We start from the raw sequence: 115343 nt of genomic DNA, 5'->3' as shown, positions 1-115343 counted from the left end.
CCGAAGCGGGCTTCCATGGGGACGATTCGTTCCCGCAGGGCCGGGTCGGCGGCCGCGTGGGTCCACACCTGCAGCGCCGCTTTGAACAGCGGGCTGGTGTAGGACTCGACCAGGCCGGCCACCACCGCCTCGGTGCGCGCGACGCCCTCGGCGACGTCGGCGACCGCGAGGGCGTCGGCCTTGGCCTGGTCCATCCGGGTGTCGAACATGTACTCCAGTGCGGCGGTGATCAGATCCTCCCGGGTGGGGAAGTGATGCTGGGCCGCGCCGCGCGACACCCCGGCCCGTTCGGCCACCACCGCGACCGTGGCGGCCGCCCAGCCCGTCTGGGCCAGGCAGTCGATGGTCGCCTCCAGCAGCCGCTGCCGGGTGGCCCGGCTGCGGTCCTGCTTGGGTTCATGGGGTGTCGCCATGGTTGCCTATTCTGCCCAGCTGGGTGGGCGGCGCTGCATGAAGGCCGTGATGCCCTCGATCACCTCGGGGGTGCCGAAGAAGCTCGCGGAGCGTTTGGCCAGGTCTTCGGCCCCGCGGTCGAAGCCCGTGAGCAGGTCCGCGTTGACGAGCTGCTTGGCTTCGGCCAGGCCCTGCGGTGAGCCCTTGCGGAGTTCACCGAGCAGGCGCGCGGTCTCGGTCGCGGGGTCGTCAGCGGCGACGGTGATGAGGCCGATGCGTTCGGCCTCGGCCGCGTCGAAGGTCTCGCCGGTCTGGAAGTAGCGGGCCGCCGACCGGCCGGTCATGCGCGGCAGCAGGGTCAGCGAGATCATGAACGGGGCCAGCCCGATCCGCACCTCGGTCAGCGCGAAGCTGCTGTTCCGCCCGGCGACCACGAGGTCGCAGGCGGCGAGGATGCCCATGCCGCCCGCCCGCACATTGCCGTCCACCTGTGCCACCACGGGCTTGGGCATGGCGAGAATGTCGCGCAGCACCGAGATCATCCAGCGGGTGCGGATATCGGCAGCGGCCGCCGGGTCGGCGTCCACCGCCTCCTTGAGATCCGCTCCCGCGCAGAAGGTGTTGCCGGTGTGGGTGAGCACCACCCCGCGCACCGCGTCGTCCCCGGACGCCCGCTCCAGTCCTGCCAGCAGTTCGGTGACCAGCCGGGAGGACAGGGCGTTGCGATTGTGCGGGGAGTCCAGGGTCAGTACCGCGAATCCGTCGCGCACCTCGTAGCGCACGAACGGCGCGTCCGCGGCGGCACCGGCTGTGTCGGTCATCGAATACTCCTGCTGCTGTGTGGCTTTCGGGTGCGGGAGGGACGAGTGGCGGTGGCCGCGCACACCGCCGCCACTCGTCGCCCCGGTCAGTAGGACCGGGGCAGACCCAGCGAGTGCTGGGCCACGAAATTGAGGATCATCTCGCGGCTGACCGGCGCCACCCGGGCGATGCGGGCAGCGGCCAGCATGCCCGCCAGGCCCACATCCGAGGTCAGGCCGGAACCGCCGTGGGTCTGGATGGCCTGGTCGAGAGCCTTGATACTGGCCTCGGCCGCAGCGTATTTCGCCATATTGGCGGCCTCGGCCGCGCCGAAGTCGTCACCGGAGTCGTAGAGGAACGCGGCCTTCTGCATCATGACCTTGGCCAGTTCCAGCTCGATCTTCACCTGCGCCAGCGGGTGCGAGATGCCCTGGTGCGCGCCGATCGGCGCGCCCTTCCACACCGCGCGCTCCTTGGCGTAGGCCACGGCCCGGTCGATGGCGTAGCGGCCCATGCCGACCGCCATGGCCGCGCCCATGATGCGCTCCGGGTTCAGGCCCGCGAACAGCTGCGCGATGGCGGCGTCCTCCTGGCCGACCAGGGCGGTGGCGGGCAGCCGCACATCGTCGAGGAACAGCGTGAACTGGTTGTCCGGCTCGAGAATGTCCATCTCCTGCTTCGTCTTCACGAAGCCGGGGGCATCGGTGGGGACGATGAACAGGGCGGGCTGCAGGTTGCCGGTCTTGGCGTTCTCGGAGCGGGCCACGATGAGCACCGCCTCGGCCTGGTCCACGCCGGAGATGAAGATCTTGCGGCCGTTGAGGATCCAGTCCTCGCCGTCGCGGCGGGCGGTGGTGGTGATCTTGTGCGAGTTGGAGCCCGCGTCCGGCTCGGTGATGCCGAAGACCATCTTCGACGAGCCGTCGGCCAGCTTGGTCAGCCAGTGCTGCTTCTGCGCCTCGGTGCCGTACTTGGTGATGATGGTGCCGCAGATGGCGGGCGAGACCACCATGAGCAGCAGGCCGCAGCCCTGCGCCGCCAATTCCTCTTGCACGAGCGCGAGTTCGTAGATGCCCGCACCACCGCCGCCGTACTCCTCGGGCAGGTTCACGCCCAGGAAGCCGAGCTTGCCGGCCTCGTCCCACAGCTCGTCGAAGGGCTCGTTGCGGCGAGCCTTGGGGCCGGCGTAGTCGCGGAAGTTGTACTTGGCGGCCAGCTTGGCCACCGCGGCCCGCAGCGCCTTCTGCTCGTCGGTCTCGATGAAACTCATTGCCTACTCCTGATCTTCGCTGTGGACCACGGCGAGAACCGCGCCGACCTCGACCTGCTGGCCGGCGGAAACGTTCAATTCGGTGAGCACGCCGGCGGTGGGTGCGGCAATGGTGTGCTCCATCTTCATCGCCTCCAGCCACAGGATGGGCTGGCCCTTCTCGAGCCGGTCACCGACCGCCGCGCCCAGGCGGATGACCGCGCCCGGCATCGGGGCCAGCAGCGAGCCCTCGGCCACCTGGTCGGCCGGGTCCTCGAAGCGCGGCAGGCGGCGCACCGCCACCGAGCCGAGCGGGGAATCCACCGCGACCAGGTCGCCGTAGCGGGCAATCTCGAAGCGACGGCGCACCGGGCCGCGCTCCCCCGGGACCTGGAGCACCACGAGATCCGGTGTGGCCTCCAGCAATTCGAGCCCGTCGTGGCCCTCGACCTCGACACCCGTGCGGGTCAGGCGGTAGCGCACCTCGTGCTTGCCGCTCAGGCGCGACTCGTAGGACTTGGACTGCGGCTGCGACGGCAGATTGCGCCAGCCGCTGGGCAGGCCGCTGCCGACCCGGGCCGCGCGCCGGTTGGCGGCGGCGTCGGCGAGCGCGGCGGCCACGATGGACAGCTGCTCGCCGGCATCGGAAACCAGTGGCGCCGACAGCTTCTCGAGATCGTGGGTCGCGAAGAACGCGGTATCGGTGTCGCCCGCCAGGAACGCCGGATGCCGCAGCACCCGCACCAGCAGGTCGCGGTTGGTGACCAGACCGTGGATCTTGGCCCGCTGCAGGGCAGCAGCCAGCAGATGCGCCGCCTCGTCACGGGTCTCGGCGAAGGAGATGACCTTCGACAGCATGGGGTCGTAGTGCACGCCCACCACGGAACCGTCCACCACGCCGGTGTCCAGGCGCACGCCCGGCTCGGTCAGTACGGTGAATTCGCCCAGGGTGCCGGGGATGTCGAGCTTGTGGACGGGGCCGGACTGCGGCTGCCAGTCGTGGGCCGGATCCTCGGCGTACAGGCGCACCTCGATGGAGTGGCCGCGCATCTCCGGCTGCCGCGCGGGCAGCGCGCGACCGGCGGCCACCTGCAGCTGCAGGCGCACCAGGTCGAGGCCGGTGACCTGCTCGGTGACCGGATGTTCCACCTGCAGACGGGTATTCATCTCCAGGAAGAAGAAGTCACCCTTCTCGTCGGCCAGGAATTCGACGGTGCCCGCACCCTCGTAGCCGATGGCCTCCGACGCCAGCCGCGCCGCCTCGAACAACCGCGCCCGCATGCTCTGTCCCTCGGCCATGCGCGCGGGCTCTCCGTGGTTACGCTGCGCTGCCTCCTCCGAGCCTGACGCGCGCATGGCGTCGACCTTCTCGACCAAGGGCGACGGAGCCTCCTCGACGACCTTCTGATGCCGGCGCTGGATCGAGCACTCGCGCTCGCCGACCGCCCACACGGTGCCGTGCGTGTCGGCCATGACCTGCACCTCGATGTGGCGGCCGGTCTCCAGGTAGCGCTCACAGAAGACGGTCGGATCGCCGAAGGCGGACTGGGCTTCCCGCTGCGCCGCCTCGATCTGACCGGTCAGCTCGGACAGTTCGCGCACCACGCGCATGCCGCGACCGCCACCGCCGGCGGACGCCTTGATCAGCACCGGCAGCATGTCGGCGGTGACCTCGGCCGGATCCAGCTGCTTCAGCACCGGGACACCGGCGGCGTCCATCATCTTCTTGGACTCGACCTTGGAGCCCATCTGCTCGATGGCCGCGACCGGCGGGCCGATCCAGATGAGGCCGGCGGCCTGCACGGCCTTGGCGAATTCGGCGTTCTCGGAGAGGAATCCGTAGCCGGGGTGGATGGCGTCGGCACCGGCGGCCAGCGCGGCCTCGATGATCAGCTCGGCGCGCAGGTAGGTCTCGCCAGGGGTGTTGCCCGGCAGGCGAATTGCGGCATCGGCCTCGGCCACGTGCGGGGCGTTCGCATCGGCATCCGAATAGACGGCAGTGGTCGCGATACCCATGCGACGGCAGGTGGCGAACACCCGTCGTGCGATCTCGCCACGGTTGGCGACCAGAACGTTGGTAATCACTGTGCCCATTGGGGTCGCAATGCTCATCTCTGGCCTCACATCCGGAAGACGCCGAAGCCCTCGGCGCCCTTGATCGGGGAATTGTGGATGGCGGACAACGCCATTCCCAACACCGTGCGGGTGTCACGCGGGTCGATGACGCCGTCGTCGTAGAGGCGGCCCGACATGAACATGGGCAGCGACTCGGCCTCGATCTGCGCCTCGATCATGGCGCGCATCCCGGCGTCGGCCTCCTCGTTGAAGGGCATGCCCTTGGCCTCGGCCGCGGCCCGGCCCACGATGGAGATGACGCCCGCCAGCTGCGCGCCGCCCATGACGGCGGATTTGGCGCTGGGCCAGGCGAACACGAAGCGTGGATCGTAGGCGCGCCCGCACATGCCGTAGTGGCCCGCGCCGTAGGACGCGCCCATGAGCAGCGAGATGTGCGGCACCTTCGAATTCGACACCGCGTTGATCATCATCGCGCCGTGCTTGATGATGCCCTTCTGCTCGTACTCCTTGCCGACCATGTAGCCGGTGGTGTTGTGCAGGAACAGCAGTGGCGTGTTCGACTGGTTGGCCAGCTGGATGAACTGGGTGGCCTTCTGTGCTTCCTCGGAGAACAGCACGCCGCGGGCATTGGCGAGAATGCCGACCGGGTAGCCGTGCAGTTCCGCCCAGCCGGTCACCAGGCTGGAACCGTAGAGCGGCTTGAACTCGTCGAAGTCGGAGCCGTCGACCACGCGGGCGATGACCTCGCGCGGATCGAACGGGATCTTGAGGTCGGTCGGCACGATGCCGAGCAGTTCCTCCGAGTCGTACATCGGCTCGATCACCTCGGTGACCGGGCGCGCGGCCGGACCCTGCTTCTGCCAGTTCAGTCGCTTGACGATGGAACGGCCCAGCCGGATCGCGTCCTGCTCGTCCACGGCCAGGTAGTCGGCCAGACCCGAAATGCGGGCGTGCATTTCGGCGCCGCCGAGGGATTCGTCGTCGGACTCCTCACCGGTGGCCATCTTCACCAGCGGCGGACCGCCCAGGAACACCTTGGAGCGCTCCTTGATCATGACCGTGTAGTCGGACATGCCCGGGACGTACGCGCCACCGGCGGTGGAGTTGCCGAAAACCAGTGCGATGGTGGGGATTCCGGCCGCCGACAGCCGGGTGAGGTCCCGGAACATCCGCCCGCCGGGAACGAAGACCTCTTTCTGCGTCGGCAGATCCGCGCCGCCGGACTCGACCAGGCCGATCACCGGCAGCCGGTTCTCCAGCGCGATGTCGTTCATGCGCAGGTTCTTGCGCAGCGTCCACGGATTCGACGTACCGCCGCGCACGGTCGGATCCGGCGCCACGATCATGCACTCGACGCCCTCGACAATGCCGATGCCCGCGATCACGCTGGCGCCCACATGGAAGTCGCTGCCCCAGGCCGCGAGCGGAGCCAGCTCCAGGAACGGCGAATCCTCGTCGATGAGCAGTTCGATGCGCTCACGCGCGGTCAGCTTGCCGCGCTTGCGGTGCCGGGCCATCTTGTCCGGGCCACCGCCCGCGATGTTCTTGGCGTACTCGGCCTCCACCTCGGCCAGCTTGGCCGTCATGGCCTCGGCGGCGGCCTGATAGTCCGCCGAATTCGGGTCTACGGACGTGCGCAGAATACTCAAGACTGGAACCCCAATCGCTTGGCCGCGAGGCTGGTCAGGATCTCGTTGGTGCCGCCACCGATGCCGAGGATCCGGACATCGCGGTAGTGGCGCTCGACTTCGGACTCACGCATGTAACCGAGGCCGCCGAAGAGCTGTACCGCCTGGTGGGCAACCCATTCCGCGGTCTCCACGGCGGTGTTCTTGGCGAAGCACACCTCGGCGATCAGATCGGCCTCACCGCGGGCGGCGCGCTCGGCCACCGCGTGCGTGTACACGCGCGCGACATCGATGCGGCGCGCCATCTCCGACAGCGTGTTCTGCACGGCCTGGCGGCTGATCAGCGGGCGGCCGAAGGTCTCTCGGTTCCGGCACCACTGCAGCGTCAGGTCCAGACAGCGCTGGGCGTGCCCGTACCCCTGCACGGCCAGCCCCACCCGCTCGCTCACGAAAGCCTGTGCGATCTGGGCGAATCCGCTGTTCTCCGGACCCACCAGGTTCGAGACCGGCACTCGCACATCGACATACGAGAGTTCGGCGGTGTCCGAGCACAGCCAGCCCATCTTCTCCAGCTTGCGGCTGACGGTGAACCCCGGCGTGCCCTTCTCCACCACCAGCAGCGACACACCGGCCGCGCCCGGACCGCCCGTACGCACCGCGGTCACCACGAAATCGGCGCGCACACCGGAGGTGATGAAGGTCTTGGACCCGTTCACGATGAAGTCGTCGCCGTCCCGGACCGCCGTGGTCCGCAGATGCCCGACATCCGAACCGCCGCCCGGCTCGGTGATGGCCAGCGACCCGATCTTCTCGCCCGCCAGCGTCGGCCGCACCCAGCGCTCGATGTGCTCGGCATTGCCCGAGGCGATGAGGTGCGGCACCGCGATACCGCAGGTGAACAGGGAAGCGAACAGGCCGCCCGAGCAGCCCGCGTAGTGCAGCTCCTCGGCCACGATGGCGGCGTCGATGCCGTCGCCACCGGAACCGCCGGCGGATTCCGGGAACTGGATGCCCAGCAGCCCCAGCGCACCCGCCTTCTTGTGCAGCTCACGCGGGATCTCGCCGTTGCGCTCCCACTCGTCCAGATACGGCAGTACCTCCCGCTCCGCGAAACCGCGCACGGTGGCGCGCAATTCGCGGCGTTCGGGCGTCTGCCACGGGTCTGCATATCCGGCGCTCATACCGCCTCGTTCCCTTCCGCGAGGCCGAACCCTCGCCTGTCACCGGCTCGGCCGGTCCACGGCCGCAGCGCAGGTCCGCCGCGCCGCCTCACGGCAGCAACTCCGCGGGGATGTCGAGGTACCGGGCGCGCAGCCATTCGCCGAGCCCCTTGGCCTGCGGGTCGAAGCGGGCCTGATAGGCCACACCCTCGCCGAGCAGGCCCTCGACAATGAAGTTCAACGCCCGCAGATTCGGCAGCACGTGCCGGGTGACCGGCAGCGCGGCGGTCTCGGGCAGCAGGCGGCGCAGCTCGTCGACGGTCAGCGTGTGCACCAGCCAGCGCCACTGCTCCTCGGTGCGCACCCAGACGCCGATATTGGCATTGCCGCCCTTGTCGCCACTGCGGGCCAGCGCGATCGCGCCCAGCGGGGCGCGGGTGGTGGCTCCGGCCGGAAGCGCCTGCGGCAGTTCCGGTTCCGTGACCGCAGCCAGCTCCAGGGTTTCCCCGGCCGGCGCGATCGCCACCTCGGTGCCGTCCGCCAGGACCGCCGTGTGCGGAATCTCCTTGGAATCCACGTATCCCGGTGTGAACACCCCGTACGGACCGCCATTGCCGGGCGGGGCCGTCAGCGAGAAGCCGGGGAAGCTGGCCAGGGCCAATTCCACTGCGACACTGGAGAACGCGCGCCCCACCTTGTTCGGATCCGGGTCGCGGACCACACAGCGCAGCAGGGCGCTGGCCTGCTCCTCGGTGTCGGCGTCGGGCCGGTCCAGCCGCGCCAGGGTCCACTCCAGCTCGGCGGGCCGCGCCGGCAGCCACGACTCCAGCTGCCGTTGCGCCAGTTCGGCTTTGGCCTCGATATCCAGGCCGGTGAGGATGAACTCCATCTCGTTGCGGAATCCGCCGATGGTGTTGGTCGACACCTTGGTCTGCGGCGGCGGGGCCTCACCGGTCACGCCGCTGATCAGCACCCGGTCGGGGCCATCCTGGCTCACCCGGATGGTGTCGAGTCGCGTGGTGACATCCGGCCCGGCATAGCGCGCGCTCTGGATCTCGTACATGAGCTGGGCTTTCACCGTGTCCACGGTGACCGCGCCGCCGGTGCCCGCATGCTTGGTGATGACACTGCTGCCATCGCGCCGCACCTCGGCGATCGGGAAACCGGGCCGCCCCAGATCGGCGATCTCGGTGAAGAAGGCGAAATTGCCGCCGGTGGCCTGGGTGCTGCACTCGATGACGTGCCCCGCCACCACCGCACCGGCCAGCGCGTCGTAATCGGTTCGGCCCCAGCCGAAATGCGCGGCCGCGGGACCGACCACCACCGAGGCGTCGGTGACCCGCCCGGTCACCACGATGTCCGCACCCGCGGTCAGGCATTCGGCGATGCCCCACGCGCCCAGGTAGGCGTTCGCGGTGAGCGGCGCGCCCAGCCCGAGCTCTCCGGCCCGCGCCAGCAGATCGTCGCCGGTCACGTACGCGACCTTCGGTGCGAGACCGAGCTTTTCGGCCACCTCCCGCACCCGCTGGGCCAGCCCGGCCGGATTCAGCCCGCCCGCATTGGCGACGATCTTCACCCCGGACTCGAGGGCCAGGCCGAGGCTGCCCTCCAGCTGCTTCACAAAGGTTTTGGCGTAGCCGAGGTTCGCGTCCTTCATCCGATCGCGTCCCAGGATCAGCATGGTGAGCTCGGCCAGATAGTCGCCGGTGAGCACGTCGAGCTGCCCGCCCTCGAGCATCTCCCGCATGGCGCTGAGGCGATCGCCGTAGAACCCGGAACAGTTGCCGATCCGAATCAGATCCGGAGTGTCGGCGAGCTGACTCATGGCGGGCCTCCCTGTGCACCTGCGCTGTCACAGCGCGGTCGGCGCAGCCTCGGTGCTGCGGTCGGTTACAGGGTCACATCGGTCCCGGAAAAAATCAAGCCCGCGTGCTTGTTATTTTCCATAATCCCAGGTCGGGACCGGTCTCCGATGCGGCGGCAACCTTCAGGCACACTGAACACGTGTCCTCAGACGTCACCGTGATCGTCCTGCTCGCCCTCGCCGGATTCCTGCTCGGCGGGGCGTACTCGCTGTTCAAGACCTCGCGCCCACTGGCCATCGGGCTCGCCGTCTGCGGCGTGCTCGCGGCCGCGGGCGCAGTCCTCTGGATGACGAACTGACTCTCGGGCCGGCCGACCGTCACTCGGCCTCGAGGCGGAAGATGCGGAGATCTTCCGGGACGCCGCTCAGGGGAGCCGCGAAAAAGCTACGGCGATAGGGCTTTACGCCCAGGCCGAGCTCCTCGAGTGTCTCCGGGCGCAGCGAGTCCAGCGTCACGCCCGAGAGCATGGTGTTGCCATTGCCGCCCGCCTCCATGACGCGGGCCGCGATGTTCACATCGATGCCGAGCCAGTCGCCGCCGATCTCGCGCGGACTGCCGGTGTGCAGCCCCAGGCGCATCTGCGGGCGATAGCCGTCCACCGACACCGCCGACAGGTTCTCCTTGGCCGCCACCGCTGCCCGCACGGCCCGGTCCGCGGACGGGAACACGGCCATCACGCCGTCGCCCATGCGCTTGACCACCTGGCCGCCGCGATCCACGATGGGCGGCTCGATGGCCTTGGCCACCCGCCGCAGCAGGTCCAGGGTCACCTCGTCCCCCGCGGCCAGGGACCAACTAGAGAAGGCCACCAGATCGGTGAACATGATGGTGATCTCCTGCGGGCCGCGGCCCTTGCCGATCCGCTCCAGCACGGCCTGCCAGACCTGCAGCGCACCCAGCCCCAATTCGCGTGCGGCACTGGGGGAATCACCGACCAGCTTGTCCGCCGCGCGGGCCACGGCACGCGCGCCACCGGGTCCGGAGACCGAGAGCGGATCACCGAAGGCCGGATCGCCGGGCAGGTTCTCGCGCGCCTTGCGGATGGCGTCGATGATGTCGCCGCGCTGATTGGCGGCATTGACCATGGCCGAGAGTTGCCCGGGGAAGCGGCCGCGCCGCCGCCCGGTCTGCGACTCGTCGGTCTCGTCGGCGTCCTCGGACAATTCCGCGGGAATCAGGGGGATGACCACATCCGGGTCGATGCGGGGTTGCCGTGCCCGGCTGGGGGGCGCGTCGCGGGACCGGTTGCGATCGGTTCCCAGTCCGTCCGTACGGTTCGCGTCGGAGGCGCGTTCACCGCCGTCGGAGGGTCGTTCGCTCACGCCCAGAGCGTATCTCAGCGTTCCGTCGTGGAATGGATCAATGATTGCCACCTGACACCTCCCGATCGGTGCTAGCGGCCACATCATTGGACCCGCCGAAGGTTTGAGTGTTTTGGTTGCTGTTTCGATGCTACCGACCGTCCAGTACGACGGCCAACGATCCATGCCGACAGGAAAAGTTAGCTGGCACACACTTTTGGCCCGTTATGACACCGGCCCGATACGGAGAATCCGTATCGGGCCGATGCTCGCCGCCGTGCCGGGCAGTGGCCGGCGGCCCCTAGGGCAGGGTCTGTGCGCGCTCTACGCGTCGCGCTTATTTACCACGAACAACGCGGCTGCGAAGATCAATCCGACAAAGACCGCAAAGTAGACCAGGCCGCCCCACGGACCCCAGTGCCAGTACGACGACTTGGCGTCCACGGTGCCCAGGAACAGGCCCGCATTCTGGAACGGCAGCAGCACCTGGATCTCCCGGCCGATCTTGCCGAACGCGCCGACCATGGGCTCGAGGATGACCGGCCACACGATCAGCAGCGACAGCGCGCCCGCCGACTGCCGGATCAGCGTGCCCACGCCGACCGCCAGGAAGACCACCAGCAGGATGAACAGCGGCACGGCGTAGAAGACCCGCAGATCGCCACTACTCAGGCTCAGGTGGCTGCCCGCGTCGTGGTTCACCATGACCTTGAAGATGAAGAAGCCGAGGAAGGTCAGCGCCGCACTCAGCAACGCCATAGCAACCCCGATGACACCGGCCTTGGTGAGCAGCACGGTGGTTCGACCGGGAACCGCGAGGAAGGTGGTCTTGATGGTGCCGAAGCGGTATTCACTGGTGACCGCCAGCGCCGCCAGGATCATGACCATCAGGTAGCCGAAACCCGGAATGCCCTGGGCCAGGCCGGTGATACCCAGGCCCGCCACCGAGTTCTCCGCGTACGGCGCATCGGCCGGGGTCATCTTGCCCTGGGCCAGCTGATCCTCGAACACCCGCCAGGACGCGTTCAGGGCCAGGCTGAACAGCGCCGCGATACCCAGCGCGAACACCACCAGCAGCGCCGTGCACCAGACCGGGGACTTGGTCGAGGTGAGCTTGATTCGTTCCGCCGCGAGCACTCCCATCAGAGCGCACCTCCCATAACCTGATCGAAGCCTTCGCCGTGGTACTGCACCGCGCCACCGGTCATGCGCATGAACGCCTCCTCCAGCGAAGCGCGCTGCGGCGAGAGCTCGTAGAGCGTGATGTCATTGGCGCCGGCCAGTTTTCCGACCGCGTCGCTGGTGACGCCCGCGACCACCAGGGCCGGACCGTCCGCCTCGGCACCGTCCTCGCGCACCGTCATGCCGTTCGAGGTGAGCAGGCTGCGCAGCTGATCCAGCTGCGGGCTGCGTACGCGCACAGACTGTTCCGAGGCCTTCTCGATGAAATCCTTTGTGGTGGTGTCGGCAATGAGCCGGCCCCGGCCGATCACGACGAGATGCTCGGCGGTCTGCGCCATTTCGGAGAGCAGATGACTCGACACCAGCACGGTGCGGCCCTCGCCCGCCAGCCGCTGCATGAAGCGGCGGATCCACAGAATGCCCTCGGGATCCAGGCCGTTCACCGGTTCGTCGAACAGCAGCACCTGCGGGTCGCCGAGCAGGGCGCCGGCCAGGCCGAGCCGCTGCGACATGCCGAGGGAGAAACCACCGGCGCTCTTGTTGGCGACCTCGGACAGGCCGACCAGGCGCAGCACCTCCTCCACCCGCGACTGCGGAATGTCATTGGAGGCGGCCATCCACCGCAGGTGCGAGCGCGCGGAACGATTGGGATGCACCCACTTCGCGTCCAGCAGCGCGCCGACGGTGTCGAGCGGACGCTTCAGGTCGTGGTACGGCTTACCGTCGATGAGGGCGGTGCCGGAGGTCGGTGTGTCCAACCCCAGGATCATCCGCATGGTGGTCGACTTGCCCGCCCCGTTCGGGCCGAGGAAGCCGGTCACCTGCCCCGGACGAACCGTGAACGACAGGTCCGACACCGCGACGGTCTGGCCGTAGTGCTTGGTCAGGCCTCTCAGTTCGATCATGGCGACCAGTCTTCCCCATGTACGGAGCGCGCACTATCGCTAATTGGTCGCGCGTCGCTCATCCCTGAGGATGACTGTGTCCAATTTGCCCTCCGCTTCGCTCCGGGCGGGTTCGCGGCGCTGAATGTCTCGTTCTTCCCTCCTCCGCTCCTCCGCTTCGCTCCCCCGCTACAAGCGCGGGGAGGCGGAGCGCAGTCCAGAACGAGACGCGCCGCGAACCAGAGTGCGGCGCTTCAGAATCCGGGCGAGGAAGCTTGGGCCCAGAAGCGCTTGGGGATTCGACCCGCTTGCCGCGCCAGCCGGCCGCCCTCGACCGCGCGGGCCATGGCGGCGGCCATCAGCGCGGGCTGCCGGGCGCGGGTGACCGCGGTGGCCAGCAGGACCGCCGAGCAGCCGAGTTCCATTGCCAGCGCGGCATCACTGGCGGTGCCGATGCCCGCGTCGAGGATGACCGGCACGCCCGCGGCGGCCACGATCATCTCGATATTGTGCGGATTGCCGATACCCAGACCGGTGCCGATCGGCGAGCCCAGGGGCATGACCGCGGCGCAGCCGGTGTCCTCGAGGCGCTTGGCCAGCACCGGGTCGTCGGTGGTGTAGGGCAGCACGGTGAAGCCGTCGTCCACCAATTGCTCTGCGGCGGCGACCAATTCGATGGCGTCGGGCAGCAGGGTGCGCTCGTCGGCGATGACTTCCAGCTTCACCCAATCGGTTTCGAGAGCCTCGCGGGCCAGCTGGGCGGTGAGCACCGCCTCGGCGGCCGTGCGGCAGCCGGCGGTATTGGGCAGCGGGGCGATCTCCAGCCGCTTGAGCAGGTCCAGCACGCCGGTGCCGCCCGCGGCGTCCACCCGGCGCATGGCGACCGTGGTCAGCTCGGTGCCCGAGGCGACCAGGGCCTCCTCCAGCACGGCCAGATTCTCCGCGCCGCCGGTGCCCATGATGAGCCGGGAGCCGAACTCGCGTCCCGCGATGACCAGCGGCGCTGCGCTCGATGCGGCGTGCGCGGGGCCCTGCGTGGTTACGCGAGCTGCCGCCTCCGGGCCCTGAGCTCCCGCCGGCGCGCTAGCCACCCTGCACCGCCGTCAGGACCTCGATCTCCCAGCCGCGGCCGACCGGCTCGTCCCAGCGGGACTTGGGGAACACCGCGCCGTCGATGGCCAGCGCCACGCCCTGGCACGGCAGGTTCAGCCGTTCCAGCAGCTGCCGGATGGTGAGCTCGTCGGGGAAAACATGATCCTCGCCATTGACGGTGACGCCGACCGGAATTGCGGTCATCGGACTCCTCCTGGGTGAAACGGTGCGGCGGTGGTGAACCGGCGCGGGTCCGCGGCACGCGCCTCGGGCAGCTCGGTGTCTGCGAGCAGCGCCAGGACGGCGTCGGCGGTGACCGGGGTGTCGAGAATGCCGTTGCGGCCGTGTCCCGCGGCCACGATCACCCGCTCGTCCAGGTAACCGATCAGCGGCAGATTGTCGGGCGAGCCCGGGCGCGAACCCGCGATGGCCTCGGCGAATTCGTACTCGCCGATACCCGGCAGCACGGCCTCGGCATCGGTGACCAGGTCGCGGACACCGGCGACGGTGACGGCGTTGTCGAACCCGACTTCGTATTGTGTTGCACCCAGCACGATTCCGTCACGCCTCGGCACAAGATATATGGGGCGGCCGTGTACCCGGGCCCGGATCACGCGGGCGGGCACGGGCGGGGCGCTGGGGCGGCGGCGCAGGCGCAGGATCTCGCCCTTCACCGGGCGCACCGGCAGACCGGGCCACAACTCGGCGGCCGCGGCGCCGGTGGCGAGCACGATGCGATCGTGCGACAGGCCCGCCGGCGATTCCACCCGCTCGGCGCGGAACTCGACTCCGGCCGCGGCACAGGCGGTTCGGAGCGCGGTCACCAGCGCGCGATTGTCCACGGCGGGTTCGGCGACGGCGAGCAGTCCGGCGCGCACGCCGCGGCCCAGGCCGGGTTCGGCGGCACGCACCCCGGCGCGGTCCAGCAGGCGCAGCTCGTGGCCGCGGGCATTCACCCAGTCGGCGATGGTGCGCAGGTCGGCGGCATCGGCGCCGTCCAGGGCGACGGTCAGGGTCTGATCGGCGACGAAGACATCGGTGCCGGTGACGCCCCGCAGCTCGGCGGCGAAACCGGGCCAGCGGATCAGGGAGGCGGCGCCGAAGGCGAGAGCGGCGTCCTCACCGGGCCAGCCCTCCGAGAGCGGGGCGAGCATGCCGCCCGCCACCCAGGAGGATCCGGAGCCCACGGCCGGGTCGAAGAGGGTGACGGTCCAGCCCGCTCCGGCGGCACGCCAGGCTACCGAAAGTCCGATCACACCGCCGCCGACGACGGCCAGAGTCCGCATGTGAATCCACCTAACTCATCCCGGCATCCGCGGGACCTGCATATATATCGCGCGAAACAGTGGACTCGGCGGGAGCGTCGCGCGGCTGCACGCTGGGTGCGCTCTCTCGGGTCGTTTCGACTCGAACACCGTAGCGCGACTACCGTCGAGACTGTGCAACCCTCCCACCCGAACCGGCCCGCCACCCCACGGGAACGCCTCGCCACCGCGCGGCTGTACCTGTGCACCGACGCCCGCCGGGACCGGGGTGACCTGGCGGAGTTCGCCGAGGCGGCCCTGGCCGGCGGCGTCGACATCATCCAGCTGCGGGACAAGGGCTCGCCCGGGGAGAAGCAGTTCGGGCCACTCGAGGCCAAGGCCGAACTGGGTGCGCTGGCCGAGCTGAAGGCCGCCGCCCGCCGCCACGGCGCCCTGGTCGCGTGCAACGACCGCGCCGATATCGCGCTCGCGGCCGGGGTGGACGTGCTGCACCTGGGCCAGGGCGACCTGCCGCCCTGGTACGCGCGGCAGATCCTGGGCGGCGAGGTGGTGCTGGGCCGCTCCACGCACAATCGCGCGCAGGCCGGACTGGCCGCGGTGGACGAGCACATCGACTACTTCTGCACCGGGCCGGTGTACGCCACCCCGACCAAGCCGGGTCGCACCCCGGCGGGCATCGATCTGGTCCGGTCCACCGCGGATTCGCACACGCAGCGGCCGTGGTTCGCCATCGGCGGCATCGACGCCCGCAGCCTGCCCGAGGTGCTGGACGCGGGCGCGACGCGAATCGTGGTGGTGCGGGCCATTACCGAGGCCGACGATCCGGCGGCCGCCGCCCGCGCCATCAAGCAGCGGATCCTGGCGAACGACCGCTAGTCAGCCGACCGGGTCGAGACGAATCGGGACGCCGTTCAGATTGGACATGCCCGCGAGGCGTTCCACATCGGCTAGATCGGTGGACATCAGGTCGTTCACATTCGCGCCCCCGGCGGCATTGGCGCGCTGCCAGCCGCCGTCGTGACCCCAGCCGTGCGGAATGGCCACGGTGCCCTCGGTCATGTCCTCGGTGAGCCGGGCGGTCACCTCGATGGCGCCGTGCGCGGAGGAAACCCGGCAGCGGTCGCCGTCGGAAATGCCCGCCACCGCCGCGTCTTTGGGGTTGATGCGGGCGGCGTGCTCGCGGTCGCCGCGCATGAGCGGCTCGGCATTGTGCATCCACGAGTTGTGCGATTTGAGTTCGCGCAGGCCGATGACGCGCAGCGGATAGGCCGGATCGGCCGGCCGCGCGCTGAGGGCGCGTAGTTCGCCGATGATCTCGTCCGGATCCAGCCGCACGCGGCCCCCCTTGTGCCGCACCACGTTCCGCAGCACCCCGGTGGCGATGCTGTCAGCGAGCACCACCCCGTGCGGGTGACGGCGCAGCATGCGCAGGCTGAGGCCATTGCGGCGCAGGCCGAATCGGTCGCCGTAGGGGCCGGTGCGCAGGGCCAGGTCGGCCAGCAGGGTCGGGGTGGGGCGGGCGGAACCGAGGCCCGGAACGCGGCGGCGCAGGGCGCTCAGCAGGCGACCGGCCGGGCGGGCCGGACCGACGGCGAAGGGCTGCACGCCGATCCGGGTCGCGATGGCGTCGATGATCCGCCATTCCTCGCGCGCCTCCCCGTACGGTTCGACGACCCGCTCGGTGTACTGGGTGTACGGCGTCGGGGAGAACGCGGTGAACGGCAGCGGAATGTCGTCGCGCTCCAGGAAAGTGGTCGCCGGGAGGATGTAGTCGGCTATCCGGTTGGTGTCGTTGACATATATGTCTATGGAAACGAACAGGTCCAGTTCGGTGAGCGCGGCGGCCAGTTCGCGGCCGTTGGGCACCGAGGAAACCGGATTGCCCGCCGAGGTGAACAGGGCACGCAGCTGCCCAGGGCCGGGCGTGGTGATCTCCTTGGCCATGATGGCGGCCGGGAAGGTGCCCAGCACGTCCGGGAATCCGCCGATGCGGGAATGGTTCTTGCCGTAGCCGGCGAAACCGAGGCGGGCGCTCAGTTCGGAGACCGCCACCAGTTCCTTGCCGAAGACCGAACCGCCCGGCCTGTCGAGGTTTCCGGTCACCAGGGACAGGACGTCGATGAGGAAGGCCACCAGGGTCGCGTGCCTGCCCAGGCAGGTACCGGTGCGGCCGTAGACCGCGGCGGATTCGGCGCGGGCCAGATCGCGGGCCAGGGCGCGCACCCGATCGGGCTCGAGGCCGGTGACCTCGGCGGTGTATTCGGGCGTGAAACGCGCTACGGCATCCCGTAGTTCACGTGCGCCGCCGGCCTGGCGACGCAGCGCCCCGGTGTCTTCCAGACCCTCGTCGAAGATCACCTGCAACAGGGAGGCCAGCAGCCAGGCGTCACCGTCCGGTCGCACGCCGACGTGCTCGAACAGCTTGGCGGTCTCGGTGTTTCGCGGGTCGACCACCACCACGCGACCGCCCCGCTTCGTGATGGCGGTGAGCTTCTCGCGGATACGCGGCGCGCTCAGCACACTGCCGTGTGAGACAAGGGGATTCGCGCCCAGCATGAGCAGGAAGTCGGTGCGGTCCAGATCGGGCACCGGCACGGTGGTGAGGGAGCCGTAGAGCAGCTCGCTGGCCACGAAACGGTTGTTGATGTCCTGGGAACCGGCCGAATACACGTGCTTCAACCCGGCGGCCAGCTGGAAACCCACCATCCACAGGGTGTGTGAATAGGAAAAGGAGGACGGATTGCCGAAATACCAGCCGAGACTCTCGATTCCGTGCTCGCGGATGAGCCCGCGCAGGCGTGCGCCGATCTCGTCCAGCGCCGTGTCCCAGGAGACCCGCTCGAACTCGCCGGAGACGGTACGCCGCAAGGGATACAGCACCCGGTCAGGATCGTTCTGGATCTCGGTGAAGGCGATGCCCTTGGGGCAGGCGTTGCCGCGGGAGAGCGGATGGTCCTTGTCGGCGCGCAAGCGCACCAGCTTCCCGTCCTCGACGGTGGCGATCAGCCCGCAGAGGGGCTCACAGATCCGGCAGTAGGTGGGGAGCTCGCGCGTTGTCACGCCTCAAGACAACACCTGGTCCAGAGTGAGGAACAACACATTTCCGGCCAAATCGGTCTGTTCCGTGACCGATTCGGGCGCGCCGATGCGGGCGGTGCGGCCGACCCCGTCGCCGTTCGAATGCAGCCAGAGGAATTCCTGCCCGGCCAGATCCAGGGTGCGCGGCAACGCGGCCGCCACCGCGCCGGTATCGGCGATTCCTTCGAGACTGATCAGGGTGGGCGTGGCACGCAGGGCGGGCCAGGCGGCGGCGAAGCCGGGGTGCAGCGGCCGGTCCTCGACCTCGTCCTCGGGCACCCAGATCAGGTCCTGACTCTCCTTGTTGCCGCGGGTGCGCAGCTGATCGGCGGCATCGGCGATGACGGTGGTATAGGTCCAGCCACTGGGCGCGGTCGCGGTCACGCGGGATCCGCGCACCCGGATCGAGCCGGGCGCGATGCCCGCCTCCTCCTCGGCCTCACGGACGGCCGCGTGCACGCTGGTCTCGTGGGAGTCGCGGGCTCCGCCGGGCAGCGCCCAGGTGCCGCCCTGATGGGTCCAGGCGGCCCGATGATGCAGCAGGACTGCAGATCCGCCGCCGACCAGCGGGGCGCGCAGCAACAGTCCGGCAGCGCCGAAACGACCCCACTGGCGGGTGCCATCCGGACTCTCCGCCCACCCGTCCCCATCACCACGCATCTTCGCAATCCCATCGTCCGACCGCACTGCCGTGCACAGTCCCCGCTCTGCGGAGCACATCGCGGGGATTCCCGCGTCACAGCGGCGGTACGTCCACAATAAGCTCATCCGGCAGCACCAAGTCGGTCGTTCGATATCGGTCAGTGGGAGGTGAGGATGGCTCGCACCGAGGAATTGCGGCTCGCGGAGCTGTCCCCCCGCACCGCCGCGGCGGCCTGGCGCGAACGCTTCGCGACCACCGAACTGCGCAGTTTCGCCCGGTCCTCACCGGCCAAACTGATCGCCATCGGGCTGGTCCTGCTGAGCCTGTGCGTGGCGGCCGGCCTCGTGACCGCCACCGCGGTGACCAACCGGCAACACGCCCTGGACGCCCTGCTGGATCAGTCGGAGCCCGATGCCTATTCGGCGCAGCGGCTCTACACCTCACTGTCGGTGGCCGACGCCTCGGCCGGTGCCGCCTTCATTTCCGGTGGGCTGGAATCGAAGCCGGTGCGCGACCGGTACAACCAGGCGGTCGGCGAGGCCGCGGCCGAACTGGTGACCCAGTCCAATCGCAGTGACGGGGACACGGATACGCAGCTGCGCAGCGGCATCGCCACCGGACTGCCGGTGTACACCGGCGTCATCGAGACCGCGCGGGCCAACAACCGCGCCGGGGAGCCGGTGGGCGCGGCCTATCTGAGCGAGGCGTCCAACCTGATGCAGGGGACACTGCTGCCGATGGCGCAGGAGCTGCAGGAGCACCGGTCCGCCGCCATCACCGCCACCCAGCACACCCACGTGCGCCCGCCCTGGCCCGCCATCCTGCTGCCGCTGCTGGTGGTGGCGGCGCTGATCGCGGCGCAGCTGTTCCTGTACCGGCGCTGGCACCGGGTGCTCAATCTCGGGCTGCTGCTGGCCACCGGGACCATGGTGGTACTGCTGGCCTGGACGGTGATCGCGGGCATCATCTCCGCGGTGGACACCACCCACGCCCGCGACCAGGGCAGCACCCCCACCACGGCGCTCACCCAGAGCCGCATCCTGGCCCAGCAGGCCCGCACCGCGGAGACCCTCAAACTGGTGCGCCGCGACACCAGCGCGGACTACGACAAGGCCTATGACCAGGCCATCGACAAACTGCGAAACATCCTGTCCGGCTATCGAACCGACGCGCCCGGCGCGAGCGACGTGCAGACCGCGTCGGCCGCCCTGGACCGTTGGCGGGCCGCGCACCAGCGCATGAACGACGCGCTGTCCAAGGGCGACTTCATCGGCGCGGCCGCGGTCGCCACCGGGCCGGGCGCCAACGAGGCCGCCGCCCAGACCGACGCGCTGGACCGCGCGCTCGGCGACGGCATCGCCGACACCCGGAACATGCTGCGCACCGACACCTCGCACGCCGCCCGCACGCTGGACCTGCTCGGCCCCGGGGCGCTGGTGCTGAGCACCGCCGCTGCCGTGCTGATCGCGGCCGGGCTCTGGCCCCGACTGCGGGAGTACCGATGACCCGAAGACCCGTCCGCTCCCTGACGCTCGCGGTCCTGGCCGCGGCCGTGGCCTGCACGGCCGCCTGCGGGGACAGCAGTCCCCCGCCGCCCGCGCCCTCGACCCGGGTGCCCAGCTATGTCGAGCCGCCACTGCCGTCGGGAGCCGTTGCGGCACAGACCCAGAGCGCGCCGCCGCCGGAGGTGACCGACTGCGGTGACCCGACCGCGAGCCTGCGGCCCAACGGCACCAGGAGCGGGCCGGACATCGACGCCATCCGGGCGCGGGGGCGGCTGCTGGTGGGCCTGGACCCGGGCAGCAATCTGTTCAGCTTCCGGGATCCGGCCAGCGGCACGCTCGCCGGATTCGATGTGGACATCGCCCGCGAGCTGGCCCGGGACCTGCTGGGCGATCCGGCGGCGCTGGAGTTCCGGATCCTCGGCTCCGCCGACCGCGAGCGGGCGCTGCAGGAGCACACCGTGGACGTCGTGGTGAAGACCATGACCATCAATTGTCAACGGCGGCAGACGGTTACCTTCTCCACCTCGTATCTGCAGGCGCATCAGCGCGTGCTGGCCTTCCGCAACTCCGGCATCAACGGACTGACCGAGCTGGCGGGCAAACGGCTGTGCCTGGTCAACGGCACCACCTCCCTGGACCTGATCCGGCGCTCGCAGCCCGCCGCGTCCATCCTCACCGTGCCCACCTGGGCCGACTGCCTGGTGGTGCTGCAGCAGCGGCAGGTGGACGCGGTCAGCACCGACGACACCGTGCTGGCCGGGCTGGCCGAGCAGGATCCGGCCACCGAGGTGGTCGGACCCAACCTGAGCACCGAGCAGTACGGGATCGGCATCTCCAAGGGCGCGGACGATCTGGTCCGCTTCGTCAACGGCACCCTGGAACGCATTCGCGCGGACGGGACCTGGAACCGGCTCTACCGCCGCTGGCTGGTGACCGAGCTCGGCGACGCCGCCATTCCGCCGCCCCCGAGGTATCAGGACTGACGATGACCACACCGGAGCAACCCGAGGGGACGCAGGCGGTCGCGCGCACCGAGATGACCGTGGGGCCGTACTGGCCCGCCCGGACCGAGCTGACCACGCGGCACGCACCCGCAGGCGACGACGGCGCGGGCACCCGGCCCGCCGAGCGCACCGAGCCGACGCCGCGCGCGGAATCCCCCGGCACGGAGCCGACCGCCGTGGAGCCGGAAATCCCGGTGGCGCCGAGTGTTTCGAGCGCCGAGGGCGAGACGCGGACCCCGACCCGGCCCTCCCAGCGCACCGCCCGCATGACCCGCCCGCGCCCCGCGGTGCGGCGGCTCGGGGCCGGACTGGTGCCGATCCCGGCGGTGGAGCCGATGGATCCGGAAGCCGCCGTGCTCGACGATCCGGTGGTGGCCGAGGGGCGGCGGTTCTGCTGGCGATGCGGCAAGCCGGTCGGGCGGGCCACCCCGACCCAGGTGTCCACCACCGCGGGCACCTGCCAGACCTGCGGCGCGCCTTACGATTTCCGGCCCTCGCTGTATCCCGGCGACCGGGTGGTGGGCCAGTACGAGATCCAGGGCTGTATCGCGCACGGCGGACTGGGCTGGATCTACCTGGCCATCGACCGCAATGTGAGCGACCGCTGGGTGGTGCTCAAGGGCCTGTTGCACGCCGGTGACGCCGAGGCGCAGGCGGTCGCGCTGGCGGAGCGGCAGTTCCTGGCCGAGGTCGTGCACCCGAGCATCGTGAAGATCCACAACTTCGTGGAGCACTCGGGGCCGGACGGGACGCCGATCGGCTACATCGTCATGGAGTACGTGGGCGGGCATTCGCTGCGCGATCTGCTCGATCACCATGCGCCCGACCGCATGCCGGTCGCCGAGGCCATCGCCTACCTGCTGGAAATCCTTCCGGCCCTGGACTATCTGCATTCGGTGGGGCTGGCCTACAACGACCTCAAGCCCGACAACATCATGATCACCACCGACCGGGTGGAGCTCATCGACCTGGGCGCGGTCACCCAGTTCGAGGCGTACGGAAACCTGTACGGCACCAGGGGATTCCAGGCGCCCGAGATCGCGCACACCGGGCCGACGGTGGCCTCCGACATCTACACCGTCGGCCGCACGCTGGCCGTGCTCACCCTGCACCTGCCGATGGAGCGCGGCGCCCACGTCGACGGCATCCCGGATCCGAAGGAGCAGCCGGTGCTGGCCCGGCACCCGTTCCTCTACCGGCTGCTGCTGCGCGCCACCCACCCGGACCCGGAGCGCCGATTCCCCTCCGCGCGCCTGCTCGCCACCCAGCTCACCGGCGTGCTGCGGGAGATCCTGGCCGTCGAGACCGGCAGTGAGCATCCGCAGCTGTCCACCCTGTTCAGCCCGCCGCGCACCAGTTTCGGCACCGGCGAGCTCATCGCGCAGACCGACGGCATCATCGATGGTGTCCCCCGCGACACCCTGCTGCAGCCCGGCGACGTGGTGGCGGCGCTGCCGGTGCCCATCATCGATCCGGGCGACCCGTCCGCGCCGCTGCTGGCCGGGGCCGCCCATCCCGAACCCCGGCACTCCCTCGATGAACTGCGGCACGCCCGCCAGCGCGCGGCGGCCGAACCCGGCGGCGCGCCCGAGACTTTCGAACTGGAGGTGACGCTGGCCGAGGCCCGCGCCCACCTGGACCTCGACGAGCCCGCGGCCGCCCGCATGCTGCTGGCCCGGCTCACCGACGAGCCGCTGCCGCCGGCCCCGGACTGGCGCATCGACTGGTACCTGGGCATGACCGAGCTGCTGGAACTGGAGTACGAGCGCGCCTTCGCCCGCTTCGACGCCGTGCTGGAGGCGCTGCCCGGCGAGATCGCGCCCAAGCTGGCGCTGGCCGCCACCGCGGAGCTCATTCTCCAGCACTGGGATTCGCCCGATCCCGAGGAGTGGCGGTCCTATGCCGAGAACTACTACGCCACCGTGTGGCGCACCGATCGGGGCGTGGTGAGCGCGGCCTTCGGTCTGGCCCGCCAGCTGGCCGCGGCCGGGAACATCACCGCCGCCGTGCACGCGCTGGATCAGGTGCCGCCCGCCTCACGGCATTACGCGGAGGCCCGGATGACGGCCATTCTCATGCTGCTGACCTGCGCGCCCGCCGCGGACCTCGACGAGTCGACGCTGCGGGTGGCGGCGGCGCGGGTGCAGGATCTGCCGACCGGCGAGGGACGCGCGGCCCAGTTGCGGATTCTCACCCTGGGGGTCGCGCTGGGCTGGGTGCAGGCCGGAAAGCAGCCGAAATCGGTCGGCTCCAAGCTGTTCGGGTCACCGTTCACCGAGCGGGATCTCCGGCGCGGCATCGAGGCCGGCCTGCGCGGCCTGGCCCGCTCCGCGCCCGAACGCACCCACCGGTACGCGCTGGTGGATCTGGCCAACGCGGTGCGTGCCAAATCCTGGTTCTGAGGAACCGGAAGAGTCCCGTGTCGCCCGCGGCGGTCACAGAGGCAGTCTGCGAACCACGGGGCCGGCGAGGGAATTACGGCCCCTACCACGGTTGTGCGTGGTGCGACACGGGTTCCGGTGGACCGGGCGAACCGGATCCGGTGACCACCATGCCAGGCCCATCATGATGTTTTCGTGAAGTCCGAATCGCCATGCGGGTGCCGTGGCGCTCAGCCGACCAGATCGGCGGCGGCGCGGGCGATGGCGAGTTCCTCGTTGGTCGGGACCACCAGCACCGACACGTCCGAGTCGTCGGTCGAGATGCGCCGGGCCGTACGGTCTTTCGCGGTGTTCCGGTCGGCGTCGATGCGAATCCCGTACCGCTCCAGTCCCGCCAGCGACTCGGCGCGGACCTTGGGGTCGTTCTCGCCGACACCGGCGGTGAAGGTGATGGCGTCCACCTTCCCCAGCTCGATCAGGTATGCGCCGATGTAGCGGCGCAGCCGGTGGATGTAGACGTCGAACGCCAATTTCGCGGTCGGATGGCCGGTTTCGATGAGGCGGCCGAGCTCCCGGAAGTCATTGACACCGGAGATGCCCTTGATCCCGGAGTTCCGGTTGAGCAGGGCGTCCACATCGTTCACATCCATGTCCGCCGTGCGGATGAGGTGGAAGATGATCCCCGGATCCAGATCCCCGGACCGGGTTCCCATGACCAAGCCCTCCAGCGGGGTCAGGCCCATGGAGGTGTCCACCGCCTGCCCGGCCCGAATGGCCGAGGCCGACGCGCCGTTGCCGAGGTGCAGCACGATCTGATTCAGCTCGGTTCTGTCCTTCCCGAGGAAGGCCGCGACCTGGCCGGACACGTAATCGTGCGAGGTGCCGTGGAAACCGTACTTGCGAACACCGTGCGCCGCCGCGATTTCCGCGTCGATGGCGTAGGTCTTCGCCGCGGCGGGCAGATTGTGGAAGAAGGCGGTATCGAACACCGCGACCTGCGGCACGTCCGGCAGCAGCGCGCGCGCCGATTCGATGCCGATGACATTGGGCGGATTGTGCAGCGGCGCAAGGGAGGACAGGTCGACAATGGCCTGCACCACCGCGTCTGTAATGAGCGTCGGCTCGTAGAAGACCTCACCGCCGTGCACCACCCGGTGCCCGACCGCGGCCAGATCCGCGTGCGCCAGATCCTGGCCGCTCGCGCTGAACAGATCGAACACCACCCGCAGGCCCTGCGCGTGATCGGCGATGGGCCCCTGATACTCGAAAGTCTTCTCGCCCGAGGTGTGTTCGACGGTCACCGCATCCGGCTCGACCGCCTCGCCGATGCGTTGCACCACGCCCTGCGCGCACACATCGGCGGTCGCCGGATCGAGCAGCTGATATTTGATGGACGAGGATCCGGAATTGATCACCAGAACCTTCATCACGCCTCCTGCTGAGCCTGAATCGCGGTGATCGCGACGGTGTTCACGATGTCCGCGACCAGCGCGCCCCGCGACAGATCATTGACCGGCTTGCGCAGACCCTGCAGCACCGGGCCGATGGCGACGGCCCCGGCGCTGCGCTGCACCGCCTTGTAGGTGTTGTTGCCGGTATTGAGGTCCGGGAAGATGAAGACCGTCGCCTGGCCCGCCACTTCGGAATTCGGCAGCTTGGTCTTGGCCACCGTGGGCTCGATCGCGGCGTCGTATTGAATCGGCCCCTCCACCAGCAGTTCCGGCGCCCGCTCGTGGACCAGCTTGGTGGCGGCGCGCACCTTGTCGACGTCCGCGCCGGACCCCGACTCGCCCGTGGAGTAGGAGAGCATGGCCACGCGCGGGTCGATGCCGAACTGGACGGCGGTGCGGGCGGAGGAGATGGCGATATCGGCCAGCTGGTCGGAGGTCGGGTCCGGCACCACGGCGCAGTCGCCGTACACCAGCACCCGGTCGGCCAGGCACATGAGGAAGACGCTGGACACCGTGGACACGCCCGGCTCGGTCTTGATGATCTCGAAGGACGGGCGGATGGTGTGCGCGGTGGTGTGCGCCGCGCCAGAGACCATGCCGTCGGCGACCCCCATGTGCACCATCATGGTGCCGAAATACGAGATGTCGCTCATGAATTCGCGGGCGCGGTCCACCGTCATGCCCTTGTGGGCACGCAGGCGGGCGTACTCCTCGGCGAATTCGTCGCGCAGCGGGCAGGTCTTGGGATCGAGCACCTCGGCGGCCTCGATGTCCACGCCGAGCTCGGCGGCACGGCCGCGCACCGCCGCCTCGTCGCCGAGGATGGTGAGGTCGGCGATCTTGCGCTGCAGCACCCGCCCGGCCGCGCGCAGAATGCGGTCGTCGTCGCCCTCGGGCAGCACGATGCGCTTGCGGTCGTTGCGGGCGCGGTCGATGAGCTGGTACTCGAACATCTGCGGGGTGACGATGTTCGGGATGGGAATCTCGATCTGCCGCAGCAGTTCCCGCGGATCGACCCGCTGCTCCATGAGGGCCAGCGCGGTGTCCACCTTGCGGATGCTGGACAGCGAGACGCGGCCGCGGGTGAGCGCAGTGGCCTTGGCGGTCTCGAAGGTGCCCAGGTCGGTGGCGAGGATGGGCAGCTTGGGTTTGAGGCCCGCCATCAGTCGCGCGATGGACGGCTCGGGCAGCATGCCGCCGTTCATGATGATGCCGGCCAGCGACGGAAAGCCCTCCGCCTCATGGGCGTTCACCAGCGCGAGCAGCACGTCGGAGCGGTCACCGGGGGTGATGACGGCAACGCCGTCGGCGAGGCGTTCCAGAATGTGCTCGGCGGTCATGCCGCCGACGATCACCTCGAGCGCCTCGCGCTGCATGAGTTCCGGGTCGCCGCTGTAGAGTTCGCCGCCGATCGCCTCGCGCAGCTCCTCCATGGTGGGCGCCTGCAGCAGCGGCACCTCGGGTAGCGCCCAGGACGGCACGGTGCAGGCCCGCTTCAGGGCGGCCGCGTCGGCCTCCAGCTGCCCGGGCTCGCACCGGTTGGCGATCACCGCCACCAGCTTGGCGTGCTCGGCCGCCAGCTCGGCGCGGCAGAGCTCCACCAGCTGGCCCAATTCCTCAGGGGTGCGGCCCATTCCACGCACCACCAGCAGTACGGGCGCGCCGAGGTTCACCGCGATGCGGGCGTTGTAGCGCAGTTCGCTGGGGCTGGCGACATCGGTGTAGTCCGAGCCGACGATGAGCACGGCGTCGCACTGCTTGGCGACCGCGTGGTACCGCATGACGATCTCGCTGATCGCCGCGTCCGGATCCTCGTGCACCTGTTCGTAGGTGACGCCGATGGCCTGGTCGTAGTCGACATCGGCGGTGGAGTGCTCGAGCAGCAGCTCGAGAATGTAGTCGCGCCCGATCGCGGACCTGGTGATCGGCCGGAACACGCCCACTCGCGGCGTGGTGGCCGCGAGGGCCTGCAGAACACCGAGCGCCACCGTCGACTTGCCGGTGTCGCCCTCGGGGGACGCGATGTACACACTGGAAACCGGTGTGGCAGCCATGGGCGAAAGCCTACCGACCGTTATGGGCTGATTTCCGCGCGTACCCGGTTACCCGGCCGCGGATATTCGGGGACGGACTATCGCGAGAGTCGCCCGTCCCCGGGTGCCACGGCGTGAACCGACTCAGAGGGCCCGCAGGCGGGGCGCCAGATCGCGCTGGAACAGATCCAGGAATCGGCGCTGATCATGACCGGGCGCGTGGAAGACCAGGTGGTTCAGGCCCGCGTCCAGGTACGGCTTGATCTGCTCGACCGCCTGGTCCGGATCGCTGGCCACGATCCAGCGCTTGGCGATCTGCTCGATCGGCAGCGCGTCGGCGGCCGCCTCCATCTCGATGGGATCGGTGATGGAGTGCTTCTGCTCCGCGGTCAGCGAGAGCGGGGCCCAGAAGCGGGTGTTCTCCAGCGCCAGAACGGGATCGGTGTCGTAGGAGATCTTGATCTCGATCATGCGGTCGATGTCGTCGACGGAGCGGCCGGCCTTGGCGGCGCCCTCCGCGACGGCGGGCATCAGCTTCTCGGTGTAGAGATCCATGCCCTTGCCGGAGGTGCAGATGAAACCGTCACCGGCGCGGCCGGCATAGCGGGCCACCAGCGGGCCGCCCGCGGCGATGTAGACCGGGATGCCGCCCTTGGGCACGTCGTAGATCGAGGCGCCGACGGTCTTGTAGTACTGGCCGTCGAAGTCCACCCGCTCGCCCGTCCACAGCGCGCGCATCAGGTCCACCGACTCGCGCAGCCGCGCGAAACGCTCCTTGAACTCCGGCCATTCGCCCTGGAAGCCGGTGGCGATCTCGTTCAGCGCCTCACCCGAGCCGACGCCGAGCATGATGCGATCCGGGTACAGGCAGCCCATGGTGGCGAACGCCTGCGCGATGACCGCGGGGTTGTACCGGAAGGTCGGGGTCAGCACCGAGGTGCCGAGCTGAATGCGCTTGGTGCGCTCGCCCACCGCGGCCAGGAAGGCCAGCGAGAACGGGGCGTGCCCGCCATTGTGCCGCCACGGCTGGAAATGGTCGGAGACGGTGGCGCTGTCGAGGCCGTGCGCCTCCGCCTCCACCGCGAGCTCCACCAGTTCGCGCGGGCCGAACTGTTCCGCGGACGCCTTGTAACCGAGCTTGAGGTCTTTCACCTGGGCACTCCTGTCGCCATGCTGCGCTCGAGCTGTGCGGGCCAACCTCCCGCACGACCGCCGCGACACCGGGCATCGCGAACGGTCCTACTTCGCACGATAGGTCAGCGGTGAAACGCGGTGCGGCAGGGGTCACACCCAAGGGGTCGAACCGCGGGTGGGCGGACGGTATTTCGGGGATGAAACCGGTCGGACGGTCAGTTAGGGCAGGAATATATGAGCGTCCGGTCCCGGGATAGCGGAGAATGTGCGCGTGACCTACTCGAGCGCTGAACCGATCCTCTCCTATCTGACCGACATGGACGGCGTCCTCGTGCACGAGAATCACATGGTGCCCGGGGCCGATCAGTTCCTCGCCGAACTGCGCGACAACGACATTCCGTTCCTGGTTCTCACCAACAATTCGATCTACACCGCGCGCGATCTGCAGGCCCGGCTCAGGCACACCGGCCTCGACATTCCGGTCGAGTCCATCTGGACCTCCGCCCTCGCCACCGCGACATTCCTCAACGACCAGCGCCCAGGCGGCACCGCCTACGTGGTCGGCGAATCCGGCCTCACGACTGCGCTGCACGAAATCGGTTACGTTCTCACCGATTCCGACCCGGACTACGTAGTGCTCGGCGAAACCCGCACCTACTCTTTCGAAGCCATCACCACCGCCATCCGGCTGATCTCCGCGGGCGCGCGCTTCATCGCCACCAACCCGGACGCCACCGGCCCGTCCCGCGAAGGCATCCTTCCGGCCACCGGCTCCGTCGCCGCCCTCATCACCGAGGCCACCGGCCGCAAGCCCTACTACGTCGGTAAACCCAACCCACTGATGATGCGATCGGCGTTGCGCCGCATCGGTGCCCACTCCCAGTCCACCGTCATGATCGGCGACCGGATGGACACCGACGTCATCGCGGGCCTGGAGGCGGGCATGCGGACCATCCTGGTCACCACCGGCATTTCCACCCCGGCCCTGGTCGAGCAGTTCCCGTACCGCCCGACCACCATCCTGCCCTCGGTGGCCGCCCTGGTCGGCAAGACCAAGGACCCGTTCGCGCTGTAGTCAGGCCGCGCCCGTCGCGTCGCCCTCGAGTGCGTCGAGGGCGGCCGACAGGGTCGTCAGCGCGTCCACGATGTGGGCGAGCTGCTCGATACCCAGCTGCGCCACAAGCCGTTTCGCCATGGCCGCGTGCTGCGGGTCGATCCGCCGCACCGCGTCGTGACCCGCCTCGGTGATGGCCACCAGCTTCGCGCGCCGATGCGCCGGATTGGGGCGGTATTCCACGAATCCCCTGTCCGCCAGCACATCCGCGATGCGCTGCACGCTCTGGCGGGTGATACCCATTTCGCGGGCGATACCGGCCACCGGGAGCGGTTCGCGCAGAATCGCACCGAGCACCTGCCACCACGCGACCGTGATCCCGGACGGCTTGGCCAATTCCTCTGCGATCGAGAGGAATTGGCCGTTCAGCTTGAACGACGTGACGGCCGCGGCCCCGAACAGCTGCTGCGCGGTGCGGGTCATTGCGCGGCCGCCGCGCGCTGCTGCTCGTACTCGAACAACGCGTAGAAGCCCGCGGGATCATTGTTTCCGTACAGCCGGTACCAGGACTCCAGCACGTGCGGCTCGTAGATACCCAGGCGCGCGAAGATCTCGCGGGCGAAATCGACCGGTCGGGTGCCGGTCGCGGTGATCAGGTCACCGTCGGTGACCGCGGGCGCCTGAACATAGTGCTCGCCACCCGAATATCCGCTGTAGGCAAGATATCCCGCGTCATTGCTGGTGTGCCGCCGATCGTCCAGCAGGCCCTCCTGCGCCAGCCCGAAGGTCGCGCCGCAGATCGCCGCCACCGGCACGCCGGCCGCCAGAAACTCCCGGGCCTTGCGCGCGAAGGCCGCCGGCGTCTCGGGATGCTGCTCGGTTTCGAATCCCGGCAGGATCAGCATGGCGCTGTCGGCGGGCTTCAGCTCATCGAGAACCAGATCGGGCAGGACCCGCATGCCGCCCATCGAGGTGACCGGCTCGGCGCCGAGGGCGACCGTCTTCACCTGCCAGGTTCCCGGCTCGCGCTGCCAGAGTTCGCGATTGATGTGTGCGGTCGCATGCCCGACCTCCCAGTCCGAGAAGGTGTCGTACGCGGCCATGTGGACTGTTTTCATCATGACAGCATGCTGTCATGTTTGACAGCATGCTGTCAAACGACGCTCGATGATTCTCAAGGGCTGCCCCGAACCCCGTCGCCCCCTGAACACGAAAAGGGCCGGAACCCAGTGGGTTCCGGCCCTTTCGAACACTCGTCGGATCAGCTCAGTGCCTGGTCCAGGTCATTGAGCAGGTCCTCCACATCCTCGAGCCCGATGGAGATGCGGAGCACGCCATCGGTAATCCCCACGGCCGCACGGCCTTCCGGGCCCATCGCCCGGTGGGTGGTGGTGGCCGGATGCGTGATCAGCGTCTTCGCATCGCCGAGGTTGTTGGAGATGTCGACGATGCGCAGGCGGTTGAGCACCTCGAAAGCGCGCTTCTTGGCCTCGTTCTCCGACGCCTTCAGCTCGAAGGTGATCACCGTGCCGCCACCGGACATCTGACGCTTGGCCAGCTCGTACTGCGGGTGCGAGGACAGGAACGGGTACTTCACCCACGCCACGGCGGGATGGGTCTCCAGGAACCCGGCGATCTTCAGCGCGGAGTCCACCGACTGGCGCAGGCGCAGCGGCATGGTCTCCAGACCCTTGAGCAGGGTCCACGCATTGAAGGGGCTCAGCGCCGGACCGGTGTGGCGCATCAGGTTCTTCACCGGGCCGTCGATGTAGTCCCGGGGTCCGAGGATCGCGCCGCCGAGGACGCGGCCCTGCCCGTCGATGTGCTTGGTGCCCGAGTACACGGTGATGTCCGCGCCCAGGTCGAAGCCGCGCTGCAGCAGCGGGGTGGCGAAGACGTTGTCCAGCACCACCTTCGCGCCCGCCGCGTGCGCGAGATCGGAGACCGCGCGCACATCGGTGAGGGTCTGCATGGGGTTGGAGGGGGTCTCGAAGAAGACGGCCTGGGTCGGCACCGACAGTGCCTGCTCCCACTGGTCCAGATCCTCGCCGTCGACGAAGACGGTCTCCACGCCCCAGCGCGGCAGGATCTCGTTGGCCACCACGAAGCAGGAGCCGAACAGGCTGCGCGCCGCCACCAAGCGGTCACCCGCGGCGAGCAGCGCGCCCAGCGCGGTGAACACCGCCGACATGCCGGAGGCCGTCGCGAAACAGGCCTCCGCGCCGTCGATCAGGCGCAGCCGCTCCTCGAACATGGCGACCGTCGGGTTGCCGTAGCGGGAGTAGACGAAGTGGTCGATATCGCCGGTGAAGGAGGCTTCGGCCGCCTCGGCGCTCTCGTAGACGAAACCCGAATTGAGGAACAGCGCCTCGGAGGTCTCGTCGAAGCCCGAGCGCCGGGTGCCGCCGCGCACGGCCTGCGTGGCGGGGCCGACGCCCTCGGGGAGCGGTTTGTCGAAGGAACCACCGGTGATCATGACTGCCTCCCTGCGATCCGGCCGGACACGAAACTCATGACTGACGCCAGGGCAGGCCGTCGGCGCGCCAGCCGGTGCCGCCGCGATGCCCCTGACCGTCGAGCGCACCCTCGAAGCCGTCGACCACATTGAAGGACGGGGCGATGCCGAGGGTGGTGGCGGCGGTGGCCGCGCCGATGGAGCGCTGGCCGGAGCGGCAGATGAAGATGACCGGCGCGGCCGAGTCCTGGCCGCGATCGCCGAGCGCCTGCTTCAGCTGATCGGCGAAACGGGTATTGGGGGTGCCGGAGACGTCCACCCACTCGATCAGCGCGGTCGGCCGGCCGATGCCGCTGGTGTCGGGCACCCCGACGAACCGCCACTCGGCTTCGGTGCGCACATCCACCAGCACCGCATCGGGGTTGTCGCGCAACAGTTCCCACGCCTGCTTCGGCGTGATGTCACCCGCGTAGCTCACTTGTACCTCCTGTGAATCCGCACTTGCCGCACCGCTGTCCGATGCGAGGCCAGGTCGTCACCCGGAGCACCCCACCGCGGAGGAGGGTTGCCGACCAGCCAGCCGGGGCTTGACGCTGGTACTCATGACCTGGGTTGAGACTGCCGAAAAAACGGCCCCACTGTCAAACCCCGGCCGCGACTTCCGCCGTTGTCAGGAATTGCAGACCAACCAGCGGGAATTCTCCCGGGTGAAGTGCCAGGTCGAGGTGGTTTGGGCGCCGGAGACCGTGAAAGTGACCTGCGCCGTGGCCTTCTCACCGTCAACGGCCGGGTCGGCCAGCTTGTCGAACGTGATGGTCCCCCCGGTCGCGGCCGCGACCTTGAGCGGTGAGGCGTTCTCGTCGAATCCCTTGCAGGACAGGGTCGGATCGTACTTGCCGGTCTCGCTGCGGGACTTGATGAAGGTGCCCGCGGCCGCCGCGAGCCGATCGGAATCTGTGACATTCTTCTCAACCGGCGAGACCAGCGTCGCGATCACGATGCCCAGGATCACGACCGCGATGACGCTCGCCGCGACCAGGAACGGCCACATGCTGCGGGCCTCGTTCTGATCGATCGGAACCGATGTCTCCCCGGCTGTCTCCTCGGCGTCGCTCATGGGTAGATCATGCCTGGTCGCCGCCGTTCGCCCGGTACGGCATTCCCCCGGTTCGGGCCTCGGCATTCCCACAGTTCACGGCCCTGCGCGTGAAGGGCCTCGTGCGCCATCGATAGAATCAGCAGAATTTCCGCCCCAGGCGCGGGAATAGCAGGACTACGCAGCAACGCTGCAGCGTCGGGGGCCAACGGCGGTCACCGAAGCCAGGGCGTCAACTTAGCCTAAGCTAAGAACGACGGCTGAGTTTTGACGACAAGTTAGTTTCGACCCAAAGGGTGCGCGGAAGAATGACCGAACAGAGTGCAGCGACCCGCCCGCTACGCATTGCGATCGTGGGCGCAGGCCCGGCCGGTATTTACGCCGCCGATGCCTTGATGAAGTCCGATGCCGAGGTGAGCATCGACCTCTACGAGCGCATGCCCGCGCCCTTCGGCCTCATCCGCTACGGCGTCGCGCCCGACCACCCGCGCATCAAGGGCATCATCACCGCCCTGCACAAGGTCCTCGACAAGCCGCAGGTCCGCCTGCTCGGCAATATCGACTACGGCGTCGACATCACCCTCGAGGACCTGCGTCAGTTCTACGACGCGGTCATCTTCTCCACCGGCGCCAACGCCGACCGCGCCCTCGAGGTGCCGGGCATCGACCTCGACGGCTCCTACGGCGCCGCCGACTTCGTGTCCTGGTACGACGGCCACCCGGACGTGCCGCGCACCTGGCCGCTGGACGCGGAGAAGGTCGCCGTCCTCGGTGTCGGCAACGTCGCCCTCGACGTGGCCCGCGTGCTCGCCAAGACCGGCGACGAACTGCTGCCCACCGAGATCCCGCCGAACGTCTACGAGGGCCTGCAGGACAACAAGGCCCTCGAGGTCCACGTCTTCGGCCGCCGCGGACCCGCCCAGGCCAAGTTCACCCCGCTCGAACTGCGCGAACTCGACCACTCCCCGACCATCGAGGTCATCGTCGACCCCGAGGACATCGACTACGACGAGGGCTCCGAGGCCGCGCGCCGCCACTCCAAGCAGGTCGACATGATCTGCAATACGTTGGAGCAGTGGGCCATCCGCGATGTCGGCGACCGCCCGCACAAGCTGTTCCTGCACTTCTTCGAGAACCCATCGGAGATCCTCGGCGCGGACGGCAAGGTCGTGGGCCTGCGGACAGAGCGCACCCAGCTCGACGGCACCGGAAACTGCAAGGGCACCGGCGAATTCAAGGACTGGGACATCCAGGCCGTGTACCGCGCGGTCGGCTACCTGTCGCAGAACATCCCGCTGCTGCCCTTCGACGACCAGGCCGGCACCGTGCCCAACGAGGCCGGGCGCGTGCTCGTCGACGAGGACGCCGACGGCGCGGCTCGCTACATGCCCGCTACCTATGTGACCGGCTGGATCAAGCGCGGCCCGGTCGGCCTCATCGGCCACACCAAGGGCGACGCCAACGAGACCATCGCCTGCCTGCTCGACGATGCCGCGAACTTCACCCCGGCCGCGCGGCCGGAGCTGGAGGCGGTCACCGAATTCCTCGAGCACAAGGGCATCCCGTTCACCACCTGGGCGGGCTGGTACCGCCTCGACGCGCATGAGCGCGCCCTGGGCGAGCCGCAGGGCCGCGAGCGGGTCAAGGTCGTCGAGCGCGACGAGATGCTCGCCGCCTCCGAACCCGGCAAGGTTTCCTGACCAGCTCCGGGCAAGGTGTCCTGACCAGCGCCAATCCGACTGCCGGACAAGGTTGTCCACACATGTCACCGTTCTGAGGCATGCTGATCACGTGTTCGATGCCCATCTCCACATCTTCGATCCGCGGTTCCCGCTGGTCGAGAACGAGGGCTACCTGCCCGACCCGTACACCATCGCCGCCTATCGCAAGCGCATGTCCCGCTTCGATATCGACGGTGGCGCCCTGGTCAGCGGGTCGTTCCAGGGCACCGATCAGAGCTATCTGCTGGCCGCCCTCGCCGAACTCGGCGAGGGCTGGGTCGGTGTCACCAATCTGCACGTGGACGCCACCGACGCGGAGATCCTCGAGCTGAACCGGGCCGGGGTGCGGGCCATCCGGTTCAACCTCAAGCGCGCGGGCGGCGACATCGTCGGGCTCACCATGCTGGCGCTGCGGGCCTACGAACTGGCCGGCTGGCATGTGGAGCTCTACATCGACGGGTCCATGCTGGGCTCGCTGGAACCGGTCATCACCAAGCTGCCCAAGCTGTCGATCGACCATCTGGGCATGTCCGACGACTGCCTGCCCTACCTGCTCAACCTGGTCGACCGCGGGGCCAAGGTGAAGGCCTCCGGCTTCGGCCGGGTGGCGATGAATGTGGGCTCGGCCCTGCGCAAGATCCACACGGTCAACCCCGAGGCCCTGATGTTCGGCACCGACCTGCCGGGCACCCGGGCCGGACGGCCGTTCCGCGACGCCGATATCTCGCTGCTCGCCGACGCCGTGGGCTCCGATCTGCACCGGGCGCTCGAGGACAATGCCCGCGCGTTCTACGGGCTGCCCGCCAAGGAACGCCTGTTCGAGGACCCGAACCCGCCCATGCGCCGGGCCGCGGGCGAAGCACCCACCCTGCGGCTGCCGCGCTCGGAGCTCCCCGGACCCCCGCCCCCGCCCACCCTGCCGCTGCCGATCATCGATCGCTAGCGCAACGGGCCACCCCCTGAGGGCCGCGGAGACTTCGCGTTATTGTCATACCGTCAACACCGGTGTGTGAGCCGGTGCGCAGGATTCGACGACGAACCGAGGTAGGGCGTGAGCACTCCATCCACCGCCAAGCAGGGCCCGCTCGCGGGCATCCGGGTTGTTGAACTGGCCGGCATCGGCCCCGGTCCGCACGCGGCACTGCTGCTCGCCGACCTCGGCGCCGACGTGGTGCGGGTGCAGCGGCCCGGCATGCTGCCCGGCTTCATGGAGCGTCCGCAGTGGCGCGGCCGCACCATCGTCGAGGCGAACCTGAAGGATCCCGCCGACATCGAGCAGGTGCTCGGGCTCATCGAGAAGGCCGACGTGCTGCTCGAGGGCTTTCGGCCCGGCGTCACCGAGCGCATGGGACTGGGCCCCGATACGGCGCTGGAACGCAATCCACGCCTGATCTACGGCCGCATGACCGGCTGGGGCCAGTACGGCCCGATGGCCGACCGCGCCGGACACGACATCAACTACATCTCGCTCACCGGTGTGCTGAACGCCATCGGCCGCAAGGGCGAACGCCCCGTGCCGCCGCTGAACATGGTCGGCGACTTCGGCGGCGGTTCCATGTTCCTGGTCTTCGGCATCCTGGCCGCGCTGGTGGAACGCCAGAGCTCCGGCAAGGGCCAGGTCATCGACGCCGCCATGATCGACGGCGCACTCGCGCTCTCACACATGATCTGGGGCATGAAGGGCGTGGGCCTGTGGTCCGATGAGCGCGGCACCAACCTGCTCGACACCGGTATGGCCTTCTACGACACCTACGAGACCTCCGACGGCAAGTACATGGCCGTGGGCTGCATCGAGCCCCAGTTCTACGCGGAACTGCTGCAGGGCCTGGAGATCTCGCCCGAGGGCCTGCCCAACCAGCTCGACCCCAACGGCCAGGACCAGCTGCGCAAGCTGTTCACCGAGAAGTTCAAGACCAAGACCCGCGACGAGTGGTGGGCGATCTTCGAGCACACCGACGCCTGCACCACCCCGGTCCTGACTTTCACCGAGGCCGAACAGAATCCGCACATCCAGGCCCGCACCGGGCTGATCGACATCGACGGCGTCGTGCAGCACGCCCCGGCTCCGCGCTTCTCGCGCACGCCGGCGGGCATCCCGACCCCGCCGCCGAACGAGGGCACCCCGATCGAAACGGTCTGGGCGGACTGACCTTCCGCGCACGGCCGAACGCCCCCTATGGAATTCCACAGGGGGCGTTGACTTTTCCGATGCGGCGGGTAGCTCCCGGACTTACGGGGCGACGAGCTGGATGTCGAGCTCGATGGCGATCTTGTCGCTCAGCATGGCGTTGGGCATGCCCGGGGCGACGTCGAACTCGCTGCGCTTGATGGTGCCGGAGGCGGTGAAGCCGGCGTGCTCCTTGTTGTCCTGCGGGAAGACCCGCACGCCGCCCCACTCGACCTCGAGGGTGACGGGCTTGGTGATGCCGCCGATGGTGGCCTCACCGGTGACCTCGAACTCCCCGCTCAGGGCGACGGGCTCGGGGACGCGGAAGGTCAGGTGCGGGCGGTTGGCGACATCGAGGATGTCGGCGCTGCGGACGTGGCCGTCGCGCATCTCGTTGCCGGTGTCGAACGAGTCGAAGTAGATGGTGGCCTCGATGGCGGCCTCGCCGGCCTCGTTGACCACGAAGCCGGTCTCGAAGCGGTTGAAGCGGCCGCGGACCTTGGAGATGCCCAGGTGCTTCACGGTGAAGTTGACCGAGGAGTGAGCGGCATCCAGGGTCCAGGAGCCGGGGGCGAGGGTGGTCTGCTCGGAAGTCGTCATGTCAACCACTCTAAGTGGACTTCGGTCCGGTTATCCACACCGTGGTTATCCGGGGACTGCCAGGGCGCGGATAACGGAACCAGGACCAGGCAGTATGGAAGGGTGTCCCGTTCCGAATTCGCCGAGTTCCTGATCGCCCGCCGCGCACAACTGCAGCCCGAGGACGTCGGACTGCCCGCCGGCCGGCGACGGCGCACACCCGGCCTGCGCCGCGAGGAGGTGGCCGCGCTCGCCGGTGTCAGCGCAGACTACCTGGCCCGCCTGGAACAGGGACGCGACACCAACCCCTCCACCGCCGTGCTGGCCGCCCTCGCGGAAGCCTTGCGGCTCAACGAGATCGAGAAACACCACTTCGGCAAGCTGGCCCTCGGGCTGGAACAGAAGGCTTCCTGCCCCGCATCCGGGCAGGCCCGGGAACAGGTCTCCGAGACCATTCAGGCGGTCATCGACGCCCTGCAGCCGACGCCCGCGCTGGTGCTCGGGCGCTGGCTGAACCTGCTCGCCGGAAACCCCTCCTTCCGCGCCTTCGCCGAACCCCTCGGCATGTTCGACGCGGAGGCACACGGCAACTTCGCCATCTACGTCTTCGCCCACCCGGCCGCCCAGCAGACCTTCCTGAACTGGTCCGACGTCGCCGATATGGCTGCTTCGTCCCTGCGCGCCGCCACCACCCGGTTCCCCGACGACCCGTCGGTCGAGGCCGTCGTCACCGCCCTGAACCGCTACCCGGAGTTCGAGCGACGCTGGCGCGAGCACCGGCTCACCGATTTCCGATCCCTCGTGCTGAAGATTCAGCACCCCGCCCGGGGTGCGGTCGAGGTGGAGGTCGAGACCCTGGATCCGGCCGCCGACCAGACCGTCATGGTCTGGCTGGTCGACCGCCGCCAGGCCCGCACGCCCGGATTACGGCTGGTCAACGAATAAAAGCCGCAGGTTCCGGGGGTTTCGTTCCCGCTGCCGGGGCGGGTCGGGCCATCTACAGTTGAGCCATGGCTCGGAATTGGCCGATGGTCGAGCGGGTGAAAGAACTCGAATCGATCAGGTCGGCACTCACCGGCGACGAGTTCGTCGGGGCGGTGCTCACCGGTGACGCGGGGGTCGGCAAGACCACGCTGGCGCGGCAGGCCACCGCCGCCGTCGGCGGCAATATCCGCTGGGTCGCGGGCACCGAATCCGCCCGCAGCATTCCGCTCGGGGTCTTCGCCCACATGGTGGGGGTGTACACCGCCCACGATCCGGTGACCTTCATGGCGGCCGCGCGCGAGGCGCTGCTCGCCGACGGGCACACCATCATCGGCGTCGACGACGCCCATCTGCTCGACCAGCTCTCGGCCACCCTGCTGCTGCAGCTGGCCCTCGACAAGGCCGCCCACATCGTCTGCACCGTACGCAGCGGGGTGCAGGTGCCCGACGCGGTGACCTCGCTGTGGAAGGACGGGCATCTGCTGCGCATCGACCTGAAGCCGTTCACCCAGCGCCAGAGCGTGGAACTGGTGGAATCCATGCTGGGCGGGCAGCTGGAGGGCTTCACCGCCAACCTGATGTGGGAATCCTCCGGCGGCAATGCGCTTTTCCTGCGGCACCTCGTCGAGGGCGCGCTGGAGGCCGGGACGCTGCGGCAGGTCAGCGGGGTGTGGCAACTGCGCGGGCGCGCGGCCGTCACCTCGGAATTGGCTGCGCTGCTGGAGGATCGGGTCGAGCAGCTGCCCGAGTCGGTGCTGCGGGTGCTGGAACTGCTCACCTTCTGCGAGCCCATCGACCTGGACGTGCTCTCCGAACTCGCGGGCGAGGAGGCGGTGGAATCCGCCGAATCACGCGGTCTCATCAGGATTGTCGAGAACAGCCATCAGCTGCTGGTGCGCTACAACCATCCGCTGTTCGGCGAGGTGATCCGGCGGCGGCTGGGTATCGCGTCGGCGCGGCGGCTGCGCGGGCGGCTCTACTCCTCGCTCCGGGACCGGCCCATCAACTCCGCGTCCGAGCGCATCCGATTGGCCGAATTGGCCTTGGACAGCGACAAATCCGCGGATCTCGAGCTGTTCCAGGCGGCGGCCGCGGATGCCATCGCGCTCGCGAATCTGCCTTTGGGCGAACGGTTCGCGCGCGCGGCGGTGGAACGCCAGGGCGGAGTGGAGGCCGCTGACCTGCTGGCCCGCGCGCTGCTGTGGCAGGGGCATCGCATAGAGGCCGAGCGCACACTGGCCGGATTCGATCCGGACGAGATGAACGAGGTGCAGCTGGCGCGCTGGGGCAGCACCCGGGTGTCGAACCTGCTGTGGTCCATGGGCGACGCGGATCGCGCCGATACCGTGCTGGAATCGGTGCGACACCGGGTCACACATCCGAAAATTGTTGCGACACTGGATGGTCTGGCCTCCGCGTGCGCGGTCAACGAGAACCGGCTCGACGATGCGTTCGCCCTCGCCGAGCCGGTCATGTCCGCCCCGGACGCGCCACCGTGGGCGGTGTACTGGGCTGCCTTCGGCGGCGGACTCGCCCTCGCGCTCATGGGACGCGGGGAAGCCGCCCGGCAGTACGCGGCCCGCTCGCACGCCGTGGAGTCGCATATCGACGGATTGAACCGATTCATCTCCACACACGCGGAGGTGCTGGCCCTGACCTTCATCGGCGAGTTGGAAGCCGCGCGCCGATGCGCCAATACGCCCTACCCGTTCTCCTCCCCCGGCCAATATCTGGCCTGGGGCATGGCCAAGATCCTGCAGGGCACCGTGGACGTGGCGCAGGGCCAGTTCCCGCAGGGCATCGACAATCTCGAGCAGGCGCTCGCGGCGCTCACCACCGAGGGCGCGGCGTCCTGGATGTTCCCCGCCCAACTGCGGCTGGCTGAGGCGTACTCGGCGCTCGGGCGGCCCACCGAAGCGGCGGAAGCCATTGCGGCGGCGACCCTGCGAGGCGGGCGTCACAGTGCCGTCTATGAACCGCTGCTCGAACTCGTGCGGGCCATGCAGACGGCCGCCGAGGGCACCGCGACACCGGCCGTCCGGCTCGCGCTGGGGGCGGCGGATCTGGCCGCACGCACCCACCAGCACGCCATCGAGGCCATGGCGCTGCACGCCGCCGCCCGCTTCGGCGATCAGTCGGTCGGCGGGCGGTTGGCGGATCTTGCGGCCCGCATCGACGGGCGGCTGGTGCAGGTGCAGGCGCGGCACGCGGTGGCGGTCGCGGCCCACGACGGACCCGGATTGGACACCGCCGCAGCGCAATTCGAGGCAATCGGGGCGCTGCTCTCCGCGGCGGATGCGGCCGCGCAGGCCGCCTCCGCGCACGAGCGGGCGGGTGACCGCCGGCGACTGCTGGAATCCGCGGCAACCGCCAATCGGCTGGCGGCCGCCTGCGGCGGCGCGTCGACCCCGGCGCTGCGGCAGTCCGCGCAGCCGCTGCCGTTGACCGCGCGCGAACGGGAGATCGCGAATCTGGTGGCGGCCGGGCTGTCCAACCGGCAGATCGCGGACCGGCTGACCGTCTCGGTGCGGACGGTGGAGGGGCACCTGTACCGGGCGTGCATCAAGCTCGATGTCACCGATCGGGAGGCGCTGGCGGAATTGATGCGCGGAGGGACGCCTTCGGGCAAGTCAGCAAAGCTGACCTGATCCGGATCGAGTAATGAATACCGGCGTGCTCCGCCACGCCGTCCCCCGCCGCCGGCGTCCTGCCGCTGGAACTTCGCACCCCCAATTCGAGGCGCTGATCTGCGTCGATGCGGATAGGGCCGATGCACGGCCAAGCCGAGCCACGGGTTCCCGCGAATAACCGGTAGTCATGGCCGGTCTCGGAACCGGCGCAACGAAATATGTTGGAAGGCAGGTGTTTCGACGTGGTCGGTCGGGATCGTGAAGTGAAGGGCGCCGTGGCTCGGCGGGCGATCGTCGTGAGCGTCGTTCCGCTGGTGTTGGCAGTGGCCTGCGCGAATACGAGTGACCACTCGGCCAAGTCGGCGCAGGGCAGCTCGACCCTGGCCGCCGTGCAGCCGGCTGGTACCCGCGCCCCGGCCAATACCGGTGCCCCGGAAGCGAATCCGCAGCCGGGTGCGGCGGCCCCGGACGCCGCGGGCACCGCCGGCCACTCGAGCTCCGTCCAGTCCGTCCCGCGCCCCGGCGCCGCCCAGCCGGGCGTAGCCCTCCCGGCCCATGACCAGGATCGCCCCGGCCCGCGTCCGAGCCTCGCGCAGCCCGGCGTCACCGTGCCGAATCACCCACTGCCGCAAGCACAGTCGCCGTCGCAGGCCGACTACCCGATCCCCGCGAACTTCCGCCCGATCCCGAATCACGAAGCGGCACCGGCGGTCGACTTCCGAACCCTGCACGCCCCGACGCTGGTGGACCCGGTCCTCCCGATCGCCCCGCCCCCGCGCACCGTCCGCATCGGCGACTTCACCACCCCCGCCCCGGACCAGCTGCCAGACGACATTCTCGACACCGTCAACGGCGCAGCCGCCGACACCGAAGCCGGCCTGGCCACCGGCCTCAACTCCATCGGCGTGAACCCGAGCCGCTCCGACAAGATCGCCGCGGGCGCCCTCGGCGGTGCGGCGATCGGCGGGGGCGTCGGCGCCATAGGTGCGGGCGTTCCGGCGGCGCTGCTCGGTGCGGCAGTCGGCGGCGCGATCGGCGCGGGCGTCGGCGCTGCGGTCGGATTCGGGCTCGGTTCGGCCGGTGCCGTCGTGGCGCCGTGGACCGCGCCGATCGACGTCCCGGGCGGCACTGCCGGTGGGGCGCTGATCGGCGCAGGCGTCGGCGCTGCCGCTGGAGCCGCGGCCGCGGGCATCCCGGCCGCACTCGCCGGGGGAGCTGTGGTCGGAGCGGGCGGCGCGGCGCTGGGTGGGTTCCTGGGCGGCGCGCTCTGACGCACACCTTCCGGCGATACGGGGCATCCGCACCAGGCTTTCGGTGCGGGCGCCTTCCATATGGCGGCGGTCAGAAGAGGGTGGGTTCGCCGAAGCCTGGAGTGCGTTCGATTTCCAGGAGGCGCTGTTTGGTGGTGAGGCCGCCGGGGGCGGAGAAGCCGTGCAGAGCGTGGTCGGCGGCTAGTACCCGGTGGCAGGGGATGATCAGGGGGATCGGGTTGCGGCCCAGGGATTGTCCGACGGCCTGGGCGCCGCCGGGGGCGCCGATGCGATTCGCCACCGCGCCGTAGTTGAGGGTGTGACCCGGGTCGATGGCGCGGGTCACCTCGTAGACGGCGCGGTCGAAGTCGTTGAAAGCGGTGGTGTCCAGGGGGATCCAGCGAAGGTCGTCCAGGTCGCCGGTGAGGTGGGCGCGGATGCGGTCGACGGCCGTGGCCAGCTCGGCGGTGGGCTCGGCCTCGTGGATGTCGGCCAGGCGGTGGCGGCGCAGGATGTGGGTGCGGGTGGCCGCGGGGTCGCGGTCGGGAAGGGCGAAGCGCAGGACGCCGGTGGCGCTCCAGGCGATGGCGCACACGCCGATCGCGGTATCGAAGAGCGCCGCCGACGCCAGGGGTCGGGCCGGGGCGGACATGAGGCCAGTGTGCACGGTGGCACCGACAAGAATCCGATTCCAGTCCAGTTGGCTAGAACTGGACTGATTCTCCTCGGCACGGGATGGTGGACAGGGCGGCCACGGCCGGAGCGCTGCGACGGAATCGCCGCGCGGGAGCCGGCGGGCAGGCATCCGGGCGGAGCGACGCAATGGCCGTGAGGTCCGAATACTGCCGGGACGCTTCATATTCGGCGACCGACCAGTCCGACATGGGAGCATGCGGGCGATACCGCTCCAGCAGCTCGCCCCAGCGCTCACCGGGCTTGGGCGCATACCGGTACACGAGACCGGCGAAAGCGGCGACGATCAGAATGGAGACCAGCAGAGCGACCATGAGCCCATAGTGGCTCGGGCCCGGACTTGAAGAAAATATCCAGTACCCCGATACTGGCCTGTATGGCGACACGAGTGATCGGCGCGGCCAGCCTGACGCGCGACCTGGGCCGGTGGCGGAACGACGAACCGGGCGCCCCCGCCGACAATGGCAAGCGTTCGGCGCGGCCCGCCTACGTAGCACTGGCGGAGAGCATCCGCCTGCTCATTCACGACGGCCGCGCGCCGCTCGGCGTCGCGCTGCCCAGCGAGCGCGATCTGGCCACCGCCCTCGCGGTCAGCCGCACCACCGTCACCTCCGCGTATTCCCTGCTGCGCGAGCACGGTTACCTGATCAGCCGCCAGGGCTCGCGCAGCACCGTGGCGCTGCCGCCGACCGTGGTGCACGACGGCGCGAAGCCCGCGCGCAGCATCCTGGCCATGATGGCGCAGCCGGAGCTGCCGACCATCGACATGACCTACGCCGCCATGTCCGCCCCGCCGCAGATGACCGAGGCGTACTCCTTTGCCCTGCAAGGCCTTCCGACCTATCTCGGCACGCACGGCATGGACCCGGTGGGCGTGCTCATGCTGCGCGAGGCGCTGGCCCGCCGCTACACCGAACGCGGGCTGCCCACCGAGCCGGACCAGATCCTCATCACCCTGGGCGCGCAGCACGGTCTGCGGCTGCTGCTCAATGTGCTCACCACCCCGGCCGAACGCGTGCTCATCGAGCACCCCACCTACCCGAACGCCATCGAGGCGATTCGCGATGTGGGTGCGCGCCCGGTTCCGGTGCCCATGCGCCCGGACGGCTGGGATCTGGACGGAATCCGCAGTGCCGCACGGCAGACCGCGGCCAGCGTCGCCTACCTGATTCCGGACTTCAACAATCCGACCGGTCACCTGCTCGACGCCGAGGGCCGGGCGGAGCTGGCCACCATCGCCCGCGAGACCCGCATGACGGTGATCGTCGACGAATCCATGGTGGACCTGAACCTCACCGACCTCGAATCTCCACCCCCCGCCGCCGCTTTCGCCCGCAATTCGGAGATCGTCACCATCGGTTCGGCCTCCAAGTCCTTCTGGGGCGGCCTGCGCGTCGGCTGGGTCCGCGCCAACCAGGCCCTGATCACCAAACTCCTGGGCACCCGCTCCACCGTCGACCTCGGCACCCCCGTCATGGACCAGCTGGCCACCGTCCACCTGCTCCGCAATGCCGACGAGATCCTCACCACCCGCCGCGACCAGCTCCGCTCCCGCCGCGCGGTCCTGCTCGAAACCCTCGCCGAGGAACTACCCGACTGGCGCGTCACCGAGGGCGTCGGCGGCATGTCCGTGTGGGCCCAACTCCCCGCCCCGGTCTCCACCGCCTTGGCCGCCACCGCCCCCAACCACGGCGTCTTGCTCGCCGCCGGACCACGTTTCGGCGTCCAGGGCGCCTTCGAACGCTTCATCCGCCTCCCCTTCACCCACGAGGAATCCGACCTGCGAGTCGCCGTGAAGTCCATCGCGGCGGCCTCCGCCGCCCTCAACCCGCACGCCGCCGACCCCCTGGCCCCACTCATCACCTACTGACGTCACCCAGCCAGGCGGCGCTACACGACCCCGAGACCCGCAATATGCCCTGAAACGGCTCGCGCCCGCCGCGAAAGCGGCGGGCGCGTGTTTTCCGCTCAGCGACAACTGATTTCGCAAGATGCGGGTAACTCACCGGGTACGACCAGAATCGGTTCGGCACCTATCCGCAGGCACGGATGCAGAACCGGCAACGGCACTCAGCCGCCCGCTAAAGTCGCGGGGAGGCGGCAACGTCGTGGCGGACGATGGTTTGGTCGCGGCCGGGGCCAACACCGATGCACGAAACCCGTGCTCCCGATAGTTCTTCCAGGCGCTCGACGTAGGCCCGGGCGTTGGCGGGGAGTTCCTCGAAGGTGCGGGCACCCGAGATGTCCTCCCACCAGCCGGGCATTTCCTCGTAGATCGGCTTGGCGTGGTGGAATTCGGTCTGGGTGGTGGGCATCTGCTCGACCCGCTCGCCGTCGATCTCGTAGGCGACGCAGATCGGGACGGTGTCCAGGCTGGAGAGCACGTCCAGCTTGGTGAGGAAGTAGTCGGTGATGCCGTTGACGCGGGTGGCGTAGCGGGCGATCACGGCGTCGAACCAGCCGGTGCGGCGGGCGCGGCCGGTGGTGACGCCGACCTCGCCGCCGGTCTTGGCCAGGTAGGTGCCGGACTCGTCGAAGAGTTCGGTCGGGAACGGGCCGGAGCCGACCCGGGTGGTGTACGCCTTCAGGATGCCGAGCACCGTGGTGATCTTGTTCGGGCCGACGCCCGCGCCCACCGCCGCGCCACCCGCGGTCGGGTTGGAGGAGGTGACGTACGGGTAGGTGCCGTGGTCGACGTCCAGCAGGGTGCCCTGCGAACCCTCCAGCAGCACAATCTCATCGCGCTCCAGCGCCTGGTTGAGCAGCAGCCGGCTGTCGGCGATGCGGTGCTTGAAGCCCTCGGCCTTCTCCAGCACCTCGTCCACCACCTGCTGCGGGTCCAGCGCGCGGCGGTTGTAGATCTTCACCAGCACCTGGTTCTTGAATTCCAGTGCGGCCTCGACCTTCTGGGTGAGGATCTTCTCGTCCAGCACATCGGCCACGCGGACGCCGACGCGGGCGACCTTGTCCTGGTAGCAGGGACCGATGCCGCGGCCGGTGGTGCCGATCTTCTTGTTGCCCAGGAAGCGTTCGGTGACCTTATCGATGGCCACGTGGTACGGCATGATCAGGTGCGCGTCGGCCGAGAGCAGCAGGCGGGAGGTGTCCACACCGCGCTCTTCCAGACCGGCGAGTTCGGCCAGCAGCACACCCGGATCCACCACCACGCCATTGCCGATGACGTTGGTCACATCAGGGGTGAGGATGCCGGACGGAATCAGATGCAGCGCGAAGCTCTCACCATTGGGCAGCACCACGGTGTGACCCGCGTTGTTGCCGCCCTGGTATCGAACTACCCACTGGACCCGATCGCCGAGCAGATCGGTTGCCTTGCCCTTGCCCTCGTCGCCCCACTGGGCGCCGATCAGCACGATTGCCGGCATGTGAGTGTCTCCTACGGGTTCGACGCGCAGCCCCTCTGGTGCTGCAGCTACCCGCCGTCAGAAGGCGGTGGCCGTAGGCACACTTTACGGGAGTCCCCCATGAGTCCCGAGAGGCGGCATACCCGCAGTTCGCGGCCCGGCTCGATTCTGGACTGCGCTCCGCCTCCCCGCGCTCGGAGCGGAAACGGGAGCGAACCGGAGGAGGGAAGAATCGAGCTTCCGGCTCCATAGACCTGCGCCTTGGCCGCGAACCCGCCCGGAGCGAAGCGGAGGGCAAATCCGGCACCGTAACGGATGCGCAGCGAGGACAGCGTGGCAAATGAGACAGGGCTATGGTGGCACGGGGAGAGGACCGGCGGGGGTCCATCGGATATGCAGCGAGGCGGATAGGTGTTGGCAAGCCAGAGGAGGGTGTTCGGCAGTTGAGTACCCATGTTCTCCGCTGCGACGGCGCGCCCGTTCCCATCGCGCTGGCATCCCTGTCCCTCACCCAGACCTCCGCCATTCCCGATACCGGCGCTCTGGACGAGTTGCTGCCGGTCATGGCCGCCGACAGCCTGCCCCGGCTCATCGTGCTCGGTGAGGATGCCGGATTGGCCGCGGTCCTCACCCATCTGATGCGCACCGAACGCCTCGGCGTCGAAATCGGTTATGTGCCCATCGATCGCACCTACGGCTCCCGCGCCTACGAGACCGGTACCGGCTCCGCCGCCGCCAAGCGCGCGCTGGAGGGGAAGGCCATCGCGACCCCGCTGATTCGCGACGACACCGGCAAGGTGCTGATCGGCCGCGCCACCCTGGTCGGCGAGGCGGGCGCGAAGCTGGAGGGCGAGGCCTACGTCGACGACACCCGGCTGTTCACGGGAAAGGTCGCGGCACTGCATGTTTCGCCCATGCTGGAGATGCCCGGCCTGCATGCCACCGTGCAGCGCGGCCTGCGCAAGAAGCGCTGGGTCGAGGGGCGCGCCATGCAGCTGGGCACCAGCGGCGCCATTGTCACCCGCGACGGGATCACCACCGATCGGGTGGTGAAGCGCTCCACGTTCTATCGGCATCACGAACCTTGGCTGCTGGTTCGCTGATTCACCCCCAGAATGGGTAGCGGCGTACAGCAGAGCCGACCAGTTGGGAGTATCAGGTGAATTACCCGCGCGCGGTGGGCCGGGCATCCGGAGCGGTCCGGCCCAGTCCGGTGTTCCTACTGGTCGTGGTGATCACGCTGGCGGGCGGAGCGCTCGCCTGGGACGCCGACTACGGTTCGCGCCAGGCCCAATTCGGCGTTTTCATCCTGGTGGTGGCGGGCTGGATCGTCTCCATCTGCCTGCACGAATTCGCGCACGCGTATGTGGCGTGGCGGGCCGGGGACCGCGAAGTGGAGATGCGCGGGTATCTGACCCTCAATCCGCTCAAGTACAGCCATCCGCTGCTGTCGATCGCGCTGCCAGTGGTGTTCATCGCGCTCGGCGGGTTCGCGCTGCCCGGTGGTGCGGTGTACGTGCACTCGCACAACTTCAGCCCGCGGGTACAGCGGATCCTGAGCGGCGCCGGGCCCGCGGTGAACGCGCTGTGCGCGATCGTGCTGCTGGTGATCGTGCGGTTCTACGGCAGCACACATTCACACGCGGCATTCTGGTTCGGGCTCAGTTACCTTGCGTTCCTGCAGATTACGGCGACCGTGCTGAACCTCATCCCGATTCCCGGCACCGACGGGTACGGGATTCTGGAGCCGTCGCTGAGCTATCAGACGCGGCGGTCGCTGGATCAGATCAAGCCGTTCGGCATCCTGATCCTGTTCGCGCTGCTGTTCACGCCGGAACTCAACCGGCTCTTCTTCGACGCGATCAACGCGCTGTTCGAATTGTCCGGGCTGCCGGGCAGCTGGTGGTCGGCGGGCAGCGCGCTGACGCGCTTCTGGCTCTGACCCGGGTGGGCCGCCCGGACGACCCGGTGCCGGGCGGCCCATCGCAACGACATCGGTCCGGAGGAACCGTTGCCACCCTTCGCTGCGAGTCCGGAACCGGACTACCCCTCGTAAATCCGGCCTGATACGAACGGTAGAGAGACGCAAGCGGTTCGACGCGAGTAGCGGACTACCCGAAGATCAAGAGCAGGCCCCCGCAGGCGAATCGGACATACCTGCAATTCCGGTCTCGGACCTACCCGTGATTCGGGCGGACGCGGATGCGGATCAGTCGATCGGCGTGACATAGGGATGCGGGACGGTCGGCGGCAGCAGCGCCATGGCGGAGAGCCTTCGTATCCCGCACACCTGCATGAGATCCACGACGATGGAACGCAATTGGGCGAAGACCACGTGGGCGGACAGGCCCGCCCCGGTCACCAGATCCTTGGTCGCGCCCTTGCCGACCGAGCGCAGCACACGGGTCGCCTCGGCGGGATCGGGCTTCTCGTCCGGGTCGGCCAGCATCATGCGGCGCACCACATCCACGGCCTGACCGAGTTTCTCGACCTCCGCGACCAGGCCCGGATTCAGCACCTCGTCGTCGTGCACCGAAGTGAGCGCGCGGCGCAGCAGCACGCGGGTATTGCGGACCGCGTTGTCGAGCGGGTCCGCGGCCTGCCGCAGGCGCTGCAGGCGGGAGCGAGAGTTCCAGTACAGCGGGGAGATTCGAATGATCTCCCGGCTGCCCTCCAGGGTATTGCGCATGGCGTCGATCGCACCCTGGGTGCCGCGCACGGTCTCGAGCGCCGTCTTGATCTTGGCGGCATCCTGCTCGAGCAGGCCGTCCGCGCACTCGGTGAGGGCATTGCCCATCACCTCGAGAATCCCGGCGGCCTGCTCCCGGGCGCGGCGGACCGGATGCAGCGGGATCGCCGCCACCACCACGATGCCGACCAGACCACCCACCAGCGCGTCGATCATGCGCAGCGACGCACCACCCTGACCGGGCGGATAGAGCGTTGCCACCAGCACCGCGGAACTGGCCGCCTGCATGGTGATGACCGGGCCGCCGTCGAGGAAGACGGCGGCGCACATGGCGATCACCACCAGCAGCACGATCTGCCAGCCGCCGGTGCCCACCCGGGAGACGAACAGGTCGCCGATGCCGATGCCGACGGCCACGCCGACGATCAGCTCGACCGACCGGCGCAGCCGCGCACCGAACGACAGGCCGATGGAGATCATGGCGGCCATGGGCGCGAAGAACGGGCGCTCGTGCCCGATCACATTGTGGGCGATGAACCAGGCCACGCCCGCGCCGATCGCGCACTGCACGATCGGCAGCAGCGAGGACCGGACGCGCCCCGCGGCCCTGCGCACGCGGGTGACGCTGCTCTCCCGGGCAGCGTCGAAGGTTTCGCCCAGGCCGCTGCTCAATTCAGTCGAGGCCGAGCTCGGCGGCCGCGCGCGGGTCGCAGTCCTCGAGCAGGTCCAGGCAGCGCGCGTACTCGTCGGTCTCGCCGATGGCGCGGGCGGCCTTCGCCAGCGCGCCGACGCTGCGCAGGAAGCCCCGATTGGGCTCGTGGCTCCACGGCACCGGGCCGAAGCCCTTCCAGCCGTTGCGGCGCAACAGGTCCAGGCCGCGGTGGTAGCCGGTGCGCGCGAAGGCGTAGGCGGAGATGATGTCGTGGTTGATCTCGCCTTCCGCGGCTGCGCCCCGCTCCAGCGCGGCCTCGGCCAGGTAGGCCCAGGCGATGGAGGCGGTCGGATGCGCCGCGGCAACCTGCACCGGGTCCTGTTTCTGGAGCAGCGCGTCCTCCGCGTCGATGTTTTCCGGGAGGAGGACCGGCTGCGGTCCGAGTAGATCGCCGAAGGAGGTCATGCCGATCATTCTGCACCGCCGTCCGGAATGCTCAGTAGGCTGACCGTCGAATCACAGTTCCGCCGAAGCAAGGGGTGTAGCGCGTGTCCGACCCGAAAGACGACCAGCAGCCGCAGGGTCCTGCCAACTCGGCATCCGGCGCCGAGGACACCGCCGCCCCCAAGACTCCGACCGACCAGTCCACGTCCCGGCCCAGCGGCCCCGCCCCGAGCAACCCCGCGAAGGGCCCCGGCGCACCGAGCGATGCCGGCGCCGACGACGCTCCCCCGACCGCGGCCACGGAAGTGATTCCCACCGCCGACTCCCGCACCGAGGAGATCCGCACCGGCGCAGCCGAACCCGCACCGGCCGGCTCGAAGCCGGCCCCCGGCCAAGGCAAGCCGGCCAACCCGCCCGCCAAGTCCGGCTCGGCCGGTTTCGCCACCATCCACTACGAAACCCCCAAGTCCGCCGGACGCATCCAGCCCCCCGCCCCGCAGAGCACCCCGGGCGGCCAACCCCCGGCCGCCGCGCGCCAGGGCTCGGGCGAATTCGTACCCCAGAACACCTCGAGCGCCCGGCCCGCGGCCCCCGGCGCGGCCGGCAAGCAGAACCCGCCCGGCACCCGACCCGCTGCGGCCCGGCAATCCGCCCCCGCCCGACAGGCTCCCGCCGCGGGCGCCGCACCGCGACCGGGCACCCCGAAGGCCGCCGAACCCGCAGCGGGACAGACAACCCGCCCGGACGCGAACGCGGCGACGCCATCGAACGCAGCCGCTGAGAAGTCCACTGGCGCTGAACAATCCGGACCCGGCGCAAAATCACAGGCCGCAGGCGATGCGCAGCGCCCGGACGCGTCCTCGACCTCCGGAGCGAAGCAGGGGCAGCCCGCCCCGGCCGACCCGAAGGGTTCGAGCGCACCCGCGCAACAGAACGCCGGTGGAAAGCCGACCGGCGCGGAGCAGTCCGGCCCGGGCCGGCAGGCGGCGACGGACGATGCTCCTACGCAGTTCATTCCGATTCAGCGGCCGAGCGGGGAGAAGCCTGCCGCGGGCGAGGCCGCCGCGGCGGATGCGACCACCCAGTTGATTCGGATTCAGCAACCCGGGAAGGCGGCGAACGGCGGGGCCGCGAAGGCCGGTTCCGCGCCTGCGGCTGCCGGGAAGCCGGGTGGAGCCGCGAGCGATGCGGCGCAGGGGAAGCCCGCGCCGCAGGATGTTCCCACCGAGGGGATGCCGCAGGCGGATTCGCAGCCGGAGGATGGCAAGGCCGCCGCGGACGGCGGTAGGACGAAGGATGCCGGTAAGGCGAAGGACGGTGACGCGGCGGCCGAGAAGGCCGGCGGGGCAGGCGATTCCGGGGCGAAGCGGGACGGCGATTCCGGCGACGCCTCCGGCGGGGACGCGAAAACCGTTGTGATCAAGAAGGTTCCGAGTCCAGCGGATGACGCTACGACGGCGTTGCCGATCGTGTCCGGGGACCAGGCGACCGAGAAGATCCGGGTGTCGGGGCCGCAGGGGCGGGCGGTCAGCAAGCCGCCGCAGACGCCGCGGGTGAACGCGGGGCCGCGGAATGTGGGGCCGAAGGGGAACGCGCCGGCGCCGGACGCCCCGGTCGAGGAGACCCGGCCGTCGCCGCCGCGACCGCCGATGGGGCCGCGCCGGCCCGCGACCGCGCCGTCACCGGCGGATATGCAGCCGACCACGCCGGGACAGCCCATCGGCGGTCCGCGCATCGCCCCGCCGCAGCGGGTCGGGGCGGGTGCGCCGCCGCAGGGTCCGCGCGGCCCGCAGGGACCGGGCGCTCCGGGTCCCAATGCACCGCAGGGACCCAATGCACTGCAGGGACCGAACGCACCGCAGGGTGTGCAGCAGGGTCCGGTGCCGGGTGGCCCGGGACAGGCTGGGCCGCAGGATGTTCAGGGGGGTGGACCGCGCATTCTGGCGCAGCCGCAGCGGGTTCCGGCCGCCGCCGAGGCAGCCGCCGGGACCGCGCCGGCCGCGGGCGGTGCGTCGAAGAAGCTGTGGATCATCGTGGCGGCGGCCGTGATCGCGGTGATCGCCATTGCCGGTGTGGTGTTCGGTGTGGTGAAGCACAAGAACAACAACTCGCCGGAAGCCTTGGTCCAGAAGACGATCACCACGTACACCGACGCGCTGAAGTCCGGGAATCTGGACGCGTTGCGGGCCGTGACCTGCGGTGCGCAGCACGACTTCTACCAGAAGATCTCGGCCGACCAGTTCGCGAGCGTGTACAAGACGTCGCAGGACCAGAAGAGCATTCCCCAGGTGAAGAGCGTCGACGCCATTCAGATCACCGGCGACGCCGCGCTGGCGCAGGCGACCGTGTACACCGCGGCGGACCCGTCGAAGACGTCCGCACGCACCTTCGATCTGCGCGACGAGGGTGGTTCGTGGAAGGTGTGCGACCCGCAGAACGGGCACTGATCGGCTCCCGGAAAATTTACTGACGCATTTGCGGCCCCGGTCGCGATGAACATCACAAAGACCTGGTCAACAGTCCGGCACGTCGGTAGAGTGTCCCGGATTGTCTGGGCCAGCCATTTCGGCATTCCGGCACTTCAGCGGTTGTACACCGTCAAGGACATTGTCTGTTCCATGAGGGCAGTGTCCTTGCAGAAGTGGTGCGGGCCCACCGGGTTTCGATTTGCAGGGAGCTGAACACCATGCCGGAAACGGCAGAGGCTACTCAAGCCACCGCGGCCGAGCTGGTCGGACGGCACTTCCGTGTCCGTGATCACTACGACGTCGGCCGCGAGAAGATCCGCGAGTTCGCGCGTTCGGTGCGCAACGATCACCCCGGTCACCACACCGAGGCCGCGGCCGCGGCGCTCGGCTACGGCGGCCTGCTCGCCTCCCCGACCTTCGCGTCGGTGATCGGCGCGGCCACCACCCGCTCGCTCATCGGATCGGTGCTCACCGAGTACGACGTCTCGCAGATCCTGCAGACCGATCAGATCTTCGAGTACTACCGCCCGATCCTGGCCGAGGACCGCCTCGGAGTGGACGTTGTCGTCGAGAACATCCGCAGCTTCGGCGACAACGACTTCGTCACCGTCAAGGTCACCCTCACCGATGCCGACGCGCTGCCGGTGCTGGTCGCCACCACCACCATCGTGGCCCGCAAGGGCGTCGAGATCGATCCGGCCACGGTCGAGACGGTCTCGGGCGTGGTCATGCACGGCCATGTGGTCGAGCCCGGCGAATTCGACGGCGACCCGACCGGTCTGATTCTGCTGGCCCCCGACGAGGTCGCCGAGCTGGCCGCCCCCGCCCCGCCGCAGCCGGTCCACACCATCCCCACCGCCGCGACCCTGACCGCCGGCACCGAGCTGCCCGCCGCCAAGGTGCCGGTCACTCGCGGCGACCTGGTCAACTACGCGGGCGTCTCCGGCGACCCGAACCCCATCCACTTCAGCGACACCGCCGCCACCCTGGTCGGCCTGCCCACCGTGGTGGCGCACGGCATGCTCACCATGGGCCTGACCGCCGGCTACCTGGTGGACTGGCTGGGCGATCCGTCGGCGCTGGGCAAGTTCAGCGTCCGCTTCTCCGGCTTCGTACCGGTCGAGCCGACCGCCCCGACCATCGTCGAGTTCACCGGCAAGGTGAAGTCGGTGGACGCCGCCCGGGGCGCGGCCACCGTCGTTCTGGGCGCGACCTCGGAGGGAAAGAAGCTGTTCGGCCGCGCGATCGCCGAGATCCGGCTGTCCCGCCTCCCCGAGACTTCAGCGCACAGCTGAGAGCCGTGGGCCGCCCGCACGCGTGCCGGCGGTCAGGTGCCGAACCAATTTCGGTCGTACCCCCGGAGTTACCCCAACCGCAACGAAATCAGTTGTCGCGGTTGGGGAACGACCGGGGGTTTTCGTGTCCGGCCGTCAGTTCAACGTGGCGTGCATCAGGTAGACGTTGTAGTCGCTCCAGGTCGACATGGTGAAGTACATGTCGTTGCCGGTGGACCACGGATGGATGAAGCCGCCGTACAGCTCCGGGAATTGCAGTGCGCTCACCGTGATCGCGCTGTCGGACCACGTGCCCTGCGGCGTATCCGATTCCCGCACAACGAGTGCCGCCTTGGCGGTGTCCAGGTAGCTCATCTGCCACACATTGCGGCTCTCGTCGTAGCGCACCGACAGCTCACCGGCGGGCGCGTCGACAATCGGTGTGACCGTGACCGATCCGTTCGTCTCGGGTATCCAGGAGCCGCTGTTCCAGTACTGGTAGGCCGTCGGGTTGAGCACCTGGTCCTTCGGCACCCGGGCCAGCCCGACCCCGCCGAGCCGCGAGTTGGGGATACCGAACATGTAGACCCAGTCCCCCTGCGGCACCATGGCCGTCACCTGGAAGTTGGAGAGGCCGAAGATGTTCTCCCACTTGGCGTACGGATCCTTGGTCCAGTGCTCGCCGTGGTCGTCGGAGTAGGCGATGCCGCCGTAGTTGGTGTACCAGGTGCCGGGCACGCTGTTCCAGGTGCGGATCGACATGTAGCTCAGGTACTGCCGGTCACCGATGGCGAAGCCCGAGGTCGGAATGGTGGTGATCTCGATATTGTCCAGCTTGCGGCTGCTCAGCAGTTCGGTGGCGTGACAGCGGTCGTCGGTGACCATGCGGTCGAACACGACACCGTTCTCGAGGTCCCGGTTCTTGCTGAAGGCCAGCAGGTTCGAGCGCCAGTCCTCACCCATGCCGCCCGGCGGGTGGAAGTCGCGGCCGACGGTGTCGCCGAAGGCGATGGCGATCTCGTCCGGCGCGCTCTGCCACATGATGCCCAGGTCGGTGCCCTGGACCTGCCAGCGCTTGTCGGTGCGGTTCACCGAGTCGGCGCCGGTCAGCTTGGCCACCTCGCGCACGTCGGAGACCTGCGGCGTGGGCCGGGCAGGCACCTGGGCGGCGGCCTCGATCGGCGGGTGCGCCGGATCGGGACCGGGCGGCAGCGCCGGCGGATTCGGGTTGGGCAACGCGAAATTGAACGGTTGCGGCCGCACGATCAGCTTGGGGAGGCCGAGCTGTTCGGCGAGTCCCGGTGGCGGAGCGGGAGTGTCGGTAAGATCCGGGCACGGGTTCACGCACGGATCCGGCGGCAACTCCGTCGCCACGCGCTTGGTGTTCTCCGGCAGCGGCCCGGTGTCGACCGTGACCACCGGATAGGGCACGGGCACTTCGACGGTCTTCGGGACCAGCGACTCGTGTCCGGGCTTGGCGTCGGTGCTGCAGGGCCCGATACCCGGAACGGCCGGTGCCGCACCCGGATCCGGATCCGCCGCCGCGACCGGCCCGCCCATTCCGGCGAGTACGCCCGCCCCGACGATCACCGCCCCCGCAGCTGCCACCAGCCGCTTGGCCATGCACTCAACCTTCCGATAAACGGGCTCTCCGGATATGTCCGGGCAGAGACCCTACCCCCGGAACCGGGCGAACCGCCGGTACTCGACCGATCTCGACCGAATCGAGACCCGTGGGCCTACCGCCGCCGCACTGCGAACCGAAACCGACAGTGCAGCAGCGTAATACAGCGGCGACTCAGCGCAAGGCCTGGAAGGTGAGCACGGTGGTGCCGATCCGGATGGCGTCCCCGTCGGCCAGCACGGCGGCCGATTCGATGGACTCCTCGTTGATGTAGATGCCGTTGGCGGAGTGCAGGTCCTTGATGAGCAGCCCGGCCCGGCTCGGGGTGATCTGCGCGTGGTACCGGCTGGCCTTGGGATCGTCGAGCACCAGATCGTTGTCCGTCATGCGGCCGATCTTCACGCCGTTCGGGCCGATCGGCACCACCCGGCCGTCGGACAGCCGCAACTGCCCGGCGCGCACGGCGCGCGGCATCTCGGTGACGGTCTCGGTCATGGCCTTGGCCATGCGCTCGACCTCGTGAATCTGCCCCGTGCTCAACGGTTCCTGACGCAGCACCTTCTGCTCCAGCGCGATGAGCGCCGGACCGGGATCGATGCCGAGCTCGTCGGCCAGCACGGTGCGCACCCGGCGGCAGGCGTCGAGCGCGTCGGCCTGACGGCCGGACAGATAGAGCGCGGTGATGAGCTGCGCCCACAGCGGCTCCCGCAGCGGATGCGCACTGGTCATCGACACCAGCTCGCCGACCACGGAAGAGGCCCGGCCCAAAGCGATTTCGGAGTCGATGCGGGCGGAGGCGACCAGCAGCCGCTCCTCGTCCATGGCGGTGGCGAAGCTCTCCGCGAAGCCGAGGCCGGACAGATCGTCCAGGGCGCGGCCGCTCCATTCCGCCAGCGCCTCGCCGAAGAGCCGGGACGCGGCGGTGGGGTCGCCGATCGAGGCGGCCTCCGAACCCTCGCGGCGCAGCGTCTCGAAGCGCCCGAGATCGCACTCGTCGTCCTCGATCTCCAGCCGGTAGCCGGAGGATTCGGTGCGCAGCAGCGCCACCGGGTCGACCCCGGCGGTCCGCAGAGTCTTGCGAATATTCGAGACGAACACCTGCAGACTCGCCTGATAGGAGTCCGGCGGATCGTCGTTCCAGACAATGTCGGCCAGCGCCTGCGAGGACACCGCGCGCCGCCGGTTCACGGTCAGAGCCGCCAGCAGCGCACGCGGCTTGGGGCCGCCGACCGGCACGGACCGACCGGCGACCAACAGCTGCACGGGGCCCAGGACCCGCACATCGACAGTCATGCCACCTGCCTCGATAGAGACCGCGGCGCGCCCGCCGCTCGAAAATTGCCCGGGATTCCGCTCGTTGCAGCGGAATCCCGACCCTTGAGCTTACTTGGCGCTGATCGAACGTCCCGCAGAGTTCAGGTCGTTGCAGGCCTCGACGACGCGCGCCGCCATCGAGGTCTCGGCCTTCTTGAGGTAGCTGCGCGGGTCGTAGACCTTCTTGTTGCCGACCTCGCCGTCGATCTTCAGGACGCCGTCGTAGTTGCCGAACATGTGGCCGGCGACCGGACGGGTGAAGGCGTACTGGGTGTCGGTGTCGACGTTCATCTTCACCACGCCGAAGCGCAGCGAGTCCTCGATCTCCGACTTCAGCGAGCCCGAACCGCCGTGGAAGACGAAGTCGAAAGGCTGCGCGTCCGCGCCCAGGCCCAGCTTGGCGGCGGCCACCCGCTGGCCCTCGGCCAGCACCTCGGGCTTGAGCACCACATTGCCCGGCTTGTACACGCCGTGCACATTGCCGAAGGTGGCGGCCAGCAGGTACTGGCCGTTCTCCCCGGAGCCCAGCGCGTCGATGGTCTTCTCGAAGTCCTCGGGCGAGGTGTAGAGCTTCTCGTTGATCTCGGCCTCGACGCCGTCCTCTTCACCGCCGACCACGCCGATCTCGACCTCGAGGATGATGTTCGCCGCGTGCGCCTGCTTCAGCAGTTCCTTGGCGATCTCCAGGTTCTCGTCGATCGGGATCGCGGAACCGTCCCACATGTGCGACTGGAACAGCGGGTTCAGGCCGTTCTTCACGCGCTCGGCCGAGATGGCCAGCAGCGGGCGCACGAAGGTGTCCAGCTTGTCCTTCGGGCAGTGGTCGGTGTGCAGCGCGATGGTCACGTCGTACTTCGCGGCGACCACGTTCGCGAACTCGGCCAGCGCGACCGCACCGGTCACCATGTCCTTCACGCCCAGACCGGAACCGAATTCCGCACCGCCGGTGGAGAACTGGATGATGCCGTCACTTCCGGCGTCCGCGAAGCCCTTGATGGCCGCGTTGATGGTCTCCGACGAGGTGCAGTTGATGGCGGGGAACGCGAAGGAGTTCTGCTTGGCCCGAGCAATCATCTCGGCGTAGATCTCCGGAGTCGCGATGGGCACAGTGACCTCCGTGTTGTGTGTGGTGCGTACTACAAAATTCTGTCAGTTGACACGATAGGACAGCCCCTTTTCTCCGGGGCAATGGCCTCACATACCCCACAAGTTTGTGAGGTTGCTTCGACGTTCGGTGTGATGTCCGGGCTACCGGTACTGTGGTGGCCGTGACCTTGCTGGCCGTATCCGATGCCGTGACGACCAATGCCGCGCTCCCCGCGATCTTGGATCCAATGCACCTCCTGACGGAGACTTGGCTGCAGCACGCAGTGCTCCCGGCGATCCTGGCCATCGTCTTCATCGAGACCGGTCTGCTGTTCCCCATCCTGCCCGGCGACTCGCTGCTGTTCACCGGCGGTCTGCTGGCGGCCCAGGCACACCCGCCGGCCGGCATGAACATCTGGTGGCTGGTGCCGGCCACCGCGTTCGTGGCCTGGCTCGGCGACCAGAGCGGCTACTGGATCGGGCGCACCATCGGCCCGGCGCTGTTCAAGAAGGAAGACACCCGGTTCTTCAAGCAGCGCTACATCACCGAGACCCACGCCTTCTTCGAGAAGCACGGCCCCAAGACCATCGTGCTGGCCCGGTTCGTACCCATCGTGCGCACCTTCATGCCGGTGCTGGCCGGTGTCTCGAAGATGGACTACCGCAAGTTCGCCACCGTCGACATCATCGGCGCGGTGCTGTGGGGCGGCGGCGTCACCGTGCTCGGTTACTTCCTGGGCAATGTCGAATTCATTCGTAAGAACGTCGAGGCGATCTTCCTGCTGATCGTGTTCGTGTCCATCCTGCCGGGCATCATCACGGTCGCGAAGAACCTGCTGCACCGCGGCCAGGCCCCGGAACAGGCCGAGTACGCCACCTCGACGAACGAGCCGACCCACTGAGCCCTTCGGTGTCGATCACCCCGCTAACCCTCGCATCGGGCGGCCCTGCCGTTCTTTCCGCCTCCGGCGGATTCGGCCCGCTCGAGACAGCCGGACCAGTGCTCGTCTGGACCGTGGTTCTCACCTTCGTCTTCCTGGAGTGCGCACTCATCATCGGGCTGTTCCTGCCCGGTGACTCCATGCTCATCACCGCCGGTGTGGTGCTGGCCTCGCAGGTCGGCGAGGGGCAGGTCTGGGCGCTGTCGATCGGCACCATGATCGCGGCCATCGCCGGCAACCAGGTGGGGTACGCCTTCGGCCAGCGCGCCGGACACCATCTGGTGGCGCGCAAGAACGGGAAGTACATCAATACCCGCAATCTCGCGCGGGTTTCGGACATGCTGCACAAGCACGGGTTCCTGGCGGTGCTGGTGGCCCGCTGGATTCCGTGGGTGCGCACGCTGTGCCCGCTGGTCGCGGGCGCGGCCGGAATGGACCACCGCAAATACACCATCGCCTCGTCTGTCGGCGCGGTCATCTGGGCGCCGGTGATCCTGCTGGCCAGCTACTACGCGGGCAGCTTCCTGGAGAACATGTCCTGGCTCATGCCCGCGGTCATCGGAACCCTGGTGGTCGGGTTGGTGCTCGGCACGGTGCTGGGCGTGCGGCAGTACCGCGTCGAAATGGCACGTCCCGCCGAAGATTTCGACCTCGACGTGGCAGAGGCCGCGACGGTGCCGCTGCCCCGGCTGCCGCGCGCCTGAACGATTACAGCCCGGCGGCCGTCACCGTGTGCGCGGCCTCCATCAGCTTCCAGCCCGAAAGCTGCACCGACAGATCGCGTTCCGGGCTGCGCGAGGCGGTCACCGAACCGCCCTCGAAGCCGCCCGCGCCCGCGATGCCCGGAAGTCGCGCGGGCTGCCGCCAATCCGCGCCGAACAGCGGCTCACCCTCCACATCCAGGCGGTGCTCCCAGGCCGCGGTCGCGGACGCGCGCACCATCGCGGCGGCCTTGCGGCGCGCGGCCACCTGGGCGGGGCCGCCGCCGGGCAGCATGAGGGCGGTCAGCGCCAGATAGCGGATGAGAATGCCGTTGAACAGGCCGCCGTCCCCGCCGCCGTCGCCGACCACCACGCTGTCCGCGGTCAGATGCTCCTCGACGGCGTCCACCAGCCGGACCGCGCGCTCGGCGTGCCGCGGTTCGCCGGTGTGCACCGCGAGTTCGGTTTCCAGGCCGAGCGTCACGCCCTGGCAGTAGCTGTAGACCGGCTTCTCGACCTCGCCGGAGGGTAGGTGGATGCCGTCGAAGATGAGGCCGGTCTCCTTGTCGCGCAGGTTGGCGTCGAGGAAGTCGGCCAGTTCCTGTGCCAGGTGGTAGCGGCCCAGGCGCGCCATGGCGATGCCTGCCGGGCCGTTGGCCGGGGCGTTGTAGAAGTCGGAGCCCTTACGCCAGGGGACCGCGCCGAACTCCGGATCGAACCCGTTGGCCAGCGTCTTCTCCAGAGTGAGCAGCGCGCCCCGCACCTCGGCGACACCCTGGGTGCGTTCGGCCCGCTCCAAAGCGATTGTCAGCCAGGCCATGTCGTCGTAGTAGTTGTTGGTCCAGCCGGTGATATTGCGCAGACGCGAGGCGTGGGCGATGGACCAGAGGCGGCGCTGCCGGGCGGGGGTCGGCGCGCGATTGGCGGCGTCGACCGCGCAGTCGATCAGGTGGGCCTGCCACCAGTAGTGCCAGAAGGCGAAAACCCGCTCACCCCTGGTGGCGGGCCAGCCCACCACGCCGAGCTGGGTGCCGGGACAGCCCCACAACTTGCGTAGGTGACGCGAGAGGATCGCGGACTCCGCCAGGTCGGCTCGCTCCGACCAGAGGGCGGCGGTCGGCTCGATATTGCGTCCGGTCCGCGAAGTCATAGGACTTATCGTGCCAGTCGGGCACTGCGCTCGTGGCTGATTTGTTACCGAGAGTCGTCCAGCTCACCAGGCGGTGGTGAGGTCGGCGTGCTGGCGGATCCAGGCGTGCATGGCGATGCCCGCGGCGACACCGGCATTGATACTGCGGGTCGAGCCGAACTGCGCGATCGAAACGGTCAGCAGCGCGCCCGCTTTCGCGGCCTCGGTCACGCCCGGGCCCTCCTGGCCGAAGAGCAGCAGGCACTCGCGCGGCAACGCCGCGGTCTCCAGCGGCACCGCACCGGGGACGTTGTCCACCGCCACCACCGTCAGTCCCTCGCCGGCCGCGAAACGCAGCAGCTCATCGATGTCGGCGTGATGGTGAATGTGCTGGTAGCGGTCGGTGACCATGGCCCCGCGGCGATTCCACCGCTTGCGCCCGACAATGTGCACGGCCGCCGCCGCGAAGGCATTGGCCGTGCGCACCACCGTGCCGATATTGGCGTCGTGCCCGAAGTTCTCGATGGCCACATGGAACGGGTGCCGGCGGCTGTCGATGTCGGCGACGATGGCCTCGCGCCGCCAATACCGGTAGGCATCCACCACATTGCGCCGGTCGCCGTGCTCGAGCAGGTCCGGGTCCAGGCGCGGATCGTCCGGCGGCTCGGTGCCGAACTCCTCGCGCCACGGTCCGACGCCGTGCGGATGCTCACCCCATTCGGTCGGTCCGGGGGTCGGCGGTTCGTGGGCGGTCGGGGCGGAACTCACCCCGGCGATGGTAGTTGGCTAGTGCGAGGAGCCGACCGCGCCCACGATGATGGCGAGCACGATGAACAGGACGACAAGGACCATCAGCGCGGTGGCGACGATGCCGCAGATCCAGCCGGCCGTCACCATGCCGCTGCCGCCGATCATGCCGTTCGACTCGCTGATCTCCCGCCGGGCCTTGCCGCCCATGATCCAAGCGATCGGCCCGAGCAGCTGGCAGAACACCAGGCTCATGATGCCGAGGATCAACACGACCACCGCCTGCGGATGATCCGGCGCGGGCGCGCCGTAGTAGCCGGGCGGGTAGTAGCCGGGCGCCTGCGGCGGGTAGCCCTGGGGGTAGCCGGGCTGCTGGTTGTAGCCCGGCTGCTGCTGGTAGCCCTGGGACTGCGGATCCCAGCCCGGCGGGGGCGCGTCGTAGGTCATGGCTGAATGCTAGGTGGTCGTGCTGGCTACACCGAATATTTTCTGGGCTGCTCCCTCGCCACCGCACCGCGCCGCCCGCGACCATGAATCCATGAGCGATACGGCCGCACTACCCAGCATCGTGCTCGATCCGCCTGCGCCGCAATCGGATCCAGGCCCCCGCCCCGCCCCCGCGTCCGTGCTGCGGACCTTCCTGGTCACGCCGTTCCGGGCGCGCACCTGGAAGGAATTCGCCTACCTGATCATCGTTTTCGGGCTGGGCTGTGCCGCCGCGGTCTATCTGTTCCTGGGTATCGGCGGCAGCCTGTACCTCTCGGTGTTCGTGGTCGGCATCCCGGTGCTGGCGGCCATGATCCTCGGCGGGCGGGTATGGGGCCGCATTCATCGGGTGCTGGGCGCGGTGCTGCTCGACGCGGCCCTGCCCGAGCCGCCCCCGTTCACCTTTCGGCCCGGGCCGATCGGCTGGCTGCGCAGTGCCTTCACCGATCGGACCTCGTACCGCGCCCTGCTGTTCCTGATCCTCGACGGCCTGCTGGGTGTGGTGATCGGCTACGGTGTGCTGACGGCGGTGGCGGTGACGGGTTTCGTTGCGCTGTCGCCGATTCCGTGGGCACTCATGGATCCGGTCAATGTGGACGAACGCGGCGTGTCGCACCGGTCGATGATCCAGTTCGGCGACTACTACCTCGACACCTGGCCGCGCGTCCTGGGTTTCGCGGCGCTCGGCGTGCTCGGCTGCTTCCTGCTGCCGTGGCTGATCCGCGGCGTCTGCCTCCTGCACCGCGCCCTCGCGTACTGGCTGCTGACCCCGACCGCCCGCGATCTCGAGCTGGCCGGCCTGCGCGAGAGCCGCCGCGCGGCGGTCGACGACTCCACCGCCACCCTGCGCCGGCTGGAACGCGACCTGCACGACGGCACCCAGGCCCGGCTGGTCAGCATCGCCATGATGCTGGGCCGCGCCGAGGAGCGGATCGCGGCGGGCGGCGATGCCGCCGAGCTGATCGCCCAGGCCCGCACCGGATCCAAGGAGGCACTGACCGAACTGCGGGAACTGGTGCGCGGCATCCATCCACCCGCCCTCGAACTCGGGCTGGAACCGGCGCTGGAGACCCTGGCCGCCCGCTGCGCGCTGCCGGTGGAGCTGCGGGTGCTGCTGCCGCTGCGGCCCAGCCCGGCCATCGAGGCCATCGCCTATTTCTCGGTCGCGGAACTGCTCACCAATGTGGTGAAACACGCTGCCGCGAACCGGATCTGGGTGGCAGTGCGGCCGGCGGGGACGGATGCGCTGGCGGTGAGCGTGCGCGACAACGGCCAGGGCGGCGCGCTGCAACCGATGGGCGGACCCGGCGAAGGCGTTGTGGTGGGCGGGCTTTCGGGGCTGGCGCAGCGGGCGCGCGCGGTGGACGGCACGCTCACGGTGGACAGCCCCATCGGCGGCCCGACCGTGGTCACGCTGGTGCTGCCGCTGGCCGGGCCGCAATGATCGAGGCTGTGAACACTCCGGACAACGAGGACGCGAACACCGCGAACCAGCCGCTGCGGGTGGTCATCGCGGAGGACAATGCCATCCTGCGCGACGGCCTCACCGCGTTGCTGGCGGAACGGGGGTTCGAGGTGGTGGCCGCGGTGAGCGACGCGACCGGTCTGCACGCCGCGGTCGCCGACCAGCTGCCGGATGTCGCCGTGGTGGACGTCCGCATGCCGCCCAGCTTCACCGACGAGGGCCTGCTGGCCGCGCTCGCGCTGCGCCGCAGCCATCCCGGCACCGGGGTGCTGGTGTTCTCGCAGTGGATCGAAACCCGTTATGCCACCGAGTTACTGGCCGCCGGAGCGGGCGGCGTCGGCTACCTGCTCAAGGACCGGGTGGCCGACGTCGGCGATTTCACCGAGGCCCTGCGCCGCGTCGCCACCGGCGGCACCGCGCTGGACCCGGAGGTGGTCGGCCAGCTGATGGGCGCTGCCCGGCAACAGGATTCGCTGGCCCGGCTCACCCCGCGCGAGCGTGAAGTGCTGGAATCCATGGCCCAGGGACTGTCGAACGCGGCCATCGCCCGGGCCCTCTCGGTGACCGAGCGCGGGGTGGAGAAACACATCGGCAACATCTTCTCCAAGCTGGAATTGCCGCCCTCGGATCTGCATCATCGGCGGGTACTCGCCGTTCTGCGGTTGCGGGGTTGAAACATCGCTGCACGGTTGCCGGGCGTGGAAGACTGGGCCCATGACTCGATCGAGTTCCGCGGAATTGCTGAAATCGGTTGAATACTGGCCGAATCACCTCCTGACCATCGCGGAGTGGTCGCTGCTGCCGGAGAACAATCGGCACTGCCGCGAACTGGTGGACGGCGTGCTGGTGGTGGCGCCGCAGCCGCCGCGGCATCAGCTCGCGGTGTGGCGTTTGGCCGCCCAGCTGGAGCGGGCGCTGCCGCGGCGGGTGGCCGCCATGGCGCGGATCGAATTGATCATCGACGACGGCACGCCGCCGACCGTGCGGGTGCCGGACGTGCTGATCGTGGGCGGTGCGGCCGGGGCCGAGCACGCCACCCGGGTGCGGCCGGGGGATGTGCTGGCGGCCATCGAGATCGTGTCGCCGGGTTCGCGCCGGGTGGATCGGGTCATGAAGTTCGCCGAGTACGCGGCCGCGGGGATCGGGCGCTACTGGCTGCTGGAGACCGAGGAGTCGCTGCGGCTGCTGACCCATCGACTGCAGGACGGTCGATACCTACCGACCGGTGAGTACTCGGGACAGGTGACCCTGGCACTCGGCGGGCTCGACCTGCCGCTCGATCTGGACGCTCTCACCACGCTCCGCACATCCGGCGTGACCGTTTGACCCACCAGCCCTCTGACCTCGGCTGATCGGGCCACGCGGAACAAACTTCGGGACTATCCTGGAATTCTGAAAGGCCGTGGTTGGAGGGTGTCATGGACCACGCGCGTATAGCCCGTACGGTGCTCGGAGTGACGGCGGCATATCTCGTCGCACTCGGGTTGTGGCTGGGGTGGCTGGTCCCGCTCACCCCGCCGGGTACCGTGCCGGTCCAGATCGTCACACTGGTCGGTCTCTTCGGAACGTTCCTGGGCCTCGGCATGCTGTTCGCCCAGCGCCCCAGCCGCTCCGACCGCAGACTACGCCGGCACGGGCTCGAGGGCTGGGCGAACATCGAAGCGGTCCATCCCCTGCAGCGCACCGACCACTGCACCGAGATCACCGAACTCGATCTCGAACTCGTGGTGCCGGGCTCGGAGACCTACTACGGCAGCATCGTCTTCGATGTCGAACCGGTGGTGAAACCGAGAATCGCTGTGGGCGGCACGATTTCGATCCGTGTCGACCCGCAGAACCGGGACCGGATCATCCTCTGCCTCTGATATATATCCAGCTCAGTGCCGGATTCGCACGATTCGGGCCGTAGGCTCCTGGGCATGACGATCGCCGAGAAACCCGACCGCAGGGAAGCGCCGCTGGTGCTCGACACCCAGCCGCCGCGCACGCTGGGGTTCACGGATCAGGCGGCGTTCTGGCTCAATCTCGGCGTCAGTCTCATCGGCTTCAGCGGCGCCGCGTACGTGCTCTTCCCGACCGGGAACCCGCCGCTCCCGCTGGCCGGGGCGCTGCTGGCGACCGTCCTGGGCACCGTGGTCGGCGCGGCCATGGTGGCCGGACCGGGCGCCATCGGGGCCCGCACCGGCGCACCGGCCATGGCGGTGCTGCGCGGCCTGTTCGGGACGCGGCTGTCGTATCTGCCGACGGTCGCCAATATCGTGCAGTGCATCGGCTGGGGTGTGTACGAGCTGACCGTGATCGCGCTCGGCGTCTCGGCGCTCACCCACGACCGGGTACCGCACTGGGTGGCGATCGTCGCGGCGGGCACGCTGTCCACCACCATGGCCATCTGGCCGCTGTCCGCGGTGCGGGCGCTCCGCAAATACGTCTCGGTGGCGGTGGCCGTCGCCATGCTCTACTTCACGATTCAGCTACTGCGGCAACCGATTCCGGTGCAGCACGACACCAGCTGGAGCGGGTTCTGGCCCGCCGTCGACACCACCCTGGCCGTATCCATCTCGTTCGTGCCGCTGGCCGCCGACTACACCCGGCACTCCCGCTCGGCGAAGACCGCCGCCGGGGCCACCGTGGCCGGCTACTCGATCGCCCAGGTGTGGTGCTACCTGCTGGGCATCATCGCCATCCTGCAGGCGGGCGGCAATGCCGACCACGTATTCGACTCCTTCCTGGGCGTCACCGCGGGCTGGGTCTTCTTCGCGGTACTGGTGCTGCGCGAGTCGGACCAGTCCTTCGCAAATGTGTATTCGACGGCCATGTCCATCCAGAACCTGCTGCCGCGGGTGGATCGGCGACTGCTGGCCGGACTGGTCGGTGTGGCGGTGACACTGCTGGCGCTACCGGTGCGCGACTTCAGCAGCTACGCGAATTTCCTCTATCTGATCGGCTCGGTCTTCGTGCCGCTGTGCGCGGTGCTCATCGTCGACTACTTCCTCGGTCAGGGCCGCCGCGACTGGAATCTGGCGCAGAACGCGCCCGCCCGGCCGCTCATGCTGCTGCCGTGGGCCATCGGCTTCGTGGTGTACCAGCTGTTCAATCCCGGCTCCATCAGCTGGTGGGCGACATTCTGGACCCGGGCGCAGGACGCGCTCGGCGTGCATCCGGGCTGGTGGTCCTCGGCCTCGCTCTATTCGTTCCTGGCGGCCGCGGCGGTGACCGCGCTCCTGGTGCGGGTCCGGCGGGGATGACCGACGGCCGCGTCTACGGCATGGGCTTCGACCCGCTGGTCGAACCCGATTGGCCCGCACTGACTTCCGCCGAGGTGGACGCGGTGCTGGGCACGGACACGGCGATCGTGTGGCGCAGCCCGAGACCACTGTCGGCGACCGCCCGGGTACGCCCCACGGACGGGCACGACCTCATCGTCAAACGCCTCCCCCGGGCGCTGCGCGACGCCGCCGCGCTCGGCGAGGAGCACCGCTTCATGGATCACCTGCGCTCGCAAGGAATTCCGGTGCCGCGCGTACGGCACACGGTCGACCTGGGCGATTTCGCCTACGAGGTCCAGGAATCGGGTGACGGGCGAGACGAGTACGAGGGCGTCTTCTCCTGGACGCCGTACCGCTCCCTCGCCGGGGCGGCCGCGGCCGGGCGCCTGCTGGCCCGCCTGCACCTGGCCGCCACGGGATACGAGGCGCCACGCCGCCCGCCCCGGCCGCTACTGGCAAGCTTCACCCTCTTCGCCTCCGCCGATCCCCTTGCGGCCGTGGCGAATCGGGTCGCAGAACGCCCGGCCCTCGGCGCATTCCTCGCCGAACGCGACTGGCGGGCGGACCTGGAACGCGTCCACCTCCCGGCCTACGAGCGGCTCCGGCCTCTGCTCGCGGACCTGGAACCGCTGTGGACACACAATGATTGGCACGGCACGAACCTGCTCTGGCGCGACCGCGACGTCACCTCCGTCATCGACTTCGGCCTCTGCGACCGCACCACCGCCGTCCACGATCTCGCCACCGCCATCGAACGCAGTGCCGTGGACTGGATTTCGATCCGCGACGGCGGACCGGCGAAGGTGCGATTCGACCAGGTACGCGTGCTGCTCCAGGGCTACGAATCGGTCCGGCCGCTGACCGCCGCCGAGCGGCGCGCCCTCCCGGCGCTGCTCCCCCTCGTGCATTGCGAGTACGAGCTGTCCGAGATCGACTACTTCCTCGGCGTCATCCCCGGCGGCAATGCGAAGAACGCCGAAATCGCCTACGACGAGTATTTTCTCGGCCATACCGCATGGTGGACGGAATCCGGCGCGGGCCGCGAACTGCTATCCGCAATCCCCGGAATGGCGCGCGTCACCGAATAGTGGTGGCGAGCACAATTTCACGGATCTCGAATGGCGGCAGCGGGACTTGATTCCGCGACCGCGATCGGATAAAACTTGTTCCGTTGCCATCGGCAACGCGAATCGTTCTGCACGCCATCTGAGTTCAGCGTGCTGCGGGGGTCGGGAGGACAGGAAAAAAATCATGCGTGGTGGGCGCGGGTGTCGGGGCCGTGGTCGGCGCCGTCATTTGCGCCGTCACCGTGGTCGGCATTCCGCTCATCCCGCTGTGCGCCCTCGGCCCGGCGCTCCAGGGCGCCCTGATCGGCCTGCTCGTCGGCGCGGTCGACCCGGATGCCATTCCGCAGGTCCTGCCCTGATCCCTCGGGGATAAAAACACCGGAACCCCATCCCGAAACTCGGGATGGGGTTCTTGTCCAATCGAATTCGATGACCGGCAGCGGTTACCGATGACAGATACGGTGACCTATTCGGTTACCGATATGGCTACCGATGCGCGCGGGGATCCGCGAGCAGGTATTGCGCGGCGGCATACGTACCGAGAATGACGCCCTCACTGATCCGGCGCGACTTCTCACCGCGCGCGAAAATACGCCGCAGCACGATCAATCCGTCGGACAGCGTGAACAACAGCGCACCCACGCCCAATCGGCTGCGCGGGTCTGCATTCGGAATATTCACGCCCGCGATATTCTTCGCGTCCCGGGCCAGTTCCGGATCGGACGCCAGCGTGGCCGCCGTGCCGAGGGTCGCGCCGTAGACGGTGAGCGGCACCGCGATCGCCGGGGCCTTGAACCGCATCAGCGTCGCCGCGCCCAGCCAGGCCGCCAGGCGCGGAGCCGCGATCTGCGCGCGCGGCCGGCCGCCGCGCCGGAACCACAACCACGAGTACCCGGTCTGCATGACCGCGAAAGACGAAGCGCCGGCTATCAATCGGCGATCGTCATCGGGGTCGATGAGCAACACGTCGCCGACCGTGGCCGCGGCCAGCGACCCGAGCAGCACCGTGCGATCGGTGCGATGCAGGGCCGCGCCGTTCGTCGCCACATCGGCCGCCAGCAGCGGCATCAGCAAAGGCTTTGCGGCCCACTGCAATTTCTCGCGGCCGGTGACGGCGCCGAACACCGTCACCACCGCCGCGCCGACGAACGCGGCGCGGAACGGGCGGGCCATCAGAAGCTGGGTTCGGCCGGTGCGGGCGGCAGCACCGCGACCTGACCGGCGTAGGACAGACCCGCACCGAAGCCGAGCAGCAGCGCCAGCTGACCGCCCTTGGCCTTGCCGGTCACCAGCATCTCCTCCATGGCCAGCGGAATCGAGGCCGCGGAGGTGTTGCCGGTGTTCTCGATGTCATTGGCCATCGGGATGTCGTCGGCGAGCCCGAGGTTCTTCTTCATGAGCTCGTTGATGCGGGCATTGGCCTGGTGCGGGATGAACACCTCGATGTCCTCCTTGTGCACGCCGGACTGCTCGATGGCACTCGACAGCGCGCGCGGCAGGGTGACCGCGGCCCAGCGGAAGACCTTGGGGCCCTCCATGTGCAGCGACATGCGGCCCACCGGCTCGACGGCCGGGTCGGTGCCCTGCAGGCGCTGCGCCTTGTTCATGAACTCCAGGAAGTCGACGTCCTGCGCGATGGCCTCGGCGTTCTCGCCGTCGGAGCCCCACACGGTCGGCGAGATGCCGTTCTCCTCGCTGGGCCCGACCACGACCGCGCCCGCGCCGTCGCCGAAGATCATGGCGGTGCCGCGATCCTTCGGGTCCAGGCCCACGGTCATGGTTTCCGCGCCGATCACCAGGATGTATTCGGCCGAGCCGGAGCGGATCATGTCGGTGGCGACACCCAGGCCGTAACCGAACCCGCCGCAGCCGGAGGTCAGGTCGAAGGCCGGGATGCCGTTCATGCCGAGGTCGGCGGCGACGCTCGGCGCACCGTGCGGGGTCAGCTTGAGCCAGCTGGAGGTGCAGAAGAGCAGCGCGCCGATCTTGGACCGGTCGATGCCGGTGTTGTTCAGCGCCCGGTTGCCCGCCGCCACCGCCATGGTGCGCAGTGTCTCGTCACCGGAGATCCAGCGCCGGTTGTGGATGCCGGTGCGCTCGAAGATCCACTCCGGGGTGGAGTCCAGGACCTCGCACACTTCGGCGTTGCTGACCAGGCGCTGGGGCCGGTAGGCGCCGATGCCGAGCATCGCAACATTTTGATGACCCTTGTTGATTGCAATGCTCACCACTGGTGACTCACACGACCCTTCACAACACCTTTGTCGGACGTAAGACCAGCACCAGGCTAACCCAGAGCAAGGGTTCAGCCCAGAGCAAAGTCTTGTTAACCCTTCGGTAAGGACCTAAGTCCTCACCCCAGCGCGAGGTCCTTCAGACCCAGGATCGACCGGTACTCCAGACCCTCGGCCGCGATGATGTCGTCGGCGCCGGTCTCACGGTCCACCACGGTGGCCACACCGACCACGATGGCGCCCGCCTCACGCAGCGCGCGCACCGCGGTGAGCGGGGAGTTTCCGGTCGTGGTGGTGTCCTCGACCACCAGCACCCGCTTGCCCACGATGTCCGGGCCCTCGATCTGACGCTGCATGCCGTGCGTCTTGGCGGCCTTGCGGACCACGAAGGCATCGATGGCCCGGCCGGGCGCGTGCATGACCGCGGCCGCCACCGGGTCCGCGCCCATGGTGAGCCCGCCCACCGCGTCGAAGTCCCAGTCCGCCACGAGTTCGCGCAGTAGCTTGCCGATGAGCGGGGCCGCCTCGTGGTGCAGGGTGGCGCGGCGCAGGTCCACGTAGTAGTCGGCTTCCTTGCCCGAGGACAGGGTCACCCGGCCGTGCACCACGGCGAGGTCGCGCACCAGAGCCGCGAGTCTGTCCCGGTCGGTGGTCGTTACCTGCATTGCTTTCTCTATGTCCTTCCGCGTGCGTTGAACAGGCCCCGGTTCAGGCGGGTCACCAGGGATCGTGGGATGAACCCGGCGATCGCGACGATCGCTTTGTACTGCATTCCGGGCACGCTGATCACCCGGTCTCTCTCCAGATCATGCAGCGAACCCGCCACCACCTCGTCCACGCTCAACCACAACGGTCGCGGTAGCGAGGCCATGTCGATTCCGGCCCGCTCATGGAATTCGGTGCGGACGAATCCCGGGCACAAGGCCTGCACCCGGACTCCGGTTCCGGCCAGCCCGCCGGCCAGCCCCTGTGAAAAGGATACGACGTACGCCTTGGAGGCCGAATAGGTCGAACCCCGTCCGGGTATCAGGCCCGCGGTGCTGGCCACATTGACCACGGTGCCCTTGGCCGCGTGCAGCATGGGCGGCAGGGCCGCCCGGGTCAGCTGTACGACGGCGGTGACGTTCACATCCAGTTGCTGCTGCAGGGCGTCCGGCTCCAGCGTCCAGAACTCGCCCGACATGCCGAATCCCGCATTGTTGACCAGGAATTCGACGCCCTGTGCCAGGCGTTCGGCCACCCGGCCGAGGTCGGCGGAGCGGCCCAGGTCCGCGGGCAGCGTCTCGGCTCGCGCACCGAAACGCACCCGCACATCGTGTGCCAGCGCGGCCAGCCGATCCTCATCCCGCGCCACCAGCACCAGGTCGTAGCCGAGCGCGGCGAGCCGGGTGGCGTACGCCTTGCCGATGCCGGAGGTCGGTCCCGTGATCAGGGCCACCGGGCGGTGGGCACCCGGCAGGCGCGGGGCGCCCGCCGGACGATCAGGGGAACTCTCGGTCATCGGCGGCCCATAACTCGCACGACTGGGGAGCGGTCGGCAATGACCGGAACTGCGCCCCCATTCTGATCCCTGACCGACCCACCCGCGGCGAATTCGCGCAGACACCACGTGGCTGCGGCGTGCCGCGCGCGGACACGGCCGGGGTGGGTCACCTCGGCGCGGGTCCCTGGTAGGGGCGGAACCCCGGATGGAACGGGCCGCCGGGCGGGGCGCTGCGGCCCTGGTCCTTGCGCCAGCCCTCCTCGGGCTCGCGGTCGGACTCGGATTCGTCGTGCCAATCCTCGGATTCCGGTTCCGCCCAACGGTCTTCGTCCCCGGGGCGGCGCCGATCGTCCTCGTCGTACCGGTCCGGCTCCTCCCCCTCGGGGGCGGGCGGCCAGTTGCGGCGCGGGCGGTTGCGCGGGTCCGGCACGACTTTCAGTGCGGGACGCCAGTTTTCGGGCTCGTCGTCCGGCTCGCTCGCGCCGGCGATATCGCTGACCAGCGGGGACTCGTAGTCGTCGGCTTCCTCGGCGCGCGGGCGGGCCGGGCGGTCCTGGCCGCGCGGGCGATCGCGGTCGTCGTCGCCGAAGTCGCCGAATTCGTCGTGGCCGTCGTAGTCGTCGTCCTCGGGAACCGGGCGCGAGCGACCGGGTTCGGGGAGTTCGTCGCGGCCGCGCTCGGCATTGATGACCGGCGGCAGCACGTGCAGCAGGCCCGACAGCCGCAGCACCGCGTCGATGGCCATTTCCCAGTCCTTGGCCACGGCCCCGACCGGCAGCATGCCCAGGGTCCAGTTGCCCTCGGACCACAGCTGCTGCACGGTGTCGGGCAGCGACTCGATGAACGCCACCATGCGCTGATCCACCGCGTGCCGGGCCACGTCCGGGTTGGTGGCGAAGACCACCCGGTCGCCGATGGCGCCGAGCAGCTCCAGATCGTGATCCTTCGGCGGCGCCGCGGTTTTCAGCCGCAGGTCGATGTCGATGTCCGAGCCGATCTGCCGGCGCACCGCGACCAGGGTGGCGGCGTCCTCCAGATCGAAGAGCACGAACTTCTCACCCTTGCGGTTGCCCGACACCACGTCCACCGCGGACAGGTAGCCGAGCTTGGCCAGGGCGCCGCGCCGCCAGGTGGAGGCGAGCGCGGGCTCCACCGAAACATAGGTGTAGCCCTGGGATTTCGCCCAGACCTGTCGCACGTGCCCGGTACGCTGCCGCTGCAGCCGATCGAAATAGAGCAGCACGATCGCACCCACGAGCGCGATCGCCGCCAGCCCGAACCATATCGCCGTCATCGCCGCCTACCCTACTGTGTTTAATTGCCCCTCCGCTTCGCTCCGGGGCGGGTTCGCGGCGCTGGAGGTCTCGATTCTTCCCTCCTCCGCTCCTCCGCTTCGCTCCCCCGCTCCGTCAGTCCAGAATCGAGACGCGCCGCGAACCTTTGGGTTGGTCAGTTTTTCCGCTTGCACCATGTGTCATCGGGTAGCACTCGGCATCGAGGTGCTGATGATCAGCTTCGCCTGGATGGATCCGTCGGCGTTCTTGTCGCCCTGGACCATGATCACCTCGCCGACCGGTAAGTCCGAAACCTTGGTGCTGCCCAGGGAAATCACCTGTGTCTTGTTGTCGGTCTTCACGGTCGCCGTGCCACCGGACAGGGTGGTGATGGTGAGGGTGGAACCGTCGTTGTTCGAGATGGTGCCCATGTTCGCACCCAGCTCGTCCAGATCGCCCAGACCCGGGATGGTGGGAATGCCGCTGGGCAGGGGCAGGGCCGAGGAGTTGCCGGGCAGGCTCGGCGCGGGGTACCCGGAGGTCCTGACGCTGCCGGGTGCGGCACTGTTCGACGAATCGTTGTTCGACAGCAGGGTTCCCGCCACGACGCCGACAATGGCGACCACGATGACCGCGGCGATGGTCAGCGCGATCCACATGGTGGTCCGGCGGGGCGGCGGGGGCGGGACCGGATGCTGCGGGAAGCCCGCGGGCTGATATCCACCGGTCGGCATTCCCGGACCACCCGGGTAACCGGGCCCGCCCGCGGCGGGCGGATAGCCGGGCGCGCCATAACTACTCGTGGGGGCATACCCCGGCTGACCCGGGTAGACGGCGGTCGGCTCGTAGCCGCCACCGGTCTCGTATCCACCCCACTGCGCGTCCGCCGGCGGCAGCACGCGGGTGGCGTCGAGCCCGGGCGACTGCCCGAAATAGTCGACCCGATCGGCGGGGATGGCCTCGGTGGGCCCATAGCCCGCGGCGCTATCCGAGGGGTAGCCGCCAGGTGCGGCCTGCTCGGCGGGCCCCTCCCCCGGGCCCGGTTCCGGCCGCCGCGACCACGGATCGCTCGGATTGGTCATGGCCTCCAGGGTAGGCGGCCGACCCGTCCCGAGCCGCGAACTCGACCGGACGGTTCCCAATCCGCGGGCCGTTCACCCCTCGAAACCGGCAAGGCTCGGTCGCCCGGGACGAGCAAGGCCCCCGCCGAGCCGAAGCTCGCACGGGGGCCCGGGTCCGCCGGATCAGCGGCCGACGATGAGGGTGTCGCCGTCGGGGGTGACGTTGACCTTCACCGTGTCACCGTCCTGCACCTCGCCGGCCAGCAGTTCCTTGGCGAGCGAGTCGCCGATGGCCTGCTGGATCAGGCGGCGCAGCGGGCGCGCGCCGTAGGCCGGGTCGTAGCCGCGCACGGCCAGCCAGAAGCGGGCCGAGTCGGACACGTCCAGCTTCAGGCGGCGCTGGGACAGGCGCTTCTGCAGCTGGTTCAGCTGGATGTCGACGATCCGTTCCAGCTGTTCCTCGTCGAGCGCGTGGAACATGACCACGTCGTCGAGCCGGTTCAGGAACTCCGGCTTGAAGGCGCGGCGCACTGCGTTCATGACCGCATCCTTGTCACCGCCCGCACCCAGATTGGAGGTCAGGATGAGGATGGTGTTGCGGAAGTCGACCGTGCGGCCCTGACTGTCGGTCAGCCGGCCCTCGTCGAGCACCTGCAGCAGGATGTCGAAGACGTCCGGGTGGGCCTTCTCGATCTCGTCGAAGAGCACCACCGTGTACGGGCGTCGCCGCACCGCCTCGGTGAGCTGGCCGCCCTGGTCGTAGCCGACGTAGCCGGGGGGCGCACCGACCAGGCGGGCCACCGAGTGCTTCTCGCTGTACTCGCTCATGTCGATGCGGACCATGGCGCGCTCGTCGTCGAACAGGAAGTCCGCCAACGCCTTCGCGAGTTCGGTCTTACCGACACCGGTCGGGCCGATGAACATGAACGAGCCGGTGGGCCGGTTGGGGTCGGCGACCCCGGCCCGGGCGCGGCGCACGGCATCCGAAACCGCTTGCACGGCTTCCGGTTGCCCGACGACCCGGTTGCCCAGTTCGTCCTCCATGCGCAGCAGCTTCTGGGTCTCGCCCTCCAGCATCTTGCCCACGGGGACACCGGTCCACGACGACACCACCTCGGCGATATCGTCCGGCCCGACCTCCTCCTTGAGCATGACGTCGCCGTCGGCGGCGGTCTTCGCCTTGGACTCGGCCTCGGCGAGTTCCTTCTCCAGCTTGGGGATTCGCCCGTACCGGAGTTCGGCGGCCTTGTTGTAGTCGCCGTCGCGCTCGGCCCGCTCGGATTCGCCCTTGAGCGACTCCAACTCCTCCTTGAGCACGCTCACCGCGTCGATGGCCTGCTTCTCGTTCTGCCAGCGGGTCATCAGCTGGTTGAGCTTCTCGCGGTCGTCGGCGAGCTCCTGGCGCAGCTTCTCCAGTCGCTGCTTGGACGCCTCGTCGGTCTCCTTGGCCAGCGCCACCTCTTCGATCTCGAGCCGCCGCACGACGCGCTCGATCTCGTCGATTTCCACTGGGCGGGAATCGATTTCCATGCGCAGCCGCGAGGCCGACTCGTCGACCAGGTCGATGGCCTTGTCCGGCAGGAACCGTGAGGTGATGTAGCGGTCGGACAGGGTCGCCGCGGCCACCAGCGCGGAGTCGGTGATCCGCACGTGGTGGTGGTTCTCGTAGCGCTCCTTGAGCCCGCGCAGGATGCCGACGGTGTCCTCCACCGACGGCTCGCCCACCAGCACCTGCTGGAACCGGCGTTCCAGGGCCGCGTCCTTCTCGATGTGCTGCCGGTATTCGTCGAGGGTGGTGGCGCCGACCAGCCGCAGCTCGCCGCGGGCCAGCATGGGCTTGATCATGTTGCCCGCGTCCATGGCGGATTCGCCGGTGGCGCCGGCCCCCACGATGGTGTGCAGCTCGTCGATGAACGTGATGATCTGTCCGGCAGAGGATTTGATCTCCTCCAGCACGGCCTTCAGCCGCTCCTCGAACTCACCGCGGTACTTGGCGCCGGCCACCATCGCGCCCAGGTCGAGCGAGACGAGCTTCTTGCCGCGCAACGATTCCGGGACGTCACCCGCCACGATGCGCTGGGCCAGGCCCTCCACGATGGCGGTCTTGCCGACGCCGGGCTCGCCGATCAGCACCGGGTTGTTCTTGGTGCGACGGCTCAAAACCTGTACGACACGGCGGATTTCGGTGTCGCGGCCGATGACCGGGTCCAGCTTGCCCTCGCGGGCGGCGGCGGTCAGGTCGGTGGAGTACTTCTCCAGCGCCTGGTACGAGCCCTCCGGATCCGGCGAGGTGACACGGGCGTTGCCGCGCACGGCGGTGAAGGCCTCGCGCAGGGCGTCGGCGGTCGCGCCGTACTTCAGCAGCAGTTGCTGAACGTCGGAGTCACCGGCGGCCAGGCCGTAGACCAGGTGCTCGGTGGAGACGTATTCGTCGCCCAGCTCGGTGGCCAGCCGTTGCGCGGAGCTGAGCGCCGCGATGGCTTCGCGCCCGAGGTTGGGGGTGGTGGTGGCGCCGGTGGCCCGGGGCAGCCGGTCCACGATCTCCTGGGCCTCGCGCCGCACCGTCGCCGGGTCGACTGCGACGGCCTTGAGCAGCGGTGCGGCGATGCCGTCGATCTGATCCAGCAACGCCACCAGCAAGTGCGCCGGACGGATTTCCGGGTTTCCGGCGACGGCGGCAGCCTGTTGCGCGGCGGTCAGGGCCGCCTGGGTCTTGGTGGTGGGATTGAACGAGTCCACTGTCACCTTCCTACTTGTCGTTGCTCTCTACAACGCGGTAGAAGTTGAGTCTGTTCCGCTCAAGTCTGACCAGTTTTCGACGCCAGGTCCAGAGTCAGAGGCCGGTTCCTACGCTACGCGTACGATGACTCCATTCGTTGACGCATCACACCAGCTCATCCATCCCGGTTTCCGAATGAATGGAGCAGCAAATGCGCGCGATCGTCGTCCGTGAATTCGGTGGCCGCCCCGAGCCCGCCGACATGCCCACCCCCGAGGCCGGACCGGGCCAGGTCCAGATCCAGCTCGAGGCCGCCGGGGTCAACCCGCTCGACCAGCGGATCATCGACGGCTTCCTGGACGGCCAACTGCCGCACGACTTTCCGATGATCCCCGGCACCGACGGCGCGGGCACGATCAGCGCGGTGGGCGCGGGGGTGAACGACTTCGAGGTCGGGGAGCGGGTGGTCGGGAAGTTCCTGACCCCGCCGGTCGGGCACGGCACCTTCGCCGAGTACATCGTGGTGCCGCACGACGGCGCCCTCGCCAAGCTGCCGGACGAGGTCTCCGCCATTCGCGGCGCCGCCCTGCCGACCGCGGGCATCACGGCCCTGGACCTCATGCACGCCGCCGGGGTCACCCGCAACCAGAAGGTGCTGGTCGTGGGCGCCTCGGGTGGCGTCGGCTCCTATCTGGTGCAGCTCGCGGCGCTCGCCGGCGCGCACGTCATCGCCACCGCCCGCCCCGACGACACCGATCGGATGATCCGGCTGGGCGCGACCGAGGTGGTGAACTACGGCCGGATCACCGTCACCGACTCCCCCACCCACGCCGAGGGCTCGGAGTTGTCGGTCGCGGATTCGGTGCGGATCACCGATCCCGGCGGCATCGACGTGCTGTTCGATCTGGTCAGCCCGCCGCCGGCTTTCGCCGACAACGCGAGCCTGGTCAAGTCCGGCGGTTCGGCCTATTCGACCATCTGGTCCGCCGACGAGGCGGATCTGCAGGCCCGTGGCGTGCGCGGCGGCAACCTCCAATCCCACGGCGGCGCAGCCGAATTGCGCGAGCTGCTGCGGATGGTCGGCGACGGCGACCTGATGGTCCCGATCAGCGCCATGCCGCCGCTGGCCGAGGCCCCCGGCGTGATCGGCGCATCCGGCGCACGCGGCAAGATCGTCCTGGTGATCTGAACTCCGGGTTACGCAAATCGATCGGCCTCCGGCTATATCCGTGCGACCACCGCGTTTTAAGGGATACTTGACGCGGAGGGCCGCCTGGCAGCAGGCGTTCCGGGGTAGCAGCACAGGAAGGAAAGCTCGACGTCGTGGATGCGCGTTCGGCAGCGCTGGTCCGCGCAAACTTTCGGACAGTCGTCGAGGCCCCCAACGGGCCGGAACGGCTGATCAGCGCGTTCTACGGTCATCTTTTCGCAGAGATTCCCGCCCTGCGGGAATTGTTCCCCTCCGCCATGGACATGCAGCCGAAACGGCTGGTCACGGCCATCTCGTTCGTGCTCGACAACCTGGAGGACTGGGATCGCGCGCAACGCTTCCTGGAGCAACTCGCGCGCGACCATCGCAAGTACGGGGTGGAGGCGGCGCACTACGACATCGCCGGGCGCGCCCTGCTCCACGCCTTCCGCAGCTACAACGGCACCGCGAACTGGAGCCGGCAGCTGGAGGCGGGCTGGCGCGACATCACCATCCTGATCTCGGCGTCCATGGCCATCGGCGCCAATTCGGATAAGTCGCAACCGTATTGGGAGGCGACGGTGGTCGGGCACCGGCGGGTGGTGGACGATCTGGCCATCGTCCGTCTGCAGACCGACACCCCGATCCCCTATCAGGCCGGGCAGTACGTGCCGGTGGCCATTCCGCAGCGGCCCAAGATGTGGCGCTACCTGTCGCCGGCCATCCCCACCAATCCGTACGGCGAGATCGAGTTCCATGTGCGGAAGGTGCGCACCGGCTGGGTGAGCCCGGGCATCGTGAACGAGACCCAGGTCGGCGACCGGTGGATGATCGCCGCTCCGCTGGGTGGTCTGCACGTGGATCTGAGCCGCCGCAAGGACGTGCTCATGATCGGGTCCGGTACCGGCATCGCCCCGCTGCGGGCACAGCTCATCGAGATGGGCCGGCGCGGCATCAATCCGCGTGTGCACCTGTTCATGGGCGGGCGCTACCCGTGTGATCTCTACGACGTGGAGAACATGTGGCAGCTCTCACAATCCAATCCGTGGCTCACGGTGGTCCCGGTCTGCGAGAACGAGACCAACCCGTGGTGGCACCCCTATCCGCCGGCCGAGACGCCGTTCGGCATGCATCGGCGGCTGATCGGCAACCTTGGCGCGGTGGTGGCCAGCTTCGGCGCCTGGGCCGATCGTCAGATCCAGATCGCCGGCTCGGCCCGGATGATCGCCGACACCAGGCGCGCCCTGCTCGCGGTGGGCACGCCGACGTCGGCGATAAGCTCGGATCCGGTGTAGTGCACGGCCTTTCGACAATCAGGAGTTATCGGTGACGCTCGGCCCGGACGAGACCGGAGAGCTCGCGCTCGGCGCGCAGACGGAATGGAACGCCACGGTGGTGGGTGCGCACCGGCTGCGCGAGGACACCACGGTGGTGCGGTTGATCGGCGAGTTCGTGCCGTTCGCGGCAGGCCAGTCGGTGGAGGTGCGCACGCCGCAGCATCCGAACATGGTGCGCCGCCTGTATCCCGCGCTGCCGCCCTCGCTGGACGGCAAGCTGGAATTCCACGTGCGCACGGTGCCGGGCGGCTGGTGCAGCGGTTCCATCGTCGCCGACTCGCATCCGGGCGACGAATGGCGGATCAGCGCGCCCGCGGGCTGGCTGGCCGTGGAACCGGGGGCCACCGAGGTGGTCATGATCGCCGACGGGGTCGGGCTCGCGCCGATGCGCGCGCTGCTGCTGGATCTGTCGCGCCGGGAGCAGCCGCCGCGCACCCACCTGTTCGTGGGCGGGCGCTACCCGCGCGACCTCTACGCCTCCGACATGCTCTACCTGCTGACCGGCGAATTGCCTTGGCTCACGGTCGTTCCCGTGGTGCAGAACGAGTACGACCCGGATCTCGTCGACACCTGGTACGAGCAGTGCCGGGTGGACATCGGCTTCCGCCCGGAGGAGATGATGCCGGGCACCATCGCCGACATCCCGGAACGCTTCGGCCCGCTGGACCACCACCAGATCCTGGTCTGCGGCGGCGCGGCCATGGTCCGCAACACCATCGATCAGCTGGTCGCCATCGGCGCGCCCGCAGAAGCCATTCGCTACGAGGGTTTTTGATAATCGCCAACGCGACAACTGATTTCGCAAGGATCCGAGTAACTCTGCGGGTACCCCCGAGAGTGTTTTGGTTCCCAACCGCCGGCACGGGTGCCCAAGTCCGACGGCTCTCAGCCGTCCGCTGAATATCCGGGGAGGCGGGACAGCCGCGCTCAGAACAAGGGGTCGTGGCGGATGTTCTCGGTGGGGGTGCCCGCGGCCATGAGGCGGAACTTGGTGGTCTGCACCATGGACGGCGCACCGACGATCTGCACGTCCCGGTCGTCCCAGGAGCCGTGGCTCGCCACGATCTTGCCGATCTGACCGACCACCCGCGGCTGCAGGCCCGGATACTCGCGGATCCCGTCGGAGTCGTCGAAGTGCCACCACGGGTTCACGGTGGACTCGGTGACCGGGTGCACGCTGAGCCACTTGTTGGCGCAGGCCAATTGGCTCAGCACCTCGAGATCGTAGAGATCGCACGGGTAGTGGCCGCCGACGAACAGATCCACCTTGGGGTTGGAGCGCCGGGCGGTCATGGCCATGAGCTGGGCGCGCAGCGGGGCGATGCCGGTGCCGCAGCCGATCATGAGCAGCTTGCGGCGGGTGTTGCGGGGCACGCCGAGCCCGCCCAGTGGCGAGCCGATCAGCCACTGCTCGCCGACCCGGCTGTGGCCGACCATGGCCGGGCTGACCCAGCCGCCGGTGACGCCACGGATGTGGAATTCCAGTTCGCCGCCGGCGTTGGCGGGGATGGCCGGGGACAGGTAGCGCCACATGCGCGGGCGGGACGGGATCTGCACGCTCATGTACTGACCGGCCGCGTACTGCATGGGCTGGTCCAGCCGCAGGCGCACGATGGCCAGGTTGCGCAGTACTTCCCGGTGCTCGATGACGGTGCCGGTCCATACCGGCGGGGTGGTCTCCCGCTCGGCCGCGTTGATCATGGTGTCGGCGATGACGCCGATGCCCTCGTCCCAGGCGCGCCCGATCTCGTCGGTCCAGATCTCGGTGCCGGCGTACGCCTCCAGCGCGCTCTTGAGCGAGTTCCCCACGGCCTCATAGTGTTCGGCCACCACCCCGTACTTGCGGTGATCGCGGCCGAGCTGGGCCAGGAAGGGCAGCAACCGGTCCGGCTCCTCCAGCCGGTCCACCACGTAGGCGATGGCCTTGACCAGCCGGTCGCGCTGGGCGTCCAGGGCGGCGGGGAAGTGGTCGCGAACGTGGGGGTACTCCGTGAAGAGGATGGCGTAGAACGATCGCGCGAGTTTCTCGGGGCCACCTTCTTCCGCAGCAACCGCCTTGAACGTTGTTCTTATCAATGCGACGGTGCGCGAATCCATGTGTGTCACAACCCCATTTCGCAATCGAACGCAGGCGTGACCGGCGAGTGAAGTGCTGCGGGACACTCGACAGCAGCCGTTGCCAAGCAAGTGTAGGCGAGGTTAGCCAGCAACGGAACGGGACGTTTCAATAACACGGCCTTTATTCCTCGAAAACGTGAATGTTGCGGGGTATCCGAGCCGAAAACAGACTGTTCAACCGGAACACGCCGTGAGACACAGGCTTTCAGCCAACGAACCTGCCTGATCCGTTTTGCAAGACTCAGGAAAACAGCGATCCTGCCGCAACTGCGCCGGTCCTTGAATTCCCTTGCAGCATACGGACAAAACTCACGATCGGCGTCAATTTATAACGTACCGGTCTGTTTGCAATTCATCGGCGCCAAGAACTTCGCCAATCCCACAGTCCCCATTGGGAACTCAGCACATTGTCCGCAACAATCACAACCGGGCGAACACCCGTCCTCACCCGCAAAGCCTGATACAGCAAGGGAGGGGTCGGGAGCAACGCTCCCGACCCCTACCCGTTCCCCAAACGGGACAACTGATTTCGCGAGATGCGAGTAACTCCCCGGGTACGCCCGAAATCGGTTCGGCTCCCGACCGCCGGCACGCGTGCGAAACCGACGACGGCTCCCGAGCCGGGCGCTGAAGTCCCGGGGAGGCGGCTACTGCTTTCGCCGGTTTCGGGGCTGCCACACCACGAGAGCGGTGCTGCGCTGCGGCGGGGTCAGGTCGGGGCGGTACCCCGACCGCAGCCTTTCCACCTCGGCGGTCAACTCGCTCACCCGCTGCTGCAGCTCCTCCACCTGGTTGGTGAGTTCGATGATCCGTTTGATGCCGGCCAGATTCACGCCCTCGTCCTGGGACAGGCGCTGCACCTCGCGGAGCAGCTCCACATCCCGGTCCGAGTAGCGCCGCCCGCCGCCCGAGGTGCGTTGCGGCGAAACCAGACCCAGCCGGTCATAGGTGCGCAGCGTCTGGGCGTGCATGCCCGCCAGCTGCGCGGCCACCGAGATCAGGAAGTACTGGGCCTCGGTCTTCTTCGGATCGGAACTCATTACGCACCTGCCCATCCCGCACGTGGATCGAACCCGCTGGTCTTCTCCGCCTCCGCGTAGCGCCGCAGCGCCTCGGCGGCATTGTCGTCCAGCTTCTGCGGTACCGCGACCTTCACCGTGACCAGCAGGTCACCGGCGCCGCCGTCGCGCTTGGGCACACCGCGCCCGCGCACCCGCAGGGTCCGGCCGTCGGCGGTGCCCGGCGGCACCTTGACGCCGACACGGCCGTCCAGGGTGGGCACGGAAACCGTGGTACCCAGCACCAGTTCGGCGTACGAGACCGGCAGCACCAGGGTCAGGTCGTCGCCATTGCGGCCGAAGACCTTGTCCTGGCTGACGTGCACGGTGACGTACAGGTCACCCGGAGGCGCGCCGCGCAGGCCCGCCTCGCCCTGACCGGCCAGCCGGATCCGCTGCCCGTCGCGCACACCCGGGGGAATGCGCACGGTGATGGTGCGGGTCCGGTTCTGGATGCCGCTACCACGGCAGTCGACACACGGGTCGTCGATGATCGACCCGGTGCCCCGGCAGTCCTCGCACGGCTCGCTGAAGCCGAACGCGCCCTGGTTCCGGCTGACCACACCGGTGCCATTGCAGTGTGGGCAGACTCGCGGGCTGGTGCCCGGCTTGGCACCACTGCCGTGGCAGGTGGTGCAGGCGGCCGGGCTGGTCATGCGCAGCGGGACGGTCACGCCCTGGGCGGCCTCGCGGAAGCCGAGGGTGGTCTCGGTCTCCACATCCGAACCGCGCCGCGGACGCGACGAGGTCCGGGTGCCACCGCGATTGAACAGTCCGCCCAGCAGATCGCCCAGGCCGCCGTCGGCGCCACCGGCCCCGGCGCCCGCGCCGAAGATGTCGCCGAGGTTGAACTCGCCGGAGAACCCGCCGCCGGGCTGGCCGTAGCCACCCCCGGGCGAGAACCCGCCGCGGCCGAAACCGCCGCCGGCGAACAGCTTCCGGGCCTCGTCGTACTCCTTGCGCTTCTCCGGATCCGACAGCACGGCGTTCGCCTCGCTGACGGCCTTGAACCGCTCCTCGGCCGTGCTGTCCCCGGGGTTCTTGTCCGGGTGCAGGTCACGGGCCAGTTTGCGGTAGGCCTTCTTGATCTCGTCCTGGGTGGCGCCGGAGGAAACACCCAGATCCTTGTAGAAGTCCTTCTCGAGCCACTCTCGATTCACCGGGCATCTCCTCCTTTCTGTGTTGTCGGTGACGCCGGGGGCGTCTGTGCGTTGTTAATCAGTGCCAGCGGCATCGGTGCCAGCGTTCGTCGTATCCGGCTGCGCCGCAGCCAGATCCGCCACACCGTCGGTGACGCCGACCAGCGCGTGCCGCAGCACGCGATCGCCGAAGCGGTAGCCCTTGCGCATCACCATGCCGAGGATCGGGTCCGCACCACTGCCCTCGTGCTGCACGGCCTCGTGCAGGGTCGGGTCGAAAGGCTCACCCTCCGAACCGAATTCCTCGAGGCCCTGCTTCTGCAGGGCGGTGACCAGCTTGTCCGCGACCGACTTGAGCGGCCCGTTGTCGAGGTCACCGTGCGCGCGGGCACGATCCAGATCGTCGAGCACCGGGAGCAGTTCGCCCACGACCGCGGCCTTGGCGGTGTCGATGGCGGCCTTGCGGTCGCGCTCGACGCGGCGGCGGTAGTTGGCGTACTCCGCGGTCAGACGCTGCAGATCGGCGGTGCGCTCGGCCAATTCGGCCGTGATCGCGTCGGCGAGGGCGTCCTCACTGACCTCGGGAGTTCCCTCGGCCCCGAGGGCCGCGGCGGTGTCCGCCGCGGCCTCGAAGACCTCACCCGTGGCCGAGTCGACCATGTTTTCCGGGTTCTGGTTCGTCACTTCTTCTCAGGCTCCTCGACGACCTCGGCATCCACGACGGTGTCATCGGACTGCGGCGCGCCCGCGCCGTTGCCCTGGGCGGCCTGGTCCGCGGCCGAGGCCTCGTAGATGGCCTGGCCCAGCGCCTGCGACTCGGTGGCGAGCTTCTCCACCGCGGTCTTGATGACCGAGATGTCGGTGCCCTTGAGCGCCTCGTTCGCCTCCGCGATGGCCGCCTCGACCTTGGTCTTGACGTCCGCCGGGACCTTGTCCTCGTTGTCCTTGATGAACTTCTCGGTCTGGTGCACCAGCGACTCGGCCTGGTTGCGGGTCTCCGCCTCCTCGCGACGCGCCTTGTCCTCGGCCGCGTGCGCCTCGGCGTCCTTCACCATGCGGTCGATCTCCTCCTTGGACAGGCCGGAGCCGTCCTGGATCTTGATCGTGTTCTCCTTGCCGGTGCCCTTGTCCTTGGCGGTGACGTGGACGATGCCGTTGGCGTCGATGTCGAAGGTGACCTCGATCTGCGGCACGCCGCGCGGGGCCGGCGGGATGCCGGTCAGCTCGAACGATCCGAGCAGCTTGTTGTGCGAAGCGATCTCGCGCTCACCCTGGAAGACCTGGATCTGCACGGACGGCTGGTTGTCGTCGGCCGTGGTGAAGGTCTCCGACCGCTTGGTCGGAATGGTGGTGTTGCGCTCGATCAGCTTGGTCATCACGCCGCCCTTGGTCTCGATGCCCAGCGACAGCGGGGTGACATCGAGCAGCAGGACGTCCTTGACCTCGCCCTTGAGCACACCGGCCTGCAGGGCGGCGCCGACGGCGACGACCTCGTCCGGGTTCACGCCCTTGTTGGGCTCCTTGCCGCCGGTCAGTTCCTTGACCAGGTCGGACACGGCGGGCATACGGGTCGAACCACCAACGAGCACAACGTGATCGATGTCGCCGACCGAGATGCCGGCGTCCTTGATGACCGACTGGAACGGCTTGCGGGTGCGGTCCAGCAGATCCGAGGTGATCTTCTGGAACTCGGCGCGGGTCAGCTGCTCGTCGAGGAACAGCGGGTTCTTGTCCGCGTCGACCGTGATGTAGGGCAGGTTGATCGAGGTCGACTGCGAGGACGACAGCTCGATCTTGGCCTTCTCGGCAGCCTCGCGCAGACGCTGCATGGCCATCTTGTCCTTGGTCAGGTCGATGCCCGAGGTGCCCTTGAACTTGTCGACCAGCCAGCCGACGATGCGCTCGTCCCAGTCGTCGCCACCGAGGTGGTTGTCACCGGAGGTGGCGCGGACCTCGACGACGCCCTCGCCGATCTCCAGCAGCGAGACGTCGAAGGTGCCGCCACCGAGGTCGAAGACCAGGATGGTCTGTTCCTTGTCGCCCTTGTCGAGGCCGTAGGCCAGCGCGGCCGCGGTGGGCTCGTTGACGATGCGGAGCACGTTCATGCCCGCGATCTGGCCGGCCTCCTTGGTGGCCTGGCGCTGCGCGTCCTCGAAGTAGGCGGGGACGGTGATCACGGCGTCGGTGATCTCTTCACCCAGGTAGGCCTCGGCGTCGCGCTTCAGCTTCATCAGCACGCGCGCGGAGATCTCCTGCGGGGTGTACTTCTTGCCGTCGATGTCGACAGACCAGTCCTCGCCCATGTGGCGCTTGACGGACCGGATGGTGCGGTCGACGTTGGTGACGGCCTGGTTCTTGGCGGGCTGACCGACGAGCACCTCACCGTTCTTGGCGAAAGCGACGATCGACGGCGTGGTGCGCGATCCTTCCGAGTTGGCCACGACGACCGGTTCGCCGCCTTCGAGAACGGCGATGACAGAGTTCGTGGTCCCGAGGTCGATACCGACCGCACGAGCCATGGTGGTTCCTCCTAGTTGACGTACCTGAGCGCCCCGGAATCCCTTCCGAGCGACTCCGGCGCACTGCAATCCCAGTAACACTGAGCGTGGTCGGCTCAATCCTGCACCCGCCGGCGGCGGCGCGCAACTTGAACTTGAGTCCGACTCGCTCAACCTTGCTGACCTGTCCCAACGGGGACCGCACGTCATCTATTCCACGCAGCACAAAAAAATTCTTCGACCGATCAGCTGGGCGGGTAGATCGCCATCGGCTCGCCGGCGGCGGTGACCTTGAAGTAGCCGTGCTGGGAACCGTCGTCGACGTAGACGGTCACCACCGGACTGCCATCGGCGCCCCGGGCGATCTCGACGTGGCCGATCCGGCCGTTGGGCACGCCCGCCGACTGCGGAGCCCCGGCGAGCAGGCCCGCGATCTTCTTCAGATCCAGGACCGACATGTCGAAGATGTCCACGCCCGGAGACCGGGCGACGTCGTCATAGGAGTGGAAGCTGCCGTCGTAACGGATGTGCGCGTCACGTGGCGCCGACGGATCCTGGCGGCGCTCGATGATCACGTAGGTGGGATAGAGGAGAACCTGATCGGCCTTGGTGTCGCCGAAGTGGTGCTGGTAGGCCGCGACGAAACTGGCCAGGCCCGGGCCCGTGGTCGGGTCCGGCAGAGCGGGTTTCGGTGCGGCCGTGCGCGAGACGCACCCCGCGAACGCGCCGAGCAGGGCCGCGGCCACCAGTATCGCGGCGGCGACCCGCATGCGAGTGGACGGACCACGCCGATTCGCCCGCACCACAGGCGAATTCACCAGATTGGCGGGAATCTGCAGATCCTCCAGCACCGCGTCCAGTTCGCCGAAGGTCTTGGCCGCCATGGCCTTCGCGGTTCGTGCGGTGTGCTCGGTTGCGGTGAGCTCGCCGGCGTCCCGGGCGGTGTCGAGCAGGGTGCAGGCATCCACGCGATCGGTGTCGCGGGCCCGCAATCCCTGGGAGCGTGCATCAGCCATGATCTCGACCTATCCCCCGAACGCCAGGGTCCGCACGATCCGGCCGTCGAGGGTCGCCTCGACGTGGCCGCTCTCATTGGCCGTGTTGCCCACATAGATTCGGACGATCGGCCCGCTGCCCGAACCCTCGATATCGAGGTAGTTGACCTTGCCCTGATCCACCTTGGTGAGCGCGGGAGCCTGGGCTACCACGGCCATGACAGCCGGCACGTTCACGGCGGCCAGGTCCACGGTCGGGGTCTGTGGCGACCGGGTCCGGGGCTGGTCGCCCAGGTCGAAGCCGCCGCGGTAGTCGTAGCGAACCTGACGGTTCGGCTGGATACCGCGGGTCGCCACCGCATAGTCGGGGTACAGCAGCAGTTCGTCGACGATGGTGTCGCCGAACTTGGCGCGGTAGGCGGCCCGGAAGTAGTCGATGCCCTCGGCCGCCGTGAGTTTCGGCCGGGGCAGCACCATGGGCTTGATCATGCCGAGATCCACCGCGGGCGGCCCCGCGGGCGGGGAGGCCGGGCGGTCCACCGCCACGAAGGTCCCCACCGCCACCGCGATGCTGAGCGCGGCGACACCGGCCGCGAACCAGTTCTCGCGCCGCGACTTCGGCGGGGCGGGATCCGGCGGGGCGTCGGCGGGCCGCTGCAGCTCATCGGTGAGCTGGGCCAGTTCGCCCAATGTCCGCGCCTCGCCGGCGAGTTCGGTGAGGGTGCGATGATCGGCGGCGCTCAGCTGCCCGTCCGCGCGGGCGGCGTCGAGCAGGGTGCAGGTGGCCTGGCGGTCGCTGTCGCGGGCCCGGGTGCGCGGCGGATAGCCGCCCGCGGACGGCCGACGCGCCCGCCGGCCGGCGGGCGTGAGGTCGGCGGTCTTGGTGCTCGGCTGCAGGTCGCCGATGAGTCGTTGCAGTTCGCCGAGGGTCTGTGCGGTCTGCGCCTGCCCGGACCGCTGGTGGTACTCCTCGACCGCGAGCTCGCCCTCCTCGAAGGCGGCGTCGAGCAGCGCCCGTGCATTGACGCGGTCGATGTCCCGCGCCCGCATCCGCCCGGCCCCGGGCGAATCCCCGGGCGATCCGGACGATTTCGAGCTCACGCGGGGATCGTAAACGGAACCCGGCCGTACCGCGCGGTTTCCGGCAGGGCGGTGAGCGGGGGCGGGACACGCCCGGGATGCGCGCCGACGTCCGAAATGCCGGTGTTGCACGCAACCGCCCACGAAGATCGTGAGCGTCGATTTCCGCTGGTGAGGAGGCGCGATGCAGGCAAGGTTCGGTATTTCGATCCCGCCCGTCGCGGCCGCGCTGCCGGACGTCATCGATATGGCCGTGGCCGCCGACGCCGAGGGGCTGGATCTGGTGGCCATCCAGGACCATCCCTACAACGCGCAGTTCGGCGACACCTTCGCGGTGATCGGGGCCTGCCTGGCGGCCACCGGCCGGGTCAGCCTGTATCCGGGCGTGGCGAATCTGCCGCTGCGCACGCCCGCCATGATCGCCAAGCAGGCCGCCACCTTCGACCTGCTCAGCGGCGGGCGCTTCGAATTGGGTTTGGGGGCGGGCGCTTTCGAGAGCGGCGTGGTGGCCATGGGCGGGCCCGCCCGCAAGGGCCGGTCGGCGCTCATGGCCCTGGCCGAGAGCATTGCCATCATCCGGGCGGAATGGCGGCCCGGGCAGCTGGTGTCCGTGGTGGGCACCGAATACACGGTGCAGGGCATCGAGGGTGGGCCCGCGCCCGCGCACAATATCGGGATCTGGCTGGGCGCCATGGGCCCGCACGCGCTGGACCTGATCGGCTCGGCGGCCGACGGATGGGTTGCGCCGCTGCCGAATTGGATGCCCTGGGAGCAGTGGGCCGGAGCCAATGCCCGCATCGACGCGGTGGCGCGCTCGCTCGGGCGGGATCCGCGCACCATCACCCGGCTGGCGGCGCTGCCCGGCGTGGTGAGCGACCGGTCGCTACACCCGGATCCCCATGGCTCCGACCCGATTCACGGCTCCCCGGAGGAGTGGGCGGACATCATCGTCCGCCTGGCCCGCGACGCCGGGTTCGACACCTTCATCTACTGGCCGCCGGGTTTCGACGTCGACCAGGTGCAGCGTTTCGCGCGACAGGTGGTGCCCATCGCGCGAAAGCTCCTGGGCGACGGCTGAACCCGCGATCGGAGCGCCGTTCGCGGACCTCCTCGAGGTTACGGCGCCGCCTTCGCGGCCTCGACCGCCTCGATCTCGGCGGGAAGTTCACTGGGCTGGCCGACGCCGGTGGTGACCAGGTCGCGCAGGCTCTCGGTGATGTAGAACGTCCACGCCGGGGAGCAGGAGTCGTAGCACTCGTAGTCGGGAACGAGCCCGACGTGGGTGAAGCGGAGTTCGGTGCCGCCGTCGGTTTCGGTGATGTCGAAATGGATTTCGGTATTCACCCATTCGGTCTTGTCCTGGACGAAGGACATCCAGTTGTCCTTGACCAGCCAGACCACGCGGCGGTTCGGCACCACCTCGGTCATCTCGATAGCACTGCGGTGGACGCCGGGGACCTCGAAGACGAAAGTGTCGCCCTGGCGCTCGGTGCCGCCCGTAATGCCCTTCCCCCACCACCCGCGGGCGTTCAGGACGGCGGCGAAGACCTCGGCGGGGGTGCGGTCGACGGTGACGCTGGTGGTGAAGTTCTGATCAGTCATGGCAGGTCCCATTTCTTTCCTGAACACACAGGACGGGTCGGAGTGGACTGTCTCGCGAGAACTTACTTGCATAACGATAGTGTGGTTACTTGCATCACACAAGCGGATGAGTCAATCTGGATACATGTTGGGACGCATGTACGACGGGGAGGTGTGCTCGGCCGCGCGCACGCTGGAGATCGTGGGCGAGCGCTGGAGCCTGCTCATCGTGCGCAATGCCATGTTCGCCGGGATGACCCGGTTCACCGAGTTCCAGCGCTCGCTCGGCATCGCGCCGAACATCCTCACCAAGCGGCTCGCCGAATTCGTCGAGGCCGGAATCTTCGAGCAGCGCAGCGGCACCGGCAGCGGCCACCCCGAATATCTGCTCACCGCCAAGGGACTCGACCTGAAACCGGTCATCCTCGCGCTCACCGACTGGGGCGACCGCTGGGCGGCGCCGGACGGACCGCCGGTCACCTACCGGCACACCGGGTGCGGCGGGAAAGTCGATGTGCGCCTGGAGTGTTCGGACTGCGACGCCAGCCCCGACCTGGCAGCGGTGACGGCCGAGCTCGCGCCGTGGGCGTACGAGATGAAGTACGGGACGCCCGCGTCACTCCAGTAGCGGGAACCGCCCCGAACGCAGCAGCCCGGCGATGGCCTCCAGCTTCGCCTGCGGCGCGGCGTAATCCGGATGCGCGCCGAGCACGGCGGCGGCATCGTGCAGGCGCACCATCTGCCGCTCCGCCTCCTCCACACTGCGCCCGCCCGGCGTGATCGGGTGCGCGGCGAAGGCGGGGCGGCGCGGATCCACCCGGCCCAGCTCGACGGCCTTCTCCACCCGCCGCGAGCACCGGCAGAACGCCTGGGGATTCGCCAGCCCGCAGGTGGATTGCAGGAAGTTCCCGAGCCGTTTCTTGGCCCGCTCCACCCGTTTCCGATACGCGGCGGGTGTCGCGCCGACGATCCAGGCGGCCTCCTCCGAACTCACCTCGAAGACGTCGGAGAGCACGTACGCCACGCGTTCGTCGCGGCCCAGGCACTGCAGCATGGCCTGGCTGCAGTTGAGCCGCACCTCGTGGGTGAGCAGCGTGGACTCCGGGCCGCGGTAATCCTCCTCGGCAAGGCCGTCTTTCAGTCCCTCGCCGAACTGATCGAGGCTGAGCTGCTGCGCTTCCTGCGGCGTCTGCCGCTTCAGATTCAGCAGGTAGTTGACGCCGATGCGGTAGGCCCAGGTGGTGAGCCGGGCCTCGCCGCGCCAGGTCGCGAGATTGCCGACCACCCGCAGCAGGATCTCCTGGGTGGCGTCCTCGGCGTCGGCGGGCCGCCACACCATGCGCAACGCCAGCCGGTAGATCGGATCCTGCAGCAGCCGAACGACATCCGAGACGGCGGCGCGATCGCCCTCGACGGCCCGTGCGACGAGCGCGCGCTCGTCGATGTCCGATCCGGTGTCCATATCGCCAGCATAGGGATCGCGGGGCACACCATGGTGCGCCCCGCGATCAGCCCTGCCACGGCGAAACCAGGCTAACCGGTCGAACCGCCCGGCCGTGCGACCCGGCGGATCAGGCCACGGCCGCAGTGGCGGTGAGGGCGTGGCGGTGTATCCACTGCGCGACCGCCTGCCCGATGGCATCGGGCTGGTCCTCGGGGCAGTGATGTCCCGCCGGTCCGATATTCGCGAGCTCGGCGGCGGCGAAGGTCCGCCGCGCCCACTCCATCACCTCCGGCGAGCCGAGACCGACACCGTCCTCGACATGCATGACCAGCTTCGGCACCTCGGGGCTCGCGGCCATCCACCGGTCGTAGTTCTCGATGATGGCGACCACGTCGGCCGGCTCACCCTCCAGCGGGAATTCGCGCGGCCACGCCAGCATCGGCCGGCGGGACTCCGGGGTCGGGTAGGGCGCGCGGTAGGCGTCCAGGGCCTCGGGGCTCAGATTCCGGGTGGCGGCAGGCAGGTTGAATTCGATGAACATATTGCGTTCCAGCACCATCTCCTCGCCTTCGGGAGAACGGAAGCGGCGGAACAGTTCCGCGCCCTGCGGCGGCATCTCCGACCAGCGCATCGGCCGCAGGAAGGTCTCCACCACGGCGATACCGCGCACCCGCTCGGGATGCCGTGCGGCCCAGTCCATTCCGAGTGCGCCGCCCCAGTCGTGGCCCACGATCACGACCTGGTCCAGGCCCAGGGCGTCGAACCAGGCATCCAGGTAGCGGGCGTGATCGACGAAGCGGTAGTCGCTCTCCGGCTTGCCGGAGGCGCCCATGCCGATGAGATCGGGTGCCAGGGCGCGGGTCTCGCCGCTCACGTGCGGGATCACATTGCGCCAGAGGTAGGACGAGGTGGGGTTGCCGTGCAGGAACACGACGGGCACCGCACCGCTGCCGGTGTCGGTGTAGTTGATGAACGAGTCCAGAACGTCGATGGTGGCCATCGTCGGTGTCCTTCCGAGTGAGTTGCCTACACCTGGTTGGACACGCGCCGGCCCGGCCTGTGACAGCACCTAGGTGGCTGGTGTCGAATGGGGTCTGTTGGGCGGTGATGCCGCCGTGCCGGCGGGTCGGCTGATGACAACTGTGGGGCATGATTGCCGTTTCGGGCTGTGGCTGTGGTGATTTGGGTGTCGAAGCCGTGTGCTGGGTTCCGCTATCAGGCTGTGGCAGCGGTCCAGCCGCCGTTGGTGTAGCCGATTCCGAGGACGGCCAGACGCGCCAGGTTGACTGCGGCGGCGAGCAGGCCGAAGTCGGCACCGATCTTGGCGGTACCACGCAGGCGGGCGCGGCGTCCGCCGTGGCGGCGGCGCATCAGGTGGCCGATCTTGCGTTCCACCTTCGGCCGGGTCGCGCGGTAGTCGGCCTTCCAGCTCTGGTCAAGCTGGCGGGCGCGGGCGGTGGCCAGGTATTTCTCGTGGGCGCCGACGGTGATCGTGCGCCCGCCGGCCGCGGTGGTGCACTGCGCGCGCAGCGGGCACTCGGTGCAGGCGACACCGAAGTATGCGGCACCGGTATGACGGCCGGTGCGGGCCGCGATCGTCGCGGTGACCCCGGCCGGGCAGGTCACCGTCCGCGCGTCCAGGTCGATGGTGAAGCGGTCCTTGGAGAAGTGTCCTTTCACCGACGACGACGGCTGCACTTTGATCCCATTGTGAATTCCGTTGTCGTCCAACTGTTTCAGCAACTCACCTGCCCCATAAGCGGCGTCACCGAACACCGCCGCTTCGGCTTCGGCTTCGGCTTCGGCTTCGGCTTCGGCTTCGGCTTCGGCTTCGGCTTCGGCTTCGGAAGGGAGTATGTCGGCGAGCAGGTCGGTCGCGGGGTCGGCGTCGCCGCTGTTGCCGGGGGTGACCGTGGTGGCGGTGATGATCTCGCTGTCGGGATCGATCGCGATATGTGCTTTGTAGCCGTCGAATCCGCGGGCGCTGGTCTTGTGCCCGTGGCGGGTCTGGGGATCGACAGTCGAGATCACCCGGTCGGCTGCCGTGCCGCGCACGATCGCGAAATTCCCGTCGTCATCAGTGGTGATGTCCTGGCCGAGCACGGTCGCCAACAGCTGCGCGGCCTTGGCCACGCGGTCATCGAGTTCGATCCCGTCCAGCACCGCCAGCATCGCCGACCCGTCGCGGGCACGGGAGTCGATCAGTTGCTCCCGGGCGTTCTCGTCGTCCCAGTCGATCACGGGTTTGGCGGTGCTGATGTAGTCGTCGCCGCTGGTGATCACCGCCCGCAACGCCGTGGCCTGCTGGTCGGCGGCGACGGCGAGCAGGCCACGGATCGCCGACCGGATCAGGGTGATGGTGTCCATCGTGGCCACCGCGTCATACAGCGGGGTCGAGTCCAGCACCCGCCGCCGGCCCACCAGCCCGGCGGCCCGCGCCACGTCGAGCACGGCATCGAAGATGCGATTCGGTCGTTGCGAACGGGCCAACCGGGCGCGCATATCCACCAGCACCGTGTGCACGAATCCCGGATAATCGAACCTCAGGCCACCAGCGGCGTACTTCCAGCGGGCATCGAAAGCGAAGCGCTCCACCGCTTCTCGATCCGAGAGCCCCTCGATGCGCTGCAGCGCCATCACCACCGCCACGATCATCGGTGGCACGCTGCGCCGCCCGACATCGGTGAACAGGTCCGCGAACATCTCATCGGGGAACAACCGCCCGCATTCTCGGTGCAGCACACCATAAATCGAATCCTCGCCAACCCGACCGGCACAGAATTCCACCGTCGACCCCAACAGATCACCCTGAACCGGCACACGCCCCAACGTCACCCAGTCATTCTGCTCGAGCCGGGCCCCTCACCGCACGAAAAACACCAGCCACCTAGGTGTGATCTGGGCCATACATGGGCACGGTGCCCGGCGCGACGGTCAGGCCGGGATGGACACCCGGCGTCAGGCCGTTGCCGATCGCCGTCCGCTGCAGCAGCGCGAGCAGCCGCGGCCGGTCCTCGGGGTCGAGCGCGGCGAGCAGTTCCGCATTGAGCCCATCGGCGATCGCGGCCGCGCGGGCGATGGTCTCGCGCCCGGCGGGCAGCAGGTGCACGGCGTGGGCGCGGCGATCGACCGGATGCTTGCGCCGCTCGACCAGGCCGCGCTTCTCCAGGTCGTCGATCAGGCTGACCATGACATTCCGGTGGATCCCCAGGGCATCGCACAGCTGCTGCTGGGTCCGGCCGTCATTGGCCTCGAGCAGGCGCAGCGTGCCGTATTGCGGCGGCCTGATCCCCAGGGGCGCGAGCAGCGCGTCGAAGCGATACGCGGAATGCGATCCCAACTGCCCCAGCAGGAAGGCGGCGCTCTCGAACAGCGGTGAGTACTGGGGATCGGCGTCGGTCACCTACACAGGTTACAGCAATGCCCTAACTATGATTGCCCACTTGATTGATAATCACTTCAGGTGCATAGTTTGAGGAGTCGATCCAACCCCCGATAGCGAAGAGAGCTCGCGCATGGATACCGACAATTCCCCCACCCTCGATCCGCGTCGCTGGATCGCCTTCACCGTCGTGCTGGCCGCCGGATTCATGGACCTGCTCGACGTCACCATCGTCAATGTGGCCGTGCCGAGCATCCAGAAGAACCTGGGCGCGGCCTACTCGCAGATCGAATGGATCATCGCCGCGTACGTGCTGTCCTTCGCGGCCGTACTCATCACCGGCGGGCGGCTCGGCGACATCTACGGCCGCAAACGCCTGTTCCTGCTCGGCATGGCCGGATTCACCGCGGCCTCACTGGCCTGCGGCCTGGCGTCCTCACCCGCACTGCTCATCGGCTCGCGGTTCGTCCAGGGCGCGATGGCCGGGCTCATGGTGCCGCAGATCCTCGCCATCATTCGCGTCACCTTCCCGAAGGACGAGCGCGCCAAGGCCATTGCCGTCTACAGCGGCGTCGGCGGATCCGCGTCCGCGGCCGGGCTGTCCCTGGGCGGGCTGCTGGTGCAGTGGAATCTCTTCGATCTGAGCTGGCGGCCCATCTTTCTGGTGAACGTGCCGGTCGGCCTGATCGCGCTGGCCGCCGCGGCCCTGGTGATGCGGGATTCGCGGTCCGCGCACGCGCCGCGCCTGGACATCGCCGGCATGGTGCTCGCCATTTCCGCGGTGCTGCTGCTGGTGTATCCGCTCACCGAAGGCCGTCGATTGGACTGGCCCGCCTGGACTTTCGTCATGATGGGCGCGGCGGCCGTGGCCTTCGCCGCCTTCGTGGTCTACGAACGGTGGCGCAGCCGCAACGGCGGATCACCCCTGATCGACCTGGACCTGTTCCGGTCGCGGCCGTTCACCGTCGGCCTGGCGAGCTGGCTGCTGTTCTGGATCGGCTTCGGCGGGTTCTTCCTGATCTGGACGCTGTTCATGCAGGCCGGGCTGGGCTGGTCGCCCATGCGGGCCGGCCTGACCTCGGTGTTCTTCGCGGTCGGCGCGGGCATCGGGGCGGGCGTGTCGGTCAGCGTGCTGGCGCCGCGGTTCGGCAAGTGGGTGCTGCTGGCGGGCGGACTGGTCACGGCGGGCGGGTTCGCGCTGTACGGCGCGATGGCCGCCCACTACGAATCCGATTTCGCGTCCTGGCAGATGGTGTTGCCGCTCATCGTGACCGGCATCGGATTCGGCATCGTGGTCGCGCCGACCATCGACATGCTGCTCGGGCAGATTCCCGACCGCGAGGCCGGGGCGGCATCCGGGCTGCTGAACACCGGCCAGCAGCTGGGGATGGCGCTGGGCGTGGCACTGGTCGGCATTCTGTTCTTCGCCCAGCTGGATCATGATTCGGCGCGCGGCGTGGATTCCGTTGCCGCGCAGACCCGCACCGAGCTGGCGGCGGCCGGGGTGCCGGGGCCCGCGCAGGAGCAGATCCTCGCGAACTTCCGGGCCTGTGTGCGGGATCGCTCCGCCGAGGTGGATCCCTCCGTCATCCCGGCGAGCTGCCAGTCTCCGGCCGCGAATCCGGCTGTCGGCCAGGCCCTCGCGCATGGGGGTGAACAGGCCAATGCGGTCAACTTCGCGCACACCTTCGACCACACGCTGGTGTGGGGCATCGGGCTGATGGCGCTGGTGTGCCTCGGATTCCTGGCGCTGCCGCGCGACACCCGGCTCGAGCAGCACGAGGTGGAGACCGAGGAGGAACTCGTGGGAGTCTGACTCCACCGGCGGGATCCGGACACGGAGTCCGGCAAAAACGGCCGCGGGTTCGGTGATTCACCGGACCCGCGGTCCGTTCCGGTGAAGAATCCACAGTGTCACCGGCATTCGACAGGAGTCAGGCATGCGCGCGACCGTGGTCAGCAAGGGCGAATTCCGGGTCGAGGACCTGCCCACCCCCGTACCCGGGCCCGGTCAGGTACTGCTGTCCGTCACCCGCTGCGGCATCTGCGGGTCCGACCTGCACGCCCGCCTGCACTGCGACGAACTCGCCGACCTGGCCGCCGCCACCGGCTACGACCACTTCATGCGCTCCGACCAGCGGATCGTCATGGGACACGAATTCACCGGCGAGATCGCCGAATACGGTCCCGGCACCCGCCGGCGCTGGAAGCCCGGCACCCCGGTGGTGGCGCTGCCCATCCTGCGCACCGGCCGGCAGCCCGAACTCACCGGACTGTCGGCCAACGCGCCCGGCGGCTACGCCGAGCAGGTGCTGGTGCAGGAACCCATGACCTTCCCGGTCCCCAACGGCCTGTCCCCCGACCACGCCGCCCTCACCGAACCGATGGCGGTGGGCTGGCACGCGGTCCGCCGCAGCCGGATCAGCAAGGGACAGACCGCCTTCGTCGTCGGGTGCGGTCCCATCGGGCTGGCCGTCATCTCCATGCTGAAGGCGGCGGGCGTGCGCACCGTGATCGCCAGCGACTTCTCGCCGCGCCGCCGCGAACTCGCGGGCCGGTGCGGGGCCGATGTGGTGGTCGACCCCACCGTCGAATCACCCTGGGAGGCAACGCCGAAGAAGCCGCGGATCACCGGCGCCTCCGACATCCTCAATCTGGGCTTCGACGCCATGGAACGGCTGCGGCGGATCCCGAACTTCCCGTGGTGGTACCTGTTCCGCGTCGCGCACACCCTCGACCGCGGTCCGACGGGGCCCGTCGTCTTCGAATGCGTCGGCGTGCCCGGCATCATCGACCAGATCCTCACCGCCGCACCGCCATTGACCCGCGTGGTGGTCGTGGGGGTGTGCATGCAGCAGGACGCCTTCCATCCCGCCACCGCCATCAACAAGGAGATCGAGCTGCGGTTCGTCCTCGGCTACGACCCGGGCGAATTCCGCGACACCCTCCATATGATCGCCGACGGGAAGGTGGATCCCAGCCCGCTGATCACCGGGACCGTCGGCCTCGACGGCATCGACGCGGCCTTCACCACCCTCGCCTCGCCCGAGCACCACGCCAAGATCCTGATCGACCCGCGCAGCGACCGCACGGCACCCTGACGCCGGGCGCCTAGTGGCCGGGCCGCCGCAGCGCCGGGAAAGGCGTGGTCGGAGGCTCGTGCAGGATGTCCAGCAGGCCCTCCGCGCTGCGGGCCGCGGTCAGGCAGGCATTCGCGGTGAACTGATCGGCCAGCGGGTGGCGGGCCCGGGCACGCCATTTCTGGACCGCGGCCAGGGCCGCGTCGCGCTGGGTGGCGAGATCGGTGTGGGCGGACAGGCCCAGTCGCAGCGTAGGGGCCACGCCGGTGCCGCCGATGAGGCGGTTCAGCTCGGCCAGATCCTCCGGGGGCAGGGGCAATTCGTCCGAGCGCAGGTGCGCCAGCAGGCGGAGTTCGGCGAAGCCGTGCACATCGGCGAGCAGGGTGCGCACCCGCGGCAGCAGGGCATCGGCCGCCGAACCCGGGTTGGCGATGAGAATGCGGGCCAGGGCGGTGAGGGCCGAATGGGCCTTCAATTCGTCGGCGCGCTGGGCGAATTGGACGTCCAGGACGGTGCGGAGTTCGTCGAGGCCACTGCGGTCGGACAATTCGGCCGCCAGGGCCTGCGAGCCGCGGACACCGAGCCGGATCAGGGTGACGGCCAGGCGGATTCCGAACAAACCGAAGCGGGCCGTCAGGTGGGCGCGCAACTCGGCCGGGACCGGCAGCGGCAGATCGGGATGGGCGAAGCGGTCCGCCGACAGCAGGGCCGCGGTCAGCTCGTCCACCGGGATTGCGGCCAGCGCCTCGAAGGCATCGTATTCGCGCTGGCGCAGCGTGGCGGCGGCGAACGCGAGCAGGCCCGCCACCGGAATCACGGACTGGCACAGGCCGGTTCGCTCCAGCTCGGTCGCGAAGCGGGCGGCCACATCGCGGGCGGAATGCAGGGCGTCGATGCGCCCGGCGCCGATCTCGTCGGCCCGCGACACCACGCCCACCACACCCAGCGGACCGGAGAAGGACTGCGGAGCACCGGAACTCGCGCTCGGGCCGGCGCCGATGCGCTCCAGGAAATCCACATCGGCGGCGTCGAGACGACGCAGCAGATAGAGCACGGCATCGGCGGGCGGCAGCGCCGGGCCCGGGCCGCCCGGCGTGAGCAGCCGCGAGGTGCGCGCCGACACCTCCCTCGACAGCGAGGAGATGCCGGGCGTATCGATGATGGTGGTCTGCGCCAGCTCGGCCGACGGCCACTCCACCGCCAGGTGGTCCACCTCGCGTGGCGCGGGGGCGTTCCAGCGCAGCGCCGACAGGTCGAAAGTGAGCCCGTGCGCGCCCGGCAGCCCCTCGGCCCCGCGGCCGCGCCGCACCACCACATCGGCGCGCGCCCCGTCCAGGCTGAACGCGGTCACCCGCGGCGCGGTCCCATTGCGGTACCAGGTGACCAGCCGCGTGCACTCGGTCGCGTCGGTCGGCGCGATGTCCTGCCCGACCAGGGCGTTCAACAGCGTCGACTTACCGGCCTTGAGCTGGCCCGCCAACGCCACCCGCAGCGGCTCGTCCAGCCGCCGCGCGCACTCGTCCAGCTGACCGCGCACCCGCGGCCGCTCGCCCAGCGCCCGCCGCGCCGCCGCCACCAGCCCGCGCGTCTCCGGCACCAGCCCATACCCGACACCGCTCGCGTCGTCCCTCATAGGCTCCCGATTCCGAAGCACACCGCACCTCCACGCATCGCAAGGCATTCGCCCGGCCACGCCGAATCGTTATCAGAACCGCGCAGCTCTCACAGCCGATTCCCAGTTCCGAGTGGCAGCTCACCACACCGCGAACCCGGCCACCCAACCCTTGATCTTGCCCGGCGCGAACGTGACCGCCCCGCCTTCCTCCCGGTGCGCCGCGCCTCTTCCCGGCCCCGCGCCGGTCCGGCCCATTGCCCAACTGGCCAGCGCCACTGCCACGGCCACGCCCGGAGCCGGCCTCGCGCGGTGGGATCGTCCAACGGTCGCCCCGCTGACCCGCCTCAGGTGCGGAATGACAGGCCCGGTCGTGAGCACTGGAACCGCCTCGGCAGCGGCACCCGGCCGCTAGCGGGCCGAGTCGTCTGCACTAGTGCGCGGTGGGCGGGAGTTGTGGCTGCGCGGCAGGCGGGAGTTGTGGCTGGGCGGCGGGAGCCGGCGCGGCCTGGGGTTCCGGGCCGAGGAGGGTGTTGGCGTGGCGGCGGAGTTCGGCCACGACACGCAGGCGGCGTTCGAGTTCGGCGGCGCGTTCGGTGCGGCGAGCGGCCTCCAGGTTGGCGGCCTCCTGGGCGGCGCGCAGGGATTCGTCGATGGAGCGCAGAGTGCGGTCGGCGATGGCGGTGAAGTGATCGCGCAGCAGGCGGTGGATGCGGTGCAGGCGGTCCTTGGTCTCCTTGCCGGTGTGGAAGGCGATGTCGTCCAGGTAGCGGCGCACCGCCATCTTGGCATCGGCACGACGCTTGGCCAGCCGGGCCTTCTTGTCATCGCTGAAGGCCTTGCCGCCCAGCAGGACTCCCGCACCCAGCGAGAGCGGGTTGATCAGGGCCAGCCCGGCCATGGTGCCGACCATGCCCGCCATCACCACGCCGCCGTAGGAGCCGCGCACACCCACCAGCAGCTTGTGGCCCAGTCCCAGATCGGGTTCCAGATCGGCGAGGGTGCAGGATTCGGCGCGGGAGTCGTCGTCGAGGGTGTCGCGCACCTCGGGCAGATCCACCGCACCGAGATCGTCGAAGTGGGTGGCGACCCGCTCGGCCAGCTTGACCGCGCGGGTGCCCGTCCACACCAGGTTGTCGCCGACCGCGGAACCCACGGTGGCCGTGAGCCATTCGTCCATGCTGTCCCAGTGCCGGCCGGGATCGTGCTGGTCGATCCAGTCCTCGGCGGTACGGGCGATATCGCGCAGGCGGTTGCGCAGATCGTGGTCGATATCCCCCGCCAGATCGGTGATGCCGTCACCCAGCGTCTGCTGCCAGGCGGCGGTGTGGCGATGCAGTTTCTCCGCCTCGGCCTTGGCGGCGTGCAGCTCCCGGATGGCCGCCGCGCCCCGCTCGGGATCACGCAGCGCGACCAGCTCACTGCCCAGCGCCAGCGCCAGATGCTCTGCGGCGGAGGATATGTCGAGGGCGACCGCACGCCGCATCGCCGCCTGATCCCGGGCCACCACCTGCTCGCGCAGGAACTGGAACACCAGCCCGAACCCGGACTCGCGACCCAGGCCCTCGTCCTGCAGGCGCATGGCGTGCGCGCGCAACACCGCTGACACCGGCAGCATGGGCATCTCGATCCCATTGGCGTGCAGGTGCTTCCGGTTCGCCTCGAACACCTGCCGCCAATGCGGATACAGGTCGATCTTGGTGACCAGCACCGCCACCGCCGGGCACAGCTCCCGCACCTGCCGCAGGAAATCCACCTCGGTCTCGGTGAGCTCGGTGGAGGCGTCGGTGAGCACCAGCACCGCGTCCGCGGCCGGGGCCTGCGCGAGAACGCCTGCCGCGCCGGTGGTTCCGTGCACGCCCAGTCCCGGCGTATCCACCACCACGATGCCGTCGGCCAGCAGCCGGCTCGGGGCCTCCAACTCGAGCCGCAGCACGGCGCGGCCCTGCGGACTGCGAGCGGTGAGGGCGGGGACCGCCTCGAAGGGCAGCGGCTCCCGGGTGTTCTCGCCGCCGTCGGCGCCCGCCGCGACCACGGTCGCCCGCGGTTGCTCACCGTAGGACAGCACCGTGGTGACTGCCGTGGTCGCATCGTCGGCGACCGGGCAGACATCCATGTTGATCAGCGCGTTGACGAACCGGCTCTTGCCCTGATTCCCCAGACCGGCCACCAGGATCCGCCGCCGCGGATCGCGCACCTTGCCCGCGACCGTCTCCAGCCGCGCGACCAGATCCCCGCGTTCCGCGGCCTTCGCCACCGCGATGGTCTCCGACACCATCGTCAACAGCGGATTCGCCGCCACCATGCCTGTCAAAGCCTGCTCACCGAACCTATTCCAGCCGTTTGTGTTCCGACAGGTCGTCGCTCACCGCGGCGAGCGACCCTTCGATCTACGAGTGCAGCATGTCGCCGACGACGTCCCCGCCCGGGTGCGTTCCGAGATCCACCCCGGTGTGCGCCCCACCATCCCCGAACAGCGACGCGTCCGCACCCGGAGCATGCACCCCGCCGCCGAACGCCTGCGAAACATCCACACCCGCCCAGGGATTCGTACCGGCACCGTGCAACCCGGCATCCACCGCGGTCCCACCGTGCACCCCGGCATCGAGCCCACTCCCAACCTGCACGCCCCCACCGGCCTGCGTCCCCACCCCGGCATCCAACCCGCCGCCGACCCCGGCGACCGAACTCCCCACCCCGGTCAGACCGGTATTCACGCCCCCGCCCAGCTGCGTCCCCGCATCCAGCGCCGAATGCACACCCGCACCCAGCCCGGTCCCCACATTCGCGGCCCCGCCGAGCCCTGTCTCCAGACCCGCGCCCACCTGAGTCCCCGCGCCGAGGGCCGAGTGCACCCCGGCATCGAGGCCACTCCCGACCTGGGTCCCAAGCCCCGTACCAACATTCGCGGCCCCGCCGAGCCCGGTCTCCAAACCGGTCCCGACCTGAGTCCCGGCGCCCACCGCGGTGTCGATCCCGGTCCCGAGACCACCCTGCACGCCCGCGCCGACCCCGGTCACCGCAGTACCCACGCCGGAAATGCCCGTTTCCAAGCCACTTCCGAGCTGCGCACCCAGATCCGCACCCGTGTGCAGGCCACCATCGAGCCCCGCACCCAGCTGCGTCCCGGCACCCGCCAGAGTGTCGGCCGTACCGGAGAGCCCGGTCTCCAGGCCGGCTCCGACCTGCGTGCCCAGGCCCGCGCCGACGTTCGCGGCGCCGCCGATGCCGGTCTGCAGTCCTGCGCCCGCCTGGGTACCAGCGCCCAGCAGAGTGTTGATTCCGGTATCGAGACCCGCGCCCACCTGGGCACCGGTGTTCAGACCGCCCGAGAGGCCACTGTTCAGGTCGCCGCCGAGCTGGCTGCCGACCCCGACCACCGTGTCGGCCGCCCCGGAAAGCCCTGTCTCCAGACCACTTCCGAGCTGCGCGCCCACATTCGCCGCACCATTGAGGCCGGTCTGTACGCCCAGGCCCGCATCGAGTGCGCTGTCGATTCCGGTGGAAAGCCCGGCGCCGAGGCCGGTTCCGAGGACACCCGCCGCGTTCACCGCGCCGTCGAGACCCGTCTGCACGCCCGCGCCCACTCCGGCGGCGGTGTTCAGCGCGCCGGTGAGGCCCGCGCCCACATCGGTGGCGGCGTTGACGGCGGCGGAAAGGTTCGCGCCGAGGCCGGTTTCGAGGCCGCCGGCGGTGGAGAGGGCACCGGTCAGGCCGGTGGTGAGGTCCGCGCCGGCCTGGGTGACGGTGTCGAGGGCGCCCTGGAGGCCGGTCTGGAGTCCGGCGCCGGCGGTGAGGCCGCCGGTGAGGGCGGAGGTCAGGTCGGCGGCGGCCTGCGCGCCGAGCACGCCACCGAGGTCGGCCTCCACGCCGGTGGCGACGTCACCGGCCACGCCGAGCGCGCCGCCGAGTCCGGCGGACAGGCCCGCGCCGAGGTCGGCGGCCGCACCGACGACCGCGCCGATGCCATCGGACAGGCCCAGTTCGAGACCGGTGCCGGTGTCGCCGGTCAGGCACACCTGGGTGGCGGTGGCAGCGGTGGTGCCCAAATTCACACCCGCGGAGTCGCCGATCGTGGCCGAGCCGCCCACGCCGCCGTTGGCCCCGAGACCGGTGTCGGCGCCCAGCCCGGCGGAGCCGCCCAGCCCGGTGTCGGCGCCCAGGCCGGTCGTCCCACCCGCGGCAATGATGTCGGACAGTTGCGAACCTCCCGCAACCAGTGCGGACTCGGCCACCATGGGGGCCACGGCGGCGATGTCCTCGGGGGTCACATTCTCCAGCCCGGCGGCGGCCAGTGCCCCGCCCGGATTGTTGCAATAGCTGACCGCGGCCTCGTGGTCGCGCAGCAGATTGAGGATGAACTCGAGAATTGCGTTGGGGCTCATGGCGAATCGTCTCCCTGGATGGGCGGGCCCCGCTGACCCGCGCTGCTCGAATTTCCTTTCACGTTAGGAAGGCATCTCGTTACGCGTAACGGGGTGAACTCCCCCAAGTTCCACAGCGATCACCTAGGGGGGCAGGCGAACATTAGGGGAATTTCCCCAAACCTGCGGGGGAATCGGTAACGGGATCCCCTCAGCTACCGACAGGCGGGGTGGGCCACGCGGCCTAACCCGAGATTTTTCGTACAAATCGGACCGAAGAGCTTTCGGCACGCGATCCACCGGTCGCGCGTTGGGTAATGACAGGGGAACTCGAATGAGTCAGGGGCTGGCGCTCGGCATCACCGTCGGGTCGTCGCATACGGTTGCCGTGACGACTTCGGGGGGACAACACACAGTACATACGCGGCCCAGCGTGCTGGGCGCCGAGCCGGAGGTTCCGGACGGTTTCCTGGCCCGGGTCGGGGATCCCGTGGACATCAGAACCCGGGACGGATCCGCGGTCCGCGCCGCCGACCTGGTGGCGGCGGCCATCGGCCGCGCGGTGGACGGCACGGGCCCGGCCGCGGCCACGGTCGCCTGCTACCCGGTCTGGTGGTCGCAGCACACCGTGGAGGTGCAGCGGGCCGCCCTGGACGCGGCCGGCCTGGACGCGGTGGCCCTGGTCCCGGAGCCGACGGCGGCCATGCGCTGGCTGCAGGAGGTGCACGAGTCCAGCCACGACGGCGCGATGGTGGTGTACGACCTGGGGGCCACCGGCCTGACGGTTTCGGTGGCGCGCACGGGGGCCATGTCGGGCCTGCTGGGCGAACCGGTACGGACCACCGAGGTGGCCGGGTCGGAATTCGATCTGCTGACAATGCGTTTCGTGCTCGCCCATGCGGTCGGCGAAAAGGATTTCGATCCTTTCGACCCTTTGGTGGAACAAGAATTAGCGGCACTCCGCGTTCGCTGCAAAATTGCGAAAGAAACTCTATCCACAAATACCGCCACCATGGTGCCCGTGCGTTTGCCCGCCATGGCCGAAGTGGACGTACGACTGGTTCGCGACGATATCGAGGAACTGCTGCGGGGTCCGCTCCTCGGTTCGACCGATCTGGTCCGTGAGGCCCTGCGCCGGGCCGGACTCACCGCGGCCGATCTGGACGGCTTCCTGGTCATCGGCGGCGGCGCGAGCATCCCGCTGGTAACCGAACTGCTGTCCACCGAATTCGGCATCCCGGTCGCGGCCGCCGCCGACCCGGCCCACCTCAGCGCGCACGGCGCCGCCCTGCTGGCCGCCGACCTGCTCGCCGACACCACCGACACCGAGGCGCATCCGGCGATCGCGGTCGGCGGCGTGGGCCTCGCCGCGGCCGACGGCGGCCCGGCCCGCGCCCCCGGCCGCACCGCGGCCGGGCTCCCCCAGCGGCCCCGGGCCGGCTCCCCGGCCGGGCCCGCGGATCCCGAACCACCGGGCCCCGGCGGCGATTCCGGCCGAACGGCGGCGGACGATACCGCGCTGATGGCGGAATCGCCTGCGGACCAGCGCATTCCACTGCTGCCAGACCTCCCGGTCGAGGAACCCGCCGGCGGCTTCCGGCACTGGAAGCGCCTCGCGGTGATCGGCGCGGCCGCGGTCGCGGTGGCCGCCATCGCCACCGGCACCCTGGCCATGGGCACCGGCGGACAGTCCACGCCCGCGAATCCCGCCGGCACACAGTCGCCCTCGACCTCCGCCGTGGCGCTCGATGCCCCGGCGCCGACGGGCGGGGCCACCACCTCCGGCGCCCCGGCTCCGGCGGCCGGGAACCCGGTCTCCGCGACCAGGCCCGCGTCGCAGCCGGGCGCGGCCAATCCCGGCAGCCCGGCCACCACCGGCGCTGCGGCCCCCGCACCGGCCGCCGCCGACCCGACCACCCCCGCCGCGCAGGCCGATACCCCGGCGCCGCAACAGAATCCGGCGAGCCCCCAGCCGCCGCAACAGCAGCAGCAACAACAACCGGTCCAGATGCCGACGGTGCCGCAGATCCAGCCGCCGACGGTCCCCAGCGTGACGCTCCCCACGGGCGCACTGAACAATGCAGTTGATCAGCTCGGCAACGCCGTTCCACCGGTCGTTCCGCACACCGGCCGCTGAGAGTTGGTTCCTCGTGACAGGCATGACCCCCGTCGCACTGGATTCCATCCCGTGCGCCCGTGAGATTTTCCGGGACCTCGATTCCGACGATTCCGCCTCGGTGCTCTACCTCGTCCGGGGCCGCTCCGGCACCGGAAAGTCCACCCTGCTGGGCGCCCTCCGAGCGCGGTTGCGCGCCCGGGGCGTCCCGCACACCGACAATCCGGCGCACGCATTGCGCGCATCGGCCCCGGGCCGCGCGGACGGCAACAGCCGCGCCCGCGGCGCCCTCATCGTCGACGACGCCCACGCGCTGAACCCGGCCGAATTCGACCTGCTGTGCGCCGCAGCCGAATCCGGGGAGTACCCGGTGGTGATCGCGCTGCGCCCGCGCCCGCACGACCCCCGGCTGCGGGGCCTGACCGATCTGGTGGCCCGCCGCGGCCGGGTGGTCGATCTGCGCGCCCTGGGCGCCACCGAGATCGCCCCGTTCGCCCGCGAACTGGGCATGATGGTGCCGCGCGGGCTGGCCCAGCACATCCACCGCCAGACCGGCGGCATCCACGGTGGTGTGGTGGCCGCGCTGACCGCCGCCTGCGCCACCCGCCTGGACGCGGGCGTGACCGCGGTGGACCAGGCGGTGACGGCCTGGGCACGAGCGCGTCTCGACGACGCCGACCCGGACCTGCTGGACGCCCTGGTGGTGGCGGCCATCGGCGCGGGCCTGGATACCGGCGAGCTCACCGAGGTGCTCGACGTCTCCCCGCCGGCCGCCCAGGATCTGGTGGACCGGGCCCGGGGCAGCGCCCTGGTCACCGATGCCGATCTACTGCTGGCCCCGGCCGTCCCGCCGCTGCGCACCCTGGTCGGCGACCGCCGCTTCCTGACCGTCGCCCGCCGCCTGCTGCACGCGCGCCTGGACGCCGGACTGCTGCGCGACCACACCGCACTGCTGCTCGCCGAATCGGGCGTCCGCGACGAGCGGCTGGCCGAATTCCTGTGTGCCGCAGCGGAACGCGCCGGTGACGAGGCCGTCCGGCACTACGCGGCCGCGGCCGCCGCCGGCGCGGATCCGGAGGCCCTGGCCGTGCGCTGGGCCGATGCCGCCGCCCGGGCCGGGGACGGCGACACCGCCCTGCGCCTGGCCGAACCCACGCTGGCCAATCCGGCGATCCCGCTCGCGGATCTGGCTGCCGCCGTGCGCATCTGCGCCGGTGTGTGGACCCGGCGCGGCCTGGCCGGCCGGGCCGCCCAGCTCTACACCTGGCTCGGACCGACCAGGGTCGGCCCGGACTGGGCGGTCGCCGCCACGGTGCTGTCGCTGTCCGGTGACGCCCACGGCGCACAGGCGCTGTCGGTCAATGCCGCCCAGTGGCCGCCGACCGAGGCCACCGCGCGCGCGGCCTCGATCGCCAATGCCCTGTTCGACACGATCGGATCGACCAGTGCCCCCGGCGATTTCAGCGCGGCGACGCGCACCGATCGCGGAAACGGCCACACCGGCACCCCATTCCCGCCGCCGCACCGGACTTTTGCCGCGCCGGCCGCCGGAACCGGCGCACCGGCCCGGGCCGCGAGCCCCGCGGCCCGGCCCGCCGGCGACCGATCGCGCCCCGACGACACCGCACCGGCGAGACCCGCTGCGAGCGCGGCGAATACCTTCGGAGCCGGGTCGGCCCCGACCGGTTTCACCGCCGAGATGCGGGCCATCGCGCCGACAACCCTTGCCGTACAGCGCTTCACCAGCCCCGCGCAGGCGCGGCGCGGGGCGGCCGTCACGGCGGCGTCCGCGCTCATCCACGCCGCGCACTCCGGTCCGGCCCCCACCGATGACGGCGGCGATCGCTTCCTGCCGTGCTCGGCGGTGTCGATCGCGGTGCTGCTGTGCCTGAGCATGGGCGATCCGCGCCGGGCCGCGGACGCCCTGCGGCAGGGCACTCAGGACCGCGGCCCCAGCCGCGATCCGCAGAGCCTGGTGCTGGGCGCGTGGGTCGCCATGCTGGGCGGCGACGAACATTCGGCGGCCACCCTGATGTCGGAAGTCCGGCTGACGGAACTGGATCCGCGCGATCGGCTGCTCGCGCACGGCGTGATCGTCGGCCTGGCCCGGCGCAGCGGCGATCACGCGGCGCTGGCCATGGCCTGGCAGCAGGCCTTCCCGCTGTTCGACGAGGTCGGCGCGGATCTGCTGGCGCTGCTGCCCATCGGCGAGCTGTGGCTGGCCGGCATCCGCCTGCGTGACGAGGCCCGGATGACCGCCCTGGTGACCGGCGCCGACGAACTGCTGCGCCGGCTCGGTGAACCGCCCGCCTGGTCGAATGCCTTCCACTGGTACGCGATTCAGGCCGCCATCGCCCAGGAGAGCCCCGAAGCCCTGCTGCCGCACGCCCATCGGCTCAAGACCTCCGCCGCGGCGGGCGATCCGCAGGCCGCGGTGCTGGCGGACGCGGGCCGCACCTGGGTGCTGGTGCTGCGCGGTCAGGTGGTGCGCGAGCAGGTGGAGGGCGCGGTGGCCCGGCTGGCCGGGCTCGGCCTGCGCTGGGACGCGGCCCGGCTGGCCAGTGAGGCCGCGCTGGCGGCGGGTGATTCCGCCACCGCGACCGCGCTGCTCAAGCTGGCGCGCACGGTGCGCGCGCAGTCTCGGCCGCCGGAGTCCCCGGTGCGCGCGCCCGAGCCCGCGGCCCCGCAGCCACGCCCGGAACCGATCACCGATACCGTGCTGAGCGAACGCGAGCGTGAGGTGGCCGAACTGGTCCTACTGGGGTTGACGTACCGGGAGATCGGGGCCCGGCTCTACATTTCGGCCAAAACCGTGGAACATCACGTGGCTCGGATGAGACGTCGAATCGGTGCCGGCTCGCGTTCGGAGCTATTGTCAATGCTTCGCGCCATGGGTCACGGTTCACTCCTCGTCTGACCTCGGCGCGGAGAGCACCCGGACGCATCGAGCGAGGTAGAAGAGGATGGCCACTGGGGTGGGCCTGCGGATCGCGGACGACGAATCCGTCGTTGCCGTGGTGACAGGCGATGACGCCACACTCCCGGTGCACTACACCGTGCGCGAGTCCGTGCTGCACATGTCCGAGGACGGCGACGCCGTGCTCGGCGGCGACGCACCGGAGGGCTACAGCCATTCCATCCGGGGCTTCGTGGGCGCGGTCGGGGATCCGGCCGGGCTCGCGGTGGACGACGGTGAGGCGTACCGGGCCGAGGACCTGATGGCCACGGCGGTCTTCTGTCTGATCAGTCAGGCCGCCGAACATCTCAACGGTCCCGCCGAGTTCTATCTGGCCCACCCGACCGGCTGGCCCGACACCCACGTGCGATCCCTGCGCGAGGCGCTGGACTATCTGGGCCTGAAGTCGGTGGTGCTGGTCAGCGAGCGGGACCTACCCCAGGCGGACGCGGAGACCGGGAAGACCCTGGCCTACAACGCCGCCCGCGCGGCGCTGGCGGCGGTGCTGTCCACCCCGGCCGGCCTCACGCCGCCCGATGCCACCGCGGCCACCGAGCACGCCGCCGACGTCACCGACGTGCTGCCCGCGCTCAAGTCCTCCGAACTGGCCCAGGCGTATTCGGCCGCGGTCCCGGCCGTCACCACCGCCGAGCCGGCCGTCACCCGAGCGACAGCGGCGGTCGCGGTCACCCACGCGCCACGCGCCAACCGCGGCCCGTACATCATCGCCGCGACGGCCGCCCTGATCGGTTTGCTGCTCGGTGGCGTCGGGGTGGCGGCCGTGTTGCGCACCGACGACTCCACCCCGGGCCCGCCGCGCGGCGAGGTGCGTTCGGAGCCGGTGGCCACCGCGGGGGTGGCCCCGCCGCTGCTACCGCCGACCGGTTCGGACAATCCGACCGCGGCCGCGCCGCCCGCCGATGCCGCGGACGTCCCGGTCACCTCGGACCCCACGACCACGCCGCCACCGCCGACGACCACGCCGGACCCGCCGGCCACCACACCGAGCCCCACCCCGCACACCACGCCGCCCACGACGACACGCCCGTATCCGCCGATCTACCAGTATCCGTCGGTGCCGACCTTCGAGCTGCCGCAAGCGCCGGTGCTGCAGGATCCATGGGGACAGAATCCGCGTTGATTTCGTAGAGACCTTCGGTGGTTGATGCCCTAAAGTGGTGCGCTGACCGACCTTCCGGAAGGTAACCGGATCCGGGCCCGGGACATCGGTCTGCTGGTGCACTTACGAAGGGACTCCATGCGCAAGTTCATGGCGCGTCGCGCCACGGTTCGAGCAGCCACCGTCGCGTTCGCCTCGACCGTCCTCATCGGTCCCTTGCTCAGCACCGCCACCGCCGACCCGGCGTCCCCGGATCAGCTTGCCGCCGACAAACTTCCGGCCGAGCTGGTCACCGCCATCCAGCGCGATCTGAAGATGACGCCCGCCGAATATCTGGACCGGGCCAACCAGGCCCAGCAATTGCGGGACTACGCAACGACTTTCCGCAGCCAGCGTCCCGACGACTTCGCGGGCGCGTGGCTGGGCACCGACGGCAAGCCGGTCATGGCCGTCACCTCGCTCGATGCCGCCAAGATCGCCGCCGACGACGGCTACCAGACCCGGCTGGCCCCGATCAGCGCCGACAACCTCGAGAGTTCGGCCGATCAGCTGAACATGTGGATCACCAGCCTGCCGCGCGATCTGTCCAATGCCATCAACTCGGTCGCCATCGACTTCCTCAACAGCCAGCTGGTGCTCAGCGTGGCGAACACCCCGGCCGGGCATTTGCTGAATCTGCCGACGCTGATCGCGAATATCAAGGTGATGCTGTCCCCGGATTCCGGCGGGCCGGTCGAACGGCGCCCCATGGGCGGTGACACCTACATCACCGCACCGACCGCGCTCAGTGATTCGTCGCTGCGCAGCGTCGATGTGTGCTCGTTCGGCTTCAACAGTGTGGATTCCGCCGGAAACGCCCTGAACATCAGTGCCGGACACTGCAATCCGAATGTGGACAAGGGCACCAGCGCCGATGTCTACATTCCGAATGTGAAAAACCTGGTGTCGAGCCCGAAGGCCGGCAGCTTCGTCTCCTCGAATCTGGGCGGCAGCAGCGCACTCGACTATTCGGTCATCAAGCTGAACGACGACGCGGTGCGGTCCGGCATGGATCAGCCGTCGGTGCGCGGCGCCAACGGCACCACCCTGACCATCACCGGGGTGGCCGACCCGATCACCGGCGCGCCGGTCTGCAAGTCCGGTCAATCCTCCACCTTCACTTGTGGTTTCGTGGTGGCCGACCGGGTCGAGACCCAGTTGTTCACCGCCGAGGGCCAGTCCAAGACGGTGCGCGGCTTCGCCTCCAGCGCCTGCACCCTGGGTGGTGACAGCGGCGGCGCGATCGTGACCGGCACGCTGGCGCTGGGCATCACCAGCGGCTCGAATGCGGCCGACGCGCCGAACTGCAACGAGGCCAATACCGCGCTGGCGCAGTACGGTGGTACCGCGTCGCTGGGCATCCCGGTGCGCGCGATCCTCACCGAAATCGACGCCAATTCCGGCGGCGGCGTCGGCAGCGGAATTCAGGTCCGGACGCGTTCCAACGCGTGATGATTCGCGGCCCGTACCAGCGGGCCGCGAAAATCGGACACCTTTCTCTTGGCGTGTTTGAGGCACGCCCGCCGTTTGCCCGCCGAATACCGAAACGTCATCTCACAATAAGTAGGCATAACCGGCCCGACACCATATAGTCGGGGCCATGCTCCTGCCACGTATGCGCTTCTCCATGCCTGCTGTGGGCCGCCGCCCACGGTCCCTCGTCCGTACTGCGGCGATCGCGGCCACCACTGTGCTCGTCGCCGGGCCACTGGCGGCGAGTGCGCACGCGGAGCCCGCGACCCCCGCGACCCCGGACCTGCCGGCCGAGCTGGTCACCGCCATCACCCGCGACCTGAAGATCTCCCCGCAGGACTACCTGCAGCGCGCCGACACCGCGCAGAAGGTGGCCAGCTTCGCCACCACCGCCCAGCGGCAGTTCCCGGGCGTCTTCGGTGGCGCCTGGCTGGACGAGACCGGCAAGGCCATCGTGGCGCTGGCCCCCGGCGACAGCCTGGACCAGGCCCGCAAGGCCGTGGCGGACGCCGGCTTCACCGCCAAGGACGTCGCCAAGAGCGAGACCACGCTGCGCGGTGAGAAGAACGCCTTCCAGCAGTGGCTCAAGGACCAGCCGGAGTCCGTGTCCAAGGCCATCCGGGGCGTGGCCGTCGACACCCTGAACAACAGCATCGCGGTGCGGGTGGACAAGCCCGACCTGCCGCTGCCCGGCTTCGTGGACCCGGCTCGTGTCATCGTCATGACCGCCCCGCCGGTCGGCGGCGAGGGTCAGGACGTCCCGAAGGCTTCCGACATCGCCGGTGCCGGCCCGCAGACCATGGCCGCCGGCCAGGCCTACGCCTCGGTGGCCGGTCGCATGTCGCTGCGCTGCTCGCTCGGCTTCAACGGCACCGATGGCAACGGCAACGTCGTGAACATCACCGCCGGCCACTGCAACCCCAACATCTCGGCCACCCCCGGCGCCAACTCGCCGGGCGTCTACCAGATGGTCGGCGGCGAGAACCTGGGCCCGCAGGTCGGCGTGTTCCAGAAGTCGGTGCTGGGCAACCAGGACTACTCCATCATCGGGATCAGCGACCAGTACCGGGACGCCTTCTCCAACCCGCTGGTGAACGTCCCGGGCGCGGCCCCGGTCAACATCACCGGCGTGGCCGTGCCGGTGGTCGGCGCCCCGGTCTGCAAGTCGGGTGCGCGCACCGGCTTCAGCTGCGGCGTGGTGAACGCCGTCGACCAGACCGTCCAGGTCGGCGACCGCATGCTCACCCAGTCGTTCTCCGCCAATATCTGCGCCCTGCCCGGTGATTCGGGCGGCCCGCTGGTGACCGGCACCCTGGCCCTGGGCATCTCCAGCGCCTCCTCGGTCGCCGATTACCCGGTCTGCGAGATCCCGAACCTGATCGGTCTCATCACCGGCAACACCCCGCAGCTGTTCGCGCAGCCGGTGAGCACCGTGCTCTCCGACAACCCGGGCCTGCGCGTGCGCACCCTCTGATCACAGCACCCTCGAAAAGGCCGGTAGCCCAACCGCTACCGGCCTTTTCGCATTCCGGGGTACCCGGGGTGTGCCCTCGGGTGGCAGCGCAGGGGCGGCGGGCGGCAGCGGGCGGGGAGCGATCGGGCGTGGTCCCGGCGAGCCCCGATCGGGCATGCTGGGGTTATGTGTTTGGTGTTGCTCGGCTGGCGGGTGCATCCGGAGTACCGGTTGATCGTGGCCGCCAATCGGGACGAATTCTTCACCCGCCCAACGGAATCGCTGCGGCCCTGGGGCGAGGTGCCCGGTCTGCTGGCGGGCCGGGATCTGGGTGCGGCGGGGCCGGTGCCGGGCACCTGGCTGGGGCTGCTGTCCGACCGGCACCGCTTCGCGACGGTCACCAATGTGCGCCGGCCCGGCGACTTCCGCCCCGATGCCCGCTCACGGGGCGCGCTGCTGATGGATTTCCTGCGCGGCGATCCGGTGCCGGAGAAGTTCGTGCGCGGCGTCGCGGCCGCGCCCGGCGACTACAACGGCTATAACCTGGTGGTCTCGGATCTGGAAACGCTGTGGTGGCACAGCAATCGGAGCGATCGGACCCCGCGCGAACTCGCGCCGGGTTTCCACGGCCTGTCCAACAATGCGCTCGTGGGATCCCTCGAACCCGACGGCAGCGTATCGACCGGCACCGATGATCCGGCCTGGCCCAAGGTCCGCGAGGGCGTGCGCGCGCTGGCCGCCGTGGCCACGGCCGATCCGGGCGATGTCGAGAGCTATCTGGCCGTCCTGGCCGACCGCACCCCCGCCGCCGCCTCCGAATTGCCGGAGACCGGACTGGACCCGCTCGCCGAACGCGCGGCCTCTGCGCGCTTCGTCGATCATCCCGTGCACGGAACCCGATGCAGCACAGTTCTTCTGGTGCGCGAGGACGGCAGCTACGTGATGACCGAGCACACCTTCGCCCGATTCGCCCACCGCCGCGACACGGTGTCGTTCACCGGCCACCTCGAACTGCCGGCCTGACCGGTCCGATCCTCACCGCGGAACGCATTCGGCCCGCCTCCAACGAGTGGGGGCGGGCCGAATGGTTCAGTGCGCGGAGGCCGAGACCCCCGCAGTTCTCAGTTCTGAGTGACCGGTGCCGGAGCAGGGGTCGTCGTAGCTGCCCACTTCGTGGTGCCGTCCGGAGCCTGCAGCGTCTGCAGGAGGTCGATACCAGCGGCGACCAGAGTCGGGCCACCCGCGGCGATGGTGCCGAGGATGCCGCCGATGCCGGCGCCGGCCACCAGGCCCGGAACGCATCCGGCCACGATGGTCACGACGCAACCGATGAGCGCGCCGAGCGCGGTGCCCACGAAGCTGCCGATGCCGACGGCCAGGCCGAACTGGGTGGAGAAGTAGCTCATCGCCGACTGGTTCTCCGACGCCGAGGCGATCGGCTTGGCGGCGAGCACGGTGGTGCCGGGCTGGAAGTTGTCCGGCTTCTCCGGGACCACCTCGAGCACCTTGCCGTCGTCCTTGACCTCGGACTTCACCGGGATGTCGGTGCCGTCGGCGTCGAACTTCAGCGGGAAGGAGATGGCTGTCGCGCCCTGCTGGTCCTTGACGTTCACCACCGTGACCTTCGGGTCCTCGGGCGTCGCGCCGTCCTGCTGGGCGAGCTCGAAGGTGCCGTTCTTCAGGGTGGAGACGATCGTCTTGCCGTCGACCAGCTTGGTGGAGTAGTTGACTCCAGCAGGCTGTGCGGGAGCGTCGTCGGCGTGGGCGGTGGTCATCCCGACGGTCATTGCGCCGATGACCAGGGCAGCAGCCGCAGTGGTACTGCGAAGCTTCATTCGGTTGGTATCCAATCCGTCATGAGGTATATCCGCTGTGCGCTTCTTCGCCACGCGAGGCCCGGCTTCCCTCGGGCCATGCCACGCGCTAGGACGAGTCCTCCCCGAGCATGTGAAGACGCGCACAGCTGTCGGACAGCGTGAGCCTAGTCGATCACCCTACGATTTGCGAGATCCGTTTCTTTCTGCTGGACACCGCGTTTCGCGAGTAAGCCTGCCCTTGGTTACCGCACCGATTTGCCGGGATTTACGGTGTGGGAAACCCTGGACAGCTAAGTTACCTGCGGGTAACTTACCGTCCATTAGGATACGAGCAACTCGAGGCGGAACCAGGCTGCCTCGCAAGACGCTCGTAGAACCGTAAGAGAGGTCGCGACATGAATGCCCTGACAGTGACGCTGGGCACGATTGGGGCGGTGTTCACAGTCTTCTGTTGGGCATCGTTCATCGGAGGTGTGCGGAACATCGCGCGCACCGTCATGGTCGGGCAGTCCGCACCCGATCGCTGGCGGCCGTTCTTCCCCCGCTTCAAGACCATGATCGTGGAATTCCTCGCGCACACGCGCATGAACAAATTCCGCACGGTCGGCTGGGCCCACTGGCTCGTCATGATCGGCTTCCTCGCCGGGTTCATCCTGTGGTTCGAGGCATACGGCCAGATCTTCGACCCCGAATTCCACTGGCCCATCGTCGGGTCCTGGGGCATCTACCACCTGGTGGACGAGATCCTCGGCATCGGCACGGTGATCGGCATTCTGGTGCTGATCGTCATCCGCCAGCTGAATCACCCGCGCGTGCCGCAGCGGCTGTCCCGGTTCAGCGGTTCCCGGTTCGCACCCGCGTACGTCATCGAGGCGATCGTCCTCGTCGAGGGCCTGGGCATGACCTTCGTGAAGGCCGGCAAGATCGCCACCTACCACGAATCCCACACCTGGAGCGACTTCTTCACCGAGCAGGTGGCCAAGCTGCTGCCCGACTCGGTGATCATGGTGTCGATCTTCGCGTTCATCAAGCTGGTCTCCGGCGCGACCTTCCTGCTGCTGGTCGGCCGCAATGTCACCTGGGGTGTGGCGTGGCACCGGTTCGCCGCCTTCCCGAACATCTACTTCAAGCGTGAGGCCGACGGTGACGTCGCTCTCGGTGCGGCCAAGCCGATGATGTCGAACGGCAAGCCGATCGAGATGGAGACCGCCGACCCGGACAACGACACCTTCGGTGTGGGTAGGTTCGAGGA

The 115343-nt window shown here is 69.3% G+C and carries 97 protein-coding genes, 1 pseudogene and 1 riboswitch (1 of these 99 running past the window's edge); of the genes and pseudogenes, 40 read left to right on the top strand and 58 right to left on the bottom strand.

The features are described from left to right. The 7 genes from ACFXIV_RS37625 to ACFXIV_RS37595 form a co-directional block, all read right to left on the bottom strand. Window positions 1-413, bottom strand: partial view of a TetR/AcrR family transcriptional regulator gene (locus tag ACFXIV_RS37625; RefSeq protein WP_354843499.1) — the 5' portion only. Its footprint begins 202 nt before the window's first position; the window shows 413 of its 615 coding nt (coding positions 1-413); it begins with the start codon at window positions 411-413; its stop codon lies off the left edge, out of view. 6 nt (window positions 414-419) lie between these two features. Continuing rightward, on the bottom strand, window positions 420-1214 hold the full coding sequence (locus ACFXIV_RS37620) for an enoyl-CoA hydratase family protein (protein WP_379401284.1): 795 nt from the start codon (window positions 1212-1214) through the stop codon (window positions 420-422). Window positions 1215-1300: 86 nt separating this feature from the next. After that, window positions 1301-2464 (bottom strand): acyl-CoA dehydrogenase family protein, encoded by a 1164-nt coding sequence (locus ACFXIV_RS37615; protein WP_354843494.1) that lies wholly within the window; start codon window positions 2462-2464, stop codon window positions 1301-1303. A gap of 3 nt (window positions 2465-2467) precedes the next feature. Next, window positions 2468-4537, bottom strand: coding sequence for an acetyl/propionyl/methylcrotonyl-CoA carboxylase subunit alpha (locus ACFXIV_RS37610; RefSeq protein WP_379401283.1), 2070 nt, complete (start codon window positions 4535-4537; stop codon window positions 2468-2470). A gap of 26 nt (window positions 4538-4563) precedes the next feature. Further along, a complete protein-coding gene (locus ACFXIV_RS37605) occupies window positions 4564-6168 on the bottom strand; it encodes a carboxyl transferase domain-containing protein (protein WP_364619804.1) in 1605 nt (534 codons plus the stop codon). After that, entirely contained in the window at window positions 6165-7328 is a 1164-nt protein-coding gene (locus ACFXIV_RS37600) for an acyl-CoA dehydrogenase family protein (RefSeq protein ID WP_379401282.1), read from the bottom strand. Before ACFXIV_RS37600 ends, ACFXIV_RS37605 begins: the two co-directional genes overlap by 4 nt. A gap of 88 nt (window positions 7329-7416) precedes the next feature. Continuing rightward, complete coding sequence (locus tag ACFXIV_RS37595) at window positions 7417-9132, bottom strand: acyclic terpene utilization AtuA family protein (RefSeq protein WP_379401281.1); 1716 nt, start codon at window positions 9130-9132, stop codon at window positions 7417-7419. 179 nt (window positions 9133-9311) lie between these two features. Between ACFXIV_RS37595 and ACFXIV_RS37590 the strand changes: the two genes are divergently transcribed. After that, entirely contained in the window at window positions 9312-9470 is a 159-nt protein-coding gene (locus tag ACFXIV_RS37590) for a hypothetical protein (protein ID WP_379401280.1), read from the top strand. Window positions 9471-9489: 19 nt separating this feature from the next. Here the strand turns inward: ACFXIV_RS37590 and ACFXIV_RS37585 are convergent, their stop codons facing one another. The 6 genes from ACFXIV_RS37585 to thiO form a co-directional block, all read right to left on the bottom strand. Continuing rightward, window positions 9490-10257 carry an adenylate/guanylate cyclase domain-containing protein gene (locus ACFXIV_RS37585; RefSeq protein ID WP_379401332.1) on the bottom strand — a complete coding sequence of 256 codons (768 nt, stop codon included), beginning with the start codon at window positions 10255-10257 and terminating at the stop codon, window positions 9490-9492. Between the two features lie 540 nt (window positions 10258-10797). Continuing rightward, window positions 10798-11616, bottom strand: coding sequence for an ABC transporter permease (locus ACFXIV_RS37580; protein WP_379388622.1), 819 nt, complete (start codon window positions 11614-11616; stop codon window positions 10798-10800). Then, window positions 11616-12560 carry an ABC transporter ATP-binding protein gene (locus ACFXIV_RS37575; protein ID WP_379401279.1) on the bottom strand — a complete coding sequence of 315 codons (945 nt, stop codon included), beginning with the start codon at window positions 12558-12560 and terminating at the stop codon, window positions 11616-11618. Before ACFXIV_RS37575 ends, ACFXIV_RS37580 begins: the two co-directional genes overlap by 1 nt. A 233-nt stretch (window positions 12561-12793) precedes the next feature. Next, window positions 12794-13537: a thiazole synthase gene (locus ACFXIV_RS37570; RefSeq protein ID WP_357005148.1), complete on the bottom strand. Its 744-nt coding sequence runs from the start codon at window positions 13535-13537 to the stop codon at window positions 12794-12796. A gap of 85 nt (window positions 13538-13622) precedes the next feature. Next, complete coding sequence (gene thiS, locus ACFXIV_RS37565; RefSeq protein ID WP_354843470.1) at window positions 13623-13835, bottom strand: sulfur carrier protein ThiS; 213 nt, start codon at window positions 13833-13835, stop codon at window positions 13623-13625. Beyond that, complete coding sequence (gene thiO / locus ACFXIV_RS37560) at window positions 13832-14917, bottom strand: glycine oxidase ThiO (RefSeq protein WP_379401278.1); 1086 nt, start codon at window positions 14915-14917, stop codon at window positions 13832-13834. Before thiO ends, thiS begins: the two co-directional genes overlap by 4 nt. 153 nt (window positions 14918-15070) lie before the next feature. On the opposite strand from thiO, the gene thiE reads away from it, so the two are divergent. Then, window positions 15071-15772 (top strand): thiamine phosphate synthase, encoded by a 702-nt coding sequence (gene thiE / locus ACFXIV_RS37555; protein WP_379401277.1) that lies wholly within the window; start codon window positions 15071-15073, stop codon window positions 15770-15772. Here the strand turns inward: thiE and ACFXIV_RS37550 are convergent, their stop codons facing one another. Together ACFXIV_RS37550 and ACFXIV_RS37545 are read right to left on the bottom strand one after the other, a co-directional pair. Further along, window positions 15773-17956, bottom strand: a complete 2184-nt coding sequence (locus tag ACFXIV_RS37550) for a molybdopterin-dependent oxidoreductase (RefSeq protein WP_379401276.1) — start codon at window positions 17954-17956, stop codon at window positions 15773-15775. It abuts the gene before it with no gap. 3 nt (window positions 17957-17959) lie between these two features. Beyond that, window positions 17960-18634 carry an NUDIX domain-containing protein gene (locus tag ACFXIV_RS37545; protein WP_379401275.1) on the bottom strand — a complete coding sequence of 225 codons (675 nt, stop codon included), beginning with the start codon at window positions 18632-18634 and terminating at the stop codon, window positions 17960-17962. Window positions 18635-18790: 156 nt separating this feature from the next. On the opposite strand from ACFXIV_RS37545, the gene ACFXIV_RS37540 reads away from it, so the two are divergent. The 3 genes from ACFXIV_RS37540 to ACFXIV_RS37530 are packed head-to-tail and all read left to right on the top strand — an operon-like array spanning window position 18791 to window position 23528. Continuing rightward, window positions 18791-20122: a hypothetical protein gene (locus tag ACFXIV_RS37540; RefSeq protein ID WP_379401274.1), complete on the top strand. Its 1332-nt coding sequence runs from the start codon at window positions 18791-18793 to the stop codon at window positions 20120-20122. Beyond that, window positions 20119-21105: a glutamate ABC transporter substrate-binding protein gene (locus ACFXIV_RS37535; protein ID WP_379401273.1), complete on the top strand. Its 987-nt coding sequence runs from the start codon at window positions 20119-20121 to the stop codon at window positions 21103-21105. The genes ACFXIV_RS37540 and ACFXIV_RS37535 overlap by 4 nt, the downstream gene beginning before the upstream one ends. 2 nt (window positions 21106-21107) lie before the next feature. Beyond that, window positions 21108-23528, top strand: coding sequence for a tetratricopeptide repeat protein (locus ACFXIV_RS37530; RefSeq protein ID WP_379401272.1), 2421 nt, complete (start codon window positions 21108-21110; stop codon window positions 23526-23528). A gap of 209 nt (window positions 23529-23737) precedes the next feature. On the opposite strand, the gene ACFXIV_RS37525 is transcribed toward ACFXIV_RS37530, so the two are convergent. The 3 genes from ACFXIV_RS37525 to fgd form a co-directional block, all read right to left on the bottom strand. Further along, window positions 23738-24934: an acetate kinase gene (locus tag ACFXIV_RS37525; RefSeq protein ID WP_379401271.1), complete on the bottom strand. Its 1197-nt coding sequence runs from the start codon at window positions 24932-24934 to the stop codon at window positions 23738-23740. Further along, entirely contained in the window at window positions 24934-27012 is a 2079-nt protein-coding gene (gene pta, locus ACFXIV_RS37520) for a phosphate acetyltransferase (RefSeq protein ID WP_379401270.1), read from the bottom strand. The genes ACFXIV_RS37525 and pta overlap by 1 nt, the downstream gene beginning before the upstream one ends. Before the next feature lie 123 nt (window positions 27013-27135). Further along, window positions 27136-28143: a glucose-6-phosphate dehydrogenase (coenzyme-F420) gene (gene fgd, locus ACFXIV_RS37515; protein WP_379388639.1), complete on the bottom strand. Its 1008-nt coding sequence runs from the start codon at window positions 28141-28143 to the stop codon at window positions 27136-27138. 298 nt (window positions 28144-28441) lie between these two features. Between fgd and ACFXIV_RS37510 the strand changes: the two genes are divergently transcribed. Further along, window positions 28442-29200, top strand: coding sequence for an HAD-IIA family hydrolase (locus ACFXIV_RS37510; protein ID WP_379388710.1), 759 nt, complete (start codon window positions 28442-28444; stop codon window positions 29198-29200). On the opposite strand, the gene ACFXIV_RS37505 is transcribed toward ACFXIV_RS37510, so the two are convergent. From ACFXIV_RS37505 to ACFXIV_RS37485, 5 genes are all read right to left on the bottom strand, one after another. Beyond that, complete coding sequence (locus ACFXIV_RS37505) at window positions 29201-29662, bottom strand: MarR family winged helix-turn-helix transcriptional regulator (RefSeq protein WP_379401269.1); 462 nt, start codon at window positions 29660-29662, stop codon at window positions 29201-29203. Next, window positions 29659-30300, bottom strand: coding sequence for a type 1 glutamine amidotransferase family protein (locus ACFXIV_RS37500; RefSeq protein ID WP_379401268.1), 642 nt, complete (start codon window positions 30298-30300; stop codon window positions 29659-29661). The genes ACFXIV_RS37505 and ACFXIV_RS37500 overlap by 4 nt, the downstream gene beginning before the upstream one ends. A 140-nt stretch (window positions 30301-30440) precedes the next feature. Then, the gene (locus tag ACFXIV_RS37495; RefSeq protein WP_379401267.1) at window positions 30441-31655 is read right to left on the bottom strand and encodes an O-succinylhomoserine sulfhydrylase; all 1215 of its coding nucleotides are present in this window, start codon (window positions 31653-31655) and stop codon (window positions 30441-30443) included. Window positions 31656-31689: 34 nt separating this feature from the next. Then, window positions 31690-32112 carry a rhodanese-like domain-containing protein gene (locus tag ACFXIV_RS37490; RefSeq protein ID WP_379401266.1) on the bottom strand — a complete coding sequence of 141 codons (423 nt, stop codon included), beginning with the start codon at window positions 32110-32112 and terminating at the stop codon, window positions 31690-31692. Window positions 32113-32126: 14 nt separating this feature from the next. Then, window positions 32127-32242: riboswitch (SAM riboswitch) on the bottom strand. Between the two features lie 62 nt (window positions 32243-32304). Then, window positions 32305-32751, bottom strand: a complete 447-nt coding sequence (locus tag ACFXIV_RS37485; protein ID WP_379401265.1) for a hypothetical protein — start codon at window positions 32749-32751, stop codon at window positions 32305-32307. Window positions 32752-33038: 287 nt separating this feature from the next. Between ACFXIV_RS37485 and ACFXIV_RS37480 the strand changes: the two genes are divergently transcribed. The 3 genes from ACFXIV_RS37480 (at window position 33039) to ACFXIV_RS37470 (ending at window position 36600) form a co-directional block, all read left to right on the top strand. Beyond that, window positions 33039-34430, top strand: a complete 1392-nt coding sequence (locus ACFXIV_RS37480; protein WP_379401264.1) for an FAD-dependent oxidoreductase — start codon at window positions 33039-33041, stop codon at window positions 34428-34430. 91 nt (window positions 34431-34521) lie between these two features. Beyond that, the gene (locus tag ACFXIV_RS37475) at window positions 34522-35394 is read left to right on the top strand and encodes an amidohydrolase family protein (protein WP_379401263.1); all 873 of its coding nucleotides are present in this window, start codon (window positions 34522-34524) and stop codon (window positions 35392-35394) included. 108 nt (window positions 35395-35502) lie between these two features. Further along, complete coding sequence (locus ACFXIV_RS37470) at window positions 35503-36600, top strand: CaiB/BaiF CoA transferase family protein (RefSeq protein WP_379401262.1); 1098 nt, start codon at window positions 35503-35505, stop codon at window positions 36598-36600. 81 nt (window positions 36601-36681) lie between these two features. Here the strand turns inward: ACFXIV_RS37470 and ACFXIV_RS37465 are convergent, their stop codons facing one another. After that, window positions 36682-37218: a YceI family protein gene (locus ACFXIV_RS37465; RefSeq protein ID WP_379401261.1), complete on the bottom strand. Its 537-nt coding sequence runs from the start codon at window positions 37216-37218 to the stop codon at window positions 36682-36684. Window positions 37219-37320: 102 nt separating this feature from the next. Between ACFXIV_RS37465 and ACFXIV_RS37460 the strand changes: the two genes are divergently transcribed. The 3 genes from ACFXIV_RS37460 (at window position 37321) to ACFXIV_RS37450 (ending at window position 42082) form a co-directional block, all read left to right on the top strand. After that, window positions 37321-38142, top strand: coding sequence for a helix-turn-helix domain-containing protein (locus ACFXIV_RS37460; protein ID WP_379401260.1), 822 nt, complete (start codon window positions 37321-37323; stop codon window positions 38140-38142). Between the two features lie 65 nt (window positions 38143-38207). Next, window positions 38208-40829, top strand: coding sequence for a LuxR C-terminal-related transcriptional regulator (locus ACFXIV_RS37455; protein ID WP_379401259.1), 2622 nt, complete (start codon window positions 38208-38210; stop codon window positions 40827-40829). A 245-nt stretch (window positions 40830-41074) separates the two neighbouring features. Continuing rightward, entirely contained in the window at window positions 41075-42082 is a 1008-nt protein-coding gene (locus ACFXIV_RS37450; RefSeq protein WP_379421401.1) for a hypothetical protein, read from the top strand. Between the two features lie 70 nt (window positions 42083-42152). Here ACFXIV_RS37450 and ACFXIV_RS37445 read toward each other — a convergent pair whose 3' ends face one another. Then, complete coding sequence (locus ACFXIV_RS37445) at window positions 42153-42713, bottom strand: methylated-DNA--[protein]-cysteine S-methyltransferase (RefSeq protein WP_379401257.1); 561 nt, start codon at window positions 42711-42713, stop codon at window positions 42153-42155. A gap of 52 nt (window positions 42714-42765) precedes the next feature. Further along, complete coding sequence (locus tag ACFXIV_RS37440) at window positions 42766-43068, bottom strand: hypothetical protein (protein ID WP_379401256.1); 303 nt, start codon at window positions 43066-43068, stop codon at window positions 42766-42768. A 62-nt stretch (window positions 43069-43130) separates the two neighbouring features. Between ACFXIV_RS37440 and ACFXIV_RS37435 the strand changes: the two genes are divergently transcribed. Beyond that, window positions 43131-44624 carry a PLP-dependent aminotransferase family protein gene (locus tag ACFXIV_RS37435; RefSeq protein WP_379401255.1) on the top strand — a complete coding sequence of 498 codons (1494 nt, stop codon included), beginning with the start codon at window positions 43131-43133 and terminating at the stop codon, window positions 44622-44624. 211 nt (window positions 44625-44835) lie between these two features. Here ACFXIV_RS37435 and ACFXIV_RS37430 read toward each other — a convergent pair whose 3' ends face one another. Next, window positions 44836-46137, bottom strand: a complete 1302-nt coding sequence (locus ACFXIV_RS37430; protein ID WP_364619895.1) for an adenylosuccinate synthase — start codon at window positions 46135-46137, stop codon at window positions 44836-44838. A 422-nt stretch (window positions 46138-46559) separates the two neighbouring features. On the opposite strand from ACFXIV_RS37430, the gene ACFXIV_RS37425 reads away from it, so the two are divergent. Together ACFXIV_RS37425 and ACFXIV_RS37420 are read left to right on the top strand one after the other, a co-directional pair. Further along, a complete protein-coding gene (locus ACFXIV_RS37425) occupies window positions 46560-47219 on the top strand; it encodes a hypothetical protein (protein ID WP_379401254.1) in 660 nt (219 codons plus the stop codon). A 56-nt stretch (window positions 47220-47275) separates the two neighbouring features. Next, entirely contained in the window at window positions 47276-48058 is a 783-nt protein-coding gene (locus ACFXIV_RS37420; protein WP_379401253.1) for a site-2 protease family protein, read from the top strand. 267 nt (window positions 48059-48325) lie between these two features. Here ACFXIV_RS37420 and ACFXIV_RS37415 read toward each other — a convergent pair whose 3' ends face one another. Both ACFXIV_RS37415 and ACFXIV_RS37410 read right to left on the bottom strand, forming a co-directional pair. Beyond that, complete coding sequence (locus ACFXIV_RS37415) at window positions 48326-49477, bottom strand: aromatic acid exporter family protein (protein WP_379401252.1); 1152 nt, start codon at window positions 49475-49477, stop codon at window positions 48326-48328. A gap of 1 nt (window position 49478) precedes the next feature. Continuing rightward, window positions 49479-49922, bottom strand: a complete 444-nt coding sequence (locus tag ACFXIV_RS37410; protein WP_379401251.1) for a DUF3151 domain-containing protein — start codon at window positions 49920-49922, stop codon at window positions 49479-49481. A gap of 83 nt (window positions 49923-50005) precedes the next feature. On the opposite strand from ACFXIV_RS37410, the gene ACFXIV_RS37405 reads away from it, so the two are divergent. Both ACFXIV_RS37405 and ACFXIV_RS37400 read left to right on the top strand, forming a co-directional pair. Continuing rightward, window positions 50006-52348 carry a hypothetical protein gene (locus ACFXIV_RS37405; RefSeq protein ID WP_379401250.1) on the top strand — a complete coding sequence of 781 codons (2343 nt, stop codon included), beginning with the start codon at window positions 50006-50008 and terminating at the stop codon, window positions 52346-52348. Window positions 52349-52587: 239 nt separating this feature from the next. Beyond that, the gene (locus ACFXIV_RS37400) at window positions 52588-53664 is read left to right on the top strand and encodes a fused (3R)-hydroxyacyl-ACP dehydratase subunits HadA/HadB (RefSeq protein WP_379401249.1); all 1077 of its coding nucleotides are present in this window, start codon (window positions 52588-52590) and stop codon (window positions 53662-53664) included. Between the two features lie 135 nt (window positions 53665-53799). Here ACFXIV_RS37400 and ACFXIV_RS37395 read toward each other — a convergent pair whose 3' ends face one another. The 3 genes from ACFXIV_RS37395 to fbaA form a co-directional block, all read right to left on the bottom strand. Then, complete coding sequence (locus ACFXIV_RS37395; RefSeq protein WP_379401248.1) at window positions 53800-55266, bottom strand: DUF4185 domain-containing protein; 1467 nt, start codon at window positions 55264-55266, stop codon at window positions 53800-53802. 175 nt (window positions 55267-55441) lie between these two features. After that, the gene (locus tag ACFXIV_RS37390) at window positions 55442-56560 is read right to left on the bottom strand and encodes a BTAD domain-containing putative transcriptional regulator (protein WP_379401247.1); all 1119 of its coding nucleotides are present in this window, start codon (window positions 56558-56560) and stop codon (window positions 55442-55444) included. A gap of 90 nt (window positions 56561-56650) precedes the next feature. After that, window positions 56651-57688 carry a class II fructose-bisphosphate aldolase gene (gene fbaA, locus ACFXIV_RS37385; protein WP_354843373.1) on the bottom strand — a complete coding sequence of 346 codons (1038 nt, stop codon included), beginning with the start codon at window positions 57686-57688 and terminating at the stop codon, window positions 56651-56653. A gap of 227 nt (window positions 57689-57915) precedes the next feature. Here fbaA and ACFXIV_RS37380 point away from each other — a divergent pair, with 227 nt between their 5' ends. Then, window positions 57916-58569, top strand: a complete 654-nt coding sequence (locus ACFXIV_RS37380) for a DedA family protein (protein WP_379401331.1) — start codon at window positions 57916-57918, stop codon at window positions 58567-58569. 98 nt (window positions 58570-58667) lie between these two features. Next, on the top strand, window positions 58668-59312 hold the full coding sequence (locus tag ACFXIV_RS37375; protein ID WP_379401246.1) for a DedA family protein: 645 nt from the start codon (window positions 58668-58670) through the stop codon (window positions 59310-59312). A gap of 4 nt (window positions 59313-59316) precedes the next feature. Here ACFXIV_RS37375 and ACFXIV_RS37370 read toward each other — a convergent pair whose 3' ends face one another. The 3 genes from ACFXIV_RS37370 to ACFXIV_RS37360 all read right to left on the bottom strand — a co-directional run bounded on the left by ACFXIV_RS37370 (window position 59317) and on the right by ACFXIV_RS37360 (window position 61632). Next, window positions 59317-60459 (bottom strand): glycoside hydrolase family 76 protein, encoded by a 1143-nt coding sequence (locus tag ACFXIV_RS37370; RefSeq protein ID WP_379401245.1) that lies wholly within the window; start codon window positions 60457-60459, stop codon window positions 59317-59319. Window positions 60460-60522: 63 nt separating this feature from the next. Further along, a complete protein-coding gene (locus tag ACFXIV_RS37365) occupies window positions 60523-61206 on the bottom strand; it encodes a TrmH family RNA methyltransferase (protein WP_354843365.1) in 684 nt (227 codons plus the stop codon). An 18-nt stretch (window positions 61207-61224) separates the two neighbouring features. After that, entirely contained in the window at window positions 61225-61632 is a 408-nt protein-coding gene (locus ACFXIV_RS37360) for a DUF4190 domain-containing protein (RefSeq protein ID WP_379401244.1), read from the bottom strand. 91 nt (window positions 61633-61723) lie between these two features. Here ACFXIV_RS37360 and ACFXIV_RS37355 point away from each other — a divergent pair, with 91 nt between their 5' ends. The 7 genes from ACFXIV_RS37355 (at window position 61724) to ACFXIV_RS37325 (ending at window position 67828) form a co-directional block, all read left to right on the top strand. Next, complete coding sequence (locus ACFXIV_RS37355; RefSeq protein WP_379401243.1) at window positions 61724-63115, top strand: sensor histidine kinase; 1392 nt, start codon at window positions 61724-61726, stop codon at window positions 63113-63115. Between the two features lie 53 nt (window positions 63116-63168). Then, the gene (locus ACFXIV_RS37350) at window positions 63169-63810 is read left to right on the top strand and encodes a LuxR C-terminal-related transcriptional regulator (RefSeq protein WP_379401330.1); all 642 of its coding nucleotides are present in this window, start codon (window positions 63169-63171) and stop codon (window positions 63808-63810) included. Between the two features lie 40 nt (window positions 63811-63850). Next, window positions 63851-64462, top strand: a complete 612-nt coding sequence (locus ACFXIV_RS37345; protein WP_379401241.1) for a Uma2 family endonuclease — start codon at window positions 63851-63853, stop codon at window positions 64460-64462. A 92-nt stretch (window positions 64463-64554) separates the two neighbouring features. After that, a complete protein-coding gene (locus ACFXIV_RS37340) occupies window positions 64555-65001 on the top strand; it encodes a hypothetical protein (protein WP_354843354.1) in 447 nt (148 codons plus the stop codon). A 54-nt stretch (window positions 65002-65055) separates the two neighbouring features. After that, window positions 65056-66381, top strand: coding sequence for a purine-cytosine permease family protein (locus ACFXIV_RS37335; protein ID WP_379401240.1), 1326 nt, complete (start codon window positions 65056-65058; stop codon window positions 66379-66381). Next, window positions 66378-67490, top strand: a complete 1113-nt coding sequence (locus ACFXIV_RS37330) for a phosphotransferase enzyme family protein (RefSeq protein WP_379401239.1) — start codon at window positions 66378-66380, stop codon at window positions 67488-67490. Before ACFXIV_RS37335 ends, ACFXIV_RS37330 begins: the two co-directional genes overlap by 4 nt. Window positions 67491-67660: 170 nt before the next feature. Next, window positions 67661-67828, top strand: coding sequence for a hypothetical protein (locus ACFXIV_RS37325; protein ID WP_379401237.1), 168 nt, complete (start codon window positions 67661-67663; stop codon window positions 67826-67828). Between the two features lie 127 nt (window positions 67829-67955). On the opposite strand, the gene ACFXIV_RS37320 is transcribed toward ACFXIV_RS37325, so the two are convergent. The 7 genes from ACFXIV_RS37320 to clpB form a co-directional block, all read right to left on the bottom strand. Beyond that, window positions 67956-68642, bottom strand: a complete 687-nt coding sequence (locus tag ACFXIV_RS37320; protein WP_379401236.1) for a lysoplasmalogenase — start codon at window positions 68640-68642, stop codon at window positions 67956-67958. After that, window positions 68642-69700 carry a beta-ketoacyl-ACP synthase 3 gene (locus ACFXIV_RS37315; protein WP_379401235.1) on the bottom strand — a complete coding sequence of 353 codons (1059 nt, stop codon included), beginning with the start codon at window positions 69698-69700 and terminating at the stop codon, window positions 68642-68644. The genes ACFXIV_RS37320 and ACFXIV_RS37315 overlap by 1 nt, the downstream gene beginning before the upstream one ends. Window positions 69701-69822: 122 nt before the next feature. After that, complete coding sequence (pyrE, locus tag ACFXIV_RS37310) at window positions 69823-70368, bottom strand: orotate phosphoribosyltransferase (protein WP_354843337.1); 546 nt, start codon at window positions 70366-70368, stop codon at window positions 69823-69825. An 8-nt stretch (window positions 70369-70376) separates the two neighbouring features. After that, window positions 70377-71204, bottom strand: a complete 828-nt coding sequence (locus tag ACFXIV_RS37305; protein ID WP_379388682.1) for an SDR family NAD(P)-dependent oxidoreductase — start codon at window positions 71202-71204, stop codon at window positions 70377-70379. Window positions 71205-71352: 148 nt separating this feature from the next. Further along, entirely contained in the window at window positions 71353-72480 is a 1128-nt protein-coding gene (locus tag ACFXIV_RS37300; RefSeq protein WP_379401234.1) for a hypothetical protein, read from the bottom strand. Between the two features lie 180 nt (window positions 72481-72660). Further along, window positions 72661-73542, bottom strand: coding sequence for a DUF5666 domain-containing protein (locus ACFXIV_RS37295; RefSeq protein ID WP_379401233.1), 882 nt, complete (start codon window positions 73540-73542; stop codon window positions 72661-72663). 162 nt (window positions 73543-73704) lie between these two features. Continuing rightward, the gene (clpB, locus tag ACFXIV_RS37290; protein ID WP_379401232.1) at window positions 73705-76260 is read right to left on the bottom strand and encodes an ATP-dependent chaperone ClpB; all 2556 of its coding nucleotides are present in this window, start codon (window positions 76258-76260) and stop codon (window positions 73705-73707) included. Between the two features lie 191 nt (window positions 76261-76451). Here clpB and ACFXIV_RS37285 point away from each other — a divergent pair, with 191 nt between their 5' ends. The 3 genes from ACFXIV_RS37285 to ACFXIV_RS37275 all read left to right on the top strand — a co-directional run bounded on the left by ACFXIV_RS37285 (window position 76452) and on the right by ACFXIV_RS37275 (window position 79541). Then, complete coding sequence (locus ACFXIV_RS37285) at window positions 76452-77429, top strand: NADP-dependent oxidoreductase (protein WP_379401230.1); 978 nt, start codon at window positions 76452-76454, stop codon at window positions 77427-77429. A 134-nt stretch (window positions 77430-77563) separates the two neighbouring features. After that, on the top strand, window positions 77564-78724 hold the full coding sequence (locus tag ACFXIV_RS37280) for an FAD-binding oxidoreductase (RefSeq protein ID WP_379401229.1): 1161 nt from the start codon (window positions 77564-77566) through the stop codon (window positions 78722-78724). 31 nt (window positions 78725-78755) lie between these two features. Beyond that, window positions 78756-79541, top strand: coding sequence for an FAD-binding oxidoreductase (locus tag ACFXIV_RS37275; RefSeq protein ID WP_379401228.1), 786 nt, complete (start codon window positions 78756-78758; stop codon window positions 79539-79541). A gap of 152 nt (window positions 79542-79693) precedes the next feature. Here ACFXIV_RS37275 and ACFXIV_RS37270 read toward each other — a convergent pair whose 3' ends face one another. The 7 genes from ACFXIV_RS37270 to ACFXIV_RS37240 form a co-directional block, all read right to left on the bottom strand. Then, complete coding sequence (locus ACFXIV_RS37270; protein ID WP_379401227.1) at window positions 79694-80863, bottom strand: globin domain-containing protein; 1170 nt, start codon at window positions 80861-80863, stop codon at window positions 79694-79696. A gap of 668 nt (window positions 80864-81531) precedes the next feature. Next, complete coding sequence (locus tag ACFXIV_RS37265) at window positions 81532-81924, bottom strand: heat shock protein transcriptional repressor HspR (RefSeq protein WP_357005070.1); 393 nt, start codon at window positions 81922-81924, stop codon at window positions 81532-81534. After that, window positions 81924-83102, bottom strand: coding sequence for a molecular chaperone DnaJ (gene dnaJ / locus ACFXIV_RS37260; protein ID WP_379388689.1), 1179 nt, complete (start codon window positions 83100-83102; stop codon window positions 81924-81926). Before dnaJ ends, ACFXIV_RS37265 begins: the two co-directional genes overlap by 1 nt. A 54-nt stretch (window positions 83103-83156) precedes the next feature. Continuing rightward, window positions 83157-83741 (bottom strand): nucleotide exchange factor GrpE, encoded by a 585-nt coding sequence (gene grpE / locus ACFXIV_RS37255; RefSeq protein WP_379401329.1) that lies wholly within the window; start codon window positions 83739-83741, stop codon window positions 83157-83159. Window positions 83742-83761: 20 nt separating this feature from the next. Continuing rightward, entirely contained in the window at window positions 83762-85600 is a 1839-nt protein-coding gene (dnaK, locus tag ACFXIV_RS37250) for a molecular chaperone DnaK (RefSeq protein WP_364619978.1), read from the bottom strand. Window positions 85601-85824: 224 nt separating this feature from the next. After that, complete coding sequence (locus ACFXIV_RS37245) at window positions 85825-86595, bottom strand: DUF1707 domain-containing protein (protein ID WP_379401226.1); 771 nt, start codon at window positions 86593-86595, stop codon at window positions 85825-85827. 9 nt (window positions 86596-86604) lie between these two features. Then, window positions 86605-87675: a DUF1707 domain-containing protein gene (locus ACFXIV_RS37240; RefSeq protein WP_379401225.1), complete on the bottom strand. Its 1071-nt coding sequence runs from the start codon at window positions 87673-87675 to the stop codon at window positions 86605-86607. A gap of 163 nt (window positions 87676-87838) precedes the next feature. On the opposite strand from ACFXIV_RS37240, the gene ACFXIV_RS37235 reads away from it, so the two are divergent. Further along, window positions 87839-88732, top strand: a complete 894-nt coding sequence (locus ACFXIV_RS37235; protein ID WP_379401224.1) for an LLM class flavin-dependent oxidoreductase — start codon at window positions 87839-87841, stop codon at window positions 88730-88732. A 38-nt stretch (window positions 88733-88770) separates the two neighbouring features. On the opposite strand, the gene ACFXIV_RS37230 is transcribed toward ACFXIV_RS37235, so the two are convergent. Then, complete coding sequence (locus tag ACFXIV_RS37230) at window positions 88771-89256, bottom strand: SRPBCC domain-containing protein (RefSeq protein WP_379401223.1); 486 nt, start codon at window positions 89254-89256, stop codon at window positions 88771-88773. A gap of 124 nt (window positions 89257-89380) precedes the next feature. On the opposite strand from ACFXIV_RS37230, the gene ACFXIV_RS37225 reads away from it, so the two are divergent. Then, the gene (locus ACFXIV_RS37225; RefSeq protein WP_379388694.1) at window positions 89381-89863 is read left to right on the top strand and encodes a winged helix-turn-helix transcriptional regulator; all 483 of its coding nucleotides are present in this window, start codon (window positions 89381-89383) and stop codon (window positions 89861-89863) included. On the opposite strand, the gene ACFXIV_RS37220 is transcribed toward ACFXIV_RS37225, so the two are convergent. The 4 genes from ACFXIV_RS37220 to ACFXIV_RS37205 all read right to left on the bottom strand — a co-directional run bounded on the left by ACFXIV_RS37220 (window position 89852) and on the right by ACFXIV_RS37205 (window position 94082). Further along, complete coding sequence (locus tag ACFXIV_RS37220) at window positions 89852-90697, bottom strand: RNA polymerase sigma factor (protein ID WP_354843286.1); 846 nt, start codon at window positions 90695-90697, stop codon at window positions 89852-89854. The genes ACFXIV_RS37225 and ACFXIV_RS37220 overlap by 12 nt on opposite strands. Window positions 90698-90806: 109 nt before the next feature. Then, on the bottom strand, window positions 90807-91679 hold the full coding sequence (locus tag ACFXIV_RS37215; protein ID WP_379401222.1) for a haloalkane dehalogenase: 873 nt from the start codon (window positions 91677-91679) through the stop codon (window positions 90807-90809). A gap of 215 nt (window positions 91680-91894) precedes the next feature. Next, complete coding sequence (locus ACFXIV_RS37210; protein ID WP_379405920.1) at window positions 91895-93466, bottom strand: IS1182 family transposase; 1572 nt, start codon at window positions 93464-93466, stop codon at window positions 91895-91897. Between the two features lie 100 nt (window positions 93467-93566). Beyond that, entirely contained in the window at window positions 93567-94082 is a 516-nt protein-coding gene (locus ACFXIV_RS37205) for a MarR family winged helix-turn-helix transcriptional regulator (RefSeq protein WP_354843282.1), read from the bottom strand. Window positions 94083-94194: 112 nt separating this feature from the next. Between ACFXIV_RS37205 and ACFXIV_RS37200 the strand changes: the two genes are divergently transcribed. Then, window positions 94195-95877: an MFS transporter gene (locus tag ACFXIV_RS37200; RefSeq protein WP_379404754.1), complete on the top strand. Its 1683-nt coding sequence runs from the start codon at window positions 94195-94197 to the stop codon at window positions 95875-95877. A gap of 124 nt (window positions 95878-96001) precedes the next feature. After that, entirely contained in the window at window positions 96002-97162 is a 1161-nt protein-coding gene (locus ACFXIV_RS37195) for a zinc-binding dehydrogenase (RefSeq protein WP_379404753.1), read from the top strand. Between the two features lie 10 nt (window positions 97163-97172). Here the strand turns inward: ACFXIV_RS37195 and ACFXIV_RS37190 are convergent, their stop codons facing one another. The 3 genes from ACFXIV_RS37190 to ACFXIV_RS37180 form a co-directional block, all read right to left on the bottom strand. Then, complete coding sequence (locus ACFXIV_RS37190; RefSeq protein ID WP_379404751.1) at window positions 97173-98774, bottom strand: dynamin family protein; 1602 nt, start codon at window positions 98772-98774, stop codon at window positions 97173-97175. Window positions 98775-99186: 412 nt separating this feature from the next. After that, complete coding sequence (locus ACFXIV_RS37185) at window positions 99187-101058, bottom strand: dynamin family protein (RefSeq protein WP_379404756.1); 1872 nt, start codon at window positions 101056-101058, stop codon at window positions 99187-99189. 85 nt (window positions 101059-101143) lie between these two features. After that, window positions 101144-103138 carry an IniB N-terminal domain-containing protein gene (locus ACFXIV_RS37180; protein ID WP_379404749.1) on the bottom strand — a complete coding sequence of 665 codons (1995 nt, stop codon included), beginning with the start codon at window positions 103136-103138 and terminating at the stop codon, window positions 101144-101146. Between the two features lie 313 nt (window positions 103139-103451). Between ACFXIV_RS37180 and ACFXIV_RS37175 the strand changes: the two genes are divergently transcribed. The 6 genes from ACFXIV_RS37175 (at window position 103452) to ACFXIV_RS37150 (ending at window position 113297) form a co-directional block, all read left to right on the top strand. Then, window positions 103452-105254 (top strand): Hsp70 family protein, encoded by a 1803-nt coding sequence (locus ACFXIV_RS37175; RefSeq protein ID WP_379404748.1) that lies wholly within the window; start codon window positions 103452-103454, stop codon window positions 105252-105254. Between the two features lie 22 nt (window positions 105255-105276). Beyond that, complete coding sequence (locus tag ACFXIV_RS37170) at window positions 105277-108150, top strand: LuxR C-terminal-related transcriptional regulator (RefSeq protein WP_379404747.1); 2874 nt, start codon at window positions 105277-105279, stop codon at window positions 108148-108150. A 46-nt stretch (window positions 108151-108196) separates the two neighbouring features. Further along, on the top strand, window positions 108197-109330 hold the full coding sequence (locus ACFXIV_RS37165) for a hypothetical protein (RefSeq protein WP_379404746.1): 1134 nt from the start codon (window positions 108197-108199) through the stop codon (window positions 109328-109330). 117 nt (window positions 109331-109447) lie between these two features. Continuing rightward, window positions 109448-110800, top strand: a complete 1353-nt coding sequence (locus ACFXIV_RS37160) for a S1 family peptidase (protein ID WP_379404744.1) — start codon at window positions 109448-109450, stop codon at window positions 110798-110800. Between the two features lie 148 nt (window positions 110801-110948). After that, window positions 110949-112295 (top strand): S1 family peptidase, encoded by a 1347-nt coding sequence (locus ACFXIV_RS37155; RefSeq protein ID WP_379404743.1) that lies wholly within the window; start codon window positions 110949-110951, stop codon window positions 112293-112295. 165 nt (window positions 112296-112460) lie between these two features. Further along, window positions 112461-113297 carry an NRDE family protein gene (locus ACFXIV_RS37150; protein ID WP_379404742.1) on the top strand — a complete coding sequence of 279 codons (837 nt, stop codon included), beginning with the start codon at window positions 112461-112463 and terminating at the stop codon, window positions 113295-113297. Between the two features lie 98 nt (window positions 113298-113395). Here the strand turns inward: ACFXIV_RS37150 and ACFXIV_RS37145 are convergent, their stop codons facing one another. Beyond that, window positions 113396-114109, bottom strand: a complete 714-nt coding sequence (locus tag ACFXIV_RS37145; RefSeq protein ID WP_379404740.1) for a hypothetical protein — start codon at window positions 114107-114109, stop codon at window positions 113396-113398. A gap of 377 nt (window positions 114110-114486) precedes the next feature. On the opposite strand from ACFXIV_RS37145, the pseudogene ACFXIV_RS37140 reads away from it, so the two are divergent. Next, window positions 114487-115343, top strand: a pseudogene (locus ACFXIV_RS37140) (Fe-S oxidoreductase); the annotation flags it as partial.

This window comes from Nocardia sp. NPDC059236 (assembly GCF_042754085.1).
GTDB lineage: Bacteria > Actinomycetota > Actinomycetes > Mycobacteriales > Mycobacteriaceae > Nocardia.
This window is presented reverse-complemented; position numbering and strand designations above follow the sequence as displayed.

Bases quoted from the DNA above. Each gene is read 5' to 3' on its own strand.
- ACFXIV_RS37360 (WP_379401244.1), bottom strand. From the start codon at position 61,632: ATGACCTACGACGCGCCCCCGCCGGGCTGGGATCCGCAGTCCCAGGGC.
- ACFXIV_RS37185 (WP_379404756.1), bottom strand. From the start codon at position 101,058: ATGGTGGCGGCGAATCCGCTGTTGACGATGGTGTCGGAGACCATCGCG.
- ACFXIV_RS37370 (WP_379401245.1), bottom strand. From the start codon at position 60,459: ATGACTTCGCGGACCGGACGCAATATCGAGCCGACCGCCGCCCTCTGG.
- ACFXIV_RS37285 (WP_379401230.1), top strand. From the start codon at position 76,452: ATGCGCGCGATCGTCGTCCGTGAATTCGGTGGCCGCCCCGAGCCCGCC.
- ACFXIV_RS37245 (WP_379401226.1), bottom strand. From the start codon at position 86,595: ATGGCTGATGCACGCTCCCAGGGATTGCGGGCCCGCGACACCGATCGC.
- ACFXIV_RS37575 (WP_379401279.1), bottom strand. From the start codon at position 12,560: ATGATCGAACTGAGAGGCCTGACCAAGCACTACGGCCAGACCGTCGCG.
- ACFXIV_RS37400 (WP_379401249.1), top strand. From the start codon at position 52,588: ATGCCGGAAACGGCAGAGGCTACTCAAGCCACCGCGGCCGAGCTGGTC.
- ACFXIV_RS37220 (WP_354843286.1), bottom strand. From the start codon at position 90,697: ATGGACACCGGATCGGACATCGACGAGCGCGCGCTCGTCGCACGGGCC.
- ACFXIV_RS37530 (WP_379401272.1), top strand. From the start codon at position 21,108: ATGACCACACCGGAGCAACCCGAGGGGACGCAGGCGGTCGCGCGCACC.
- ACFXIV_RS37305 (WP_379388682.1), bottom strand. From the start codon at position 71,204: ATGACCGAGAGTTCCCCTGATCGTCCGGCGGGCGCCCCGCGCCTGCCG.
- ACFXIV_RS37355 (WP_379401243.1), top strand. From the start codon at position 61,724: ATGAGCGATACGGCCGCACTACCCAGCATCGTGCTCGATCCGCCTGCG.
- grpE (WP_379401329.1), bottom strand. From the start codon at position 83,741: ATGGTCGACTCGGCCACGGGTGAGGTCTTCGAGGCCGCGGCGGACACC.
- ACFXIV_RS37145 (WP_379404740.1), bottom strand. From the start codon at position 114,109: ATGAAGCTTCGCAGTACCACTGCGGCTGCTGCCCTGGTCATCGGCGCA.
- ACFXIV_RS37465 (WP_379401261.1), bottom strand. From the start codon at position 37,218: ATGACGACTTCCGAGCAGACCACCCTCGCCCCCGGCTCCTGGACCCTG.
- ACFXIV_RS37335 (WP_379401240.1), top strand. From the start codon at position 65,056: ATGACGATCGCCGAGAAACCCGACCGCAGGGAAGCGCCGCTGGTGCTC.
- ACFXIV_RS37545 (WP_379401275.1), bottom strand. From the start codon at position 18,634: ATGCGTGGTGATGGGGACGGGTGGGCGGAGAGTCCGGATGGCACCCGC.
- ACFXIV_RS37540 (WP_379401274.1), top strand. From the start codon at position 18,791: ATGGCTCGCACCGAGGAATTGCGGCTCGCGGAGCTGTCCCCCCGCACC.
- ACFXIV_RS37580 (WP_379388622.1), bottom strand. From the start codon at position 11,616: ATGGGAGTGCTCGCGGCGGAACGAATCAAGCTCACCTCGACCAAGTCC.
- ACFXIV_RS37595 (WP_379401281.1), bottom strand. From the start codon at position 9,132: ATGAGTCAGCTCGCCGACACTCCGGATCTGATTCGGATCGGCAACTGT.
- ACFXIV_RS37170 (WP_379404747.1), top strand. From the start codon at position 105,277: ATGACCCCCGTCGCACTGGATTCCATCCCGTGCGCCCGTGAGATTTTC.
- ACFXIV_RS37380 (WP_379401331.1), top strand. From the start codon at position 57,916: ATGCACCTCCTGACGGAGACTTGGCTGCAGCACGCAGTGCTCCCGGCG.
- ACFXIV_RS37225 (WP_379388694.1), top strand. From the start codon at position 89,381: ATGTTGGGACGCATGTACGACGGGGAGGTGTGCTCGGCCGCGCGCACG.
- ACFXIV_RS37510 (WP_379388710.1), top strand. From the start codon at position 28,442: ATGGACGGCGTCCTCGTGCACGAGAATCACATGGTGCCCGGGGCCGAT.
- ACFXIV_RS37445 (WP_379401257.1), bottom strand. From the start codon at position 42,713: ATGTCCGCCCCGGCCCGACCCCTGGCGTCGGCGGCGCTCTTCGATACC.
- ACFXIV_RS37320 (WP_379401236.1), bottom strand. From the start codon at position 68,642: ATGGCCCGCCCGTTCCGCGCCGCGTTCGTCGGCGCGGCGGTGGTGACG.
- ACFXIV_RS37300 (WP_379401234.1), bottom strand. From the start codon at position 72,480: ATGACGGCGATATGGTTCGGGCTGGCGGCGATCGCGCTCGTGGGTGCG.
- ACFXIV_RS37150 (WP_379404742.1), top strand. From the start codon at position 112,461: ATGTGTTTGGTGTTGCTCGGCTGGCGGGTGCATCCGGAGTACCGGTTG.
- ACFXIV_RS37610 (WP_379401283.1), bottom strand. From the start codon at position 4,537: ATGGGCACAGTGATTACCAACGTTCTGGTCGCCAACCGTGGCGAGATC.
- ACFXIV_RS37430 (WP_364619895.1), bottom strand. From the start codon at position 46,137: ATGCCGGCAATCGTGCTGATCGGCGCCCAGTGGGGCGACGAGGGCAAG.
- ACFXIV_RS37160 (WP_379404744.1), top strand. From the start codon at position 109,448: ATGCGCAAGTTCATGGCGCGTCGCGCCACGGTTCGAGCAGCCACCGTC.
- ACFXIV_RS37235 (WP_379401224.1), top strand. From the start codon at position 87,839: ATGCAGGCAAGGTTCGGTATTTCGATCCCGCCCGTCGCGGCCGCGCTG.
- ACFXIV_RS37345 (WP_379401241.1), top strand. From the start codon at position 63,851: ATGACTCGATCGAGTTCCGCGGAATTGCTGAAATCGGTTGAATACTGG.
- ACFXIV_RS37500 (WP_379401268.1), bottom strand. From the start codon at position 30,300: ATGATGAAAACAGTCCACATGGCCGCGTACGACACCTTCTCGGACTGG.
- ACFXIV_RS37190 (WP_379404751.1), bottom strand. From the start codon at position 98,774: ATGAGGGACGACGCGAGCGGTGTCGGGTATGGGCTGGTGCCGGAGACG.
- ACFXIV_RS37600 (WP_379401282.1), bottom strand. From the start codon at position 7,328: ATGAGCGCCGGATATGCAGACCCGTGGCAGACGCCCGAACGCCGCGAA.
- ACFXIV_RS37455 (WP_379401259.1), top strand. From the start codon at position 38,208: ATGGCTCGGAATTGGCCGATGGTCGAGCGGGTGAAAGAACTCGAATCG.
- thiO (WP_379401278.1), bottom strand. From the start codon at position 14,917: ATGCGGACTCTGGCCGTCGTCGGCGGCGGTGTGATCGGACTTTCGGTA.
- ACFXIV_RS37340 (WP_354843354.1), top strand. From the start codon at position 64,555: ATGGACCACGCGCGTATAGCCCGTACGGTGCTCGGAGTGACGGCGGCA.
- pyrE (WP_354843337.1), bottom strand. From the start codon at position 70,368: ATGCAGGTAACGACCACCGACCGGGACAGACTCGCGGCTCTGGTGCGC.
- ACFXIV_RS37155 (WP_379404743.1), top strand. From the start codon at position 110,949: ATGCTCCTGCCACGTATGCGCTTCTCCATGCCTGCTGTGGGCCGCCGC.
- ACFXIV_RS37195 (WP_379404753.1), top strand. From the start codon at position 96,002: ATGCGCGCGACCGTGGTCAGCAAGGGCGAATTCCGGGTCGAGGACCTG.
- ACFXIV_RS37505 (WP_379401269.1), bottom strand. From the start codon at position 29,662: ATGACCCGCACCGCGCAGCAGCTGTTCGGGGCCGCGGCCGTCACGTCG.
- ACFXIV_RS37390 (WP_379401247.1), bottom strand. From the start codon at position 56,560: ATGACTGTCGATGTGCGGGTCCTGGGCCCCGTGCAGCTGTTGGTCGCC.
- ACFXIV_RS37395 (WP_379401248.1), bottom strand. From the start codon at position 55,266: ATGGCCAAGCGGCTGGTGGCAGCTGCGGGGGCGGTGATCGTCGGGGCG.
- ACFXIV_RS37410 (WP_379401251.1), bottom strand. From the start codon at position 49,922: ATGACCTCCTTCGGCGATCTACTCGGACCGCAGCCGGTCCTCCTCCCG.
- ACFXIV_RS37295 (WP_379401233.1), bottom strand. From the start codon at position 73,542: ATGACCAATCCGAGCGATCCGTGGTCGCGGCGGCCGGAACCGGGCCCG.
- ACFXIV_RS37535 (WP_379401273.1), top strand. From the start codon at position 20,119: ATGACCCGAAGACCCGTCCGCTCCCTGACGCTCGCGGTCCTGGCCGCG.
- pta (WP_379401270.1), bottom strand. From the start codon at position 27,012: ATGGCTGCCACACCGGTTTCCAGTGTGTACATCGCGTCCCCCGAGGGC.
- ACFXIV_RS37495 (WP_379401267.1), bottom strand. From the start codon at position 31,655: ATGATCACCGGTGGTTCCTTCGACAAACCGCTCCCCGAGGGCGTCGGC.
- ACFXIV_RS37200 (WP_379404754.1), top strand. From the start codon at position 94,195: ATGGATACCGACAATTCCCCCACCCTCGATCCGCGTCGCTGGATCGCC.
- ACFXIV_RS37165 (WP_379404746.1), top strand. From the start codon at position 108,197: ATGGCCACTGGGGTGGGCCTGCGGATCGCGGACGACGAATCCGTCGTT.
- ACFXIV_RS37215 (WP_379401222.1), bottom strand. From the start codon at position 91,679: ATGGCCACCATCGACGTTCTGGACTCGTTCATCAACTACACCGACACC.
- ACFXIV_RS37585 (WP_379401332.1), bottom strand. From the start codon at position 10,257: ATGGTCAATGCCGCCAATCAGCGCGGCGACATCATCGACGCCATCCGC.
- ACFXIV_RS37180 (WP_379404749.1), bottom strand. From the start codon at position 103,138: ATGAGCCCCAACGCAATTCTCGAGTTCATCCTCAATCTGCTGCGCGAC.
- dnaK (WP_364619978.1), bottom strand. From the start codon at position 85,600: ATGGCTCGTGCGGTCGGTATCGACCTCGGGACCACGAACTCTGTCATC.
- ACFXIV_RS37620 (WP_379401284.1), bottom strand. From the start codon at position 1,214: ATGACCGACACAGCCGGTGCCGCCGCGGACGCGCCGTTCGTGCGCTAC.
- ACFXIV_RS37615 (WP_354843494.1), bottom strand. From the start codon at position 2,464: ATGAGTTTCATCGAGACCGACGAGCAGAAGGCGCTGCGGGCCGCGGTG.
- ACFXIV_RS37485 (WP_379401265.1), bottom strand. From the start codon at position 32,751: ATGAGCGACGCCGAGGAGACAGCCGGGGAGACATCGGTTCCGATCGAT.
- ACFXIV_RS37330 (WP_379401239.1), top strand. From the start codon at position 66,378: ATGACCGACGGCCGCGTCTACGGCATGGGCTTCGACCCGCTGGTCGAA.
- ACFXIV_RS37435 (WP_379401255.1), top strand. From the start codon at position 43,131: ATGGCGACACGAGTGATCGGCGCGGCCAGCCTGACGCGCGACCTGGGC.
- ACFXIV_RS37270 (WP_379401227.1), bottom strand. From the start codon at position 80,863: ATGGATTCGCGCACCGTCGCATTGATAAGAACAACGTTCAAGGCGGTT.
- ACFXIV_RS37440 (WP_379401256.1), bottom strand. From the start codon at position 43,068: ATGGTCGCTCTGCTGGTCTCCATTCTGATCGTCGCCGCTTTCGCCGGT.
- ACFXIV_RS37230 (WP_379401223.1), bottom strand. From the start codon at position 89,256: ATGACTGATCAGAACTTCACCACCAGCGTCACCGTCGACCGCACCCCC.
- ACFXIV_RS37480 (WP_379401264.1), top strand. From the start codon at position 33,039: ATGACCGAACAGAGTGCAGCGACCCGCCCGCTACGCATTGCGATCGTG.
- ACFXIV_RS37265 (WP_357005070.1), bottom strand. From the start codon at position 81,924: ATGAGTTCCGATCCGAAGAAGACCGAGGCCCAGTACTTCCTGATCTCG.
- thiS (WP_354843470.1), bottom strand. From the start codon at position 13,835: ATGACCGCAATTCCGGTCGGCGTCACCGTCAATGGCGAGGATCATGTT.
- ACFXIV_RS37175 (WP_379404748.1), top strand. From the start codon at position 103,452: ATGAGTCAGGGGCTGGCGCTCGGCATCACCGTCGGGTCGTCGCATACG.
- ACFXIV_RS37525 (WP_379401271.1), bottom strand. From the start codon at position 24,934: ATGAAGGTTCTGGTGATCAATTCCGGATCCTCGTCCATCAAATATCAG.